Source organism: Saccharothrix sp. DSM 118769 (genome assembly GCF_052936295.1).
Map to the genome: position 1 here is coordinate 4,050,804 of NZ_CP193627.1, position 110,609 is coordinate 4,161,412.

Consider the following 110,609-nt stretch of genomic DNA (forward strand, 5'->3'; position numbering starts at 1 on the left):
GCGGTCGGGGTGGCTGCTGTGCACGCGGCGCAGCGCCCGCCGTTCGGGCACCCAGGCCAGCACGGTGAACAACCGCACGCCCACGCTGTCCCGCACCCTCTCCTCCAGCACGGCCAGGTCGGTCACTTCGCCATCTCCTTCGCGGTCTCGGCGGGGTCGCCCCGCTCGGTCAGGTCCTCCAGGGAGCGCCCGGCCGTGGACAGGCCGAACACCAGCACGCACACCACGCCGACGACGAGCACCGCCGTGGTCATGCCGAACACGCCCGCGAACCCGAGGCTCGCCGCGGTCAGGCCGATGATGGTGGGCGCGAGGATGCTGCCCACCCGGCCGAACGCGCTGGACAGGCCGGTGCCGGTGGCCCTGATCCAGGTCGGGAACACCTCGGGCGTGTAGGAGTAGACGCCCGCGTAGGTGCCGTTGAGGAAGAACGAGAGCACCGCGCCCGCGACCGTGATGGTCAGCGGGGTCCCCATCTGGGACAGCCAGAACGCGCTGATCGCCGAGCCCGTCAGGTAGATCGCGATGGTGTTCTTGCGGTCCAGCCTCTCCGACAGCCAGGCGGCGGAGAAGTAGCCGGGGATCTGCGCCAGGTAGATGATGATCGAGAACTCGAAGCTCTTGGTCACCGTGATGCCCTGCTGGACCAGCAGGGTGGGGATCCAGGAGAAGAAGCCGTAGTACGAGAACGTGATGACGAACCAGACCAGCCAGATCACGGCGGTGCGCCTGGCCATCGCGGGGCTCCACATGAACTTCAGCGCGCGCCCGAACGTGACCTTCGGCGTCCCGGTGACCGGTCGCGCCGTCGTCTCGGGGACGGGCGGCAGCGGCTCGCCGGTGGCCTTCTGGACCCGGCGCTCCAGGTCGACGACGACCCGCTCCGCCTCGGCGTGGCGACCCTGCTGGAGCAGGAACCTCGGCGACTCCGGCAGCGAGCGCCGCCACCACAGCAGCATCACGATCGGCAGCGCGGTGATCAGCTGCGCGATGCGCCAGCCGTCCTCGGAGACCGGCACGACGAACCGGCCGATCAGCGCCGCCATCACGAAGCCGAACGAGAAGAACCCGGCCAGCGCGCCGACGAACCAGCCGCGCCGCTTGGCGGGGACGAACTCGGACAGGAACGGCGCGATGATGGCGCTCTCCGCGCCCGCGCCGGCGCCGGCCAGCACGCGGGCCACCAGGAACGTCTCGTAGTTGGGCGAGAAGGCCGCGACCACCGAGAACACGGCGTAGAAGGCCAGCGCGTACATCATGACCTTCTTGCGGCCGACGCGGTCGCCGAGCAGGCCCGCGACGGCCGCGCCGAACAGGAAGCCGAACGGGGTCGCGGACCCGATGAGGCCGAGCTGGCCGTTGTCCAGGCCCCAGACCTGCTGCGCGCTGGGCAGCAGGAACGCGACGACGGCCGAGTCCATGCCGTCGAAGGTGTAGCCGAGCCCGCCGATCAGCAGGAGGCCGTAGTGCGGACGGCTCAGGGGGAGCCGGTCCAAGCGAGCCAACAAGGTCATGGAGCGCCCTTCGGGGTCGTGACCAGCGGGTGGATGGCAGGCAACGTATAGTGCATATTCAGCGAAGCGCAATAGTCGTTGCATCTTTGACGTGGGGCGACCGCGTACCGTGTCCGCCGTGCGGGGAGGGGCGACATGACGGACCGTGCTGCCGACGGCTTCGAGGACTGGTTGCGGGGGCGCGTGCCCGAGCGCGGTCTCCGGCCCAAGGCCGCCGCGCTGCTGGAGGTGCTGCTCTCGCAGCCCAGGCGCGCGTCGTTCGGGTCGACCGCCGAGCTGGCGCAGCTGGCGGGCGTGAACGTGGCGACGGTGACCCGGACCGCCCAGGCCCTCGGCTTCGCCGGGTGGCCCGCGCTCCAGCAGGAGCTGCGCGCCCGCTACCTGTCGTCGCTGAGCGCGCCGCAGGTGGCCGCCGAGCACCACGGCGTCGGCTCACCCGGCTCGGCGTCGGTGCGCCGCGACCTCGACGGCCTCGCGCTGCTGCACCGGCGGCTCGACGAGGGCGTGGTCGTGACGATCGCGCACGCCGTCGCGGCGGCCCGGCGCACGGTGGTCATCGCGGCGGGCAGCTACGCGGCGGTGGGCACCGCCTTCGCCCACAACGCGCGGCTGGCCGGCTACGACGTGGTGGCGGTGTCCGCGAACGACGCCGACCTGGCCAACGCGGTCGCGTCCACCGGCCCCGACGACGTGCTCGTCGCGATCAGCTTCTGGCGGCTGTACGAGAGCACGGTCCTCGCCGCCAACGAGGCCCGCTCGCGCGGCGCGCGGGTGTTCGCGGTGACCGACGCGGCCAGCCCCGCCCTCGCCGCCGCCGCCGAGGCCATGCTGATGGTCCCGGCCGAGGGCGTCGCGTTCTTCCCCTCCCTCACCGCGGGCATGGCCGTCGCGCAGGCCGTGGTCGCCCAGCTGGCCGCCGTGGACCCGGCGCGCACCGCCGCGTCGATCGAGGCGGCGGAGGCGATGTGGGCCAGGTTCGGCCTCCTGCACCGCCGCCCGAGCCAGGCCACGTAGGCGGCCCCGCTCCGGACGGCCACGCTCCGGACGGGGCCGTCAAGGCCGCACCGGCCGGCCGCTTCGGCAGGACGAGGCGATGTCACATTTTCGCTATCGGCACCTCCCCGTGATGGCGAAAGCTCGGGGTTCTCGCGCTCCTACTGGGGAGGTAGTCCGACCATGACCGTCCTGGCGGTGCCGCCGACACCGATCGCGGCACACCCGATGCTCATCTTCCTGCTCCAGCTGACGGTGCTCCTGGGCGTCGCCTTCGCGCTGGGCAAGCTCGCGTCCCGGTTCAACCTGCCCGCCGTGGTGGGCGAGCTGGCGGCCGGCGTCCTCCTCGGTCCCTCGCTGCTCGCGCACGCGATCCCGCCGCTGTCGAACTGGCTGTTCCCGGCCGACGCCGAGCAGATCCACCTGCTGGACGCGGTCGGGCAGATCGGCGTGCTGATGCTGGTCGGGTTCACCGGCATGCACGTCGACATGGGGTTGGTGCGCCGCAAGGGGCGCACGGCGGCCTGGGTGAGCGCCGGCGGGCTGTTCATCCCGTTGGCGCTGGGCGTGGCGGTGGGCATGGTGCTGCCCGCGTCCCTCCTGGCCGGCGACACCGAGCGGCTGGTGTTCGCGCTGTTCCTGGGCGTGGCGATGTGCGTCAGCGCCATCCCGGTGATCGCCAAGACGCTGCTGGAGATGAAGCTGCTGCACCGCAACATCGGGCAGCTCACGGTCAGCGCCGCCGCGGTGGACGACGTCGTCGGCTGGTCGCTGCTGTCGGTGGTGTCGGCCATGGCCACCGCGGGGATGCGCGCGGGTCACGTCGCGTTGACCATCGGCAGCCTGGCGGCCGTGCTGGTGGTCGCCCTGGTGCTCGGCCGGCCGGTGGTGAAGGTGGGGCTGACCTGGGCGAACAAATCGTCCGACCCGGCGGTCACGGTCGCCGTGGTCGCCCTGCTGTTCTTCGCCTCCGCCGCCGGCACCCACGCCCTGGGCCTGGAGCCGATCCTGGGCACGTTCATCTGCGGCGTGCTGCTCAGCAGTTCCGGGTTGCTGGACCGGCAGAAGATCGCGCCGCTGCGCACGTTCGTGATGGGCGTGCTGGCCCCGATCTTCTTCGCCACCGCCGGGCTGCGGATGGACCTGACGGAGCTGGCCAAGCCCCCGGTGCTGCTGGCCGCCCTGGTGGTGCTGGTCATCGCCGTGCTGGGCAAGTTCGTCGGCGCCTACCTGGGCGCGCGGCTGAGCAAGCTCAGCCACTGGGAGGGGTTGGCGCTCGGCGCCGGGCTGAACGCGCGCGGCGTCATCGAGGTCGTCGTGGCGATGGTGGGCCTGCGCCTGGGGGTGCTGACCACCGCCGGCTACACGATCGTGGTGCTGGTCGCCGTGGTCACCTCGTTGATGGCGCCGCCGATGCTCCGGTACGCGGTGCGCCGGATCGAGGTCACCGAGGAGGAGCGGGTCCGGGAACGGCTGTTCAACGGCGAGAAGGCCGCCAGCTCGTAGCGCTCGGCTCGTGCCGCGCCTGCCGGGGACGAGCCGCCCGGGAGGCGCGGCACCCAGGTGATCCTCCGCGCGGAGGATCACCTGGGTGGGTCTTGCGGAGGACGCGAACGGGTGACGCCACCGCATAGCGTGATCACCGTGTTGACAGTGACAGCGATCAGCCGGAGCTTCGGCGACCACCGCGTGCTCCACGACGTCTCCTTCGACGTCAAGCCCGGCCGGATGACCGGGTTCCTCGGTGCGAACGGCTCCGGCAAGACCACCACCATGCGGATCGTCCTGGGCGTCCTCGGCGCGCACGGCGGTTCGGTGAGCTGGGACGGCCGGCCGCTCACCGCCGCCGACCGGCCCCGGTTCGGCTACATGCCCGAGGAACGCGGCCTGTACCCGAAGATGGCCATCGGCGAGCAGGTCACCTGGCTCGGCCGGCTGCACGGCCTGGACCGCGCGACGGCGCGCGCCAACACCGACCGGCTGCTGGACCGGCTCGGCCTCGCCGACCGGTCGGGCGACCTGCTCGAAGCCCTGTCGCTGGGCAACCAGCAGCGCGTGCAGATCGCCGCCGCCCTCGTGCACGACCCCGAGGTGCTGGTGCTGGACGAGCCGTTCTCCGGCCTGGACCCGCTGGCCGTCGAGGTCGTGCTGGACGTGCTGCGCTCCTACGCGGCGCGCGGCGTGCCCGTGCTGTTCTCCAGCCACCAGCTCGCCCTCGTCGAGCAGCTCTGCGACGACGTCGTGATCATCGCCAAGGGCCGGGTCACCGCGCACGGCACCCGCGACGAGCTGCGCACCCGCTACGGCGCCCGCCGCTTCGAGGTGGTCGTCGACACCGACGCGGGCTGGCTGCGCGACCTCGCCGGCGTCCGCGTCGTCGACCTCGACGGCCCGCGCGCCGTGTTCGAGCTGGACGGCGCGGACGACCAGGAGGTGCTGCGGGCCGCCCTGCGGCGCGGTGCCGTGCGCAGCTTCACCCCGGTCGTCCCCACGCTCGACGAGATCTTCAAGGAGGCGGCGTGAGCATCCCGTTCACCGCGGCGACCCGGCTGGTCGCCGAACGCGAGGTCAAGGTCCTGGTGCGCACCAAGGGCTTCTGGATCGGCTTCGCCGTCGTCGTGCTCGGCCTGTTCGCGTTCACCGTGCTGCCCTCGGTGTTCGACACCCCCACGAAGGTGGCCGCCGTCGGCGGCGACACCGCGAAGGTGCTCACCGCCGCCGGTTTCGAGGTGCGCGAGGCCGCCGACCGGGCCGAGGCCGAGGCGCTGGTGCGCGCCGACGACGTGGAGGCGGCGGTCGTGCCCGACGGCCCGTCCGACGGCGTGCGGGTGGTCGCGCTGACCGAGCCGCCGGACGACGTGCTGACCGCGCTGGTCGCCGCGCCGCCGGTGGACCTGCTGGAACCCGCCGACGTCTCGCCGGACGAGCGCCAACTGGTCATCTTCGTCTTCGCGCTGGTGTTCTTCATGTTCGGCATGGGCGGCGCGTCCATCGCGCAGAGCACGGTGACCGAGAAGCAGACCCGCATCGTCGAGATCCTGGTGTCCACCATCCCGGTGCGCGCCATGCTCGCGGGCAAGATCGTCGGGCACTCGGTGCTGACCATCGCCCAGGTGGTGGTGCTGGCGCTGCTCACGCCCATCGCCCTGCGCCTGGGCGGGTTCGCCGACCTGCTGGCCGTCGTGGCGCCCGCGCTGGGGTGGTTCGTCCCGTTCATGGTGCTCGGGTTCGTGCTGCTGGCCTCGCTGTGGGCCGTGACCGGCTCGCTGGTCAGCCGCCAGGAGGACCTCGGCTCCAGCATGGGCCTGGTCGTGATGCTGGTGATCATGCCCTACTTCGGCGTGATGTTCTTCTCCGGCAACGCGACCGTGCTGGCGGTGCTGTCCTACCTGCCGTTCTCCTCGGCGGTCGCCATGCCGGTGCGGGTGTTCACCGGCTCGGCCGCGCCGTGGGAGGGCCTGCTGTCGCTCGGCGTGCTGGCCGCGTCGGTGGTCGGGGTCGTGCTGCTGGCCGCGCGCCTGTACGAGGGGTCGCTCATGCGGACCGGCGGCAAGGTGTCGCTGGCCAAGGCGTGGGCGCGGGCGGACTGACGCGGGGGAGGAGCGCCCGCGGGACGGCGCGGTGCCGTCCCGCGGGCGTGGTGCGTCGGCGCACGCGTGGTGCGTCAGTACACGAAGCACTCCGCGGCCGAGGTCGCGAAGCCGGCCGCCCGGACGTCCGCCACGGCGGCCGTGCCGGCGAAGCGGCGGTTGACCTCGGCGCGCTCGGCGGCGTTGGGCAGGTCGTTCCGGCACGACACGGGCGCGCTGGAACCGGACATCAGGTCGGCGCACAGGCCGGTCCGCCGGTCCGGCAGGCCCAGGATGTGCCCGATCTCGTGGGTGGAGATGCGGGGCCGGTAGTAGCCCTGCTGGACGGCCTGGCGTCCCATGTAGACGGTGCCGTTGCCGAGCGACGACACGTAGGCGCGGGGCCAGCCGTTGTCCGCCAGGATGCGGATGTTGACCGTCGAGCCGGTCGTCCGCTTGACCAGCCGGACGTTGGTGACGGACGCGTTCCAGTTCGCGGCGGCGGTGTCCCAGTCCGCCGCGAACTCCTGGGCCTGGCTGGTGTCGTAGTACAGGGTGCGGGCCAGGACCTGCACGTCGTCGGCCGCCGGGGCGGCGGAGGCGGGCGCGGCCACCGCGACCAGCGGTGACACCAGACCCAGCACGAGCACTGCGACACGCGCGACCTTGCGCACGAACATGATGGTCTCCTCGGGAGCAGGGGAAGTCGGGGAGCCGGTCGGCAGGGGAGGCTCCCCTGCTGACCAAACAACCAGTCCCCGGTGGTGGCTGAGAAGCCCCCGAAGGTAGGGTCGTGCGCCCTCCGCGCCGGCCGCCGCCGTCCCCCTGCCGCGCGCCGGGCGGCGGCGACCCGTCCGCGCCCGGTCGCGGGGTGATCAGGAAACGGCCTCGACCGCCGCCAGGACCAGTGCCGCCACCTCGTCCGGCCGGGAGAGGGCGATGGCGTGCGAGCCCTCCACCTCGACGGTGGTGGCGCCCAGGCGCTTCGCGGCGGCCCGCTGGGAGTCCGGGTGGATGGCGTGGTCCTCGGTGGCGACCGCGAACCAGGACGGGAGGGTCCTCCAGGCGGGCTCGACGGCCAGCGGCTCGGCCAGGGCGCGGGCGGCGACGGGGCGCTGGCTCGCGGCGGCCGTCGCGGTGACGTCGTCCGGCAGGTCGGCGGCGAACACGCTCGGGAAGGCGTCGCGGCGGATCGTGAACTCGGTGTCGGTGCCCTCGCCGTCGGGGAACTCCTGCGGCACGAGGGACGTGTTCAGCTCGACGGGCGGGAACGCCTCGACCGAGCCCAGGGCGCTCTCGCCGGTGTCCACGCCGAACGACGCGACGTAGACGAGGGCCTTCGCGTTGGGCGCCTCGGCCCCCGCGTGGGTGATGACCGGGCCGCCGTAGGAGTGGCCGACCAGCACCACCGGGCCGTCGACCCGCCCGGCGACCGCCGCCACGTAGTCGCCGTCGTGGGCCAGGCCGCGCAGCGGGTTGCTCACCGCGATGGCGTCCACGCCCCGCGCCCGGAGCCGCTCGATGACCGGGCCCCAGCTGGAGCCGTCCGCGAACGCGCCGTGCACCAGGATCGCGGTGGGGGTCTTGTCGCTCATGGTCTTTTCTCCTCCGGGTGGATCGGGCTGATGTCGTATAAGCTAGTGGCCAAGTAACTCGTGCACAAGTTACTTTTGTAGTGATCACTGGCACACGTGCCACCATGGGTGCCCGGAACGACGGGTGCCCGGAACGACCGAGAGGAGTCCGCCGTGGACGTGCCGCCGCTGGAACGGGGTTCGGCCGTGGACGACCTGCTGTGCTTCGCCCTGTACGCCGCGTCCCGCGCGGTCACCGCCGCCTACCGGCCGCTGTTGCAGGAGCTGGGCCTGACCTACCCCCAGTACCTGGTGATGCTCGCCCTGTGGGACCGCGGCGAGCCGATGCCGGTCAAGGACCTCGGCGACGCGCTGCAACTCGACTACGGCACCCTGACGCCGCTGCTCAAGCGCCTGGAGGCGGCCGGCCTGCTCACCCGCAGGCGCCGGGTCGACGACGAGCGCTCGGTCCTGGTCGGCCTGACCGAGGAGGGCGCGGCGCTGCGCGCCTCGACCGGCCACATCACCGCGTCCATCGGGGAGGCCATGGGCCTGCCGGAGGCGGAGGTGGACCGCTTGCGCGAGTCGCTGCGCCACCTGGCGGCCAACGTCGCCGCGCACAACGCCGGCTGACCGGGTGCGCGCCGGCCCGCCCCCTCGGCGGACCGGCGCGCCCCCGGTCTCTCAGGCGTACTCGTGCAGCGTGCGGGCCACGTCCTCCGGCGACGGCATGGCGGCCACCTCGGCGGCGATCGCGCGCACGGCGTCGCGCACGACCCCGTCCGCCAGCAGCCGCCGCGCCGTCGCGGTGACCGCCTCGGCGGTGACGTCCGCGCCCAGCAACCGCTCGCCCAGCCCGTGCCGGGCCACGACCTCGGCGTTGGCGAACTGGTCGGCGCCCTGCGGCAGGACCAGCTGCGGCACGCCCGCGCCGAACGAGCCCATCGTCGTGCCGCTGCCCCCGTGGTGCACGACGAGGTCGACGTGCGCCAGCAGGTCCGCCTGGGGGACCCACGGCAGCAGCGTGGTGTTGGCCGGCACGTCGCCCAGCGCGGACACCTCGACCGTCGGGCCGGTGGCGACGAGCACGCGCGCGTCGAGCGCGCCCAGGCCCTCGACGGCGGTGCGCAGCACGCCGACGTCGCCGAACGCCGTGCCCAGCGTCAGGTAGACCAGCGGTTCGCGGTGCTCGACGACCCACGCGGGCAGGTCACCGGGGGTGGCGAACGGCACCGGTCGCAGCGCGATCCGGTTCGTCGTGGCCAGGAACGCCGGCTCCTGGAGCGACGGCGGGCAGATGTCGATGTAGGGGTTGCCGAGGGTCATGGCGTGCTCGGCGGTCAGTTCGACACCCAGTTCCGCGGCGAACCCGACCAGGCCGTCCTCCACGCCCCGCACGTCCTGCGGGAGTTCGTCCCACATCCGGCCGAAGCCGTGGCACAGGGCGGGCACGCCCGCGACCCGCGCGGCCAGCCCCGCGCCGGGGTTGCCCAGTTCGTGCACGACCAGGTCCGGGCGCGACCGGTCGACGGCCGCCGCGACGTCGGCGGCGAAGCGGCGCGGCATCACCTGGCCGAACGCCTCGGCGATCAGCTCGGGCTCGATCTCGGTGGCCTTCCCGGGGTCGCGCCCGCCCATCACGCTCGCGAACGCCTCGCCGATCTCCAGGCCGCCGCTGACGTGCCGGAGGCCGCGGGCCTTGAACGTGGTGGCGAACGCGTCGGCGGTGAGGAACGAGACGTCGTGCCCCGCGTCGCGCGCGGCGAGCGCCAGCGGGATCAGGGGGTAGGTGTGGCCGTGGGCGCCGAGGCTGGAGAAGAGGATCTTCATTGCCCCGAGCGTAACCGGATTTTTTCTACGGGGGATGAATTTTGTTCGGTCCTACCCCTTCGGGCACGTGGCGGCGGTCACGTGCCGAGGCCGCCGCGCACGGCCGCGGTCGCCTCGATGCTCGCCGTCAGGAACCGCGCCACGACCTCCTTCTCCCGGTCGTCGAACCCGGCCCACGCGGCGGTGAACGCCTCGTCCAGCGGCACGAAGAACGCGCGCCCCAGCTCCAGCGCCTTGGGGTTCACCCGCAGCTCCACCTTGCGCCGGTCGTGCGGGCTGCGGGTGCGCTCGACGTGCCCCGACGCCTCCAGCCGGTCCAGGACCGACGTGGTCGCCGAGGCGCTCAGGTGCATCGCCTCGGCCAGCTTCCCGGGTGACATCGGCTCGCCGCCCCACCGCGCGTCCATGATCAGCGCGAGCGCGTTGAGGTCCGTGCGGTGCATCTTCTGCCGGTCGCCGAAGAGCTCCGCGAACCGGTCGGTCTCGACCGTGAGCTGCCGGAGCAGCCTGACCAGCGTCGAGTTGTCGACCATCCACCCTCCCCTTAGTATTTCGACGATCGAACTATGCGATCGTCGAACTACATCGTCCCGGAGGTCATTCTGCCGTGAACGCCACCCCGTCACGCGCCCGCTGGTTGCTCCCGGCGCTCGTCGCCGTCGCCTGGCTCGCGCTGGGCGGCGTGTCCGGTCCGTTCGCGGGCAAGCTCAGCGAGGTCGCGACCAACGACAGCACGGCGTTCCTGCCCGCGTCCGCCGAGGCGACCGAGGTGTCCGAACGCGTGAAGGCGTTCGGCGACGCCCGCGGCCTGCCCGCCGTCGTGGTAGCCGAGCGCGCCTCCGGCCTCACCCAGGCCGACCGCGACTACCTCGGCTCGCGGGACTTCCCCGGCGAGGCGTCCCCAGTCATCCCCTCCGAGCGGGACGACCAGGCCGCCCAGGTCGTGGTCGCGGTCGACCCGGAGGACCCGGCCGGGGCGGTCGAGGAGATCCGGGCGCGGCTCACCTCGCCGCCCGACGGGCTGACCGTGCTGGTCGCCGGGCCCGCTGCCCAGGTCGCGGACCTGAAGGAGGCGTTCGGCGGCATCGACGGCCTGCTGCTGCTCGTCGCGGGCGCGGTCGTCGCGGTCATCCTGGTGCTGGTCTACCGGAGCCCGCTGCTGCCGTTCGTCGTGCTGCTGTCCGGGGTGTTCGCGCTGGGCGTCGCGAGCCTCGCGGTGTACCTGCTGGCCGACGGCGGCGTGCTCGACCTCAACGGCCAGAGCCAGGGCATCCTGTTCATCCTCGTGTTCGGCGCGGCCACCGACTACGCGCTGCTGCTCGTGTCCAGGTTCCGCGAGGAGCTGCGCGACACCGAGGACCGCTTCGCCGCCATGCGCGCCGCGTGGCGCGCCACGATCGAGCCCATCGCCGCCTCCGCGGGCACGGTCGTGCTCGGCGTGCTGTGCCTGCTGTTCAGCGACCTCAACTCGAACAAGGGCCTCGGCCCGGTCGCCGCCATCGGCATCGGCGCGGCGTTCCTCGCCTCGGTGACGTTCCTGCCCGCCGCGCTCGTGCTGCTCGGCCGGTCCGCGTTCTGGCCCCTGCGCCCGAAGCTCGGCTCGCCGCACCCCGAGGCGAGCGGGCCGTGGGCGCGGGTGGCCCGGCTGATCTCCGCCCGGCCGCGCGCCACGTGGGTGGTCACCGCGCTGGTGCTGCTGGTCGGCGTCGCGTTCGTGCCGCAGCTCAAGGCGTCCGGCACGGCCCAGTCCGACGTGTTCCTCACCGAGGTGGACTCGGTGGCGGGCCAGGAGGTGCTGTCGCGGCACTTCCCCGGCGGCAGCGGCTCGCCGACCGTCGTGCTCGCCCGCGCCTCGGCCGCCCAGCAGGTCACCGGCGCCGCCTCCGACGTGGACGGCGTGTCCTCGGTGCGGCCCGGCGGCGAGGCCGACGGCCTGGTGCGGCTCGACGTCGTGCTCGACGACGCGGCCGACTCCGAGGCCGCGCTGGCCACCGTGCAGCGGCTGCGGGACGCCGTCCGGGCGGTGCCGGACGCCGACGCGAAGGTCGGCGGCCCGACCGCGACCCAGCTGGACACGCAGCAGACCTCCGAGCGCGACCGGCTGGTCATCATCCCGATCGTGCTCCTGGTGATCTTCCTGGTGCTGGCGCTGCTGCTGCGGTCGCTGCTCGCGCCGCTGCTGCTGATCGCCACCGTCGTGCTGTCGTTCGGCGCGACGATGGGCGTCTCGGCGCTCGTGTTCAACGGGATCTTCGACTTCCCCGGCGCGGACCCCGTGGTGCCGCTGTTCGGGTTCGTGTTCCTGGTGGCGCTGGGGATCGACTACAACATCTTCCTGATGACGCGGGTGCGCGAGGAGGCGGCCTCGATCGGCACGCGGGAGGGCGTGCTGCGCGGCCTCACCATCACCGGCGGCGTGATCACCTCGGCCGGCGTGGTGCTGGCGGCCACGTTCTCCGCGCTGGCCGTGCTGCCCATCCTGTTCCTCGCGCAGATCGCGTTCATCGTGGCGTTCGGCGTGCTGCTGGACACGTTCGTGGTGCGGTCGCTGCTCGTGCCCGCCCTGGGCGTGGACGTCGGCCGCCGCGTCTGGTGGCCGTCGGAGCTGGCGCGCGGGCGGGACTGAGCACCGACCCGGGACCGGGTCTCAGGTCTGGGGCCATATCGAGTAGACGGTGTCGTCCGCGTCCGCGCACACGACCTGCGGCAGCTGCCCCTCGGGGACCTGGTTGCAGGTCAGGCCGGCGACGACGAGCGGGGGCAGGCCGGTCCTCGGTTCGCGGCGCTCGGCGTAGTAGTCGGCCAGGACCGCGCTCGCCTCGTCGCAGCCCAGCCGGCCGGACGGGGTCTCGACCACGACGGCGAGCATGTCCTTGCCCAGCGCCCCGGTGAACCGCTGCTCGCAGTACTGCGCCGGGGCGCCCTCGTCGATCGTCGGGACCGGTCCGGGCGTCGGCTCGGTCGTGGTCCCGGCGGTCTCGGTGGTCCTGGTGGCCCTGGTGGTCGCGGTGACCTCGGTGCCGGTTGTGGTGGTGGTCACGGTCGTGCCACCCGTGCCGGAGCCGCTGACGGTGGTGGAACAGCCCGTGACCAGGGCGAGGAGGACGACGAGCGCGATCTTCACGACCGGGTGGTCGCCGGTGCGGCGTGCGCCGTTACACCGCATGTCACAGTTCGCGAGGGCCGATCGTCCTGCTGTCGGCAAGGTTCCCATGACGCTAGGACGGGCAGATGAGGATCGCGGTTGCGGGCGGCACCGGTGTGGTCGGGCGGAAGGTCGTCGAGGAGGTGGGGCGGGCCGGGCACGAGGCCGTGGTGCTCACCCGTTCCACCGGGGTGGACCTGGCCACCGGCGCGGGCCTGGACGAGGCGCTGGCCGGCTGCGCCGCGGTGATCGACGTGTCCGGCACGGCGGTGTGGACCCGCGAGGAGTCGGAGCGCTTCTTCGGCGACGTGACGACGCACCTGCTCGGCGCGTCGGCCCGCGCCGGGGTCCGGCACCTGGTGGCGCTGTCGATCGTCGGCGCGGACGTCGTCGACGAGGGCTACTACTTCGGCAAGCGGCGCCAGGAGGAGCTGATCGCGGCCGGCCCGGTGCCGTGGACGGTGCTGCGGGCGACCCAGTTCTTCGAGTTCGCCGGGCAGGTGCTGGAGGGCGCGGCCGGGCCCGTGGCGCGGGTGCCGGCGATGCTGTCGCAGCCGGTGTCCACCGCCGAGGTCGCCGCCCGGCTCGTCGAGCTGGCCGAGGGTGCCCCGCAGGGGCTCACCACCCCGATCGCGGGCCCCGAGCGGATCACGGTCGCCGACATGGCGCGCCGGCTGATCGCCGTGCGGGGCGACGACCTGCGCGTCGAGGAGGCCGAGAGCACCACCGGCGCCGCCACCGGCGGTCTCGTGCCGCAGGGCGGGTACCTGAGGGGCGAGCGGACGTTCGGCCAGTACCTGGACTCGGTGCGGTCGTGACGGAGCCCGTCGCGGACCGTGCCGCCGATCGTGTCGCGGACCGTGCCGCGGGTCGGCAGGACGAGCTGGCCGCCGAGTACACCCGCGTGCGGCAGCGGCTCGTCGGCGTCGCGTACTCCCTCGTCGGCACGGTCGCCGAGGCGCAGGACGTGGTGTCGGACTGCTGGTCGCGCCTGGTCGAGGCGGACGCCCGCGAGCCGGTCCGCGACGTGGAGGCGTGGGCGGTGGTGGCCGTGGCGCGGCGCGCGGTGGACGTGCTGCGCTCCGCCCGCGTGCGGCGGGAGGAGTACGTCGGGCCGTGGCTGCCCGAGCCGGTCGTGGACGCCGACCCGGCCGACCGGGTCACGCTCGACGAGAGCGTCAGCTTCGCGCTCATGGTGGTGCTGGAGACCCTCACCCCCGCCGAGCGCACGACGTGGGTGCTGCACGAGGTGTTCGGCCTGCCGTTCCCGGAGGTCGCCGCGGTCGTCGGCCGCACCCCGGCGGCCGTGCGGCAGCTCGCCGTCCGGGCCCGCGCCCACGTGTCCGCCGGCGCGCCGCGCGTCGACGTGGCCACCGCCGAGCACCGCCGGACCACCACGACGTTCCTGCGCGCCGTGGCCGACGGCGACCTGTCCGCGCTGCTGACCGTCCTGGACCCGGACGTGGTGCTGACCAGCGACGGCGGCGGCATCCTCGGCGTGGCCCGCCGGCCGGTCCTCGGCCCGGACCGCGTGGGCCGGTTCCTGCTGGGCGTCCGCCGCAAGATGGTGCCGGGGGAGCGGCTGGTCCCGCTGGTCGTCAACGGCGGTCCGGGGTTCGCGGTGGTGACCGGCGCGGCGGCCCGCTTCGTCTGCGCGGTGACCCTGTCCGGGGGACGCGTGCGGCGGGTGGACATCGTGGTGGCGCCGGACAAGCTGCCGCCGGCGCTGGAGGTCTGAGGCCCGCCGCGCCCGACCGTCCCGCTCAGGCCCTCCACAGCCGGTAGCTGATGACGACCTCGCCGCCGTCGCCCACCGAGTCGACGCGCACGGCGGCGAGGTTGTCCTTGTCCGTCGACACGCACAGCTCGGTGCCCGCGCGGAGGTCCGACAGCCGGACGGTGCCCACCCCGTCGGTCCGCCCGCGGCACACCGGGTAGGAGGCGCCGCCGTCCACGACCGAGAGCCGCGGCGCGTCCTCCGGCGCGTGCACGCCGTAGGTCTCGACGATGAGGTCCGCGACGTCGCCGCACCGGCTCCGGCCCGCCCGGAGGCCCGTCGGCCCCCACCCGGGGCACCCCGTGTCGAGGTCGATCTTGTCCGCGTGGTTGGTCAGCGGGCTCGACGACGGGGTCAGCCGGTAGCCGTCCTTCGTCAGGACCGGGTCGGGCGGGGTCGCGCCGGAAGGGGTCGCGCCGGGTGCCACCGCCGGCGTGGGCCAGAGCCAGGGGGCCGCGACGACCGCGCCGACGCACGCCAGGGCGACGGCCGCGGCGGTGATCGCGCGCCCCGTGCGGCGGAACTTCTCGCGCCACAGCACCCAACCGGCCGCGAAGAGGACCAGGTAGCACGAGACGCGGATGACCGGCGCGCCACCGGTGGAGATCCAGCTGTCCAGCTGCGCGAGGTCGGAGACGAGCGCCACGAGGGAGGTCAGGCCGACGGCGCACACCGCGACGACCGCCGCCCACCCGCGCTTCAGGGCTCCGGGTAAGCCTTCTCGCTCGCCCACCCGCTCACCGCTCCTTGCGCAGGCCGGTCACCAGGAGCGCCCCGCCGCCCACCACGCACAGCAGGCCGATGGCGGTCCACAGCTCCTGGCCCGTCATGAAGCTGCCCTCCAGGTAACCCAACCCCTGTGCGGTCCACACCGCGCCGAGCAGCACCAGCAGGACACCCGCGCCGATCGACAGCTTCTTCATGGCGCGAGGGTAGTCGGGTCCGCGCCGGGGTGGTCGAACACCGGCGTCTCGGCAGGTCACGGACCGGACACCAGATTAAATCAGTTGCTTGACTGATGTCGTTCGTCCGGTTTGACTGGTGCGCCCACGGGGGGTGACGCGGAGGAGGCGCACGTGAGGCGGACCGAGGAGGGCCGGTGGTGACGGACGTCGGCAGGACCCCGCGCGCCGACCAGGTCGGCGCCACCCGGCTCCGGATCCTGACCACGGCGGAGCGGTTGTTCGCAGAGCGCGGGCTGTACGCGGTGTCCAACCGGCAGATCAGCGCCGCGGCGGGGCAGGGCAACAACGCGGCCGTCGGCTACCACTTCGGCACCAAGGCCGACCTCGTGCGGGCCATCGTGCGGCGGCACTCGGCGCGGGTCGACGCGCTGCGCGCCGAGGCGGTGGCGGCCGTCGCCGGGTCGCGCGAGGTGCGCGACTGGGTCGCCTGCCTGGTCCGGCCGCTCGCGGCGCACCTGGCCTCGCTCGGCGGCCCCACCTGGTTCGCGCGGTTCAGCGCGCAGGTCATGACCGACCCCGCGTTCCGGGGGGTGGTGGCGGAGGAGACGATGGCCGAGCCGTCGCTGCTCCAGGTCCTCGACAACCTGCACGCGTGCCTGCCCGACCTGCCCGCCGACGTGCGCGCCGACCGCGCCCACATGGTGCGCCACCTCCTGGTGCACGTCTTCGCCGAGCGGGAGCGCGCCCTCGCCGAGGGCGTCGACACGCCGCGGTCCACGTGGGACGAGGCGGCGACCGGGCTGGTCGACGCCGTCACCGGTCTGTGGACGGCTCCGGCAGGTGGGCGAACTTAAAGCAACTGCTTGACTTAGATTTGGCCTGCCGATTGACTGCCCACCAGATCCCGACTCGACGCCGAGGAGGTCCACGGTGGGCCACGACACCGACGAACAAGCGCTGCGCTACCCCTTCACGGTCCCGGCGGCGCTCGAACCGCCCGCCGAGTGGGCGAGGCTGCGCCGCGAGTGCCCGGTCGCGCGGGTGACCCTGCCGAGCGGCGACGAGGCGACGCTCGTCACCCGCTACGACGACGTCAAGCGGGTGCTGGCCGACTCGCGCTTCACCCGGCCGATGCCCACCAACGAGGGGGCCCGCGTCTCCGAGGACGAGTCCGGCGGCGTGTTCAACAGCGAGATGGCCATCACCATCCCGCAGAGCGGCGAGGCGCACCTGCGCTGGCGGCGCCTGGTCAACCGGTGGTTCACGGTCAAGCGCATGACCGCCCTGCGGCCGGCGATCGAGGCGATGGCGGACCGGCTGGTCGACGAGCTGGTCGAGCAGGGGCGGCCCGCCGACCTCAAGGCGGGGTTCGCCTTCCCGCTGCCGGTGTGGGTCATCTGCACGATGCTCGGCGTCCCCGACTCGGACCGGCGGAAGTTCGCGTACTGGTCGGACACCCTCCTCAGCACGACCCGCTACACGCACGAGGAGATCGGCGCGGCGCAGGCGGAGTTCGTGGCGTACATGGCGGGCCACGTGGCGGCCAAGCGCGCGGAACCGGGCGACGACCTGATCGGCGAGCTGATCACCGGCACCGACGCCGAGGGCGGGACCATGCCCGACGGCGTGCTGATCGCCACCGGCATGGCCCTGCTCGTCGCCGGGCACGAGACCACCGCGAACATGATCGCGAAGATGGTGGCGGTGCTGCTGGCCGACCGGTCGCGCTGGGAGTCGCTGCTGGCCGACCCGTCCCTGGTGCGCCCGGCGGTGGAGGAGGCGCTGCGCACCGACGTCAACGCCGGGTTCGGCATGCTGCGCTACCTCCACGAGGACTTCGAGGTGGCGGACACCGTGCTGCCGGCCGGCACGACCGTGGTGTGCAGCATGGCCGCCGCGAACCGCGACGGCGCCGCGTTCGAGCGGGCCGAGGAGGTCGACCTGACCCGCAGCCCCAACCCGCACCTGTCCTTCGGCGCCGGGCCGCACTCCTGCCTGGGGCAGGCGCTGGCCCGCACCGAGCTCCAGGTCGCGCTCGACGTGCTGCTGCGCCGGCTGCCCACCCTGCGGCTGGCCGGGCCGGCGGACGAGCTGCGGCCCGTGGAAGGGCTGCTCGTCGGCGGCGTCCGGGAGCTGCCCGTCGCCTGGTGAGGGCGGTCCGGGGTGCGGGGTGCCGTGCCCCCGCACCCGAACACCCCGGGGTCAGGGTCGCCGGGGGGTCAGGGTCGCCGGGGGATCAGGGCCGCCACCGCCGCCGCGGTCAGCGCCGCGCCCGCGCCGATCGCCACGACCACCCGGAACCCGGTCGGGGACGGCACCTCGGCCGGTCCGAACGGGACGGTCAGCTCGGACAGCACCACGCCCGCGACGGCGCTGCACACCGACGTGCCGATGGACCGCATGAGCGTGTTGAGGCTGTTGGCGGCGGCGGTCTCGGACACCGGCACGGCGGACATGATCAGCGCGGGCATCGCGCCGTAGGCCAGGCCCACCCCGGCCCCGATCACGCTGGACACGGCCACGAGCTGCCACAGTTCGCTCATCAGCACCAGGTTGGCGGCGTAGCCGAAGGCGACCACCAGGGTGCCCGTGATCAGGGTGGTGCGCGGCCCCTTCGAGCGGGTGATGCGGGCGGAGACCGGCGCCATCGCCATCATCACCAGCCCGGACGGCGCCATGACCAGGCCGACGACGGACAGCGACTGCCCCAGGCCGTGACCGGTGGTGGCCGGGAGCTGGAGCAGCGTGGGCAGCACGAGCGACATGGCGAACATCGAGAAACCGAACACGGCGGAGGCGAGGTTGGTCAGCGCGACCGGCCGGCGCCCGGTGGTGCGCAGGTCCACCAGCGGGTCGCGGGTGCGCAGCTCCCACCGGCCCCACGCGAGCAGCACGACCACCGCCGTCACGACCAGGCCGATGGTCAGGCCGCTGGTCCAGCCCCACACCGAGCCCTTGGACACGGCCAGCAGCAGGCACAGCAGGACGATCGACAGGCCGATCGCGCCGACCACGTCGAAGCGACCGCCGGAGCGGACCGAGGACTCCGGCACCAGCGCCACCACCAGCGTCGCGGCGACCACGCCCAGCCCGGCGGCGACCCAGAACAGCACGTGCCAGTCGGCGTTCTCGGCGAGCAGGGTGGCCAGCGGCAGCCCCAGCGCGCCGCCCACGCCCAGCGACGCGCTCATCAGGGCCGTCGCCGAACCGAGCCGTTCGGCGGGCAGCTCGTCCCGCATGATGCTGATGCCCAGCGGGATCACGCCGGAGGACAGGCCCTGGAGCACCCGGGCCACCACGAGCGGGGCCAGGCTCGTGCTCAGCGCGGCCAGCACCGAGCCCGCCACCAGCAGCCCCAGGCAGACGAGCAGCATCCGGCGCTTGCCGTGCATGTCGCCGAGCCGGCCGGTCGTGGGGGTGGCGACGGCGGCGGCCAGCAGCGTGGCGGTGATCGCCCACGCGGTGTCGGCGGGGGTGGAGCCCAGGTAGTCCGGCAGCCGGGGGACCAGCGGGATGATGACCGTCTGCATCAGCGCCACGGTCACGCCCGAGAAGGCGAGCACGGCGACGACGGTGTTCGGCCTCCGGGTCACGACCGGTGGCGCGCCGGGCGGGTCGACGTCGGCGGTGGGTGGCGTGGACGGCACGGCGGCCTCCGGTCTGTGAGCGGGCTCGGTCCGAACAGGATTAAAGCAGGCGCTTGACTTAGAACGCTCATCGTCAGGTCACGAAGCGGGATCGCCCGATCACGCGCAGGAGCGCCACATCTTTAAGTCAGTCATTTGACTCAAACAGGCCGGCTCCGGTTAGGTGGCCACGAACCGCGACCGAGCGGTCACGCAGGACGCGCAGCAGAGAGGTGCCCATGCCCACGCCACCAACGCCGCCCGCCCGGCCCGACGACCCGCTCCCCGCCGACGCGGGGTTCGCGGCGGACCCCGGGTTCGACATCGAGGCGCTCCGCGCCAAGTACCGGGCCGAGCGCGACCGCCGCGTCCGACCCGACGGCAACGCCCAGTACCGGCGCGTCGAGGGCGAGTTCGGCTACTACGCCGACGACCCGCACGCGGACCCCGACCTCACCCGGGAACCGCTGCACGACCGGGTCGAGGTGCTGCTGGTCGGCGCCGGCTTCGGCGGCCTGCTGACCGGTGCGCGGCTGCGCCAGGCCGGCGTGCGGGACATCCGGGTGATCGACGAGGCCGGCGACTTCGGCGGCACCTGGTACTGGAACCGCTACCCCGGCATCCACTGCGACATCGAGTCGTACGTCTACCTGCCGCTGCTCGAAGAGGTCGGCTACGTCCCGAAGTGGAAGTACGCGCCGGGGGAGGAGATCCGGCGGCACGCCCAGGCCATCGCGCGGCACTTCGACCTCTACCGCGACACCTGCTTCCAGACCAGGGTGACCGACCTGCGCTGGGACGACGACGAGTCCGAGTGGGTCGTGGCCACGGACCGCGGCGACCGGATCAGGGCGCGCTACGTCGTCGTGTCCAGCGGCACGCTCAGCAAGCCCAAGCTCCCCGGCATCCCCGGCGTCGGGACGTTCGCGGGCCACACGTTCCACACCAGCCGCTGGGACTACGACTACACCGGCGGCGACGCCGGCGGCGGGCTGCACAAGCTCGCGGACAAGCGCGTCGCCCTCATCGGCACCGGCGCGACCGCCGTCCAGGTCGTGCCGCACCTGGGCCGCGACGCCGAGCACCTGTACGTCTTCCAGCGCACGCCGTCGTCGGTGGACGTCCGCGGCAACCGCCCCACCGACCCCGAGTGGGCGCGGTCGCTCACGCCCGGCTGGCAGCGCCGCCGCAGGGACAACTTCCTCCACGTCGTCTCGGGGCACCCGGTCGAGGAGGACCTGGTCTCCGACGGCTGGACCGGCAGCGCGCGCCTGCTCCAGAACCTGATCCCGAGCGACGCCTACGCCGACCTCTCGCCCGAGCAGCGCGAGCGCGTCAACGAGATCGTCGACTTCCAGAAGATGAACGAGCTGCGCGCCAGGGTGGACGCGGTCGTCGGGGACCCGGCCGTGGCCGAGCTGCTCAAGCCCTGGTACCGCTACATGTGCAAGCGGCCCACGTTCAGCGACGACTACCTGCAGACGTTCAACCGGCCGAACGTCACGCTGGTCGACACCGCCGACCACGGCGGCGTCGAGCGCGTCACCGAGAAGGCGGTGGTGGTCGGCGGCACCGAGTACGAGGTCGACTGCATCGTCTTCGCCACCGGGTTCGAGGTGGGTGTGTCCGGCGTGCTCTCCGGCCTGCTGCCGGTGCACGGCCGCGGCGGCGTGCCGCTGTTCGGGCACTGGGCGGCGGGCCCGAGGACCCTGCACGGGTTCTACAGCCACAACTTCCCCAACCTCTTCCACCTGGGGCCGCTCCAGAACGCCAGCTCGGTGAACTTCGTGCACGTCCTCGACGAGCAGGCCACGCACGTCGCCGCCGTCGTCGCCGAGGCGCGCGAGCGCGGCGCCCGGTACGTCGAGCCGAGCGCGGAGGCCGAGGACGCCTGGGTGGCGACCATCCGGGAGAAGGCCGCGGACCTGCACAGGTTCCAGGCGGAGTGCACGCCGGGCTACTACAACAACGAGGGGCAGCCGCGGCAGCGCAGCGAGTCCTTCGGCGACGGTCCCGTCGCGTTCCACGAGACGATCCGGCGCTGGCGCGCCGAGGGCGGCATGGACGACGTGCTGGTGGGTGCGGAGTGAGCAGCCGGTTCGGCGACAGCTCCCCGTCGGGCGCGCGCTGGGACGTGCGGCGGCTCACCCGGACCAACCCGCTGTGGGGCTCCAACGGGGTCGCGTTCGGGCCGGACGGGCGGCTGCACGTGGCGCAGTTCCTCGCCGGGCAGATCAGCGCCGTGGACCTCGCCTCGGGCGACGTCGAGGTGGTCGTGCCGGTGGACGGCCCGGTGCAGGCGCCGGACGACCTCGCGTTCGGCGCGGACGGCTCGGTGTACGTCACCGACCTGGTGCCCGGCCGGGTGTGGCGCCGCACGCCCGACGGGGAGTTCGACCTGGTGTCCGACCAGGTCGCCGTGCCCAACGGCATCGCCTGCGTGGGCGACCGGCTGTTCGTCAACGAGATGAAGCCGGGCGGTCGCCTGCTGGAGCTGTTCCCCGGCGGCGGCGACCCGCGCGTGCTCGCGGACGACCTGGCCATGGGCAACGCGATGCAGCTCGGCCCGGACGGCTGCCTCTACTACCCGCACATGCTGACCGGCCGGGTCTACCGGGTGCCGCTGGACGGGGGCGTGCCCGAGCTGGTCGCGGAGGACGTGCACGAGCCGGTCGCGGTGCGCTTCGACCGGGGCGGCGCGCTCGTCGTGCTGTCCCGGGGCGTGGCCGGGTTCGTGACCCGCGTCGACCTGTTCGGCAGCGGCGGGCGGTCGGTCGTGGCCACCGGCGTGGTCGGGCTGGACAACGCCGCGTTCGACGACGAGAACCGCATGTTCGTCTCCAGCTTCGCCAGCGGCGGCATCGCGGAGGTGCACCCCGACGGGCGGACCCGCGAGGTCGTGCCGCAGGGCTTCGACGGGCCGTTCGGCGTGGCCGTCGACCTCGGCGGCACGGTGTACGCGGCCGACCACTACCGGCTGGCCGGCCCGACCGGCGACGGGGGCGTGACCACGCACGAGGTGGTGATCTTCGCCCACGGCGTCGCCGCGCACGCCGGGCTGGTGCACGTCACCTCGCAGTACGGCGACGTGCGCACGCACGACCCGGTCGCGCGGACCACGCGGGTGCGGGCGACCGGGCTGGACCGCCCCACCGGCGTCGCGGTGCGCGCGGACGGCGCGCTCGTCGTCGCCGAGACGGGTGCGGGTCGGGTCGTGGTGGTCGACGGGGACGACGCGGTCACCGTCCTCGCGGACGGGCTCGACCACCCGGTGGGCGTCGCGCTCGACGACGACGGCCGCTGCTACGTCAGCGACGACCGGCTCGGGGCCGTGCTCCGGCTCGACGGCGGGGCGGCGGTGCCGGTCGCGGACGGGCTCGGCGCGCCGCAGGGCCTGGCGGTGCGCGGCGACGAGCTGCTCACCGTGGACACCGCCGGCCGCAGGCTGCTGGCGGTGGGCCTGGGGGGCGGCGACGTGCGGGTCGAGGTGGAGGACCTGGCGGTCGGCCTGCCGCCGGGCGCGACCCGCGTCGACCGCGCGCTGTTCAGCCACGGGATGCCCGGCGTGCCGGACATGTTCGCGGGCGTCGCGGTCGGGCCGGACGGCGCGGTGTACGTCGCGGCGGACGGCGAGGGCAGCGTGCTGCGCCTGTCGCCGAAGGGGTAGGGACCCGGGGGAGCCGTTCGGCCGGGCGGCTCCCCACCGTGCCCGCGGGGCGGCCGTCGTCCTGCCCCGCCGGCCCGGACGAGGTCGGTCGGAGCGCGGCAGGTGGGGTATCGTCGGGTGGCGGGGAACACCTGATGTCGGCACTCGGCCGACGCGGTCCCCGCCGAGTTCCGGCCCCGGTGATCCACCACCGACCGGAGACGGGAGCACCGGCTTGTCGCCGGATCAACCGCTCGTGGGGAACGACCCCGCCCTGCACTTCACGTCGACCGGTGAGCGTCGTCCGCCGGTGAACTTCGCCGAGGTTCGCGCCGCGGCCGACCAGGCGGAGGCGGTCCAGCGGACCCGTGCCGCGCACACGGTCGCGGACAACGCCATCGACGTCGACGACTGCCGCGAGCTGCTGTCCATGCTCGGGCTCCACTCACGGGCCGCCGCCCGGGTGGGTCGCTCGCGCGCGTTGTGACGCCCGGCGACCCGCCGGGTGGTCAGACCCCGCCCGCGTCCGCGAGCGGGAACGTCCGAAGAGGACGGTCGGGCGGCGGCCACGCGCCGCCGCGCCACTCCATGCGCTCGGCCAGGGCCGCGCGGTCCAGCCGGCGCGGCACCGCCGCGGGCGTGTTCGCCCTGCGCGCCGCGGACCCCGCCACCAGGCGGGCGACCGCCTCCGGGTGCGGCACCGGGTCGTCGCCGCCGCGCGCCAGCACGACCGGCGGCTCACCCGGGTCGGTCTCCACCCGCACCGACCAGCCCTGCCGCTCGTCCCAGACGAGCATCAGGTCGTGGTCGGGGTGCTCGGGCACCCGGTGGCCCAGCGCGAGGTACGCGGTGAGCGTGTCGGTGACCTCGAACGTCGTGCCGTCCGCCGGGACGCCGACCGCGGTGGCCACCGCGGTCACGTAGTCCCGCAGGGCGCGGGTCAGCGCGTACGTGTGGTCCGGGTCGGGCTCCGGCGCGTCGGACTCCTGCGCCTCGTCCCCGTGGGTCCCGGCGTCCGGGGTCGACCCGGTGTCCGTGTCCGGCCCGGTCCGCGTCGCCGGTTCGGCCTCGGGGGCGGTGACCGGCGCGTCGGCCTCGTCACGCGGTGCGGGCACCACGCGCAGTCGCCGGACGGGTTCGGTGGGGAGTGGCCGCGTCCTCGTCGGCTGGGTCACGCGCTGTGGCCGGCCCTCGGTGTGCCGTGCGGGGCGTCGTCCGGCTCGCGGAAGAGATCGGTGTACGCGCGCTGCGCGTCGTCGCGGGGCCCGCTGCGGTGCTGGGTCGTGTGCGACTCGGGGTGGCTGAACAGCTCGTTCGCCGCTTCTGCGGTCATGGTTGCCGACTTTCTCCGCGCCGGGCGCGAGCTCCGGGCCGAGCCTGTGCTCGGGGCGTGGAGTGCGGGACGCGACAGGATGTTCGGGTGCGCGAAGGCGCGACCTCGATGTGACCAGTCTACCCCGTCGGGGCCCGGAAGGCGCGGCGACCGTGCCGGAACGCACCGGCGCGTCACGCGCGGTCGGCGAGCACGCGGCGCACGACCCGCCGGTGGTCCTCGCCGGTCTCGTCCCGCTCCAGGGCGCCCACCAGCGAGATCAACGCCTTCCACAGCGCCCAGCCGCGCCCGCGCGCCCACGTGCCCGGGTCCAGGCCGAGCGTGCGGCGGAACGCGTCCCGCGCGTCGCCGGACAGCGTCGTCCAGGCGATCACCACGTCGCAGGCCGGGTCGCCGACACCGGACGTGCCGAAGTCGATGACGGCGGCCAGCGCGCCGTCGCGGACCAGCAGGTTGCCGGGCGCGACATCGCCGTGGAACCAGGTCGGCCGGTCCCGCCAGACCGACGCGACGGCCTCCTCCCAGGTCGCGAGCACCTCGTCGCGGGGCACCTCCGCGCCCAGCGCCTCGACCGCCGCGTCCACCTCGTCCTCGTACACCGCGACCGGGCCGCCCCGGTAGAAGTTGTGCTCGCCCGGGGCGGGGCCGTCGGTCGCGTCGACCCGCCGCAGCGCCGCCAGGAACCGCGCCAGGTCGGTCGCGAACGCCGTCGCGTCGCCGGTGCCGGCCACCGCCGCAGGCCGCCCGTCCAACCACCGGTAGACCGACCACGGGTAGGGGTAGCCGTGCCCCGGCACGCCCTGCGCCACCGGTGTCGGCACGGGCAGCGGGAGGTGCGGCGCGAGCACCGGCAGCCACCGCTGCTCCTTGGCCACCTGGAGGGCGTACCAGTCGCCGCTGGGCAGGCGCACGGTCAGCTCGTCGCCGAGCCGGAACGTGCGGTTGTCCCACCCGTTCAGCTCGACCGGCCGCACCGGCAGGCCGGCCCACGCCGGGAACTGGCCGTCCACCAACCGCCGCGCCAGGTGCTCGTCGACCTCGACCGCACCCGCGTACCCCGCGTACTTCACCCCGTGTGCCCCGATCGCGCGCGTGTCATCGACACAGCATCGACGTGCCGCCGCCGGGGGCGCACCCGATTTTCGCGGGCGCGCCCCCGGCGGCGGTGGTCGTGCCGTCCCCTCACTCGCGGCAGTTCTTGCCCCGGTTCAGGCACCAGACCAGGCGGTTCATGATCCGCTGGCTCATGACGTTCGCGAAGTCGTCGTGGTCGCTGAACGGGTTGTGGGCCTCCTGCGGGAACGAGTCGACCGCGTACTGGCCGTTGACCTGCACGTCCCTCGGGATGTCGTAGGTCAGCGAGATCCGCAGCTGCGGGATCGCCTTGAACCCGCGCGGGCACCTGCCGGTCGCCGGGTCGGCGTAGGCGACGTGGTCGCGGTGGTTGGCGCTGTCCGTGTTCTTGCCGTCCCAGCAGCCGGCGAAGTCGTGCAGGCGCTTGACCTTCGAGCCCTCCGGGCAGACCACGTAGGTCTGGAGCTGCACCTTGTCCTCGAAGCCGGTGCACGTCCACGAGGCGCGGGCGTTCTTCGGGCCGTTGGTCGACACCTTGGCGTCGCCGTAGAGGACGCGGAGGAACTTCGGCATCGCGCGGACCTTGCCGACCGGGCTGCCGCGGAAGGTCAGCTCGACCTTCTCCGGGCGCTGGATCTCGCCCAGGTTGCCGGGCAGCTCGTTGGCGTGGTCGACGTGGGCACCCGCCTGGGCGTCCGCCGGGTCCTCCTTCTCGCTGTTCTCCGAGCCGTCGCCGATGGGGGAGGGCTGGTCCGGCTGCTTGATGGCGCACGGCGCGAGCGCGCCGAAGTCCACCGGCTGCGCGCCGGGTCGGGCGACCGCCTGCGTGAGCTCGTCCAGCGCCTGCTTGCGCTGCTCGGTCAGCGGCCCCAGCACCTCCTGGTCGACGGCGGTCGAGCCGGGCAGCCGCTTCTCGGCCTCCTCGGTGACCTGCTCGACCTCGGCGAGCGCCTCGTCGATCCTGGGCTGCGCCTCCTCGGGCACCTCCTCGTCGATCTTGCTGGCCACGTCGGGGCACTGCACGCGCGGCTCTTCCTTGATCTGCTCGTCCGCGGCCTTCTGCTGCTCCTGCTGGGCCTGGGCCTGCGGGTCGACCGGGTTCTCGACCTCGGCCTCGCCCTTGTCGATGCGGACCACCGGCCAGAAGTACGTGGACTTGTCGCCGTTGCGGCACGTGGTGCCCGCCGCGACCAGGCTCTGGTTGGTCGACTCGGCGTTGGTCGACAGGTTGCCGACGTAGTCGTGCAGGTGCTGCGCGCCGTGCGCGACCCCGGGCTGCGCGATGAAGTTGTCGCTGTTGAAGTGCCCGTTCTCGTTGCGGCCGCAGTTCACCGTGAACGTGCCCCGGGACGCGCCGCGCTGCTTGTTCACCGCCTTCACGTTGGGCTGCACCGTGGTGATGTCGACGAACTTGGACTTGTCCACCGCGTCGGCGGACGCCGCGTCGTCACCACCCGTGGCCGTGATCACGACCACGGCTCCGGCGGAGACCACGAGGGCCGCGCCCAGCGTGGCGATCTTCGTCCTGCGGGAGATGCGGTGTCTCCCACCGGTCATCGTCATGTGATCTCACCTCAGTCGTCCGGCGGTGGGGACGCCATCGGCAGGCCGTCCCACGGTGGCATACGGACAGTGGTGGTGCCGCCGCTCAACCGAGTTCACGTCGTTATGCTTCCGTTATCTTCGCGGCCTGGCGAACGAGATGTCCGCGAGATAGGGGTTGCGAACGGCGTGGGCGTCCCGTACCCGGGCGCACGCCCGCCCGCCGCCGAGCGCTTCCGGGGGCGTTCGAAAAGATGTTGCGACAATGCGGGGCTGAATACCGCAGATATGCGGGCCCGGGGCCGTTCCCGGGTTCTCCGAGTAGCGTTTCCCGGTTCTCCGGGGTGACGCGGTACCCCTTTCCGGATATTTCCCGGGCAACTCCTGTACCCGCTTCCCGGTCGGCGGTATACAGCGGGCATGAACGACCTCGTCCGCTGCCAGGCGGAGCTGCGCGAAGTGCTCGACCGGCTGTCGGTGTGGCTCGCGGACACGGCGTCCCTCGACGACCCCGCCCCCGACCCCGGCGCCGCCGACGACCTCGCGGCCGACGTCGAGCTCGTCGCGACGCTGCGCACCCGCGCCGCGTCCAGCCTGATCAACCTGGCGCTGGTGGGGCACTTCTCGTCGGGCAAGAGCTTCCTGCTCAGCGGGCTCCAGCAGCGGCTGGACTACACGCCGGTCGTCAACGACCTCGGCGACACCGCCGACAAGTACACGGGCCTGCTGCCGTCGGCCTCGGAGCCGACCTCCGCGTGCCCGGCGACGGTCATCCCGGTCGACCGCCCGAGCCTGGCCGAACGGGGCGTCCTGCGCGTCCGGTTCACCGATTCCGACGCGTGGGAGGAGATCGGCAGCGAACCCATCCCCGCCGTCGTCGCGGCGTACTGCACCGAGGACCCGGAACTGATCGTGGAGGGCCGCAAGCGGCAGCACCAGCACCGGACCGTCGCGGAGGTGGAGATCCTGGTGCACGACGTGCCGCTGCCCGCGAAGCTCTACGACCTGCCCGGCGCGTTCTCGCCGAACCCGGTGCACGACGAGATCCTGCGCGCGGCCATCGTGGAGGCCGACTGCTTCCTCTACGTGAGCCAGGCGACCACCACCCTGTCGAACGCCGAGCTCGGTTTGATCAAATCGCTCTACGACCAGCACACCTATTCCGGCAAGAAGGTGATCTGGGTGCTCACCGGTATCGACCGCGCCGGGGACCTCGGCCGCGGCGACCGCCCGAAGTGGGAGCACACCGCGAAGCACGACGACGAATACCTCCGGGAGAACTTCCGGCGCTCGACCGGGGAACCCGACGAGCGGTTCATCGGTCGCGGGTTCATCGGGGTGTCGCCCGCCCTCCAGGCGCGGGGGGAGTGGCAGATCCGCAACGGCGAACACGCCAGGGGGAACCGGCTGATCGCCGCGAGCCGGATGAACGAACTGCGCCGGCTGATCGGCGAGGTGGTCGAGGGCACCACCGGCGCCACGCACCTCGCGCAGGTCGCGGGCGAGGCCCTGGGCGTGGTCGCACCGCACTTCCGCGCGGTGGGCGACCGGCTCCAGACGGCCCGCACGCCCCTGGCGAAGCTCCAGGCGCGCAAGGACGAGCTGGTGCCCCGGCTCCAGGCGCTCGACCTGGCGATCGACTCGATCCGGGAGCAGCTGGGCAAGCAGCTCGCCTCCCGCGCCCGCGCGGTGAAGCCCGCCTTCGCGGGCCTGGCCCCCAGCCTGCACGAGGCGCTGGACCACGTCATCCGCTCGACCGACCTGATGAACACCAAGGAGGCCAACCGGGTCGAGGTGCTCAAGACCCAGGCGATCCAGGACTGGGTCGTGCGCCCCGGCGGACCGGTGGACGCGTGGAACCGCGAGATGTCGGCCTTCATCGACCGGACGCGGCTCGCGGTGAGGACCGGGCTGCGGGACAGCTACGCCTCGGGGCAGTTCGACCTGACCCAGGAGAAGATCGACCTCAACCGCCTCGACATCCCGTCCTCGCCGCGGTACCGGGCCGGCGCCCAGGACGTCGTCGGCAGGGCCGCGGCCGTCGTCGGCACGGTCACGCCGGTCGGCGCGGGCGTGGCGGCGGCCCTCGGCATCGTCACCGGGCCGCTGCTGCTGATCCCCGCCGGGGTCGCGGTCGGCGCCGGCCTGCTGTACGCGGCACTGCGCCACCGCCGCTACCGGTCCAGCTCGATGGACCTGCTGCACAACGAGTGGATCGCCGAGCTGGACGGCTCGGCCACCCGGTACGAGGACTCGTTCCTGGCGGTCGTGGACATCACCGGGACCGCGGTCATCGACCGCGCCGAGGCCATCCTGCGCGAGCGCAGCAACGAGTTGGCGAACGAGATCGTGCGCATCGAGCGGTCCATCGACGACCCGGAGAACCTGCACCGCAAGGACGTGGTCGAGGTCCTCGAACCGCACGTCGCGCGCGGGAGCGCGATCATGACGACGCTGGACCGCCTGAGCGGCCTCGGCAGGTGACCGGGCGGCGGAGCGGCTCCTGCCCGGAGGCCGCTCCGCCGGTCTCGCGCCCCGGTCAGGAGTGGGGGCAGGTGTCGCGGTACTCCTCGATCAGGGTGCTGCGGCCCGGGGCCGGGCACAGGAACTGCTCGTAGCGGGTGTCGTCGTCGACGAACCGCTTGAGCCACGAGACGCTGTACTTCGCCACGGTCGTGTTCGACGACGTCGGGGCCGAGTGGCTCGCGCCGTTCAGCTCCAGGTACGCCTTGTCCGGGGCGCTCGTGAGGCTGGTGTAGAACGGCTCGGAGTGCGACGACACCGGTGCCACGGTGTCGCTCTCCGCGCCGATGACCATGGTCGGCACGCGGACCGCGGACCAGGACTTCGTGCCGTGCCACGGGGCCAGCGGGATCGCCGCCTGCAACGTCGGCCGGGTGCGGCTCGCGGCCAGGGAACCACCGCCGCCCATCGAGTGCCCCATGACCGACAGCCGGGTGGCGTCGACCCTCGTGCGGACCGAGCTGGTCCGGGTCAGGTAGTCCAGCGCCGCCAGCAGCTGGGTGCCGCGGCTGTCCGGCTGGTCGAGCGTGGAGAGGGTGTCGATGGTGATCACCACGAAGCCCTGGGACGCCAGGCGCGGGCCGAGCCACGACACGCTCGACTGGGACGCGGTGAAGCCGGGGGAGATGGCCACCGCGCCGAACGTGCCCTCGGCGGTGCTCGTCGGGTAGTAGATCGTGCCGCCGCCGAACCCGGTCGCGGAGGACCGGGCGACGGTGGTGGTCGCCGTGGCGAACGGGCCCCGTGACGCCTCGATGCTCGCCGTGGTGGGCGCCGGGCCCCGCTCGTAGGGGTTGGCGGCGGCTTGGGCGGGGGCCTGGAGACCGGTCAGCACCAGGGCCATCGCCGGGATCGCGTAGATCACGCTGCGGAGTCGCACTGTGTGGAACACCTCGCTCGTGCAGGGATGCAGGGGGCTTGCGCAGGGGGTCTTGCACAGGGGGGGTCTTGCACGGGTCTTGCGGCGGCGGGGCGGGGCGCTTACGACCCTCGGGCACCCGGGCGGGCGCACGCATCGGCACACCTGCCAGTCCCCGGACCCCGGGACCGCAACACCGGCGTGCCGGCTATCGGTGCATCCACCGCGCGCACACCGTTCGGTCGGCCCCTACCGCCGCCGCGCGGCATCTGGCAGAAAGGGAGGATGCTGCGCGGACGGGACCGGCAGCGCGTCGCCGTGGACGCGGTGCTCGACCACGCCCGGGCGGGCCGCGGCGGCGTGCTCGTGCTGCACGGCGAGGCGGGGTCGGGCCGGACGTCGCTGCTGCGCGCGGCGCGGCGGGCGGCCACCGACTTCACCCCCGACTCGCGGCGCACGCTGCTCTGCGTGGACGACGCGCACCGCCTCGACCTGGGCTGGCTGCTGGAGGTGCTGCCCGAGCTGGAGGACGAGCCGGTCGCGGTGCTCGTCGCCGCCGACCGGCCGCTGCCCGGCCTGCCCGGCGTCGAGGTCGACCCGCTGGACCACGCCACGAGCGTCCGCGTGCTGCGCGACCTGCTGCCCGGCCTGCCCGGCGAGCTGGCCGACGACGTGGCCCGCGCGTCGGGCGGCAACCCGCTGGCGCTGGTCGAGCTGGCCCGGTCGCTGACCAGCGCCCAGCTCGGGGGCGCCGAGCCGCCACCGGACGTGCTGCCGCCGGGCAGCACCTCCCGCGCCCGGCTGCGCGCCCGCCTCGACGCCCTGTCCCCGGACGCGCGGCGCGCGCTGGGCCTGGCGCTGGTCGACGACGAGCTGGACGTGGAGACCCTCGTGCGGCTGCCCGACCTGCCCGTCGCGGCGGTGCAGGAGGCCGCGGGGCTGATGGACCCGCGACCGCTCGTGCGGTCGACGCTGGTCGCCGAACTGCCGCTGGCCGAGCGCTACGCGGCGCACGCGACGCTCGCCGAGTCGCTGCCCGACGGGCCGCGCCGGACGTGGCACCGGGCGGTGCTCGTGCCCGGCCCCCGGGACGAGCAGGCCGACGTGCTGGCCGAGGCCGCGGCGCGGGCGCGCTGCCGGGGCGACTTCGCCGCCGCCGCCCGCGACCACCAGCGCGCCGCCACCCTGACCACCGCGCCGGACGTCCGCGCGCGCCGCCTGCTGTCCGCCGCCGCCGACCACTGGCGGCGCGGCCTGCCGCACCGCTCCCGGGCGATCCTGCGGGAGGCGCTGCCGCTGTCCGACCACGCCGAGCCGCGGGCGCTGGCCGACCTGGTGCGCGGCGGGATCGAGGTCGGCAACGGGCTGCCCGACGTGGCCGCCCGACGGCTGCTGCTCGCCGCCGGGGAGCTCGTCGGCGCGAACCGGGGCCTCGCCGTCACCGCCCTGGGGTTCGCGGGCGAGGCCGCGGCCATCGCGGGCGACCACGCGCTGCACGCCGAGATCGCCGACCTGGCCGCCGCGTGGCGCACCGCCGACGAGCCGGCGGAGTCCAGGCTCACGCTCGACCACCTGGTCGGCACCGCCGCCAGCTACGCCGGGCGGCACGACGAGGCGCTGCCCGCGCTGCGCTCGGTCGTGGAGCTGGCCGAGCGCCTGACCGACGCCAAGTCGAAGATCTGGGGCGGGCACGCGGCCTACGTGCTCGGCGACGCGGCCCGCGCCCACGCCCTCGCCGACCGGGGCGTCACGGCGGCCCGCGAGAGCGGCCTGACGACCCTCGTGCCGTGGGCGCTGACCTACCGCGCGCTGGCCGCGCTCATGGTGGACCAGCACGAGCTGGCGCTGACCGCCGCGTTCGAGGGCGTGCACGCCGCGACCGCCGCCGGGCAGCACAACGCGGTCGCCGACCACCTGATGGTGCTGGCCCTGCTCGCCGCCCTGCGCGGTGACGCCGACACCGCCCTGCACCGCATCGACGCCGCCGCCGACCAGGTCCGGCAGCGCGGCCTCGGCCGGTCCGGCACCGTCGGCGCGTGGGCGTCCACGTGCGTCGACCTGACCCGCGACCGCCCGGCGGACGCGCTGCGCCGGCTGCGGACGGCGTCCGTGCGGGGCGTGCACGCGGGCATCCGCGCCCTGGCCGCGCCGGACATCGTGGAGGCCGCCGTCCGCAGTGGACACCCCGACACGGCCGACCGCGCCCTGCACCGCTACGAGAAGTGGGCCCGCAGCACGGGGACCGCGGCCCGCGTGGCGATGTCCCACCGCTGCCGCGCGCTGATCTCCGACGGCCCCGGCGCCGACGAGCACTTCACCGAGGCCATCCGGCTGCACCAGCTCGGCGGCACCCCGCTGGAGCTGGCCAAGACGGAGCTGTTCTACGCCAACCGCCTGCGCCGCAACCGCAAACCCCGCCAGGCGCGCGAACTGCTGCACGACGCCGTTCAGCACTTCGAGCGCTACGAGGCGGACCACTGGGCCGACCGGGCGCGGGCCGAGCTGCGCGCCACCGGCGAGCCGGCCGACGGGCCCGGCGGCGCGCGGAGCGCCGACCTGACCCCGCAGCAGCGCCAGATAGCGCACCTCGTGGCGGAGGGCGCCACCAACCGCGAGGTCGCCGAACGCCTGTTCCTCAGCAGGCGCACCGTGGAGCACCACCTGCGCAACATCTTCACCCGCCTGGACATCCGGTCGCGGGTGGAGCTGGTCAAGTTCCTCGACTGACGCCGGCCGGGGGCGGCTGAACCGGGGTGGTCGTCGTGGTGGTCCCGGTGCCGGAGGTCCCGCCGGTGGTGGTCCCGCCGGTCGTGGTCCCGCCGGTGGTGGTCCCGCCGGTCGTGGTCCCGCGCGCGGGGGTCGTGGTCGTCGGCTCGGGCAACTGGGTCACGGTGGGCGTGGGCACCGGGTTCGCGGTCGAGGTGACCAGCGGCTGCGGCTCGTCCTGCGCGGTCACCCCGCACCCCGCCAGCACGGCGGCGAGCACCGCGCACAGCGCCACCGGCCTCACCGCTCCGCCTCCGGGATCTCCACCACGAACCGCGCTCCGCCGCCGGGCCGCTCGACCACGTGCACGGTGCCGCCGTGCCGCTGCACGTGCTGCGCCACCAGCGCCAACCCGAGGCCGCTGCCGGTGTCCGCCCCGCGCGACCCCGCCCGCGTGCCCCGGTCGAACCGCTCGAAGATCCGCGTCCGCGCGTCCGGCGCCACGCCCGGCCCCGCGTCGTCCACCTCCAGCACCGCCCGCCCGCCGCGCCGCAGCACGGCCACCCGCACCGCGCCGCCCGCGTGCCGCTCCGCGTTGTCCACCAGGTTGCTCACCACCCGGTCCAGCCGGCGGCGGTCGCCCAGCACGTGCGGCCCGGGCGAGGTCACCTCCAGCGGCACCGGCCCGCCCGGCCGGGCCGCCAGCACGTTCACCACCAGCGTCGCCAGGTCGATCGCCTCCAGCGTCGGGTCGTCCTCCTGGTCGGCCCGCGAGATCTCCAGCAGGTCCACCACCATCCGCGCGAACCGGTCCACCTCGGACGTCAGCAGGTCCACCGCGCGGCCCGCCGTGCCCGGGATCTCCGCGCGCCTGCGGCGCAGCACCTCCGACGCGTTCACCATCGTCGTCAACGGCGAGCGCAGCTCGTGGCTGACGTCGCCCGCGAACCGCGCGTCCCGCAGCACCCGCCGCTCCAGCGCGTCCGCGGTCGAGTTGAACGTCACCGCCAGCGGCATCAGGTCCGGGTCCGCCTGCTCCGGCAGCCGCGCCTTGAGGTCGCCGCCCGCGATCCGCGACGCGGCGTCCGTCAGCTGGGTCAGCGGCCGCAGCGCCCGCCGACCCGCCCACGACCCGAGCCCCACGCCCAGCAGGCCGCTGGCCACCGTCGCCGCCACGAGCACCGCGCTGAGGAAGCGGAACGTGCGGTCGAGCTGCACCATCGGCGCCACCTCCACGTACACGCCCTCCGCGTGCGCGATCGGCAGCGTCACCGCGTACACCGGCATGTCCCCGACGACCAGCCGCTGCCCGGCGGGCACGCCCGCGCGGCCCAGGTCCAGCAGTTCGCGCGGCAGCTCCGCCGGGTCGACCTGCCTGCCACCGGTGAGCACCTGCCCCGGGCGGAACAGCAGGATCGTCGTGTCCGGCCCGGCGGTGAGGCCCTTGAGCAGCTCGTCCAGCCCGGCCGACCCGGCCCGCAGCGACTCGTCGACCAGCCGCACGTCCACCTCGGCCTGCCGCACCGCGCTCTGCTCGCGCTGCCGCAGCATGTACCCCGAGGCCAGGTTCCACACCACCAGCGCCAGCACGCTCGTCATCAGCAGCGACCCGACGCCCAGCACCACCGCGACCCGCCAGCGCAGCGAGAACCGGTGCGCCCGGCTCACGCCTCCACGTCCAAGCGGTACCCCGCCCCGCGCACGGTCACCACCAGCGCCGGTTCGTCGGGGTTGTGCTCGACCTTGCGCCGCAGCCGCCGGACGTGCACGTCGAGCAGCCGCGTGTCGCCGAAGTAGTCGTAGCCCCACACCCGCTGGAGCAGCTGCTCGCGGGTCACGATCCGGCCCGCGGCCGTGGCCAGCTCCACCAGCAGCCGGAACTCGGTGCGCGTCAGGTGCACCTCGACGCCCGCCCGGTGCACCGAGCCCACGTCCGGGCGCACCTCCAGGTCGCCCACCCGCAGCACCTCGTCCTGCCGCCCCGGCCCGCGCCGCCGCAGCAGGGCGCGGATGCGCGCGGCCAGCACGCTCGCCACCAGCGGTTTGGTCACGTAGTCGTCGGCGCCCGCCTCCAGGCCCGCGATCACGTCGGCGGCGTCCGCGCGCGCCGTCACCACGATGATCGGCAGGTCGCCGCGCGCCCGCAGCGTGCGGCACACCTCCAGGCCGTCCACGCCGGGCAGCACCAGGTCGAGCAGCACCACGTCCGGTTCGTCCTCGGCGAGCAGCGCGAGCGCGTCCTCGCCGGACACCGCCTCGCGCACCTCGAAGCCCTCGTCGCCGAGGGCGAGCCCCAGCGCCTGCCTGATGTGCTCGTCGTCCTCGACCAGCAGAACGGAGAAGTCCATGACGCCGCCGATCCTCCACCACCGGACCCCCGCGCGCAGCGATCGCAAGGTGATCGCAAGGTTCCGGGACGCCCTTTTCAGCCGGACCGGGGACGGCCGGCGTCGACAATCGGTGGGCCCCGGGGCCGCACCGGTGCCGCCGACCCGCGCCCGCACCGCCCACCGAGAAAGCCGACCCGACCCGCCGTGACCGCGATCCCCGCCCCGCAGGACCCCCGCGAACTGCTCCTGATCTGCGACGACTGCGGTCGAGCCCACCGCGACGAGGAGCCGGCCACGACCTGGGACGCGCTGTGGGTGCAGGCCCTCCGGGCGGGCTGGCGCGGCCGGGACCGGGCCATCGGGCCGCACCACTGCCGTCACTGCACCGGGTGATCACCGGAACCGCCGGCCACCCCCGCGCCGAACCCGTGGTGCCGGTCCGCCGGACGACGGGAGGTTCGAGGTGAACGGTCGCCCCAGGTGCGGTCGTCGGACGACGACGGGCGCGCCCTGTCAGGCCCTGGTGCGCTACTCCGCGCCGCTGGACGCCCACGCGCCCGCGTGCAAGGCGCACCTGACCGCGCGCGAGCTGGAGGCGCTGACCGCCGAACCGCTGTGGTCGGTGGAGGGGCAGGTGGGGTGGCTGCTGCGCACCGGGACCGCCGAACCGCTCGCCGCCACGGTCATCGCCCGCCGCCTGCGCCTCCAGACGCCACCCGTCGTGGCCGCCCTGCGGCGGCTGCGCGAGTGTGGCGAGGCCCGTGTGCTGCGCCGTGACGACCACGACGCGTGGGCGACGCCGGAGGTGGTGGTTCGGTGCCTCGCCGAGCTGGCCGCCGAGCGGGAGCGGGCCGAGGCCGCGCGCGCCGTGGCGGCCCGCCGCGCCGCCGCCGTCGACCAGGCCGTGGAGCAGCTCGCCCGCCACCTGCGCGAGGTGTGCGCGGGGCGGTCCGTGGACGTGCGGGTCGTGGGGGAGGAGTCCCCGACGCGCTCGCTCGTGCTGTCCGTGGAGGACCCGGCGGCGGCGCGGTGGCTGCTGGCCACCCTGGCGTCGGCAGACGGGGCGGCCCTGCGCCTGCCGTAGCCGGCCGATCGGCTTGCGGTGGGTGGCGCGGGACCGGTAGAGCTGGTGGGTGGTGATCAGGATTCGCGGGTGGGCGCTCCCGCACGGCGAGCACGTGGACCTCTACGCCGACGGCGACCGGTGGACGACCGACCCGGTGCCGGGCGTGGCGCCGGTGGCCGAGGGGTGGCTGGTGCCGGGGCTGGTCGACGCGCACACCCACCCCGGCGCGGAGGCGCCCGGCGAACCGCTCGACGACGACCTGCTGCGCGAGCACCTGCGGCAGCACGTGCGGGCCGGGGTGACGGCGATCCGCTCACCCGGTCTCGCGGGCGAGCCGCCGCCGTGGTTCGGCGTGGACCCGGACGTGCCGCGGGCCTGGCACGCCGGTCCGTGGCTGGTGCAGCACGGGCAGTTCTTCGACGGGTGGGGCCGGCGCGTCGACCACGCGGACCTGCCCGCGGTCGCCGCCGCGCAGGCCGCGCGCACCGGGTGGGCGAAGGTCGTGGCGGACTGGGGCGTCGACGACGACCCGGTGCCCGCCGACGTGATGGCGGCGGTGGTGGCGGCGGTGCACGCGGTGGGCGGGCGGCTCGCCGTGCACACCCAGCACGCGGCGGGCGGTGCGGCGGCGGTGGCCGCGGGCGTGGACTCCGTGGAGCACGGCCTGTGCCTGGACCCCGACCTGCTGCACGACATGGCGGCGCGGGGCACGGCGCTCACCCCGACCCTGTCGGCCTTCAACGACATCCTGACCACCGTCGTCGACAAGCCGGAGGGCCCGCGCAAGCGCTGGTTCGTCGACGGTGCGACCGCGCACGCCCCGCTCGTCGCCGCGGCCGCCGAGGCGGGCGTGCTCGTGCTGGCGGGGACCGACTCGGCGACGCACGGCCGCGTCGCCGACGAGGTGCTGGCCCTGGCCGCCGCGGGCGTGCGCCCCCACGCGGCCCTCGCCGCCGCGTCCTGGTCGGCCCGCGCCTACCTGGGCCTGCCGGGCCTGGAACCGGGCGCGCCCGCCGACGCCGCCGTCTACGCGCAGGACCCGCGCACCGACCTCCGCGCCCTGGCCCACCCCACCGCCGTGGTCCTCCGGGGCCGCCTCGTCCACCCCGGCTTACCTACCCGCGAGTGAAGAACTCAGGGGTCCTGAACGTTGGACTCACCCGTCCTGAGCGTTGGACTCACCGGTCTTGAGCGTTGGACTCGCGGGTCTTGAGCGTTGGACTCTCGGGGCTGGGTGGTGGGCTCAGGGGGCGGGGAGGAGGGTGTTGGGCGGGCGCTCGGCCCAGTCGGGCACCTCGGCCACCAGGTCGTCCGGTGCGGACAGCCGCCACGCCTCGAAGACCAGTTCGGACAGTTCGTCCAGCTCGACGCCGTCCAGGCGCACCACGACCCAGCCGAACCCGCCCGAGGTGAACTGCTCCTCGAACACGTCGGGCCGCTCGGCCACCAGCGCCCGCTGCTCGGACAGCGTCTGCTTGAGACCGACGGTCCGCGTGCGCGGCCAGTAGTAGCCGAACCGCTTGCCGCGCACGGAGAACGACGTGTACTGGTCGCCGACCGACCGCTCCACGTCGACGAGCGCGTCCACGACCTCGAAGAACTCCCCATCACGCACAGACACCGCAGCCCCCGGTCAGTTCCAGGCCCAGGAGTATAGGGCGGTGCACGGCGGGCTAGGTTGATCGCCTCCCACTCGCGGAAGTACCGCCGTTCGGATGTATCCAGAGCACGATCGGCGTATCCGGACAGTCGTGTGAACCGTTCCGGGTCACCGTACGTGTGGGAGGCATACACCGATGAACGTCGCGAAGGGGTCGGCCCGGGCATGAGCAGCGCAGAGCACAACGGTGCGGAGCGGACGAAGCTGATCAGGATGCCTCAGCGCGTCGAACGGCAGCAGGGCCGAACCCCGATCCAGGCCCCGGCGCCGGTCCAGGCCGCGGTCCCGGCCGCGCCGGCCGCCGACTGGGCGACCGGCCTGTTCAAGAAGCTCGACCCGCTGCCCAGCGGGCGCGAGCCGCTCCGGGTGGACGTGGTGGGCGGCGGCCCGGTCGGGCTGTCCTTCGCCTGCACGCTGCGGGCGATGATGGGCGACCAGGTCGTGATCCGCATCCACGACCGGCGGTGGAAGCGCCAGGGCAACAAGGTCGTGTGGCTGGGCCAGGCCGAGGGCAACTTCCGGCGCGAGCAGGTCGTGACGCTCCAGAGCAACGTGTGGTCGACCCTGCCGCACCAGGTGCGGAAGCGCCTGTTCGTGGACGGCCGGTTCGCCGAGATGTGGCCGCTGGGCCCGGACTCGCCGGAGGGCAAGGGCCGGCCGCGCAACATCAAGATCCGCTGGGTCGAGGACGCCCTGCTGGAGATGGCGCAGGACCTGTACGGCATCGAGCTGGTGCCGGGCCGCTACGAGGTGCCCAAGACGTTCGGCGACACGCACATCCTGGTCGTCGCGGACGGCGCGAACTCGCCCACCCGCGCCGCGCTCAAGGACCACTTCGGCACGCCGGACCGCAACTTCTACTCGGTCGACGGCGAGCAGCTGGTGGAGACGGTGCTGGGCATCCGGGTGAAGGGCAACTTCCCCGACGAGCACACCGTGCCGCTGACCGTGGGGCAGAACCGGTACCTGTTCAACTCGCTCGGCGGCGGGTTCATCAACATGCGGCTGACCGCCGAGGAAGCCTCGGAGATCGTCGCGATCGGCGAGAACGCGCCGGTGGACTGCATCCGCACGTACCGCTGCATGATGCTGCCGCGCGGGGACCGGTTCGTGTGCGACCGGCACCGGGCGATCTTCAAGCCCTCGGTGGACCGCCTGTCGTTCCTGTGGCCGCGCATCCTCGACGGCGCGCGCCTGTTCGGGGCCGCGCCGCGCGACATCCTGGGCATCACCATGTTCAACCTGTCCATGACGCAGAACGCCCGCTTCACCGCGCAGCTCGGTCCGGGGACGTTCGGGTTCCTGATCGGCGACGCGGCCAACTCGCTGCACTTCTGGCCCGGTCGCGGCCTGAACACCGGGGTGAAGAGCGCGTTGTCGCTGGCGGGCACGCTGCGTTCGAAATGGCAGGGCCGCCAGTTCCGGTCGTCGGACTTCTCCGCGCACGAGGGCCTGATGCAGCAGCTCCAGTACCGGGAGAAGTCGCGGGCGTGGACCACGATGGTCATGCCCGACGACGACGGGATGCCGAGGCTGATCGAGGACCGGCTGCGCGACGGCCTGGAGGGCCCCTTCGACCGGGCCGCGCTGACCGAGGTGCTGTTCGGGCGCGTCAAGGACATCAAGGCGCGGCTGACCGGCCGGATGGGGTCGATGCCCGCCGACGAGTGGTACCTGGAGCGGATCAACGGCCTGCACGTCAAGACGCTCAAGCAGCTCGTCGAGTCCGGCCCGTGGATCACCCGCGAGATCGGCGGCGACGAGGTGTCGGTCGACGTGGACGTCGACTACGCGGACTCCGACCTGCTGCCGGTCACGCCCGAGCCCGCGCCGGTCCTGGCGCCACCGGTGGTGCTCACCGCGCAGCCGCTGGTCGAGCAGGTCGACCCGGACCTGACGGTGATGAGGTCGATGCGCGACGTGCTGCCGCCGGCCCGCCCGGTCGGACCCACCACCGCGCCCCGCTGACCGCGCTCCGCTGACCGGGCCCCGCCGAACCGGGCCGGTGGGGACGTGCCCGCGTCCCCACCGGTAACGGCGCGGCCCCGTCGGTCGACGTCCCCGGTGAGCGGTCGACTGGGGGAGGCCCGGAGGTGAAAGCGCTTCTGCTGCGGTTCTACCGGTTCACCGGGGTCCGGGGGCTGCTGGTGCTGGGTGCCGGACTGGTGGTGGGCGCCGCGCTCCTGTCGCTCGACGGCTGGGAGGCCGTCGCCCGCAGCGGCGCGGTGCTCGGCATGGCGCTCTCCGGCCTGGTCATGATCGTCGTCGGCGCCACCCGGTACACCCGGTCGTCGGCGACCCCGCGGCACGAGGAGTACCTGCCCGACCTGCTGGGCTCCGGCCGGGACTTCTGCCTCGTGCTGCGGCCCTTCGGGCGGGACGGCCAGGTCGTGCTGCCCAGGGCGATGGGCCGCAAGCAGCGCGTCGGCGGTCAGCCGTTCACCCGCAACGCGACCGTCGAGCAGGTCGTCACCGCCGCCGCCCGGTCCGCGCTCGACCTGCCGACCTGCGGCATCGTCGACCAGCGCACCGCGTTCGCCCCGCCCGGCCCGGTCCTGGTGCGCGTCGGGGACGAGGAGTGGCAGACCGTGGCGCTGCGGCTGATCCGCAACGCCCGCGTCATCGTGCTCGTGCTGCCCCCGGACCGGGACTTCGGCGAGGGCTTCGCCTGGGAGGTGCGCCAGATCGCCCGCCGCCACCTCCAGTCGCGGGTCGTCATCGTCCTGCCGCCGCCCGACCAGGACGAGTACGCCCACCGCGCCGCCCTGGGCCGGGCCGCGGTCCTGCTGGCGGTGCTGGAGGGCACCGGCCTGGAGGAGGACGTCGCGCCCTTCCGCGTCCACGAGCACGAGCTGACCCTCCCGGCCACCACCATCGTGATCCGCTGCCGCGACGACATCGGCGACCACCGGGCGTGGGAGACGGTGGAACCGCCGCCCAGCCGCACCGCGATCGGCACGCGGCGCAGGTCGACGACCACCGACACCACCTACCTCGGCGCGCTGACCGAGGCGTTCCGCGAACTCGACCACGAGCGCTGACGGCCGAACCGGGGGCGCTGACAGCCGCACCACCGCCCCCACCACGACCACCGCGGACTCGTACAGCCCCATCACCTGTCCGCACCAGGCGCTCAGCCCTGACCTCCAGGCGGCGATCCGCGTCCTGGGTCGCCGCGACCCCACCTCGGACAACAGCGTCCGCATCGACCTGCGGCGCACCTGCCTGCGCACGGGTGAGTTCGTCGACGCCCGGCTGGCCAGGGCCACGTTCGAGCGGTCCGACCTGAGTCCCGCCAACTTCTCCGGCGCAGACCTCGCGGCGGCGTACTTCTACGGCGCGAACCTGGCCAATGCCGACCTCAGGCGAGCCGACCTGCGCGGCGCCGACCTCAGCGGGGCGGACCTGAGCGGGGCGGACCTGAGCGGGGCTGATCTCACCGAGGCCCTGCACGATGAGGGCACGAAAGTCGCGGGCACGACCGTCACCCCGGCGACCCACGGCGCATGGTGGTGACCGGGGCGGCACGTCGTTGGAGAAGCACGCCGGCTCCGGTACGGCGGGTGTGGGGGCGGCCCTCGTCGCCGTTCTGCTCGTGACAGGTGTCGGGCACCCCGGTCGTGGAGCACCGGAGCGGGTCGCCTCGATCGCCCGTGGGCGGGGACGGCGGTGGCCCGCGGTCCCGCCGAGGAGATCACCGCGGGAAGTCGCCGACGAACTCGCCGCGCGGACAGCGACCAGGCTGGGTGCCGAGGCGTTCCGGCGCTACTCGGAGAAACCCCGCCTGGAGTTGCGCTGGAGAGCTTCGCCGCCCGTCGGCGAGGAGAAGACCGGATCGGTCGACGATCTGGTCGGTCTGCACACCCGTGCCCCGTTCCGCAGCCTGGTCGTGCTGGGCGGCCCGGTTCCGACAAGACCGCGGTCTCCCACGGTTACGCCTCAGCCGCGGTGACCGGCTCCGCATCCGCGTCACCGAGATCCGCGACGTGCTCATCGGTCCCCTGCACGCCTACCTCGACCCCGAGGTCGAGACGTGCGTCCGACGCCGAGCCGACGAACTCGGCCTGTCCGAGGAGGAGGCACGCGCGACCGCCGAAGCCGCGGCCATCGCGGTTGCGCTCGAAGCCAGGCGGCGGGACCTGCCGCCGATCACCACCGCACCCATCGTCGTCGGAGCGACGGACGACGTCGCCCAGCTCGTCCGAATCGCGGACGCCTTCACCGGCTCGGAAGTCGTGAGCCACGCCGTCAAGGAGTTCCGGGAACAGCATGACCACGTCCGCTGAAGCCACGAGCAAGCCCCTGCGCCGACGCGTCGCGCGGCTCGCCACCGAGGTGCTCGCGCCCTGGGTGTGGGTGCTGGCGCTTCCCCTGCTGATCGCCTGGCACGCGACGGGGGACGTCCCGCGCACCCTGCTGTGGGGGCTCGTCGTCGGGATCACCGGCTCCGTCATCCCGATGGCGATCATCATCCGGGGCGCTCGACGCGGCCGGTGGGAGAGCCACCACGTGACCAACCGCGAGGGGCGGGTCGTCCCGTTCATCGCCTGCACCACGTCGCTCGGCGTCGGGATCGCCGCGCTCCTGCTCGGTGGTGCGCCGAAGGAGATGGTCGCGCTCTCGTTGGCGATGTTCGCCACCCTGGTGGTCAGCATCGCCATCACCTTCGCCCTGCCCGTGCGCGGCGCGCGGGGGTGGAAGATCTCGATGCACGCGGCCGTCGCCGCCGGGGCGGCGGTGATCCTCGCGGTCGCCTACGGGCCGTGGCTCGCCCTCGTCGGCCTCGCCGTGGTGCTGGTCGCGTGGTCCCGGGTCGAGCTGGGCGACCACACGACGCCGCAGGTCACCGCCGGCACCGTCGTCGGCCTGCTCGTGGGTGGCCTGCCGTACTGGTGGCTGGCGACCAGCCTCGTGTAACCGGTCGACACGAAGGCGGGGTGCCCCACCCGGGGCACCCCGCCTCTTCGCCACTTTCCGGTTACGCGCTACTGGGTCTTCAGGCCCTTCAGGAAGGTGGCGAACGCGCCTGGCCGGAACCGCAGTGTCCCGCCCGTGGGCAGCTTGGTGTCCCGGACGCGCGTCTCGTCGGGCGTGATCGCCAGCTCGACGCAGTTGGGGTTGCTGGAGCTGCGGCTCGACTTCCGCCAGCTCAACTGCTCGTCAGGCTGCATACCTGGTGTCCCTCACTTCTTCGATGAGCTTCGCGGACTGCTCGGGGTTGAGCGCGAGCTTCGCCGCGTCGTCCCACGCCGCGGCCAGCCCGTCCACGTCCACATCGTCCACCGGCCTGATGCCCGAGTGCTCCTCGACGTAGGCCGACAGCGGCTCGTCCGGCTCCGGGTAGCTGAGCAGCGTCAGCGCGGCGAAGTGCAGTCCGTAAGCTCTCGCCCCGAACGGGATCACCTGGATCGTGACGTTGTCCTGGGCAGCCACCACGCGCAGGTGGTCGAGCTGCGCCGCCATGAGTTCGCGCCCGCCGACGACCCTGTGGAGAGCGGCCTCGTCGACCAGGGCGTGCAGCCGGAAGTCCGCGCGGTCGAGGAGGGTCTGTCGGTCACGCCGCTCGGCCGCCGCTTGCGCCGTCCAGCCCTCTCCGGCGGTGAGCGCACGCGCACGCTCGCCGAGTGCCTCGGCGTAGCCGCCGAGTTGCAGGAGGCCGGGCACGATCTGCTGGTCGAGCGTCCGCTCGTGGATCGCCTCGCCCTCGTCCATGCGGAATCGCAGGTAGCTCGGCGGCAGAGTCGCAGCGTGCGCGACCACGACGGCGTCCTTGCTCGCGCGTTCCCAGAGCGCCGTGCCCTCGGCGATCTCCGCCTCGGTCGCCTTCATCAAGGTCAACATCGCGACGAGCGTCGGGTAGCGCGGCAGGTTCGCACCGGTCAGCATCCGGTCCACCGTGTCGCGAGACGTCCGGACGAGCTTCGCCAACTCGGCGGGCTTCAGCCCGGCCCGATCCATGATCGGGCGGACGTGCCGTCCGAGTCGTCGCTTCGCCCGCGTGGTCCCTACTGCCATATCTGCACCTTAACCACTCTGCGTAGCGCTTTTTGCATCGACATCACCCGAACGCAGATGCTGATTTGCGGTTCCGCAAATGGTAGCGTCTGCATCTGCGGGTAGGGGCAACCGTAGCGCGTCGAGGTGAAGCACCGACCGGTGTCCCTCGCACCCGGCGCGCTCGTCCCAAGGGCGCCCCTACCCGTCCGCACAAATCGCGAGGTGGGGGCTACCCCGACCCTGGCGGCGGTCCTGCGAAGGCAGTTCGCTGCTGGAGGCCCCCACCTCGCCCCTGCCTCTGGAGGTGAAGGGATGCACCTTCACCTACACCATCGAGAATTACGAGGTCAGAACACCTATGGAAACCCCTGAAGACGAAGTGCAGCAGCCACGGCGGTCGAGCACCGCGTACACCCGGTGGCTCGGTGAAGAGCTTCGCCTCCTGCGCGGCGACCGCAGGTCCTCCGTGGTGGCCGCAGGGCTGGGGTGGAGCCTTGCCAAGCTGTCGAAGTTGGAGACGGGCAACCGCTGCACGTCGGACGCCGAATTGGGCGCGTTGCTGGGTTTCTGCGGAGTAGACGCCGCCACTCGCGAGCAGTTGGTCCAGATGGGCCGCAACCACAGGACGAACGGGTTCGTCTGCGTGCACGCCGGTCGTCCGGCCGACAACCTCCTACCACTGGCCCTGCACGAACGGCTCGCCGTGGAGATCGTGCACTACAACCCGCTCGTCGTCCCCGCCGTCCTCCAGGCGAACGACTACGCGCGGGCGGTCTTGAGCGTTCGCCGACCGGCCGAACGGGACCTCGGCGCCGCGATCCAGGCCCGCATCGACCGCCGCATCCGCGTCGAGGGCAAGGAGGTGGAGTTCTTCGTCAACGAGTCCGCGCTCAAACCCCGCGTCGACAACGCCGAGATCCTGGCGCACCAGTTGGTCTACCTGCGCCTGGTGGTCAACTCAGGCGGCGTGCGCGTGCGCGTGATCCCGGACGAGGTCGCGGCGGCATTGGTGTTGGAGAGCGGCACGTTCTCGGTCCTCACCCTGCCGGGGCACATGAAGCCCCTGGTCTGCGTCGAGATGAACGGGGCGACGGCCTTCCTGGAGGAGGACTCGGTGCTGGAGGCGTACCGGTGGCAGTGCGAAGTCCTCAGGGAGGCGGCGTTGTCGGTGGACGACTCGCGGCGGTTCATCGAGCGGGCGTCCGGGTGGTACGAGAACGGTCACACGGCCGAGTGGCCAAGCACCACTCTGAGCCGCTGACCGGCCGGCCGAGGAGGCACAGGTGGAACCCTCCGTCTACCGCGTCCGGCTTCGGCGCGACGACTTCGGCGAAGCGCGCAAGGCTGCCGGGTTGGCATCCGACTACGCATTGGCCCGGGCGCTGGGCGTGCACCGCTCCACGGTGTGCCGAGTCCTGGCGGGCGACTTGGACCCGGGAGCGGGGTTCATCGCCGGAGCGGTCGCGGTGTTCGCCAGGTTCGACCGCTACTTCGAGGTGACCAGAGGGCCGAACCTGGTGCTGATGCCGGGCGTCGACGCAGGTCGAGCGCTGATCAACGGGCACAAGGAAAGCGCCGCCCGGCAGTGGTGAGTTCGACAGGACCGAAGAGGAAGGTCGGGAAATGACCGACGCAGCGCGAGGCACCGAATCGGCCGCCTACCGGGCGGCCCTGGACTACGCCGCTCTGGGCTGGCCCGTTCTACCGGGAGCGATCTGGCGCGAAGGGCGCTTCGTCGACCCGGTGACCGGCGGGCCGGTCACCAGCCCGTACTTGCGCCCGGTCGCGGAGGCGACCACCGACACCGCGCTCATCCGCGAGTGGTGGTCCGTTCCGGGGCCTGACGCGCCGCTCGTCCTCACCGTCATCGGCGGTGCCGTGGGTGCCGTCTCGGTCTACGAGTCGCTGGTCGAGGCCGTGGTGGAGCACCCGTGGTTCACCGCCAGGCCGACGCCCGTGCTGCTCATCCCTGCCATGCCCTTCGCCTTCTTCCTCGTTCGACCGCCGCTCTCCCAGGTGCCGTTCAGCGATGAAGCGAGGGTGGTCAACGACGGCGTGACGCTTCCGCTGCCGCCGAGCGCCATGAGCGAAACCGCTGTCACCTGGCTCGTCTCCCCCGAAGAGGCGGGCAACGTCCTGCTCCTGGGCGATGAGCTGGGTGACCTCATCCGCACCCTCAAGACGGCTGCATGAGGCCGGACACCGGGGCTTCACCCATGCCGGGTGCGGTCCAACGGGATGTTGTGAGCTTCCTACCTGGCAAAACGGGAGACGGGGCTATAGCCAGTCAAAAGTTTGACATTGGTCCGGTCGTTCTGTGAGTGCTCCGGAACGATGATCGACCGGCTTCGCACCGCTACCGACGACACCAACGCGGTGAGCCACCTCGCCGAAGCCAGGACGCAACTGTCCGTGGACCCCGTGTCCGCGTAGGCGCTCGTCTCGACCTACTACGACGCCCTCCCAGACCTGCGACCTCCCGGCGACGGCATGGCAGGTAGGTGATCGCGCCACGAGTCGGTACCCGTCACGTCGGCCGGGCCGTCGTGGCTGAGCCCTGAGCCGCAGGGTGGTGCGCTGCGGCGTCGGGAAGCCGGTCAGCAGTCGTCGACCCCGCCCGGCGTCGGGAAGAAAGGTGTCAGCGGGACCGGCGGAGGGTCACCGTCGGGGTCAGCAGGTCCAGCACCTCGGCCAGGCGGGGCAGGGCGTCGCGCGGCTCGCGGACCCAGCGGACCGGGCCGTCGGCGGTGACGCTGGGCGGCAGCGGCAGGTACCGGCCGCCGTCGAGCAGCAGCACACCCGCCGGCAGGACGGGGCGGAGGGCGCGGGCCGGGTCGACCAGGAACGCCCACAGGGTGGGCGACAGCGCGAGCACCGGCACGTCGGCGCGCACCGGAGAGGCCAGGCGGACGTCCACCAGCAGGCCCGCCACGCCGTGCCCGGTGGGCAGGTGGACGTTGCCGCCGGACAGCACGAGCGGCCAGCCCCTGCGCAGGGCGAGGCGCTCCACGGTGGCGTGCAGCTGGTTGGCGTAGCGGGTGGCGGTGCAGGCGGCGGTGTCGTCCACGGTTCCCCCGTTCCTCGGACCGAGCGGACCGAGCGGACCGAGCGCGTTCGACGGGTGTTCGTCGTCGGCGGGGCCGGCGGTTCACCCGCCCCGCGGGCACCTGGTCACCGGCACCTGAGCTGCGCCGCGTCCGCCACCACCCTGGACGAGGACGTGCCGCTCGGCCCGGCGCGCAGCACGACCTGGCCCGTCCCGTCGGCGAGGGGCAGGGCGGCGTCGTACTCCACCCACCGCCCCCGGAACAGGCCCTGCCGGAGCTCGAACGACCACGTGCTCGGCCGCGCGCCCCAACTGGCCGTGTACGGGTACAGGTCGTAGCGGACGGTCGACCTCGCGTCGCCCGAGTCGGGGATGTAGATCCGCACCGCGCACAGCGCGGCGGCCCGGACGGTGGGCACCGCGAACGTCCAGTCCGCGCCGGCGCGGGTCCCGCCGCCGGTGTGCACCACGACGGTGTAGAGGCCGTCGCACCCGTTCTGCGCCCAGCCGCCGGACGGCGCCTGCCTCGCCCAGTCCGCCGAGCCGCGCGGCGGTGCGCAGCGGCCGAGGGTGAACGCGCCGCCGTCGCCGGTCGGGCCGTCCCACGGTCGCCACGGCCCGTCCACCGCGAACGGCGGTGCGCCGGGTTCCGCGCCGTGCCCGCCCACCAGGCGCGGCAGCGACACGCCCGCAGCGGCCAGCACGGCGGTGACGCCCACCGCGACCAGGAGCCGGGTGCGGTGGCGTCGCCGGCGGCAGCGGTCGTAGCGCTGCCGGGCCTTCCACAGCAGGCCCGGCGGCGGGGGACCGGACGAGGTGGGGAGCCGTTCGCGCAGGCGGACGGCCACGTCGTCGAGGTCGTCACCGGGCACGGGCACCGTCATCACCCCGCACCGCGTCACCCTGCCGGGCCAGGCGCTCCCGCAGCTTGGTCAGGGCGCGCAGCCGGTTGCGCTGCGCCGTGCCCCGGTGGACGCCCAGCAGTTCCGCCGCCTCGTCGAGGGTGTGGCCGTCGAGGTCGACCAGCACGACCACGGCCGCCTCCTTCGCGGACAGCGAACCCAGCAGCCGGGCCGCGTCGTGCCTGCCCTCCGCGTCGGACATCCCGCCGTCCACGGCGGGCGACCACCCGTCCTCCAGCGGCACCAGCCGCCGCTGCGACCGCCAGTGCGAGCGCGCCAGGTTGATCGCCGCGGTGAGGGCGTAGCCGTACGGGTTGGGGTGCTCCACGAAGCGGCGCTCCCGGCGCTCGGTGGCGCGCAGCCGCACGTAGACCTCCTGCACCAGGTCGTCGGCCAGGACCGCGTTGCCCACCAGCGCGGCGACCCGCGAGTAGAGCCGGGACAGGACCCCGGTGAAGACCGCGTCGAACTCGGCGACGTCGTCCACCCGGCCGACGCTACTGGGCGGGGGCTGCCCGGCCAGCGGCCGAACAGGTGGAAAGAATCTTCCCGGCGCGGTCATACGGGAGCGCCCCCCGAAGCGTGTGAGAAGTGCACCACGCCGGACGGGGGGTGGGCGGATGCCGTGCGGGGGAGCACGGCATCCGCCCCGGTTCGGCGCGCCCGGCGGTTCGGCGGCGCCTCACCCGCGGCCTAGAAAGCCTGGTTCGCGAACCCCTTGCGCGCCGCCGCGGACAGGAAGGTCTGCCACGCCGCGCTGCTGGTGTGCGGGTCGCCCGTCACGCCCAGCCGCGACTTCGCGGTGGCGAACGCGCTCGTCGTCAGCGGACCCCAGATGCCGTCCACCGACAGGCCGGACGACATGAAGTTGTTGCACAGCGCCTGCACGAACTTCGTGTCGCTCTCCGACCCCGTCACGCACCGCACGGGCAGCCCGCCGAAGTCCGAGTGGATGTGGTCCTCGTGCGCCGCGTTGTACCACCCGTCCAGCACGAACCGGAACCGCCGCCGGCACACCGCGTCCACGGCCAGGTACCGGCGCCGCGTCGCGACCGTGCTCGACGCGTGGTGCCGGTCCAGCGGCGAGATCGTCTGCCCGCCGCTCCAGCGCACGTGGTCGAGGTCCATCGCGGTTCCGGTACCGTGCTCGCCCGGCTTGTTCACGTAGAACCCCGCCGACACCAGGTAGGTGATGCTCCCGTAGGCCGACGACAGCGACCGCAGGTCCCTGATCCACAGCACCAGGCTGTCGTAGAACCCCTGGGTCACCTGCCAGTTGCGCGCGGTGGTGTTGCCGCGGCTGGACCGCCAGTAGTAGACCGGCGTGCCGTCGATGTTCTGGAACGTGATCATCGGGCCGCCTCCGCGGTGATCAGGCGGCCACCGGCCAGCCAGCCGGTGCGGGCGCCGACGACGCCCAGGGCCTTCGCGTCGGCGGGCACGTCCGGTCGCCGCCGACCGGCGTCCAGGGTCCCCGCGAGCGGCGTCGCGTCCACCACGTCGTTGCCGACCCAGTGGCCTTCGGGGGTGAGGCCGCGCACCGCGACCTCGTCCAGGCCGGACCGGGCGCTCCAGGTGACCCCGTCGCGCGAGGTGTGCAGCACGGTCCCGGCGGTGCCGACCGCCGCCGCGACCCAGCCGGCGGAGGTCCGCGCGACCGCGGTGGCCTTGATCCCGTCCGTCCACTCCAGGCCGCGGACGGGCACGGTCGACCAGCCGCCGGCGGTGCGGCGGGCCGCGATGCGCACCAGCGACGCGCGCTCCTGCTTCACCACGGACCCCAGCGCCAGCCCGCCGCCGACGGCGGTGAACTCGGAGCGCACGCCGTGCAGCCGGCGCGCCTCGCGCCAGGTCGTGCCGTCGGTGGACTCCCAGATCGCCGCGGTCGGGTCGCCGCTGAGCGCGCCCACCGCCACGACCCGGTCGCCGTCGGTGGCGACGTCCACGAGGTCCGCGCCGGCGAGCCCGGTGGTGATCCGCACCGACCCGTCGACGTCGACCAGCACCCAGGCGCCGTCGAGGTGGACCAGGGCGAACGCGGTGCCGGCGGGGTCCGTGAAGACCCCGGCCGACCTGGTGGGGGAGCCGGCGCCGACGGCCGGGACGGCGGGTGCCGGAGCAGCCGCCGCCCGGCCCGCGAGTGTTGTCGTGACCGTGGTGCCGAGCGTCGCCGTGACGGCGGCGCCCAGCACGAACTTTCGCCGATCGAGCACGTCAGTCCTTTCGGGGCAGGGGGAAACGCTGACGTGGCGCTAAGCCGGTTGGAAGATTTCCAACCCGAGTATTGATCCACCGGGGCAGTCGGGCAATGGACCGTTCCGCCCAAACGCGCCACCCCGCGGGACGATCCCCGCCGGGCCGCGCCGGCCGCGGCGACCGTGCTCCCCGACCGTGTTCACCGACCGTGTTCCCCGATCGCGCCCCCGGCCGTGCCTCCCTGACTGCGCCTCCCGATCGTGCCCCCGACCGGTCCCGGGGCGGACGCGCTGCCCGTACCCTGAGCCGGTGCACGACCTCCTGCGGTCCCTGTGGGACGAGCCGCGCCCGCCGCACCCGCCGTCGCCGACCCGGTGGGACCGGGCCCTGATCGCCGTGCTCGTCGCGGCCGTCGTCCTGGAGAGCGCGCTGCGGACGGACCTGGCGTCGCCCGTCTTCTCCGCGGTGATCACCGCCGGGCTGCTGCCCACGCTCCTCTGGCGGCGGACCAGGCCGTTGCACGCGGTCGTGGTCGCCTTCGGCGTCTGCGCGGTCGTCCCGCCGGTGACCGACCTCCAACCCGAGCTGAACAGCATGGCCTACCTGCTCCTCCTGCCGTTCGCGCTGTACCGCTGGGGATCGGGCCGGGAGGCCGCGCTCGGGTCGCTGGTCCTGCTGGCCAACCTCGGGTCCTCGTGGGCGTTCGGCGCCGTCGGCCTCGGCGACTCGCTCGGCGGCGCGGTCGTCCTGTGCACCGCCTGCGCCTTCGGCGCGGCGCTGCGGTACCGGGTCAGGGCGCGCACGCGCGAGCTGGAGCAGGTCGCGCTGCTGGAACGGGAGCGGCTCGCCCGCGACCTGCACGACACCGTCGCCCACCACGTCTCGGCGATGGCCATCCGCGCCCAGGCCGGGCTCGCCACCGCCGCCGCGCACCCGGACGCCGCGGTCGACGCGCTCCGCGTGATCGAGTCCGAGGCGTCCCGGGCGCTCGCCGAGATGCGCGCCATGGTCCGCGTGCTGCGGGCGGACGAGCCGGTCGACCTCGCCCCGACCCCGCACGTCGCCGACCTCCGGCGGCTCGCCGCGCGCCCGCACCCCGGCCCGGAGGTCGACGTGCAGGTCGTGGGCGACGTGGAGGACCTGCCGCCGTCGGTCGGCACCGCGGTCTACCGGCTCGCCCAGGAGTCCGTCACCAACGCCCTGCGGCACGCCCGGCACGCCACCCGGATCGCGGTCCGCGTGGTCGCCGACGACCGCTCGGTGCACCTGCGGGTCAGCGACGACGGCGAGAGCCCCGCCCGCCCGGCCACCGTGCGCGGGCACGGGCTGATCGGCATGGCCGAGCGCGCCGGCCTGCTCGGCGGCACCTGCGAGGCGGGCCCGGACCCGGACCGCGGCTGGACGGTCACCGCCGTGCTGCCGCGCACCGGGGTGCCCGCGTGAGCGTCCGCGTCGTCGTCGCCGACGACCAGGAGATCGTCCGCACCGGCCTCACGATGATCCTCGACGCCCAACCGGGCATCGAGGTGGTGGGCCAGGCGGCGGACGGCCGGCACGCGGTCGAGCTGGCCCGCCGGCTGCGCCCCGACGTGTGCCTGTTCGACATCAGGATGCCGCTGCTCGACGGGATCGAGGCCACCCGCGCGCTCGCCGGGCCGGACGTGGCCGACCCGCTCGCCGTCGTCGTGATCACCACCTTCGACCTCGACGAGTACGTCTACGCGGCGCTGCACGCCGGCGCGCGCGGCTTCCTGCTCAAGGACGCCGGGCCCGTGCTGCTCGCCCAGGCCGTGCACGCCGCCGCGAGCGGCGACGCGCTGATCGCCCCGAGCGTCACCGCCCGGCTGCTCGCGGCGTTCGCGGGCGCCGGACCGGCGGCGACCCCGGTGCAGCCCGTCGAGGCGCTCACCGAACGGGAGGAGCAGGTCCTCGCCGCCGTGGCCGCCGGGTGCACGAACGGCGAGGTGGCCCAGCAGCTCCACATCACGCTGAGCACGGTCAAGACCCACGTCACGAGCCTGATGAACAAGCTCGGCGCGCGCAACCGCGTCGAGATCGCCATCTGGGCCCACGAGACCGACCGCGTCCGGCGCGGCGCCCGCCGCTGAGGGACGCCCCTCAGCCGGAAGTACTACCCGGGACCGGCCTTTGGTCCGGCCGAACGGCGGCCTGATTGCCGATGGGCCGGACCCGTCCCGGCGGCCACGATCTGCGGCATGACGACAACAGCGACCCGGCGCGCGCCCCGGCGCGCGACCCGGCCCGGGCGGGAGTCGCTGGTGCCGGCCGGGCTGCTCGCGCTCAGCGCGATCCCGGTGCTCGGCGGCGCCTTCCGCCTGGGCGATCCCGGTGGCGGCGGCACGCCCCTGGTGGTGCACATCATCGGGGCCAGTGGCTACGCCGTCCTGGGCGCCTTCCAGTTCGCGCCCCGGTTCCGCGCCCGGCGGCGGCGGTGGCACCGCGTGGCCGGGCGGCTGGTGGTCCTCTGCGGTCTCGCCGCGGCGCTGTCGGGGCTGTGGCTGACCCTGTTCCACCTCGGGCCGGACGACGGGGGCGTGCTCCTCACCGGCGTCCGGGTCGTGTTCGGCGCGCTCTGGGCGGTGTTCCTGGTCCTCGGCGTCACCGCGGCCCGGCGCCGCGACCTCACCCGGCACCGCGCCTGGATGGTCCGCGCGTACGCGGTCGGCCTGGCCGCCGGCACCCAGGCGTTCACCCTCGGGCTCGGGGCGGCGGTCCTCGGCGACCTCGACCGGACGTCCGAGGCCCTGCTGATGCTCGCCGGCTGGCTGATCAACGCGGCCGTGGCCGAACGGGCCGTGCACCGCTCCCGCACCACCCCGAAACAGGCGGAGGAACGATGAAGGCCATCACCCAGGACCGGTACGGCGCGCCCGACGTGCTGCGGCTCGACGAGGTCGACCGGCCGGCGCCCGCGGCCGGGGAGGTGCTCGTCCGGGTGCGCGCGGCGGCGGTGAACGCCCGCGACTGGCACGTCATGCGCGGCGACCCGTACCTGGCGCGCCTCATGCCCGGCCCGATGGGGCTCACCCGGCCGAAGGTGGCGATCAGGGGCACCGACTTCGCGGGCGAGGTGGCGGCGGTGGGCGCCGGGGTGACCCGGTTCCGGCCGGGCGACGAGGTGTACGGCGAGGTCGACGGTGCGTTCGCCGAGTACGTGTGCGCGCCCGACGACGTGGTGGACGCCAAGCCCGCCGGCCTGACCTTCGAGCAGGCCGCCGCGCTGCCCCTGGCCGCCAACACCGCGCTCGTCGGCCTGCGCGACCTCGGCCGGGTGCGGCCGGGGCAGCGGGTCCTGGTCAACGGCGCGTCCGGCGGCGTCGGCACGTTCGCCGTGCAGCTCGGCAGGCACCTCGGCGCCGAGGTGACCGCCGTGTGCAGCGCCCGGAACGCGGAGCTGGTCGCCTCGCTCGGCGCGAACCACGTCATCGACTACGCCCAGGACGACTTCACCCGCGACGAGGGGCGCCACGACGTCGTGCTCGACCTGGTGGGCAACCGCCCGTTGACCGCCCTCCGGCGCGCGCTCAAGCCCGGCGGGACGCTCCTGCTCTCCGGCGGAGGGGTGTCCACCGGGGGCAGGCCCCTCGGGCCCATGGGGCTCGTCCTGCGGGCGGCGCTGGTGGCTCCGCTCGTCCGCCGGCACCGGGTGCTCGTCCTGGAGGCGCGACCGAGCCGGGCGAACCTGGCGGCGCTGCGGGAGCTCGCCGAGTCCGGGGCGCTCGTGCCGGTCGTCGACCGGACCTACGGGCTCGACCGGGTGCCCGACGCGATCCGGTACGTCGAGGACGAGCACGCCCGCGCCAAGGTCGTCATCACCGTGTGACGCGGTCGGGGGCCCGGCGTCGGGGTGGCGGGGTAGGCTCGGCGGTGTTCGCGACTGGCGTGCCGAGGGTGGGACGGACCACCGGGGAGCGTTGAGCCGACGGGCACCGCGCGCCTGGGTGCTCCGGCAGCGCTCACGCGCGCGTGGAGGCCGTCGTGCACGAACCCGCCATCCCGTCGTTGACCGGGGCCGACCCCGAGGTCGCCCGCCTGGTGCAGGCCGAGGCCCGGCGCCAGTTCGAGAAGGTCCGCCTGATCGCCTCGGAGAACTACGTCTCCACCGCGGTCCTGGAGGCGACCGGCTCGGTCCTCACCAACAAGTACTCCGAGGGCTACGCCGGCCGCCGCTACTACGAGGGCCAGCAGGTCGTCGACCCCGTCGAGCAACTGGCCGTGAGCCGGGCCAAGGCGCTGTTCGGCGCGGACCACGCCAACGTGCAGCCCTACTCCGGCTCGCCCGCCAACCTGGCCGTCTACCTGGCGTTCCTCGACCCCGGCGACGCGGTCATGGGCATGGCCCTGCCCGCCGGCGGCCACCTCACCCACGGGTGGGGCGTCTCGGCCACCGGCAAGTGGTTCCGCGGCGTCCAGTACGGCGTCCGCAAGGAGACCGGCACGGTCGACCTGGACGACGTCCGCGACCTGGCCCTCGCCGAACGCCCGAAGGTCATCTTCTGCGGCGGCACGGCGATCCCGCGCACCATCGACTTCGCCGGGTTCGCCGAGATCGCCCGCGAGGTCGGCGCGGTCCTGGTGGCCGACATCGCGCACATCGCGGGCCTGGTCGCGGGCGGCGCGCACCCGTCGCCGGTCGGGCACGCCCAGGTGATCACCACGACCACCCACAAGACCCTGCGCGGCCCGCGCGGCGCGATGATCCTCACCGACGCCGAGCACGCCAAGCCGGTCGACAAGGCCGTCTTCCCGGGCCTCCAGGGCGGCCCGCACAACCACACCACGGCCGCCATCGCGGTCGCGCTCGGCGAGGCCCTCGACCCGTCGTTCGGCCTCTACGCCCACGCCGTCGTGCAGAACGCCCGCGCGCTGGCCGCCGCCCTGCTCGACCGCGGCTTCGACCTGGTCTCCGGCGGCACGGACAACCACCTCGTGCTGCTCGACCTGACCAACCGGGCCGTGGGTGGCAAGCCCGCCGCCAAGGCGCTCGACCGGGCGGGCATCGAGGCGAACTACAACACCGTCCCGTTCGACCCGCGCAAGCCGTTCGACCCGTCCGGCGTGCGCCTCGGCACGGCCGCCGTCACCACTCGCGGCCTGACCGCCGACCACATGCCGCAGGTCGCGGAGTGGATCGACCGCGCGATCAGGGCGACCGACGAGCACGAGCTGGACCGGATCGCCGCCGAGGTCGCAGACCTGATGACCGGCTACCCGATGCCCGGCTGGGCGTAGCGGACGGCCTCGGCCAGCCGGGCCACGTCGGCCCGGAAGGTCTCGTGCCGCACCGCGACGCACCCCGTCCCCGGCAGCTGGTCGGCGGGCAGCTCCACCCCGTCGACCAGCACCGCGACCACCGGCACCGACCGCGTGAGCGCCGTCTCCACCTCGCCGCGCATCGACTCGTCCGGCGCGGTCCACCCCGGCCCGACGACGGCCAGCAGCACGTCGCACGACGCCACGTCCGGCACGACGGCGCGCCCCAGGTCGTCGAGCCGGTCCGCGATCCGCCCCGCCAGGTGCAGGTCGTGCCGCCGGTGGCTCAGGTACAGCCGGGCGGCGCGCGGCGGCGCTGGCGGGAGCGGGACGCCCGCCAGCGCCGCGAACGCGCGGTCCCGCACGTCGTCCGGTTCCGCGCCGCACCGGACCAGCACGTCCGCCGCCACCCCGTCGCCCTCGGTCAGCACGCCCAGCAGCAGGTGCCCGGTGCCGACGTGCCGGTGCCCCAGGGCCATCGCCTCCCGCACGGCCGAGGCCAGCGCCCGCTTCGCGCCCGGCGTGAACGGCAGGTGCCCCGAGAACGGGACGCCGCCGCGCCCGACCTCCCGCACGTGCGACCGGCAGTCCCCGGGCGTCACCCCGGACGACACGAGCACGGCCGCCGCCGCCCCGCCCTCGCCGAGCAGCCCCAGCAGCAGGTGCCCGGTGCCGACGCAGGCGTGCCCGAGCCCGTGCGCCTCGTCCAGCGCCAGCGCGGACACCCGCCGCGCCTCCTCGGTGTACCAGCCCATCAGCCCACCGCCACCGCGTCGAGCAGCCGTGCCACGTCCTGCCGGAAGCTCTCGTGCCGCACCCGCAGCCCGTGCCGGGACGCCACCGCGCGCAGGCCGTCGGGCAGCTCGTCGGCGGCGGGCACCTCCGCGCCGTCCACCAGCACCGGGATCACCGGCACGTCCCGCCGCAGCGCGGCCTCGACCTCCACCCGCACCAGGTCGTCCGCCAGCTCCAACCGCCGCCTGCCGCGCGCGTCGGTGACCGCCGCCCAGTCCGGCCCGATGATCGCCAGCAGCACCGTGCACGAGGCCACGGCGTCGGTGATGACCCGGGTGAAGTCGGTGCCGAGGCCGATCGAGTCGACGTCCATGAACACGCCCTGCTCGCCGAACCGGTCCACCAGCCGGTCCGCGATCCGCCCGGCGACGTGCGAGGTGCCCTGCCGCCGGTAGCTGACGAACACCTTCGTCGACCGCCGCGGCGACGCGGGCGGGAGGTTCATCGCGGCGAGCAGCCGGTCGCGCACCAGGGGCACGGACGCGCCGCCGGCGCTCAGGACGTACCGCACGCGCGGGTCGTCCTGGTCCAGCAGCGCCAGCAGCAGGTGCCCGTCGTCGACCTCGTCCACCCCGGAGCCCGTCGCCCGGCCGGGCGCGTCGGCCAGCACCGCGCGCACCTCGTCCGACAGGAGGACCTCGCCGGACGACCCCGACCCCAGCTTCTTGATCCCCAGGTACCGCCGCACGCCGGCCGACGTGACCCCGAGGCCGTCCAGCACCCGCCCGGCCGGGCCCTTGGCCTCGACCAGACCCAGCAGGAGGTCCTCCGGCCTGACCACGGACGCGCCGCGCCGTCTCACGGCGTGCCGAGCGACGACCACGGCCTCTTGGGCGCGCGAGGTGAACACCTTCCCCAACCCGGCCTCCGGAGCACTCGCGCTACTGGTCGCGTTCACACCATCGCACGCGGTGCCCGGGCGTTACCGGAACCGGTCGGTCGCCGCGACCCTCGCCGCCGTCATGGCGTCGTTGCCGCTGTGGTCGGCGTGGGGGATCATGATCAGCTCGGCGTCCGGCCAGGCGTGCGCCAGCCGCCACGGGGTGCCGATGAGGTTGCCCAGGTCGAGCACCCCTTGAACGATCACGCCCGGGATGCCCGCGAGCTTCCCCGCCTCCTCGATGACGACGCCCTCGCGCAGCCACGAGCCGTGCGCCCAGTAGTGGGTGACGAGGCGCGCGAAGGCCAGCCGGTACTCCGGGGGGTCGAAGCGGTCGCCCTGCGAGGCGAGGGTGTCCTCCCAGCGGCACCACTCCTCGGCCGCCCGGTGGTGCACGGCCGGGTCCGGGTCGAGCAGCTTGGCCAGGTAGGCCGACGGCAGGTCGTCGCCGTCCGGGGCGAACGCGCGGAACCGCGCCCACGCCTCGGGGAACATCGGCGCGAGGCCCTTGGTCAGCAGGTCCGTCTCCTCCCGCATCCCGGTGGCGATGCCCGCCTGCACCAGCTCGGTCACCCGGTGCGGGTGGCGCTCGGCGTACACCAGGCTGAGCACCGACCCCCAGGACGCGCCGAACAGCTGCCACCGCTCGATGCCCAGGTGCTCGCGCAGCAGTTCGAGGTCGGCGACCAGGTGGTCGGTGGTGTTGGTCGACAGGTCCACCTCGGGCTGCCCGGCGTGCGGGGTGCTGCGCCCGCAGCCGCGCTGGTCGAGCAGCACGATCCGGTAGGCGTCCGGGTCGAAGTAGCGGCGGGCGCGGGGCCAGGAGCCCGACCCCGGCCCGCCGTGCAGGCAGACCACCGGTTTGCCCTCCGGGTTGCCGGACACCTCCCAGTAGACGTGGTGCCCGTCGCCGACGTCGAGCATGCCGTGGTCGTGCGGTTCGATCTCCGGGTACAGCACCGGAACCCTCCCGAGGCGGTGTGACAGCGGTGATACAACAGTGCTGTTACATTAGCCCGGAAGCGTCCGGGAGCGGAGGGAATATCGCCCGCACGTCCACGCCGCCGCCCACCCACAGGCCGATCGAGAACGCCGTCACCGCCTCCAGCAGCGCCGTCCGTTCCAGTGGCCCGGCGTCCACCGGTTCGCACCCGATCGACCGCGCCGGCTCCGCCACCAGCTCCTTCGCCCCGGCCGGGTCGCCGCACAGCGGCACGCCCAGGGGGCGCCCCTCGAAGGTGAGCGACGGCAGCCGCCACACGTCCACGTGGCACAGGTTGAACGCCTTCACCACGTGCGCCCCGGTCGCCGCCGCCAACCGCACCGCCCCGTCGTCGCCGGGCGTGAACCGGCCGGGCACGAGCGAGTTCGTGCAGTCGACGACGACCTTCCCGGCCACCGGGCCGAGCGCCTCGACCGCCGCCGCGGCCGGCACCGCCGCTGGCACGACGTCGCCGAACGCGACCGCCTCGGCGGCCGTCCCGGCCGTCCCGCCGATCTCCTCGGCCGCCCGCCCCGCCCGCTCGGCCGACCGCGCGCCGACCACCACCTCGTGCCCGCCGGCGGCCCACCGCCCGCCCAGCGCCCGCGCCATGCCGCCCGACCCCACCACGCCGATCCGCACCGGAACCTCCCGAGACCCGTCTGGTGCGGACGACGCCAGGCAACCGGGCAGGCACCGGACGGTGCCCGCGGTGACGCCTACTGTCGGTATCGACCCGTCCCGACCCGTCCCGACCCGCGGAGGACAGCGGTGGACCTACTGGCCGACTGCCGGGCCCGTCAGGCGTTCGACCTGCTGGGCAACACCTGGAACCCGGTGCTGCTGCTCGCCCTGCGCCACGGCCCCCGCCGCCCGGCGGACCTGCGCCGCGCCATCGGCGGCATCCGCCCCAAGGTGCTGACCGAGACGCTGCGCCGCCTGGAGGGCGCGGGCCTGGTCGTCAGGACCCCCGTGCCCGGCCGGGTCGAGTACGACCTCGCCGGGCTGGGGCGCAGCCTGCTGGGGCCGATCGACGCCCTGGGCCGCCGGGTCCACGAGCGCGGCGACGAGATCCTCCTGCCCGACCCCGGCTGACCCGGGCCTCAGCCGAGGACGTCGATCCGGATCACGCCGCCGTCGTGGTCGACCTGGTGCGCGTCGGTGTCGTCGAACCAGTGGCCGTCGGTGCCCAGGTAGCGGAACCGGTGCGTGCCCGGTGGCAGGATGACGCTCACCGTGCGTGTCCCGTCGCGGCGCGGCCGGAGCTCGTGCACGCCCGGTGTCCAATCGTTGAACGATCCCACCACGCTGACCGGGCCGTCGGGCTGGTCGAGCGGCAGCGAGAAGGTCACGCGGCGCTTCAAGCCAAAGAGGCGCGCGTTGCGGAGCATGGGTCTCCCTCGGGTACCACGGGACGATCCTGGACGGCCCGACCCTATGCCCGGACGGCCGCTGGATGTCCGAAGTGGACTGTCGCGCGTACGGGTGACGCGCGGCGGCGCGGGAGAGCCGCGTCACAAAGGTGCAGTCGCTGCAAAGTTGCAGTCAGTGCATCTTTTTCTCTAGCCTGTTCGAGTGACCGTCCACGCCGAAGGGCTCCGCGACCGCAAGAAGCGGCAGACCCGGGACGCGCTCAGCCGCGCCGCCGTCGACCTCGTCGCGCGGCACGGCCTCGACCACGTCACGGTCGAGGACGTCAGCGCCGCCGCGGACGTGTCGCCGCGCACCTTCTTCAACTACTTCGCCACCAAGGAAGAAGCCGTCCTCGGCCCCGACCCGGAGGCGGGATCGCGCATCCGGGCGCGGGTGCTCGCCCAGCCGGCGGAGCTGTCCGCCGCCGGGGCGGTGCGCGAGGCGCTGCTCGCCGAGATCGCCGCCGAACTGGCCGTCGACCGCGAGTTCTGGCTGCGGAGGATGCGCGTCGTGCAGCAGCACCCCGTGCTGCTGGCCAAGGTGCTCGCCGGCGGGGAGGCGGTCGAGCGCGAGGTCGTCGAGGCCGTCGCCGAACGCGTCGGCCTGCCCGCGAACGACACCTACCCGCTGCTGCTCGGCGCGGCGACCGGCGCCGCGTTCCGGGTGGCCGTCGCCCGCTGGTCGTGCCTCGACGAGCCGACGCCGCTGCACGAGGTGTTCACCGAGGCGATGGACCTGCTCGCCGCGGGCCTGGCGAACCCGCCGCGGGGCTGACCCGAAGACCTGACCGAAGAACCCGGGGGGATCATGTCCACCGAAACCGACGCCGGCCACGCGGCCGGCACCGACAGCGGGGGGACCGGCGCGCACTCGCGCCGGGACGTCCTGCAAGCCATGTCCGGCCTGATGCTCGGCATGTTCGTGTCGATCCTGGCCTCCACCGTCGTGTCGAACGCCCTGCCGCGCATCATCGCCGACCTGCACGGCTCGCAGTCCGTCTACACGTGGGTCGTCACCACCGAGCTGCTCGCCATGACGGCCACCGTGCCGCTGTGGGGCAAGCTCGCCGACCTCTACAGCCGCAAGCTGCTCATCCAGCTCTCGCTCGGCCTGTTCGTCGTCGGCTCCCTGATCGCCGGGTTCTCCCCGAACGTCGAGGTGCTGATCGCGAGCCGCGTCGTGCAGGGCCTCGGCGCGGGCGGCATGACCGCGCTGGCCACCATCGTGATGGCCGCGATGATCCCGCCGCGCGAGATGGGCCGCTACGCGGGCATCTTCGGCGCCGTGTTCGGCGTCGGCACCGTCGCCGGCCCGCTCATCGGCGGCGTGCTGGTCGACACCTCGTGGCTGGGCTGGCGCTGGTGCTTCTTCATCGGCGTGCCGTTCACCCTGGCCTCGATCATCCTGCTCCAGCGCACCCTGCGCCTGCCGGTGGTCCGCAAGGAGGTCAAGGTCGACTACCTCGGCGCGGCGCTGATCGTGGGCGGCGTGTCCACCCTGCTGGTGTGGTCCACGCTGGCCGGCCACCAGTTCGAGTGGGCCTCCGGCTGGACCGCCCTGCTCGTCGCGGTCGGCGTGGGGCTGCTGGTCCTCGCGGTGTGGGTGGAGTCGCGGGTGCCCGACCCGATCGTGCCGCTGACGATCTTCACCAACCGCACGGTCGCGCTCACCACGCTCGCCAGCGCCCTGGTCGGCGTGGCGATGTTCGGCGGCACTGTGTTCCTGTCGCAGTACTTCCAGATCGGCATGGGCAAGACGCCGACGCAGGCGGGCCTGATGAGCCTGCCGATGATCTTCGGCCTGCTGGTGTCCTCCACCGTCGCGGGCAACCTGATCACCAAGTGGGGCAGGTGGAAGGTCTTCCTGGTCGCCGGCGGCGCGATCATGGTGGCGGGGATGCTGCTGCTGGCCACCATCGACGCGAACACGACCGTGTTCACGGTCAGCGTGCACATGGCCGTGCTCGGCGTCGGCGTCGGCCTGCTGATGCAGAACCTGGTGCTGGCGGCGCAGAACGACGTGCCCGCCAAGGACCTGGGCGCGACGACGTCGACCCTGACGTTCTTCCGCTCGCTGGGCGGCTCGATCGGCGTGAGCGCGCTCGGCGCGGTCCTCGCCACCCGGGTGGAGACGCTGAGCACGGAGAAGCTCGGCCCGGTGGCCGGCGGTTCGGGCGGCTCCGAGGTGCCCGACCTGACCCTGCTGCCCGAGCCGGTGCGCGCGATCGTGCGCGACATCTACGCGACCGCGACCGCCGAGCTGTTCCTGATCGGCGCCCCGATCGCCCTGCTCGCCCTGGTGGCGGTGCTGTTCGTGAAGGAGAAGCCGCTCAAGACCATGAGCGGCGACGAGCGCCTGGCCGCCGAGATGGCGGGCGGCGGGCACTGAGCGCGCGGTCCGGGCCGCGCCGCCGCGGTGGCGCGGCCCGGACCAGTGCGAGACTTCCCGCGTGACCGGGCTGAGGGAACGCAAGAAGCAGGCCACCCGCACCGCGCTGGCCGACGCCGCGCTGCGGTTGTGCGTGGCGCACGGGCTGGACGCGGTGACCGTCGAGCGGGTCGCGCACGAGGCGGGCGTGTCGCTGCGCACGTTCTTCAACTACTTCTCGTCCAAGGAAGAGGCCGTGGTCGCCGGTGACGTGGCGACCGCCGCCGCGTTCGTCCGGGCCTTCGCCGACCGCCCGGCGGACGAGGACGTGCTGGTGGCGCTGCGCGCCGCGCTGGTCGACGTCGTGCCGGAGCGCATCGACCCCGACCGCGTCGCCCAGCTGCGGGTGCTGCGCCGCACGCCCGCGCTGCTCCCGCACCAGATCGCGGCGTTCGCGGCCGAGGAGCGGGAGCTCGCGGCCGTCGTCGCGGCGCGGGTCGGCGTCGACCCCGAGACCGACCTCTACCCGGTGATGTTCGCGGCGGCCGTGATGGCGACCCTGCGGGTGACCGTCGGCTGGTGGCTCGACGCCGCCGACCGGCCCGAGCTGGCCGACCTGATCGGGATCATGATCGACCGGCTCGCCGCCGGGTTCGCGCGGGTCTAACCCCAGGTCACGGGCAACGAGTGCACGCCGTAGACGAGCATGTCGCCGCGCAGCGGCACCTCGTCGGGCGGCACGGCCAGCCGCAGGTCGGGCAGGGCGCGGAGCAGCTCGGTGAACCCGACGGTCATCTCGACCCGGGCCAGCTGCTGGCCCAGGCACTGGTGCACGCCGTGCCCGAACGCCAGGTGCGGGCCGCGCGGCCGGGTCACGTCCAGCGACGCGGGGGAGGGGTAGACCGCCGGGTCGCGGTTGCCCGCCACCACCGACAGCACCACGGTCGCGTCGGCCGGGATCACCTCGCCGGCGACCTCGACGTCCTCCACCGCGGTGCGGGTGATGCCGAGGTGCACGATCGACAGGTAGCGCAGCAGCTCCTCCACCGCGCCCGGCACGAGTGACGGGTCGGCGCGCAGCGCGGCGAGCTGGTCGGGGTGCTCCAGCAGCGCGAACGTGCCGAGCGCCAGCATGTTCGCGGTCGTCTCGTGGCCCGCGACGAGCAGCAGGTTCGCGATGTTGGCCAGCTCGTCGTCGGTGAGCGTCGGGTCGGCCCCGATCAGCCCGGACAGCAGGTCGTCGGTCGGCTCCGCCCGCTTGGCCCGGATCAACCCGTGCATGAACGCCCGCAGCGCCTCGGCGGCGCGCACGACGTCGTCCACCGCCGCGTCGAGCCGCAGCAGGGTCGCGCTGCGTTCCTGGAACTCGGCGCGGTCGGCGTACTCGACGCCCAGCAGCTCGCAGATCACCAGCGACGGCACGGGCAGCGCGAACGCGCCCACCAGGTCGGCGACCGGCCCGGCGGCGCGCATCGCGTCGAGGTGGTCGGTGACGATCCGCTCGACGCGCGGGGTGAGCTGCCGCATCCGCCGCACGGTGAACTGGCCGGTCAGCAGCCTGCGGTAGCGGGTGTGCTCGGGTGGGTCCGCGGTGATGAAGTTGCCCGCGCGCAGGCGCGGGTCGGTCATCCGGGCGCGCAGCGCCGGGGGCAGCTTGGCCAGCATCCGCTCGCTGCGGAACCGGTCGGAGCTCAGCCGCGGGTCGGCGAGCAGCGCGCGGGACTCCTCGTGGCCGGTCACCAGCCACGCCGGGTCGCCGTCGAGCATCGTGACCCGGTGCACCGGGCCCTCGCCGCTCAGCCGGACGAGGGCGTCCGGCGGGTCGAACGGCCCGCTCACGCGGTCGGTCAGCTCGCGCGGCAGGCGCAGGGCCGTGCGGGGGTTGCTCGGGCGTCGGTCCTGGGAAGCGGTGGTCATCGCCTGGTCCGTCCCCGGCCCGGCACGCGGCCGGGTCGTCGTTCGGCGTCGTCGTTCGGCGTCGTGGTCACCCACCGTACCAAGACGTGCACGACGTGCAATATTTTTGCCACGCGCCCGCGCGGTCAGGCGAGCGCTTCGGCCACCACGTCGGCCGGCGGCCGGTCCGGGTGCTCCAGCCAGTGCTGCGTGGCGGCGCGCAGGGCGGCCAGGAACGTCGCGGCGAGCACGCGGGCGCGCAGCACGTCGTCGTCGCCGGACCGGCGGAGCAGTTCCGCGACGAGGTCGCGCTCGACCACGGCGTAGGTCGCGACCTGGTGCGCGACCAGGCTCGGGTGCCCGCCCAGCTCGCGCCGCCTGGTCAGCCAGACCGGGTCGAAGCCCTCGCCGACGAGGTCCGCCGCCGCCCTGGCCAGGACCGCGCGCGGCGGGGCGGGCGCCTGGGCCCGGACCAGGTCCACCAGGTGGCGCAGACGGAGCAGGTCGCCGTAGAAGATCGCCTCCTCCTTGCCGGCGAAGTAGTTGGAGAACGTGCGCCGGGACACCGAGGCGGCGTCCGCGATCGCCTCGACCGTCACCCGGTCGGGGCCGTGCTCCAGCGCCAGCCGCAGCGCCGCCTCGTGCAGGGCCAGGCGCGTGGCCGACTTCTTGCGCTCCCGCAGACCGTCCATCACGACCGAGCCTACCGAAAGTGCCCACTGGGCAAACTTGCACAACGCGCAAGTTTGGTGAATACTTGTATGTGGCAAGCAATGCGGAGGGAGGCCGACGTGGACGTCGTCGTGCAGGAGCTGGAGGCCCGGCTGCGCGACCTGATGAAGGTCGTGCGCCTGGTCAAGCAGCTCGGCTCCGAGCGCCACCGGTCGGTCCCCAGCGGGCTGCTCGGCACCCTGACGCTCATCGCCCGGGCCGGTGGCCAGGGCGAGCCCACCGGGTGCCACGCGAAGGAGCTGGCGATCCGGGCGGGCCTCGACCCGTCCACGGTCAGCCGGGCGGTCGCCGCCCTCGTGGCCCACGGCCTGGTCGAGCGCAGGGCCGACCCCGCCGACGGCCGCGCCAGCATCCTCGTCGTCACCGACCGCGGCCGGGCCGCGCTCGACGAGGCCCGGAGCTGGTACGACGAGCTGTTCGGCCGCGCGCTTGCCGACTGGACCCCCGAAGAGGTCGAGGCGCTGACGTCCGCGCTCGGGCGCCTGACCACCAACGTCGAAGGAGCCTTGAGCTCCACCTGGGAGGCCGCGCGATGAGCGCACCCGCCACCACGAGCACCGGTACCGGTGCGATGAGCCACCGGCAGGTGATGGAAGCCCTCAGCGGCCTCCTGCTGGTGCTGTTCGTCGCGATGCTCAGCGGCACCGTCGTCTCGACGGCGCTGCCGCAGATCATCGGCGCGCTCGAAGGCTCGCAGACCCAGTACACCTGGGTCGTCACCGCGACGCTGCTCACCGCGACCGCCACCACCCCGATCTGGGGCAAGCTCGCTGACCTGTTCAACAAGAAGTCACTCGTGCAGGCCGCCATCGTCCTGTTCATCCTGGGCTCGATCGTGTCCGGCTTCGCGCAGAGCGCCGGCCAGCTCATCGCCGCCCGCGCGTTCCAGGGCATCGGCGTCGGCGGCCTCCAGGCCCTCGTGCAGGTCGTGATCGCGGCGATGATCCCGCCGCGCGAGCGTGGCCGGTACAACGGCTACCTCGGCGGCGTCATGGCGCTGGCCACCGTCGGCGGCCCGCTGCTGGGCGGCCTCATCGTGGACACGTCGTGGCTCGGCTGGCGCTGGTGCTTCTTCATCGGCGTGCCCGTCGCGGTGATCGCCCTGTTCGTGCTCCAGGCCACCCTGAAGGTGCAGACGGCCCGGCGCGAGAACGTGAAGATCGACTACCTGGGCGCGGCCCTGATCGCGGCCGGCGTGAGCGTGCTGCTCGTCTGGATCTCGTTCGTCGACTCCTCGTTCGCCTGGCTGTCGTGGGAGACCTTCGCCATGGTCGGCGGGTCGGTCGTGCTGCTGGGCGCGGCCGTGGCCGTCGAGGCGCGGGCCGCGGAGCCGGTCGTGCCGCTCGGGATCGTCAAGCAGCGCACCACGGCGCTGGCCATCCTGGGCAGCCTCGCGGTCGGCATGGCGATGTTCGGCGGCGCGGTGTTCCTCGGCCAGTACTTCCAGATCGGCCGCGGCTACACGCCCACCGAGGCGGGCCTGCTGACCATCCCGATGATGGCGGGCGTGCTCGGCTCCTCGATCATCGCCGGCCGGCTCATCACCAAGACCGGCAACGTCAAGCCCTACATCGTGACGGGCGCGGTCGCGCTGGTCCTCGGGTTCCTGGCGCTCGGCCAGATCGACCACGAGACCTCGCTGGTGCTGGTGGGCGGCGCGATGCTGCTGGTCGGCATCGGGGTCGGCATGACCATGCAGAACCTCGTGCTCGCGGTGCAGAACACCGTGCCGCTCAAGGACATCGGCGCGGCCAGCTCGACCGTCGCGTTCTTCCGCTCGCTCGGCGGCACGATCGGCGTGTCCGTCCTGGGCGCCGTGCTGGCGCGCCGGGTCGAGGAGGCCATCACCCGCGACCTGACCGCGGCGGGCATCCCGGCCGCCGGTGGTGGCGGCGGCAGCCTCAACATCGCCGCCCTGCCGGACGCCGTGCAGCACATCGTGCGCGCCGCCTACGGCGACGCCACCGGGCACATCTTCCTCATCTCGGCGGCCATCGGCGTCGTGGGCGTCGTCGCGGCCCTGCTGCTCAAGCCCGTGAAGCTGCGCAGCAGCCTCGACATCGCCGAGGTGAAGCAGGAGGCCGCGCCCGTCGCGTGACCCCGCCCTACCCGGCTCCACGGCACCGCCTCGCCGGACCGCGCCGCGCCGCACCGCACCGCGCCCGACCGTTCCGCACGGTCGGGCGCGGTGCCGCGTCGGGGGCCGGTCAGAAGCCCATCCGGCAGCCGGACAGGACGATCTCCTGGCCCAGCAGCGTGACCACCCGCACGGCGTACCGCGCGAGCTGCCCGTTCGGCCCGACGACCTCCTGGTTCAGGTGCACGGTCGCCACGCCCGGGATGCCCACGGTGGCCGGACCGGTGCCGATCGGTCGGCCGTTGAGCGAGCCCACGCGCGACCCGGTGCTCAGGCCCTCCTCGGTGGCGAGGCAGCTCACCTCCAGGTCGGACACGGTGACCGCGCCGCCCAGCAGGCTCGCCGAGGAGATCTCCGCACCCGCGTCGGTGCGCCCGGTGGTCGGGTCGGGGGAGCAGTCGGCGTGCAGCGCCTGCACCGACGCCAGGCCGGGCACGGTCACCGTCGCGGTCGTCCGGTCCGACGACGGCGGGCACGTGGCGTGCGGCGTCTTCGCCACCGCGACCAAGCCGGAGGCGCTGATGCCCCACGCCTCGGCGCGGACGTGCGACACGAGCCGGACCGTCGCGGTCGCCCGGCCACCGTCGTCGTCGGTCACCGTGACCAGCACGGTGTGCGCGCCGACGCCGGTGTAGGCGTGGGTCGCGGTGCACGTGCCCGACCCGGCGCCCTGCGCGACCGTGCCCACCGCCGGCGCGGCGCCGTCGGCGAAGTCCACGGTGCAGGTGTGCGTGTCGTGCATCGCGATGTCGGTGAACGGCGCGGTCACGGTGATCGGCGCGCCGCGCAGCACGAGCGTGCCGTCGGCCGGGGAGCTGATCGACACCTGCGGCGCGACATTGGTCAGGGTCAGCGTGGTCGTCGCCACGACGGGCGCGTTGAGGCCGTCGGACGCGGTGAGGGTGAGCGTCCACACGCCGTCGTCGTCGCAGGTGATCGTGGTGGTCGGGTTCGACGGCGCGGCGAAGGCGCACGTCGCCCCGGGGTCCACGCCGGACAGCGGGGTCGCGGTCCACGACGTCGTCAGCGACGGGCCGTCGGGGTCGGTGGCGGTGCCGGCGACGCCGACAGGCGTGCCCTCCTGCCCGGCGTACGGCCCGCCCGGCAGCACGGTCGGCGGGTCGTTGACGATCACGTCCGTGCAGTCGGTGACGGTGCCCGGCCCACCGCCGTCGGTGCCGCGCGCGGTCACGCACAGCTGGTACGTGCCGGAGGTGAGGACACCGGTGGTGGCGCTGTAGGACACCTGCGCGGGACCGGTCTGCGGCAGGGCGGGGGAGACGTTCGTGACGGCCGTGGGCGAGCCGCCGTTCACGGTGAGCGTGAGGTCGGTCAGCCGGGAGGCGATGACGCCCGGCACGACGCCCGGCAGGTTCGCCGGGTCGGGCACCGCGGTGCACGTGCCGCCGGTGAGGTCGGCGATGGCCTGGAGGCTCGCGTTGTAGTCACCGCCGTTGCACGCGGAGCCGGGGCCGACGGCGAAGGTGAAGTAGTCGACGTTCGCGGGCACCGCGCCCGCCACGCCGGTGACGTCGCCGGAGGCGAAGCCGTCGGACAGGAACAGCACGACCTTGCGGTTCTGCGACTGGGCGTCGGTGACGGTCGTCGCCGACTGCACGGCGGGCACGAAGCTCGTGCCGCTGGGGAAGCTCTTGGCGGTGAACTGGGCGACGCCGCCGGCGAACGCCGAGCTCACCGCCTCCTGGACGTCGCGGGTGCCGTTGCCGTTCTCGTCGGCGGCGGGGGTGGTCAGCAGCTGGTCGCCGGCGGCGGGCCGGACGTCCACGGTCGCCGCGCTCGAGCCGAACACGACCGCGCCGACGTCGCCGACCACGCTGTCGGGTGCCGCGGCGATCGCGTTGAGGTTGGCCACGGCGGTCTTCTCGCAGTCCAGGATCGTTGCCCCCCCGCACTGCGCGGCCGTGCTGCCGGACACGTCCACCACGTAGGTCAGCGCGGTGTCCTTCACCGGGACGCCCGTGCCCACCGCCGCCGTGCCGGTCACCGTGACGGGCCCCTGAGGCACGACCGTGCCGGGCGCGGGGCTCGCGACGTCCACCGAGATGCTCGTGCCGCCGGGCAGGTTGCCGTCCACGGCCAGGGCCTGCGCACCGCTCGCGACCACCGCCACGACGGCGACCAGCGATACCGCTGCCGTCTGTCTCTTCCTCAACGTCCTCACGCCCTTCCTCAGGGTGGCACGCCGTCGTGCCCCTAGGGGAATGTCGAAAGGCGTGTGCGCTGAGTTACTGCTCCGTCCTAGTGAGTGACAACCTGTCGGGCGACCTCGCCCGGTCGGCCGTCACACTGTGCTCTATCCGGTGGGTGACATCCCTGCGGAGAGCCCACCGCGGGTGGACCGCAGCCCCAGCCCGTTCACGACCGCCTCGCCCGGGGGCCGAGGCGGGTGTCCGGGAACGACCCGTCGCCGAACAGGAGGCGGGCCGCCACCGTCCGCCCGAGCGGCGTGCGCAGCACCGTGAACGCGGACTCGGCCACGGCCGGTTCGCGCAGCCGGGACAGCAGCCCGCGCAGCAGGAGCCGGGTGCGGAACCGGGCGCGCAGCGCCGCGCCGGCGTAGTGGCGCAGCACCGAGGCGTCGCCGGTGCGCAGGTGGTCGCCGGTGACGGCGGCGGCCGGCCCGGCCATGCGCAGGCACGGGTCCAGGCCGCCGGCGGTCAGCGGGGACACCGCGCCGGCCGCGTCGCCGACGAGCAGGCCCCCGGGGCAGGCGATCCGGCGCAGCACGCCGCCGACCGGGATCGGCCCGCCCCGGCGGCGCACCGGCCCGGCGGGCGCGGGCACGCCGGGGAACCGGTCGCGGAACGCGCGCAGCAGCCCGGGGAGCGGCGCGACGAGCCGGTCGGGCAGCCCGGCCAGGCCGACGTGCGCCTGCTCGCCGTCGTCGACGACCCACGCGAGGTAACCCGGCGCGAGCCGCGGGTCGAACACGCAGTGGAACGTCGACGGGGACGTGCTACCGGCGACCGGGGACACCTCCTCGACGCCGATGGTCATCCACCGGTTGGTGTCGAGCCCCAGCCGGCGCGCCACCGTCGAGCGCGCCCCGTCGGCCCCGACGGTGAAGCGCGCCCTGACCTCGTTCACCGGGTACGGCACGCCCAGGCTCACCCGCGCGCCGGCCTCGACCGCGCGGGTGAGCGCCTGCGCGCAGACCCCGGCCATGTCGGCGACGCGGAACTCGTCGCGCGCTGACCGGCTCGACCGGCGCGCGCAGCGACGGCGGGTGCAGCAGCACGCGCCGCACCGCCGGTCCGAGGTGGTCCTCCGGCAGGGCGAAGTCCTCCAGCGCCCGCCGCACGAAGATGCCCGTGGTCCGGATACCGGTGTCGAGCCGCCCGCGGCGTTCGCACACCAGCACGTCGACCCCCTGGAGCGCGAGCAGCCGCGCGGTCTCCAGGCCCGCGACCCCGGCGCCGACGACGAGGACGTCCACGTCTTCCACGCCGCCCGACGCCAGCCCCGCCGCCCTGGTCGGGCCGCCGGCCGCACGACACCTCCACCGGACCTCCACGACCCCCTCACCCGACCGGGCCCGGAGGTCAGTGCGCGCCGCCGCAGCACTCGTGCGGGTTCTCCGACTCCGCTGGCCGCAGCACCCCGCCCACCGCCGGTTCCACGAGCAGCACCAGTTCGCCGTCCCGGCACACCGGGCGCAGGAAACCCAGCGTCTCCACCGGGTCGGCCGGTCCCACCGGCACGCCGATGCCCACGACCCGGTCGATCGCCGAACGGGCCACGACCTCGGCCGCCGGGTGCGTGCCGATCAGCACCTCCTGGCCCGGGAAGCGGATGCAGCGACCGTCGGTGCGGTCACGCGCACCGACGGCCGCGCGTGCGCCGGGTGAGTCGGGGGAGTCCGGTGTGGACACCGGCGCGCCCAGCAGCTCCGCCACCGGGTCACCGGTGACGTGCGCCGAGACCGCGGTGACCGCGACCGGTCCTCGGTGGTCGACGTGGGTGAACACGAGGTCCGCGCCCGGGATCGCGGCGAGGACCAGCGCGTCCAGGTGGGCCGCGCCGTGCCCGTCGGGGAGCACGGGCACGGCGCCGACCCAGCCGCGCGCGGGCCGGCCGGTCATCAGATGACGTCGACGAAGACCGGGTTCGCGTAGAACCACAGGTCCGACCACGGGTCGGCGTCGCCGATCACATCCATGACGGGGTTGCCGTCGGGGGTCAGCCGGTTGCCGTCCGACCCGCGCAGCCGCAGGTAGAACGCGCCGTCGACCTTGCGGAACACGTGCGTGAACTTCACCGTGCCGCGTGCCGTCCGGGCCACCTCGAAGGTCTTCACGACCTTCGTCAGCGGCGCGCTGAACGCGTCGCGGTCGGCCGCCGGGCCGGTGACCGGACCCGCGACCAGGTCGACCTTCGCCAGCCGCGGCACCACGCCGCCGAAGTTCGCGCCCCGCGCCAGGTCCACCTCGACGACGACCTCGACGTCGTCACCGCGCCGCACGAACGTGCGACCGCCGATCGTGACGCCCCGGTTGTCGCCCTCGCCGAGCGAGCGGACCCGCACGTTGAGGCCGTCGATGATCCGGCCGTGCACGGCGACGACCTTGCCGCCCTGCATGCCCCGCATGACGTCCACGTAGGACTTGGAGTTCGCGCCGACCAGCGTGGAGCTGTAGAAACCGGGGAAGTAGTCGCCGTTGACCTGCTCGACGCCGGTGTCGACAGGGGCGCCCTTGCTGCCGGTGGTGTTGTGGTCGCCGGGACCCGGCTTGAACGTGTCCTGGTGCACCTGGTGGGCGTCGGAAGTCGCGGTGACCCACCACGGCCGGCCCTCGGCGAGCAGCGAGTCCCACAGCCCGCCGACCTTCGCGGTCATCCAGTCGAAGCCGCCGTACGTGCGGTACGGGTTCTCGGTCGCCGTGGGGGCGAAGCCGGGGAAGCTGTCCTGGTTCGGCGAGCCGTCGTAGTAGCCCCGGGCACCGCCGCGCCCGCCGTTCGCCGTGCCGATGCCCGCCGCCTGGTGGCCGGGCGCGCCCTCCATGCCGACCGCCACGTCCGGCGCCGCGTCCCGCCAGCCGCGGATCTCGTGCGGGCTGTCCACGCCGCGCCGCGCCGGGTGGTTGGCGAACATCAGCGCGATTTCCGTGCGGCCGGACAGCACCTGCGCCTCCAGGTACCGCAGCGCCGCCAGCGCGTACGGCTCGCCGTCCGCGCTCGTCGAGCGGGCGATCAGCCCTCTGCCGCCCTGCGCCGCCGGGGTGGACAGCACGCCACCGTCGTAGGCGGCCTCGAAGGCGCGCAGGATGTCCACCGTCGAGCGGCCCGGCGGCAGGAACACGGTGGCGTGCTCCGCGCCCGGGATGTTCCACTCCAGGCCCTGGTACACCAGGACGTCCCGGTGCGAGCGGCGCGCCCTCTCGATGTCCGGCGTCACCTGGTCGATCGAGAACTTCTCGTGCGCCACCCCGCCGTGGTCGGTGATGACGACCCAGTCCAGCCCGTGCTGCCGGGCCTTCGCGACCTGCTGCGCCACCTCGTACTGCCCGTCGGACGAGTACTTGGTGTGGATGTGGTGGTCGCCCGCGTACCAGCGGTCCCGCCCGCCCCACGGGTTGACCGGGCGTGCCGGGCGGTCGTCGTGCGCGTGCGCGGGCGTCGCGCCGACCGCGGTCGCGATCCCGGCCGCACCGAGCCCGGCCAGGAACCCGCGCCGCGCCACGGAGAGGGGACGGTCGTCGCGGTCGTCGCGCCAGCTCCCGTCGGCCTCCTCGTGGTGGTGCTCGTGGTCGTGGCCGTGGTGGTGGTGCGACATGGGGCGGTGCTCCGATCTGACCCGGACATGCGGCGGCGCAGCGAAGTATCGTGAGTCGGCCACGTGTTCCGGTGGTGCGCACCGTCGAACTCCGGGTGAACACTTCCGCCGTCCCGGCTCAGGAGCACACGGGTTCCTCGTCCGGGGCGGGGTTCTCCACGGCGCCGCAGTAGCTGTGGGTACGGGTGGGGCTCATCGTCCACGTGGCGGTCGCCGGCCAGTAGCCCATCCCGCCGCCGTCCTCGGTGGCGAACAACGGGCCGCCTCCGTTCACCGGCACCTCGCGGAACTCGTTCCCCTCCGTGATGCCCACCTCGACGCGGTAGGCGTATGGCCCCGATGTGCCGGTGAGGTCCACGGCTACGCCCAGCTCAGCCGGGGACCGGGGCGTCACCTCGTGCGGTCCGGACAGTACCGTCGACCGTTGGCCCGACCGCTCGTCGTGGACACTGAGCCGCATCGAGTCGTGATCGGGAAACGGCAGTTGTGCGCCGGGGCGGGGCAGGCAGGCCAATCGGACCTTGGGGGGCCCACCCCCGGCTTCCCGGTACGGCGCGGGATCGGGCGACACGCGTACGTGCACGCTCTCGACGGTTGTGCTGTAGTTCGCCGACAACGTGATGGTGTGCTCCGCGACGCCGGCGGGCAGCGCGCCCTCCCGCAGCGCCCACGCCTGGAGGCCGGGGCAGTCCACCACGTCGTCGGGCGGCGTCGACCTGGCGAGCGCCTCCGGCGCCAGCAGCACCCACCCTTCGTCGACACCGCGCCCGCCGACCACGACGGCCACCTCGATCTCCGGCTCCTGGGCGGGTACCGGGCTCCACCCGGTGGAGGGCTCCGGCGTTGGCACCGCCGACCGCGTCTCCCACAGCACCGCGAGCCCCACGAGGAGCCCCACGACGAACCCGGTGGCCAGCACGACCGTTCCGCGCGTGCGCCTTTTCAACGGAACATCCCGCCCTCGCCGCGCTCGACCCAGGTGCCGCCGTTGACCTGGTACCCGAAGCGCTGCCGGTAGTGGTCCGCGAAAGCCGTCGTGGCGAACGGCGCGCCCTCGTCCTTCACCTCGAAGGTCTGCTTCTGCCCGTCGATCTCGGCGTGGATTTCCGGGTACCACTCGCAGTACGACTTCGTGACGCGCCCGACGACGTTGAACGGTTGGGTCTGACCGGGTTCCAGTTGCACGTTCTCGCCGTACGTCCACGGGTCGCCGAGGGTGCCATCGTCGTTGGTGACCCGCGCCTGGGGGTCGTCCTCCTCCAGGTCGAAGGCGAGGTCGATCACTTCGACACCGCCTTGCGCGCCGGCCCACGCCAGTGCCCCCGACAGCGGGGCCGACCGCTTCACCTTGGCCCTGATGTCGGTGATCAGCACCGGCTTCGGCCAGTGGTTGACGACCGTCATCCTCAGCCTGGTGAAGTTGTACGACTCGCCCCAGTAGTGGTGCGCGATGTAGACGGGGTGTGCGGTCGCGGTGAGCGGGCCCAGGGCGGGTTCGCCGGACACCGCCAGCATGTCCCGCACCTGGACGTCCGACAGGGGATCGGCGAACGCCCACCCGAACGCGTCGTCCGCGCGGACCTGAGGCACGGCCTTCACGCCGAGGACGCCCTTGGCGCGCGCCTTGGCCTGCTCCGCCCGGGTGACCTCGTCCTGCGCGACCGGCTCGATCGACGGGTTGACCAGCCGGCTGACGACCCCCGCCGCCAGGCCGCCCCCGACCACGCCCGCGATGGCGAGCACCACGTCGCGCCGCGGCACCAGCCGCTTGCGCCACGCAGCGCGGTTCGCCAGCTCCCCGACCTTCGCCGCGAAGCGCTCATCGTCCCGCAGCGCGACCGCGAGAACGGCGAGGAGTTCAGGCGACACCCGGCCGTCGCGCGCGAATTCGGCCCACGGCGCGGCGGCGTCCGGGGAATTCGCGAGTCTCAGTTCCACGACGTCGTGCAGGTGCACCCGGGCCGATCTGAGCGTTCCCCGCGAGTTGAGCACTTCGAACGCGAAAGCGGCTAACGCGCTTGGCTCCACGGAATCCCCCAGGGGTGTCGAACCGGAGAAATGGACGACAGCGAACAGCCGACCACCGCACACCGGAATCCGAATGATCCTCGGACGGGTCGCGGTGTCGTCGCCGCCGAACGCATTCCGCCATCATGCCGGAATGCGCCACCTCTCCGCGCACCACTGGTGGGCCCGGCTGCATTCGGGCCGGCTCGTCGAGGTGGCGTTCGGGACCGGGAGCAGACTGGGGGCGTGGACAGCAAGCGCAAGCGCGGTGAGCTGCGGATCTACCTCGGGGCCGCGCCCGGTGTCGGCAAGACGTTCGCGATGCTCGGGGAGGCGCACCGGCGCGCCGAGCGGGGCACCGACGTGGTCGTCGGGCTGGTCGAGACCCACGGCCGGGAGAAGACCGCGGCCCTGCTCGACGGGCTGGAGCGGCTGCCGCTGCGGGTGGTCGCGCACCGGGGGGTCGAGCTGGCCGAGCTGGACGTGGACGGGGTGCTGGCCCGCGCGCCCGAGGTGGCGGTGGTGGACGAGCTGGCGCACACCAACGCGCCCGGCTCGCGCAACGCCAAGCGGTGGCAGGACGTGGAGGAGCTGCTCGACGCGGGCGTCGACGTGCTGTCCACGGTCAACGTGCAGCACCTGGAGTCGCTCAACGACGTGGTCGCGCGCATCACCGGTGTCGAGCAGCGCGAGACCGTGCCCGACGAGGTCGTGCGCCGCGCCGAGCAGGTCGAGCTGGTCGACCTGACCCCGGAGGCGCTGCGCCGCCGGCTGGCGCACGGCAACGTCTACGCCGCGCACAAGATCGACGCCGCGCTCGGCAACTACTTCCGGGTCGGCAACCTCACCGCGCTGCGCGAGCTGGCGCTGCTGTGGGTCGCGGACCAGGTCGACGTGGCGCTGCAGCGCTACCGCAGCGAGCAGCGCATCACCGATACCTGGGAGGCCCGCGAACGCGTCGTCGTGGCGATCAGCGGCGGACCGGAGAGCGAGACCCTCATCCGGCGCGCCCGCCGCATCGCGCTGCGCGCCGGGGCCGACCTGCTGGTCGTGCACGTCCTGCGCGGCGACGGGCTGGCCGGCGCGTCACCCCGCTCGGTGGGCGGGGCCCGGCGCACCGCCGAGGACCTCGGGGCGACGTTCCACACCGTGGTGGGCGACGACGTGCCGACCGCGCTGCTGGAGTTCGCCCGCGGCGTCAACGCCACCCAGCTGGTGCTGGGCACCTCGCGCCGCTCGCGGCTGGCCCGCGTGGTCGACGAGGGCATCGGCTCGGCCGTCGTGCAGGCGTCCGGGCCCATCGACGTGCACATGGTCACGCACGACGAGGCGCGCCGCGGACGCCGGCGCCGGGCGGCGGGCACCGCGCTGAGCCGGTCCCGCACGCTGCTGGGGTGGGTGCTCGCGCTCCTCCTGCCGGCCGCGATGACCGGCCTGGACCTGCTGTGGGGCGACGGGCTGACGGTGTCCACCGACGTCGTCGGCTACTTCCTCGCCACCGTCGTGGTCGCGCTGGTGGGCGGCGTCGGGCCGGCGGTCGGCGCGGCGCTGCTCGGGGCCGGGCTGCTCAACTTCTTCTTCACCGCGCCCCGCTACAGCCTCGCCGTGGCCACCCCGGAGAACCTGGTCACGCTCGTCGCGATGCTGCTGGTGGGCGTACTGGTCGCGCTGGTCGTGGACCGGGCGGCGCGGTTGGGCGAGCAGGGCGCGCGGGCCCGCACCGAGGCCGCGCTGCTCGCCTCCTACGCCCGCACCGTGCTGACCAGCCCGTACCCGCTGGCGCGGCTGCTGGAGAAGGTGCGCGAGAACTTCGGGCTGGAGTCCGTGGCGCTGCTGGAGCGCCGCGACGGCGGGTGGGAGCGCGTGGCGTGCGTCGGGCCCGAGCCGTGCGACGAACCCGACGAGGCGGACGTGGACGTGCCGGTCACCGCCGACGTGCACCTGGCCCTGCGCGGGCGCACCCTGCCCGCCGGCGACCAGCGCGCCCTGGAGGCCGCCGCCGGGCAGGCGCTGATGGCGCTGCGGCAGCAGCGGATGGCCGCCGAGACCGCCGAGGCCCAGCGGCGGGCCGAGACCACCGAGCTGCGCACCGCCCTGCTGTCGGCCGTCGGGCACGACCTGCGCACACCGCTGACCTCGATCAAGGCCGCCGTCGGCAGCCTGCGCGACGCCGAGCTGAGGCTGTCCGCGCAGGACACCGCCGAGCTGCTGGAGACCGTCGAGGTGTCCGCCGACCGGCTCACCGGGCTGATCGACAACCTGCTCGACTCGTCCCGCCTGGCCACCGGCGCGGTCGTGCCGCAGCTGCGCGCCGTCACGTTCGACGAGGTCGTGGCGCGCGCCCTGGCGGGCATCGACGAGCGCCGGACCGTGTCGGTCGACGTGGGGGAGGAGCTGCCCGCCGTGCGCGCCGACCTCGGCCTGCTGGAGCGCGTCGTGGCCAACGTCGTGGACAACGCCCTGCGGCACGGCAGGCTCACCCCGCGCCGGGCGGTCGACGTGGACGGCGACGGCACGATCGCGCTCGACGAACCCGAGGTCGCCGTGCGCGCCAGCGCCCACCACGACCGGGTGGAGCTGCGCGTCGTCGACCACGGCCAAGGGCTGCCGAAGAACACGGCGGACGCGGTGTTCGCGCCGTTCCAGCGGCTCGGCGACCGCGACGCCACCCCCGGCGTCGGGCTGGGGCTGAGCGTCGCCAAGGGCTTCACCGAGGCCATGGGCGGCACCATCACCGCCGAGGACACCCCCGGTGGCGGGCTGACCATCGTCGTCTCGCTGCCCACCGCGTCGTGACCACCGTCCTCGTCGTCGACGACGACGCGCAGCTCCTGCGGGCGCTGCGGATCACCCTGGGCGCGCACGGCTACGACGTGCGGACCGCCGCCGACGGGGCGGGCGCGCTGCGGGAGTGCGCGCTGCGGCCCGACCTCGTCGTCCTGGACCTGGGCTTACCCGACGCGGACGGCGTCGACGTGATCGCCGAGGTGCGCCGCACCAGCACCGTGCCGATCGTCGTGCTGTCCGCCCGGCTCGACTCCGCGGCCAAGGTGCGCGCCCTCGACGCGGGTGCCGACGACTACGTCACCAAGCCGTTCGGGACGGAGGAGTTCCTGGCCCGGGTGCGCGCCGCCGTCCGGCGCTCGGCCCGGCGCCCGTCCGGCGAACCGCCCGTGCTGACCGCGTCGTTCACCGTCGACCTGGCCGCGAAGAAGATCCACCGCGACGGCGGCGAGGTGCACCTGACACCCACCGAGTGGGGCCTGCTGGAGGTCCTGGTGCGCGCCGCCGGCGAGCCGGTCAGCGCCCACGACCTGCTGGCGCGCGTGTGGGGCCCGAACCACACCGACGCGACGCACTACCTGCGCGTGTACCTGGCCCAACTGCGCCGCAAGCTGGAACCGGACCCCGCCCACCCCCGCCACCTCCTCACCGCCCCGGGCCACGGCTACCGCTTCCGACCGTGAGGCGCGCCGCTGGCCGGCCCGGTGGCCTACGGTCCCGGGGTGACGTCGTCGCGCAGGATCAGGATCTTCGTCTCCTCGCCGGGGGACGTGCAGGACGAACGCGAGCAGTGCGGCCGGGTGGTAGAGGAGTTGAACGCCGTCCTGGGCCTCCTGGTGGTCGACCGGGAGATCCGGTTGGAACTGATCCGCTGGGAGACCCACACCCACCCCGACCTGGCGGGCCACCCGCAAGGCGTGGTGGACGAGCAGCTCGGTACCGAGTTCGACCTTTTCATCGGCATGATGTGGAGTCGGTTCGGCACGCCGACCTGGAGCGCCGGATCGGGCACGGAGCACGAGTTTCGGGCCGCCCACACGGGGTGGCGGGCCCGTCGCCGACCCGCGCACATCCTGTTCTACTTCTGCGAGGCGCCGGTCGACGGCCCCGACGAGGCGCAGTGGGCCGCCGTCCGCGCGTTCAGGCGTGAACTGGAGCAGCTCGGCCTGGTCGGCGTCTACGACGACCGCGCCCGGTTCGCGGACAAGCTGCGCCTCGACTTGGTCCACGTGCTCGGCAGGATGCTGCGCGGCACGTCCGCGCCCGCCGCAGTCGTGTTGCCCGCGAACCTCGCCGTCGCCCGTGAGCTGGTGGCCTCGGTGGCGGCGGAGTACGACCGGGTGCGCGCGACCATGCCCGGTGGTTCGGCGCGCACCGTGCGCATGGAGGTGATCGCCTCCACCCTGCGGACGATGGCGCGATCGACGTTCCCGCTGCTCGCCGAGCTGACGACGGCCAGTGACTCGGGCGGCAGGAGGTTGGCCGCCGCCTGTGCGCTCCAGGTGGTGCCCGACGTTCGGCACGTGGCGTGGCTGGCCCGGCGCTTCGGCGGTGACCAGCCGTTCATCGCCTACCACGCCGGTATCGCGCTCGCGACCGCGGCGCGGGAGCTGCCGGCGGCCGACCTCGACGCCGTGTCGGCGGCCCTGACCGAGGTGGAGGACCTGGTCTCGGGGTTGCGGCCCGGTACCGACCGGGCCGCGGTGGCCGCCGTCGCCCGTCAGGAGCTCGACCTCCGGCGGTCGTTCGGGGAGCGGGGTTGATCAGGCGGCCCGGTGGTGGCTGACCGGCCTCAGGCGCGGGTGGTGCGGTGGGTCCGGGTCGGCGCGCGGGGTGGCGGGGGCGGCCCCGTCGGTCGGAGTCGCGGTCGGGAGCGGGGTCGTGCTGTCGGTGCCGTCCGGGCGGCGGTGGGTGCGGTGGACCAGCAGGAGCAGGGCGAGGCCCAGGACGAGGATGGCGTGCGACGTCACGCGGGTCGCGGTGGCCTGGCCGGTGATCAGGTCGCGGGTGGAGAAGGCGGCCAGGACGGCGACGAACGCGGCCACCACGGGGAGCAGGCCGATGGCCGCGCGGGGGCGCAGGGCCGCCCACAGCAGGCCCAGGCCCAGCGCCAGGTTCCACGCGGTGCTCTCGTTGAACAGGTGGACGCCCGTCGAGTCGTGGATGCCGTGGCCCGCCGCCCGGGCCGCCGCGGTGCTCGTGCCCAGCACCTGCGCCAGGCCCAGGGTCAGCTGCGCGACCGCGACGCCGGCCAGGGCGGCGCGCGGGTACCAGCCCCTCGTGCGCACGACCGGGGGCGCGGCGGCCACGACGGCGTCCACGAGGTCGGGCGTGGCCGTCGCCGGGCGCAGGCGCAGCGACCTGGTCAGGGCCGCGGCGCGGTCCTGCCACGCCCGGCACGCCGCGCAGCCCGCCAGGTGCGCGTCGGTCTCGGCGGCGGGCGCCGGCTCCGCCTCCCCGTCCAGGCGGGCGGACAGGGCTTCGCGGCAGGTGTCGCAGTCCACGACGACATTGTCGGCTACCCGGCGTCGGAAGTTCCCGACGTCGCCGCGGACCGCGGGTCGTGCAGGTCCGGCGCGCCGGACGGCAGCGTCCACCGGACCGGCTTGGCCCCGCCGCCCGCCGTGGTGCTCTCGCCCACCACGACGCCCCGGTCGTTGAGCGCGATCGGGAAGGCGGCCGTGCCGCCCAGCGGCGCCAACCAGGTCACCCGCCCCGCCCGCCAGTGGAACGCCCTGGTCGACGAGCCGTCCGCCGCCGACGTCCAGCCGACGACGTCGCCGCGCTCGTTGACCGCCACCGCCTCGGACGGGCCGGGCACGCCCAGGTCCACCGGCTTGCCCCCGGCGGGCCACAGCACGGCGCGCCGCACGCCGTCCACCACCGACCAGCCCACCGCGTCGCCGCGCTCGTTCAACGCCTGCTCACCGTGCGCCACCCGGCCGTCGGCGGACAGCACGGTCACCGCGTCGCCCTCCCAGCGCAGCGCCACCGTGCCCCGGCTGCCGACGATCGCGCCCGCCTCGTTCACCGCCTCCACCGAGTACGCGCCGTAGCCCTCGGCGTCGGCCAGGCGCGTGCACGTCGTGCCGACGCAGCGGAACGCGGAGAAGTCGGCGCCGGACGGCAGGGTGCGCGACCCGGCGACCACGCCGGCGTCGTTGATCGCGCTCAGCGACAGGTGCGGCCCGGACATCGGCAGCACCACGTGCACGCCGCCGCGCCACACCGCCGCCCGCTCCTGGTGGTACCCGTACGGGGAGGTCGAGTACGTCATCGGCACGTCGCCGTGCGCGTTGATCGCGGAGGTGATCACCCACCCGGAGCCGGGCGGCGTGATGTCGGTGCCGCCGCCCGCGAACCAGATCCGCGGGTGCTGCGCGTACGGCCCGAGGTCCCGCCTGGCCCGCATGCCGACGACCTGGCCGCGCTGGTTCACCCCGGTGGGCAGGCCCGGCCCCAGGTCGGTGATCGCGCCGCCCGGCGACCACTGCACGGCGCGCACCGGGCCGTCGCCCTCGGCCTGGCCGACGACCTGGCCCAGGTCGTTGACGGCGGTGGCGCGGTGCGAGGGCTGACCGGGCAGGCCGGGCAGTTCGACGGCGGCGACGGTGGTGGGTGCGGCGGGTGCGGGGGCCGCGGCGGTGATCAGGGGGAGGGCGGTCACCAGGGCCAGGACGGTGGCGGACGCGCGTGACGGGGGCATGGTCGCTCCAGTGCGGAAAGCCGGGTGCGGGAGGGGGGTGCGGGAGGCGGGTGCGGGAAGGCCGAGCGGAGGAGAGGAGGGCGGAAGCGGGAGAAGGGGGTCAGCGGATCGGCGCGGTCGCGACCGGGGTCCAGCGCACCGCCTTGAGCGTTCCGTCCGCCGCGGTGCTCTCGCCGACCACGACGCCCCGCTCGTTGATCGCCACCGGCAGGCTGTGCGCGCCGCCGAGCGACCCCAGGTAGGTGACCCGCCCGTCTCGCCACAGGAACGCCCGGGGCGCGTCCGGGTCGTCGGCCGACGTCCAGCCGACGACGTCGCCGCGCTCGTTGACCGCGACCGCCTCCGCCGGGCCGGGCACCCCGAGCACGACCGGCTTGCCGTCGCCGGGCCACAGCACGGCGCGGCTGACGCCGTCCACGACCGACCAGCCCACCGCGTCGCCGCGCTCGTTGAGCGCCTGCGGACCGGCGGCCACGCCGCCCTCCTCGGCCAGCACGGTCACCGCGTCGCCCGCCCAGCGCAGGGCGCGCGGGTAGCGGTTGCCGACGACCACGCCGGCCTCGTTGACCGACTCCACCGAGTACGAGCCGGTGCCGGGCGCGGCGGCCAGCGGCGCGCACGAGGAGGTCGTCGCGCAGCGGAACGCGTACGGCTCCCCGGCCACCGGTGTCCTGGTCCCGACGACGACGCCCGCGTCGTTCACCGCGTCCAGCGACAGGTGGGCGCCGGGCAGCGGCAGCGGCACGTGCTGCCCGTTCCGCCACACCGCCGCCCGCTCCTGGTGGTGGCTCGCCGGCGAGGGGGAGTACGTCATCGGCACCGCGCCGTGGTTGTTGATCGACTGCGCGACCACCCAGCCCGCGCCCGGCGGCGTCAGGTCGGTCTCCCGGCCGCCGGACCAGGTCTTCGCCTTCTGCACGTACGGCCCAGCGCCGTTGACGGGCACCGCGCCGAGCACCTGGCCGCGCCGGTTGATCGCGGCGGGCAGGCCCGTGCCGAGGTCGGTGGCCGCGCCGCCCGGCGACCACAGCACGGCGTGCGGCACGCCGTTGCCGTAGGCGGTGCCGACGACCTGGCCGAGGTCGTTGAGGCCGGTCACGCGGTGCGTCGACCAGCCGGGCAGGCCGGGCAGTTCGGCGACCACGACGGAGAGCGGGGCGGGCGCGGCGGCCGGGGCGGCACCGGCCGCCGGCGCGACGACCGGTGACAGCGCGGTCGCCAGCGCGAGCACCGTCGCGGGCACGCGTAACTCGGGCATGGTCGCTCCGTTGCGAGGATGTCCTGGGGTGGCGCTGGATCGATTCGACCGTAGTCCCGGCCCGACCGAGACGGGGTGCGCCGGACAGCGCAAGGCGCTGGGGGAACCGGTGGGGCGCTCGCCCGTCCGGCGGCGGGCGCACCGCCAAGAGCGCTCGATCGTGTCATTGCCGCCCCCACCGGCCACTGCCGATCATGGAAGCCGTGAAGAGCCGGGAGATCCGGATCGCGCTCCCGCCCGGCCTGCCGCACGAGCGCTGCGCCGGGGTCGAGCACGCGGTCACGAGCCTGATGAGCCTGTGGGACATCGACGACGACCGGGTGAGCGTGGTCGACGTCGACGTCGAGGACGGGCCGCCGGCACCGGCACCGGAACCCCGGTGACCTGACCCGCCGCGCGGTTGGGCCGAGCGGGTAGCGCTTTCCCGGTAATGCCAGTACCGGGGCAACGCGGCGTCCCCCTGTGGTGTCTTACTCACCGAGGGCAGTGGCGGTCGGTGAGGTACCGCCACGGTGACGGGGGAGTTCACATGTCCCGCAGGACGAGGGCACCACTGGCGCTCGGGCTGGTCGCGGCGGTCGCGATGACGGCCGCGACCGGCCCGACCGCGTCGGGAGAGCCGCCGGAGCGGACCGGGGAACGATCGACAGGCGCGCGCTTATCGGGGGTGGAGGGCACGGTCACGCTGCTGACCGGCGACGTCGTCGCGGTCCGCGCCGGCCGCGCCGAGGTGCGGCCGGGCAGGGGGCGCGCCGACGTGGCGTTCACCCAGCGCCGCGACGAGCACGGCCACCTGCACGTGCTGCCGACCGACGTGCTGGGCGAGGTGCGGTCCGGTCGCCTGGACGGGCGGCTGTTCGACGTCACCGGCCTGCTCCGGGCCGGCTACGACGATCGCTCGACCGGCGTCACGCCGCTGATCGTGACGTCGAACGGCCCGGCGGTCGCCGGGCAGCCGCTGCCGAGCGTCGGCGGGTACGCGGTGGAGGCGCCGAAGGACGGCGCGTTCTGGGCGGGCGCGCGGGCGGCCGGCATCGCGCGGGTGTGGCTGGACGGGCCGGTCCGGGCCACGCTCGACCGCAGCGTCCCGCAGGTCGGCGCGCCGCGCGCCTGGGAGGCCGGGCACACCGGCCTGGGCGCGCGGGTCGCGGTGCTGGACACCGGCGTCGACCCGACGCACCCCGACCTCGCGGGCGCCGTCGTGGAGTCGCGCAACTTCAGCGACAGCCCCGACACCGACGACCGCGTCGGCCACGGCACGCACGTCGCCGCCACCATCACCGGCGCCGGGACCTACCGGGGCGTGGCACCGGACAGCGCGGTGCTCAACGGCAAGGTGCTCGGCGACCACGGCGGCGGCCGCGAGTCCGACGTCATCGCGGGCATGGAGTGGGCCGCGGCGGCGGGCGCCGACGTGGTCAACATGAGCCTCGGCAGCTCGATGCCGACCGACGGCACGGACCCGATGTCGCAGGCCCTCGACCGGCTCACCTCGACCACCGGGGCGCTGTTCGTGGTCGCGGCGGGCAACAGCGGGCCGTCCGAGCAGACGATCGGCAGCCCGGCGGCGGCGGAGCTGGCGCTCACCGTGGGCGCGGTGGACCGGGAGGACCGGCTCGCCGCGTTCTCCTCGCGCGGACCGCGCTGGTACGACGACGCGATCAAGCCGGACATCACCGCGCCGGGCGTGGACATCGTCGCGGCGAAGGCGGCGAACGGCGACATCGGCACCCCGGTCGGCGACGCGCACGTCGCGCTGTCCGGCACGTCGATGGCGACGCCGCACGTGGCCGGCGCGGCGGCGATCCTCGCCGTCCGGCACCCCGACTGGGGCCCGGCGGAGCTGAAGGCCGTGCTCATGGCGAGCGCCAGGGCCCACCCCGACCTGACCGTCCACGAGCAGGGCGCGGGCCGGGTCGACGTGGCCGCGGCCGTCGAGCAGACCGTGGTGCCGCTGTCCGGGTCGCTGAGCCTGGGCACGACGCGGTGGCCGCACGGCGACGACGCGCCGATCGAGGCGCGGATCGCCTACCGCAACACCGGGACCGCCCCGGTGACCCTGGACGTGACCGCCGACCTGCGCGACCCGGGCGGCAACCCGGCGCCCGCGGGCATGGTCGAGCTGTCGCCGTCGGAGGTCACCGTGCCGGCCGGCGGCGAGGCCCTGGTCCTCGTCAGCGTCCGGACGTCGGTCGAGGGGCCGGACGGGCGCTACGGCGGTGCCGTCGTGGCCACCGGCGCGCCCGCGCCGCTGCGCACACCCGTCGGCGTGACCAAGGAGGTCGAGAGCTACGACGTCGACCTGGTGTTCTTCGACCACACCGGCGCGCCCACCCCCGAGTACTCCTACCGGTTCGTCGACGTGGACCACCGCAGGGCGTACCGCGGCCACGACCCGTCCGGCCGGGTCACCACCCGCCTGCCCAAGGGCACGTTCTTCGCCGACGCGACGATCTACGACCCGGCGACCCGGAACCTGACCCAGTTCAGCGAGCCCGCGTTCATCGTGTCCGGGCCCGGCGAGGTCGTGTTCGACGCGCGCGCCGGCAAGCCCCTCGGGTTGGGCGTGGACGAGCCCGGCGCCGAGACCGGCCGGCAGACCGAGGTGTTCTTCGACCTCACGACCGCCTGGGGCGAGACGGGCACCGGGTACATCGGGTTCCTGCTCGACAACCTGAGGTTCGTGCCGTCCAGGACCTCCGCCCCCGGCGCGGCGAGCTTCAGCGTGAAGGGACTGCTCGCCCGGCCCGACGGCAAGGGCGCGTTCGTCGGCAGCCCGTACCAGTACCACGTGGGGTGGCGGCACGACGGCGGCGTGCCCGACCTGCTCGACCGGGCGTTCCAGCGGCGGGACCTGGTGGAGGTCAGGAGGTCGGCCGCGGCCTCCGCGCCCGGTACGACCGGGTTCTTCGAGCAGATGGCGGGCGGTCCGCTGCCGCTGGCCGTCACCGCGTACTACTCGCCGGGCGTCGACTGGCACGGCGACTTCCTCCAGATGCCCGCCCCGGACGCGTTCCCGCCGCAGAACTACCAGGCGACCGTGCGACCGCGGCGCTTCGCCGCGGGCCGGCCGGCCACCGACAAGTGGAACACCGCCGTGTTCGGGCCGGCGTTCCCGATGAGGTCCCGGTCGTACGAGTGGGCGGGCAGGCTCGGCGACGAGGTCTCGGTCTCGGTGCCGATGTTCACCGACCAGGACCCGAACCACTTCGGGTTCTCGCAGGTCACGACGGGCAGGACGACGCTGCACCGGGACGGCGTGCTGATCGGCGAGACGCCCTACGACGGGTCGGTCTACGGTGCCGTGCCCGCCGGGCGGGGAGTTTTCGCGCTGCGCACCGAGGCCGAGCGGTCCGCCGTGGCCGAGCTGTCCACGCGCGTGACCGCCGACTGGTCGTTCACCTCCGACACCGCGGCGGGGGAGGAGCCGGAGCCGCTGCCGCTGCTGGCCGTGCGGTTCGCGCCCGCGCTCGACCAGCGGAACCGGGCGGCGGCCGGGCGGCCGTTCACGTTCCCGGTGTACGTGCAGCGCAACGGCGCCACCGGGTCCGCCGGGGTGCGCACCGCCGTGCAGGTGTCCTACGACGACGGTGCCACGTGGAAGCCGGTGCCGCTGGTCAAGCTGGGTGAGCGGTGGATCGCCGCGGTCAGGCACCCGGTCGGGGCGGGGTTCGTCTCGCTCAAGGCGCAGGCCCGCGACGACCGGGGCAACTCGGTCGACCAGACGATCATCCGGGCCTACGGCCTGCGGTGACCGTGCCGCCGGACCTGCCCCGACCGCGAGGTCAGGGCAGGTCCAGCGGGTTGCCGGCGACGCGGTCGGCCCAGCCGGTCGCCACCAGTTCCGCCGCCGCGCACCCCGGTTTCCGCTCGGCCTGGTCGTGCACCCGCTTCAGGAACGCCTCCGCGAACCCCAGTCGCGGGTAGCGGTCCAGCACCTCGGCCCGGAACCCCGGCGCGAACCGGTCCAGGCCGCGCCCCGACACGTCGGCGCTCACCGCGACCTGGAGCAGGTGGGCCTCCGGGTCGTCCTCGGCGGGCACGTCGTCGCGCATGTGCAGCACGATCACCTCGGCCAGCCGGTCCCGCCGGACCCGACCCCACCCCGCGCCGGCGGCGAAGACGCGGGCCACCCGCGCGCCCGCCTCCTCGAACGGCAGGGTGTGGCTGTCGAACGGCGCGGCCAGGCCCAGGTCGTGCAGCAGCGCCGCCACGTACAGCAGCTCACCGTCGTGCGCGACGTCCTCCCGGGCGGCGTGCGCGGTGGCCCACGAGTAGGCGCGCAACGAGTGGTTCAGCAGCCAGGGCTCACCGTGCTCCTGGACGACCTCCAGCGCCGCGGCGGCGGCCCGGGAGTCGGGCGGGGTGAAGAAGTCCACCCGGCGCAGCCTAGGGCGTGCCGGCGCGCGGTCGCACCGGGTCGGCCCTCGCGGTCGCAGCGGGTCGGCCCTCGCGGCGACCACCCGGGTCGACCGCGCCACGGGGGCGAACCGCTCAGGGGCTCGCGCAGGCCAGGGACGGCGTCGACGCGGTGCCGCGGCCGAGGAGGCCGAACGTCGCCGAGGCGCGGGCCGTCAGGGAACCGTTCCACGGTGCGTTGCGCACCGCCGCCGCCGAACCGCTGGTGGTCGACACCCCGCCCCACACCTGGTCGATCCCCTGACCGGGGGCCAGCGCCCAGCTCACCGTCCAGCCGGTGATCGGCGACGCGCCCGCGGTCACCGCGACCTCGGCCTGGAAGCCGCCCTGCCAGGTGCCGACGGTGCGGTACGAGGCCGTGCACGCACCCGACGGGGGAGCCGTGGTGGTGGTCGTGGTGGTCGTCGTCGTGGGCGGGGAGCCGCCGTCGTCGATGCTGCCCGGGATCGAGCGCAGGGCGTCGTACCAGGCCGTGGCCATCTTGCTGTAGCCGCCCGCGTTGGGGTGCACGCCGTCGGCCAGGTCGGCGGTGGTCAGCGCGCGGTACATGTCGACCAGGTGCACCTTGCGGCCCGCGTCGGCCTTGGCGCGCACGATGCCGGGTACGGCGGCGTTGAACGTGCGCACCCGGTCGTCGTAGGAGGACAGCGGCGTGATCGTGGCGACGAGCAGCACCGCGTCCGGCGACTGGGTGGTGATCTTGTCGATCAACGCCGACAGTCGGTTCGGCGCGCCGGCCGGGTCGCTCCCGTAGATGTCGTTGGTGCCGATGTGCAGCAGGACCGTGCGCGGGGTGTGGGTGCGCAGCCAGGCGACGACGTTGGCGTCGACCTGCGCGATGGTCCAGCCGGAGTGCCCCTCGTGGTCGCGGTCGCCGAGGTTGCCCGGACCGTTGGAGGACGAGCCGACGAAGTCGATCGAGTAGCCGCCGGCGACGAACTTCTGCCACAGGTCGACGCGGTACCCGCCGGGCACGTTGAAGCCGTCCGTGATCGAGTCGCCGAGCGGCATCACGCGCACCGCCGCCGCGGCGGCGACGCCGGACCCGGCCCGCGGCGCGGTCGTGGGCGCGGCGCAGGCGGACGCCGTGACGAGGGCCGCGACGGCCGCGAGCGCGGCGGCGGCGGAGGGGAACCGGGGTGTTCCGGCCATGGGCCTTCCTTCCAGTCGTGGGCTACCGCCCGTCCCCCGACGCTACGGAAAACGCCGCCGGGATCAACGGCTGTTGCGGTGGTGGTCCAGTCGAGACGTCCCGTCAGGGGCGAACGGACGCCACCACGCCCACCGCGGGGAGCAGTCCGGCGGCGATGCCGCGCTCCTCGGCCACCCGGAGCGCCCCCAGGACGGCGGGGGTGCGGTCGGACCCGGTCCAGGTGCCGCCGCGCCCGTTGACCAGGCGCCACAGGACGGGCGTGCCGGCGGTGACCGGTTCGGGCCCCACGCGGCCCAGCGCGTCCAGCACGGCCGAGCCCCGGTGCAGGGAGTCGTGGTCGGCGACCCAGGCGTCGAGCAGGTCGCCGGTGGGCGTCGGGGCGTCCAGGAGCCCGGCGGAGACCAGCACCGCGCGGTGGTCGTGCAGGAAGTGGGCGGCGGCCCGGTCCACCCGCTCCCAGGCGAACTCCTCGACGACGAGGTGCCCGCCGGGGGCGAGCAGGGCGGCGGCGTGGCCCAGCACCTCGTCCAGGTCGTCGGCGTGGTGCAGGGACCGGGTGAACAGCACGACGTCGTACTCGCCGGAGACCTCGCGGACGTCGGCGTGGACGACGCGCACCCCGCGTTCCCGGGCGGCGTGGACCGCCTCGGCGTCGCGGTCCACGCCGGTGACGTCGTGGCCCAGCCCGGCCAGGGCGGCGGCGAGCGCGCCGCGACCGCAACCGGCTTCGAGGACGCGGGCGGGGGACGACGGCAGCAGCGGCGCGAGGTGGGCCAGGGTGTGCGGGACGGCGAGGTCGGTCGGGTCCATCCGGCCGACGGTAAAGCGTGCGCGCCGTGCGGGCGAAGGGTTATCGGGCGCACCGGCTCACCCGGAGTACCGGGGCGCGGGGTCGATGCGGTGCCGCGCCAGCGCGTCGTGCAGTTCGCCGCGCTCGTGCGCGGACACCAGCTCGGCGGCCACGTCGCGCAGCTTGCGGTTGGCGTGCTGGGACGCCCGGCGCAGCAGCGCGAAGCTCGTGGCGGTGTCGTGGGAGAAGTGGTGCATCAGCAGGCCCTGGGCCAGGCCGATGGTGTGCCGGGTGCCCAGCGCGGTGGTCAGGTGCCCGATCATCTGCTTGCTGTGGTGCAGGACCTGGATGTTGTCGAGCACGATCCCGGTGTGGAGGGTGACCAGCAGGACGAGGTCGTAGGCGTGGTCGTCGAACCGGTGCGGCGCGCGGGACAGCAGGGCGACGGCCGCGGCGGGGGAGCGCTCGGTGGGCACGGGCAGCACCAGGCAGCTGCGGAAGCCGTTGAGCGCGAGCCGGGAGGCGAACAGCGGCCAGCGCCGGTCCTCCCGGGTGTCCTCCAGGCGGCGCGGTTCCCCGTACCGCAGCACCTCGGCGACCGGGCCGTGGTGCTCGGCGTCGTCGCGGTCGGCCGCGTCGAGCGGACGGCCGGTCGACGTGACGAGTTCCACCCCGTCCTCGCGGCTGACCGCGATGAACGCGAGGTCGCACCCCGGGACGGCGTGGACCAGGTGCTGGACGAACCGGTGCGCGGTCGCCTCGTAGTCCTCCTCGTCCAGCAGGCGGGACATCTCGGCAAGACCCGAGGCGAGTCGGAGGAAAGCGCTCTGGTCGCCCGTCATCGGTGCACCCCCTCGCGAACGGGGCCCCCGCGGGACCGGCGCGGCGGGAGCCGGTTGCCGCTCGGGATGCTGCGCTGCTGAACACCCGCCGACGCTGCACGATAGCGCACGGGACGCGGTCAGCGCGGGTCCGGGTCCTGCGCGCCCGTCCCCCCGTCGACCTCCTCCCGCGGCACCACGCCGTCGGCCACGAGGCCCGCCAGGATCGCCCGGCCCACGGCGGTCAGGGCGGACTGCGGCCGGATCATCACGGTGATCGCGCCGATCCGGCCCGCGTCGTCGAGTTCGAGCAGGTCGATCCCCTCGACCTGCTTGCCCTCCACGAGGGTGCGGAAGTGCAGGACGTGGCCGGTCGGCCCGTCGTACTGCCCGACATAGCGGAAGTCCACGAAGGTGCGCTGGAGCACGCGGAACAGCGCGCGCACCGCGTCGATCCCCTCGAACGGCCGGAACTTCACCGGGCTGTGCAGCACGACGTCGTCGGCGAACAGCTCGGTGGCGCCGACGACGTCGCCCGACTCGACGCGCGCCTTGAACTCCAGTGCGGCGTTCACGGTTTCCCTCTCCGCGTTCACGGTTCTCCTCATCAGACGGTGGCCGCGAGACGCGTGCCCTGGTCGATGGCGCGCTTCGCGTCCAGTTCCGCGGCGACGTCCGCGCCGCCGATGACGTGCGTGACGACCCCGCGCGCGGCGAGGTCGTCGACCAGGTCGCGCACCGGCTCCTGGCCCGCGCACAGCACGACGGTGTCCACCGCCAGCACGCGCGGGTCGCGCCGGTCCGGCCCGAACGTGATGTGCAGGCCCTCGTCGTCGATGCGCTCGTAGTTGACGCCGGTCAGCTCCTCCACGCCCTTGGCCCTCAGCGCCGCGCGGTGCACCCAGCCCGTCGTCCGGCCCAGGCCCTTGCCGATGCGGGAGGTCTTGCGCTGCAACAGGTGCACCTGCCGCGCGGGCGGCGCGGGCACGGGCGCGGTGACCCCGCCCCGGTGCTCGGCCGGGTCGGCGACGCCCCACTCGGCGCGCCACCCGTCCAGGTCCACCGGGGTGTGGGTGAGGAACTCGCTCACGTCGACGCCGATGCCGCCCGCGCCGATCACCGCGACCCGGGGGCCGACCTCGGCGCCGTGCCGCACGACGTCCACGTAGGACAGCGCCCGCTCGACGCCGGGGATCGCCGGCACGCGCGGCGCGACGCCGGTGGCGAGCACGACCTCGTCGAAGCCGGTCAGGTCGTCGGCGGTGGCGCGCCGGCCCAGGTGCAGCTTCACCCCGGTCAGCTCGACGCGCCGCCGGTAGTAGCGGATCGTCTCGGCGAACTCCTCCTTGCCGGGGATGCGCCGGGCGATGGCGAACTGGCCGCCGATGTCGTCCTCGGCCTCGAACAGCTCCACCGCGTGCCCGCGCTCGGCCAGCGACGTGGCCGCGGCCAGGCCCGCCGGACCCGCGCCCACCACCGCGACCCGCTTCACCCGCCGCGCCGGGGACAGCACGAGCGTGGTCTCGTTGCCCGCGCGCGGGTTGACCAGGCAGGTGGCCTTCTTCAGCGAGAAGGTGTGGTCCAGGCACGCCTGGTTGCACGCGATGCAGGTGTTGATCTCGTCCGCGCGCCCCTCGGCGGCCTTGCGCACCCAGTCCGGGTCGGCCAGGAACGGTCGCGCCATCGACACCAGGTCGGCGTCGCCGCGCGCCAGGACCTCCTCGGCGACCTGCGGCATGTTGATCCGGTTGGACGTGACGACGGGGACGCCGACGTGCGGCCTGAGCCGCGCGGTGACGCCAGCGAACGCGGCGCGCGGCACGGACGTGACGATGGTCGGCACGCGGGCCTCGTGCCAGCCGATGCCGGTGTTGATGATCGTCGCGCCCGCCGCCTCGACCTCCTGCCCGAGCGCGACCACCTCGTCCCAGGTCTGCCCGTCCTCGACGAGGTCGAGCAGGGACAGCCGGTAGACGATGACGAAATCGGGCCCGGCGGCCTCGCGGCAGCGGCGCACGACCTCCACGGCGACGCGGCGGCGGTTCTCCGGCGTGCCGCCCCACCGGTCGGTGCGCTTGTTGGTGCGGGGCGCGAGGAACTGGTTGATGAAGTAGCCCTCGGAGCCCATGACCTCGATGCCGTCGTACCCGGCCTCGCGCGCCAGGGCGGTGGCGCGGGCGAACGCGTCGACCTGGCGCCGCACGCCCCGGTCGCCCAGCGCGCGGGGCCGGAACTTCGAGATCGGCGCCTTGACCGCGGACGCGGACACGCTGAACGGGTGGTAGGCGTAGCGGCCCGCGTGCAGCAGCTGGAGGGCGATCTTCCCGCCGTTCTCGTGCACGGCCTGCGTGATCGCGCGGTGGTTCCGGGCCTCGCCGCGCGTGGTGAGCTTGGAGGCGAACGGGTAGAGCGAGCCCACCCGGTTCGGCGCGAAGCCGCCGGTCACCATCAGCCCGACGCCGCCGCGCGCCCGTTCGGCGAAGTAGGCGGCGAGCGCGTCGAAGTCCTTGGCGCGGTCCTCGTTGCCGGTGTGCATCGAACCCATGATCACCCGGTTGGGCAGCGTCGTGAAGCCCAGGTCCAGTGGCGACAGCAGGGTCGGGTACTCGGTCATCGCCGGTCGTCCTCTCGCGGTTCGTCGGCGCGGGTCCGGTCGGCGTGCAGCGCGGTGAGCACCTCGTCGCACCACTCGACCAGCCCCTGCTCGGCCCGCACGCCGCCGCGCAGGACCAGGTACTGGTGCAGCCGCCGCCCGGACAGGGCGGCCGGGTCGGGGAAGTCCTTCTTCTCGATGGCGCGGTAGGCGTCGAGCCGTTCCGCGTGCAGGTGGCGGTGCCGCGCCACCTCGTCGGCGAGCGCGGCCACGTCACCCAGCGACGCGCCGCGCACCTTGACCGACAGGTCGTGCCGGAACGTCGCGGGCTCGCCCGGCTCCGCCACCCACCGCCGCAGCTCGCCGTGGCCCGCGTCGGTGATGTCGTAGACCTTCTTGTCCGGGCGGCCGTCCTGGGCGACCTCGTCCACCGCCACCCAGCCGAGGTCCACCATCCGCTTGAGCGTGCGGTAGATCTGCTGGTGGGTGGCGGCCCAGAAGTAGCCGATGGACCGGTCGAAGCGGCGGGCCAGCTCGTAGCCCGAGCCGGAGCGCTCGTCGAGCGAGACCAGGATCGCGTGCTCCAACGCCATGTACCGGACGGTAACCCTGCAACGGGGTGCAGTGCAACCAGTTGCATAAGGAGTAGCGTGGCCGGTCATGGGCACGCACCCGTTCCACCAGGTCGACGTCTTCGGCTCCGCCGCGTACGCGGGCAACCCGCTCGCGGTCGTGCACGGGGCGGACGACCTCACCGACGAGGCCATGCGCCGCTTCGCGGCGTGGACGAACCTGTCCGAGACGACGTTCCTGCTCGCGCCGACCGCGCCCGGCGCGGACTACCGCGTGCGGATCTTCACCACGAGCGGCGAGCTGCCGTTCGCCGGGCACCCCACCCTCGGCTCCGCGTACGCGTGGCTGGCCGCCGGCGGCAACTCGGCCACCCCCGGCGTGGTCGTCCAGGAGTGCGCGGCCGGTCTCGTGCCGGTCCGCGTCGACGGCGACCGGCTGGCGTTCGCCGCGCCACCCCTGACCCGCTACGAACCGGTGGGGGAACCGCTGGTCGCCCGGGTCGCCGCCGGGCTCGGCCTGGACCGCGCCGAGGTCCTGGGCTGCTCCTGGCTCGTCAACGGCCCGCAGTGGATCGGCGTCCGGCTCGCCGACGCGGCCCGCGTCCTCTCCCTCCGCGTCGACCCGACGGACCTGGCCGGCCTCGACATCGGCGTCGTCGGCCCCCACCCGGCCGGCGCGGACGCCGATTTCGAGGTCCGCGCCTTCCTGCCCGGTGACGGCGCCGTGCCCGAGGACCCGGCCACCGGCAGCCTCAACGCGGGCCTCGCGCGCTGGCTCCTCGACGAGGGGGTGGCCCCGCCGTCCTACGTGGCCGCCCAGGGCACGGCCGTCGGCCGCGCGGCGCGCGTCCACGTCGCGCAGGACGGCGACACGCTGTGGGTCGGTGGCGCGGTGCGGCGGGCGATCACCGGGACCGTCGAGGTCTAGCCCGCCGGACTGGTCCCCGGGCCGGTGGCCCGGGAGTCGATCAGGACCGCCAGCCCGTCGAGGATGCGGTCCAGGCCGAACCGCCAGCCGTTGTCGTGCGCCGAACCGCCGCTCGACCGGGCCGCCTCGTGCAGCGCGGGGAAGCGGTCGCCGTGCTCGCGCAGGACCGCGCGCAGGTGCCGGTCGCTCGTCCACGGCTGGGTGCCGGCGGTCGCCGAGGACTGCGTGTTGCGGATGTGGCCGCTGAGCAGGAAGACCGCGTCCATGCGCTCGCCGCCGGACAGGCCGGTGCCCTCCAGCGCGGCCACCGCCGACTCGGTCCAGCCGACCTCGCGCGGGCCGCTGCGGCGGTCTCCCGCCGTGACGGCGGGCAGCCACGGGTGCCGCCGCCACGCCTCCCGCATCAGGTCGGCCCAGCGCACCAGGCGCGCGCGCCAGCCGCCGGGCACGCCGCTCAGGTCGGGCGGTTCGCCCACGGCGGACTCGACCATCACCGCCACCAGCTCGGCCTTGTTCGCCACGTGCCGGTAGAGCGCCATCTTCGTGACGTCCAGCCGTGCGGCCACCTGCTGCATGGACACCGCGCCCATGCCCTCGGCGTCGGCCAGCCCGATGGCCGCGGCGGCGATCCGGTCGACCGTCAGCGCGGGCCTGGTCGGGCGTGCGGGTTTGTCGCGCGTGCCCCACAGCAGGTCCGCGCCCAGGTCGTCGTCGGTCATCGCCCACCGCTCCAGGATCGGGGGTTGCACCCCTCGTCGGACTGTGTCTACCGTACACGCGGTGTCTGGCGGATACACAAGTGTCCCGAAGACACACAAGTGTCCGTCCGCAGTCACGTGGGGGAGTCATGTCCGTCAAGATCTTCGTCAACCTGCCGGTGAGCGACCTGGAGAAGTCGATCGGGTTCTTCGCCGCCCTCGGGTTCGCGCACAACCCGCAGTTCACCAACGAGAACGCCACCTGCGTCGTGTTCGGCGACAGCGTCTACGCGATGCTGCTCACCGAGGGGTACTTCACGACGTTCACCCACAAGCGGATCGCGGACAGCGCCACGACCACCGAGGCGATCCTGACCCTGGGCGTGGAGAGCCGCGAACGGGTCGACGAGATCGCCGACAAGGCGCTGGCCGCCGGTGGCGCGCAGGTCAAGGACCCGCAGGACCACGGCTTCATGTACGGCCGCAGCTTCTTCGACCTCGACGGCCACCACTGGGAGGTCATGTGGATGGACGAGGCCGCCACCCAGGGGTGACCGGACCCTGACCGCGCCCCGACCGCGAACGGGGCACCGGGCCGTGAGGTCCGGTGCCCCGTCCGCCGGGGAGCGGGTGGGTCAGAACTGGAGCGACCAGCCGTTGACGCGCCCGACGTCCGCCGACGCCGCGTCCCGCACGCGGAGCTTCCACGTGCCGTTCGCGACCTCGGCGGAGGCGTCGACGGTGTAGGTGGTGACCAGGTCGTCCCCGCTGTCGCCGCTGGAGCCCTTCACCCGGAACGCCGTGCCGTCCGGCGCGACCAGGTCGATCACCAGGTCACCCCGGTAGGTGTGGGTGATGTCCACGCCCACCGCCAGCGCGGCCGGCGCGTTGCCCGCCACCCCGGACACCGTGATCGGGCTCTCCACCGTGCCCAGGTCCGGGATCGCGAAGTCCGTCGCGTTCTCGAACCGCGGCCCCGGCGGGTTGCCGCCGCCCGTGCCGGCCAGCGTCCACAGCGCGTACGCGATGGCGTCGCTGTTGCGGTCCAGCGCGGTGGCGTCGATGTTGGTCAGCGTGTCGCACGACCGGTGGTAGCAGCGGTCGAACGCGACGCCCGACGAACCGCCCCACTTCTGCGCCTGCGCCGCCGTCTTGGTCACCTCGGCCCCGGTGAACAGGCCGCCGATCGGGATGCCCGCCCGCGCGAACGCCGCGTGGTCGGACCGCCCGCCGACCGAGGTCAGCTCGGTCGGCACGGTGAACGCCGCCTGGAGCGTCTGCTGGAGCGCCAGCGACCCGGTCGGCTGGCCGGAGGCGCTGTAGACGAAGTAACCGGGGTTCGGGGACCCGATCATGTCGAAGTTCAGGTACGCCTTGATCCTCGACCGCTCGGCGGTCGGCAGGTTGTTGACGTAGTGGGTGGAGCCGACCAGGCCCAGCTCCTCCGCGCCCCACCAGCCGAACCGGACGTGCTTCCGCGGCGCGAACGCCTGCCGCGACACGGTCAGCGCGACCTCCAGCAGGCCGGCCGAGCCGGAGCCGTTGTCGTTGATGCCCGGACCGGCGCTGACGCTGTCCAGGTGGCCGCCGAGCATCAGCACGTCGTCCGGGTCGCCGCCCGGCCAGTCGGCGATCAGGTTGTACCCGGTCGCACCGCTGCTGGTGAACTGCTGGACGGACGTGGTGTAGCCGGCCGCGTCGAGCTTGGCCTTGAGGTGGTTGACCGACGCCAGGTACCCGGGCCGGCCGTGCGCCCGGTTGCCGCCGTTGTTCGTGGCGATGGTCTGCAGGTCGTTGAGGTGCGCCTGCACGTTGGCCAACGGGATGTCCGGCGCCGCCAGGGCAGGTGCCTGCGCCGTCGCCGAGGGTGGGCTCAGCAGGGTCGCGGCGAGCAGTAACGCACCCGCCAACGGGGTCGTCCGCTTCAGGGACATGGCTTCCTCCGCAGGGTGTAGGGATGGCCACGGAGAAGCGTGGGGGCCGGCGGGTCGCGGCGGTAGCGACTTTCGTCGTGGCGCGTTCGGCCGCACCCGCCGGCTACCGGCCGCACCCGGCTACCGGCCGCACCCGGCTACCGGCCGCCCTCCGCGCGGGCGCGGGCCGCGCGGCGCTTGCCCTCGTGCATGGCCTGCACCCGGGCCACCGGGATGGTGTGCCCCTCGGCCACGAGGTCGTCGGGCAGCCGCTGCGGCGCGGGCATCCGGTCGTGCCACGGGTCGCCGTCGCCCAGCAGGGCCGCGGCCGTCCGCACGGTGAAGTCGGCGGGGGAGACCGAGGCCAGGTCGTCCCACGCGACCGGGAACGACACGGTCGCGCCGGGCCGCACGCGCGGGCTGTAGGCGGCGGCCACGGTGGCGCCGTGGGCGCGGGTCGAGTCGAGGAACACCTTGCCGTGTCGGTCCTCCTTGATGAACGCCGTCGTGGCGACGCCGGGGTCGAGGCGCTCGGCGCGCACGGCCAGGGCGCGGGTCGCGGCGGCCGCGTCGTCGTCCGTGCCGTCGACCGGCACGAAGACGTGCACCCCCTTGGAGCCGCTGGTCTTCACCACGCCGGTGAGCCCTGCGTCGGCCAGCGCGCGGCGCACCAGGTCGGCGGCGGCGACCACGGCGCCGAAGCCCTCGCCCTCGGGCGGGTCGAGGTCGAGCACGAGGTGCGTGGGCCGGTCGAACGCGCCCGCCGGCCCCAGGGTGACGTGGTACTCGACGGCGCGCTGGTTGGCGAACCACAGGAGGGTGCGGCGGTCGTCGCACACCGCGTACCGGACCTCCCGCCGGGACGTCTCCGCCCACAGCGTCGTGGTGCGCACCCAGTCCGGCGTGTACTTGGGCAGGTTCTTCTGCGTGAACGGCTCCTGCCCGGGGCGCACCCGCACGACGGTCAGCGGTCGCCCGGCGAGCACCGGGACGATGCGGTCGCGCACGGCGTCCAGGTAGTCGACGAGGTCGCCCTTGGTCGCGTCGGCGCCGTCGAACAACGGCTGGTCGAGGTTGGTCAGCGCCACGCCGTCGCGTTCGTCCTTCATGGGACAACCCTTCCGGGTCCGGCGCGCGCCGGCAACCGGGCGCGGCCCGCGCCCCTCGGGGACGCGGGCCGCGGTGGTGGCGCGGGTCAGGCGGGGAGGCGCCAGACCTGGTTGGTGCCGGCGAAGCAGTCCCAGAGCTGGAGGCGCGTGCCGTCCGCCGAGCTGGGGCCGGTGGCGTCCAGGCAGCGCCCGGACGCCGGGTTGCGCAGGGTGCCGTTGGACTGGGCCTGCCAGACCTGCGCGCCGCTGCCGTTGCAGTCCCACAGCTGCACGGGGGTGCCGTTGGCGGTGCCGGCGCTGGTGACGTCCATGCACTTGCCGAGGGCGCGCAGGGTGCTGTCGGTGCCGACGGTCCACGTCTGCGCGGCGGTGCCGTTGCACGTCCACAGCTGCACGGCGGTGCCGTTCGCGCTGTTCGCGCTCGCGACGTCGACGCACTTGCCGTCGATGCCGGTGACGGCGCCGGTGCGGCCGACCGGCGGGTTGGGGTTCGTGCCGCCCGCGGCCTCGAAGATGGCGTTGAGCAGGGACGTGCTGCCGGTGGTGTCCTGCGACAGCTCCCAGTTCATGATGCCGCCCGCGTTGGCGACCGCCCACTGGGTCTTGCGGCGGATGGTCGGCAGGCCGTTGTAGCACTGCTGCACGCCGCCGACGGTGACGCAGTCGCGGTTGGCGTTGGCCGGGTCCATCGCCACGAGCTGGGCGTAGGTGTAGTAGTTGGGGCGGCTGTAGAACGGCACGCCCAGCACGGTCTTGGCGGCGGGCAGGCCGCGGCCCTTCCAGTAGTTCGCGCTGGCGATGGACCAGTCGTAGTTGGCGTGCGGGGTGCCGCCGTCGTAGGCCATGATGTTGAGCCAGTCGACGTGGTTGAACACGGCGGTCTGCACGCCCTCGGCGGTGCCGCCGCCGGAGACGACCGCGGCGGTGAGGAGCTTGCCGCGGCTGCGCATGGCGGTGCTGAGCTGGCCCATCAGGGCGGTGAAGTTGGTGGCCGAGGTGCCCGGGTCCGGGTACTCCCAGTCGATGTCGACGCCGTCCAGGCCGTACTGGTTGACGACGTTGACGACGCTGTTGACGAACGTCGTGCGGCTGGTGGCGTTGCCGGCCAGGGCCTCGAACGCCGAGTCGTCGCCGTCGTTCCAGCCGCCGATGGCCAGGGAGACCTTGACGCCGTTGGCGTGGGCCCGGGTCACCAGCGCGGAGAGCTTGCCGGTGTCCGGGATGGCCTGGAGCGTGCCGTTGCCGTTGGGGAGGGCGAACGAGTAGTTGACGTGGGTGAGCTTGCCGTACTGGACGGCGTTGACGTCGCCCGCCCAGGACGGCAGGTAGCCGACGCTCTTGAAGCCGGCGGGCAGCGCCGCCTGGGCGGTGGGCGCGGTGGCGACGGCGACGGTCAGGCTCGTCGCCGCGGCGGCCAGGACGAGGCCCGCGGCGCCCCACCTGGAGGTGCGCCGGGGTGTTGCCGATGACTGCATGGACGTTCCCTTCGGAGGACTCGTGCCCATGGCGTCGCTCGTCCGCCGTCGTCCGCGCGGACGGGGTCGCGCGGGGGCGGTCGAGCACGCGGGGGTGCAGGGTCGCGAGGTGCAGGGTGCAGGGTGCAGGGGCGCGGGGTCGCGTCCTGCCGTGCGGAGGCGGCGATCCGCGCGGGGGGCGGACGCGGTGCGGGGGCCGGTGCTACGGCCGGGTCGTGCTCGCGTGGCGGGGTGACGTGACGCCGTGGACGGCGTTCATCGTCGTGCGTGTGTCTTCATCGACACGTCCCTTCACTACGGGCGGCAGCCGAGCCAGACCTTACTGGAGGGCTTGATTCAAGTCACGATAAAAGTGCTCCGGAGTGGTTCGGACCCTTCGCGGTCGTTGACCGGGTCGTCGGGCGGCGGCTATGAAGAGCACGTCCACGGGGGGTGGGCCGCGACGCCCCCGACCACGGTCCCGGAAGGTCCACCCGGCATGAGAAGACGTCTCGCGGCCCTCGGCGTCGCCGTGTCCTGCGCCGCCGCCCTCGCCGCAGCACCGGCCGCCGCAGCACCGGCCGCCGCAGCACCGGCCTCCGCAGCGGCGGCCGCCACAGCACCGGCCGCCACAGCACCGGCCGCCACAGCACCGGCCGCCACAGCACCGGCCGCCACAGCACCGGCCGCCACAGCACCGGCCTCCGCAGCGGCGGCGGCGTTCACGGCGGAGTTCGGCCAGGAGTCCACGTGGAGCACCGGCTACGGCGGCCGGTTCACGCTCACCAACACCGGTGACGCGGAGAGCACCGGCTGGGTCGTCGAGTTCGACCTCCCGGCCGGCTCGACCGTGGGCAACTCCTGGAACGCCGTGCTCACCCGCGACGGGCGGCGCCACCGGTTCGCCAACGCCGCGTTCAACGGCCGCGTCGCACCCGGCGGCACGGTGGGCTTCGGGTTCACCGTCACCGGCCTGGGCACGCCCGTCGCCTGCGCGGTGAACGGCGTGCCGTGCGGCGGCGTGCCGCGGCCCGACACGTCCCCGCCGACCCCGCCGACCGGCCTGCGCGTCACGGCGGTGACCGCCGGCTCCACGTCGCTGGCCTGGACCGCGTCGACCGACGACGTCGGCGTCACCGGCTACGAGGTGCTCTCCGGCGGCGCGCTGGTCGCCACGGTCACCACCCCGTCGGCGACCGTGGGCGGCCTGCTGCCGGGCACGGCCCACACCTTCACCGCGCGGGCGCGGGACGCGGCGGGCAACACCTCCCCGGCGAGCGCCGCCGTCACCGCGACCACCGCCCCCGCCGGCGCGGTCGTGGACGTCGCGACCGCGGCGCAGTTGCGGGAGGCGCTGGCGGCGGCCTCGCCGGGCCAGACCATCCGGATGGCGCCGGGCACCTACCGCGGCTCGTTCACCGCCACCCGGCCCGGCACCGCCGCCGCGCCCATCACGCTGACCGGCGCGGGCGCCGTGCTGGTCAACGACGGCCCGTCCGGCAGCGGCCCGAGCTGCCCCGCGCCCACCCCGGGCTGGGACCCCGGCTACGGCCTGTGGCTGCACGGCGCGCCGCACTGGAACCTCGTCGGGTTCACCGTGCGGGAGTCCAAGAAGGGCATCGTCGTCGACGACTCCCACCACGCCGTGCTCGACGGCGTGACGGTGACCCGGGTGGACGAGGAGGGCGTGCACTTCCGGCGCTCGTCCGCCGACGGCGTGCTGCGCGGGTCCACGATCACCGACACCGGCCTGGTGCAGCCCGGGTACGGGGAGGGCGTCTACATCGGGTCGGCGGGTTCCAACTGGGATTGCCACGGGAACACCGGCGGCGTCGACCGCAGCGACCGCGTGCAGGTGGTGGGCAACCGCATCGGCCCCGGCGTCGCCGCCGAGCCCGTCGACGTGAAGGAGGGCACGTTCGACGGCGTGGTCCGGGGCAACGCGTTCGACGGGACCGGCGTCTCCGGCCAGAATTCCGCCGACTCGTGGATCGACGTCAAGGGCGTCGGCTACCTCATCGAGGACAACACCGGCACCTTCGGCGGACCCGGCCCGTTCGCCAACGGCTACGAGACGCACAACCCCGTCACCACGCCGTCGTTCCCGAACGGGTGCGGCAACACGTGGCGCGGCAACCGCTCCGACCTGGGCGGGGTGGGGCAGTACGCGATCCGGGTCACGTCGACCTCGAAGTGCGCCGGGCGGCTGAACGTCGTGCACGCGTCGAACACCGTGACGGGGGCGGTGGTCGGCCTGACGAACATCGCCGTCACCCCCTGACGGCCTGCCCGGCCGCTGCGCCGACCGTGTCGACGGCGTGGTTCCGGCGCTTCGGGGAACACGGGCGGATACCGTTGTCCCGATGTTGCCTGATGCCCTGGAGCGCGCATGGGACTTCGGCGGGGTGCGCTGGTCGCGGTCGAGGTGGTGCTCGTATTCCTGGCGGGTCTGGCGATCAACGCGGCGAGTGACCAGCTGCCCGGCTGGATGGGTGAACCGCGGGTGGTTTGGCCTGTCCTCCTGCTCGTGCTCTGCCTCACGCTCACCACGACCTTGCGGGGGCGGCCGGCGGAGCCGGGACTGCCGCAGGTTTGGAGCGTCCCCGCGCGCAACCCGAACTTCACCGGACGGGCCGCCGAACAGCGGTGGGTGTTCCACCGGCTGAAGCGGCACCGGAAGGTCGCCGTGTACGCGATGCGCGGAATGGGCGGCGTCGGCAAGACCCAAGTGGCGATCGAGTATTGCCACCGGTGGGCCAACCGGTACAGGGCCGTGTGGTGGATCGAGGCCGAGGACTCGACTCTCGTCCCCGGTCAGGTGGTACTCCTCGGGAACGCGATGGGGATGGTGTTGCCCAGCAGCACCGAAGAAGCCGTCGGTACCGTGCTGTCGGAGCTGAGGCGCCGCCGTGACTGGTTGCTGGTCTTCGACAACGCCGAGACCGTCGCCGCGGTCCGCCCGTACCTGCCCTCGGGGCGAGGACACGTGCTGGTGACGACCCGCCGCGCGGGGTTCGAGGCAATCGCCTCGGTACTCGACCTGGACACCTTTGAACGCGAGGATTCCACGGCCCTCCTCCGGGGGCGATTACCCGAGATCTCCCCGGAACGAGCCGATGAGTTGGCCGCCCTGCTGGAGGACCTGCCACTGGCCCTGGAACAGGCAGCCGCGTACCTCCGGCAGACCGCCGTCCCCTTGCCGGAGTACCTGAGCTGGTTGCGCGCCAGCCTCGATGTCGTCGCCACCCGTGGTCGGGACGTGCACCGCGGTCCGGAGCACGACAAGCTCGCCACCCTGTGGGAACCCCCGTTGCGGCGCATCGCGGAGGAGCACCTCGCGGCCGCGCAGCTCCTGGAGATCTGCGCCTACCTCGGCTCCGACGCGATCCCGCTCGACCTGTTCACCGGGAACGCGGTGTCCGGGAACGCCGTGTCGTTGCCATCCCCGTTGGACGTGGCGGTGAAGGACCCGCACGGCGGCTTCGCGGACGCGGTCGGCGTTCTCGTGGACTACTCACTGCTGAGGCGTGTGAACGGCGACCTCCTGATCCACCGCATGGTACGTCTGGCTGTGCGCGTGCGGACAGCGACCGCTCTGAGCCCTTCAGGCGCGTTGCGCCCCTTGGACAGCGCCGGGAACCTCCTCGTAGCGGACCTGCGCACCAGACCGCCCCGGTTGGCAGGGGCGTGGCCAAGGTGGCGGCAGTTGCTCTCCCACGTCCTGGTCTACGGTGAATTCGACGCTGATCCGACCACGCGCGGCTGGTTGCTCCGCAGGGCCGGTGCCTACCTGCTCGAAACCGGGCAGCTGAACGACGCCCGGCTGATCCTCGAACGCGCGCTCCGGATCAGTGAGGCCGCCTACGGGCCCCGCGGACCGGAAGTGGCCGTGCACCTCAGTGACCTGGCGGTCGTGCTGACCGAGTCGGGACGACCGGGAGAAGCTCGACAGCTGCTCCAGCGAGCCTTGACGATCACCGAGAACGCCTGCGGACCCCATCATCCGGCCGTGGCTGTCCGGATGAACAACCTCGGCATCGCCCTGCACGAGTCAGGTCTCACCGCTGAGGCGTTTCCCCTGATCCAGCGCGCTCTTGCCATCACCGAGGCCGAGTACGGACCGGAACACCCGGTTGTCGCGCTCCGCCTGAACAACCTCGGAGTCGTCATCCGCGGTCTTTTCCCGAACCGGACGGACGAGGCCGTGACCCTGCACCGGCGTGCCCTGGGGATCGTCGAGGCCGTTCGACCACCGGGTCACCCCGATGTCGCATCGGCGATGAACCACCTCGGTGCGGCCCTGCTCGACCTGGGACGTCCGCTCGAGGCCCGTGGCCTGTTGGGGAAGGCGCTCGAGATCGCCGAGGCGGTGCACGGTCGGGACCACCCGGAGGTCGCGACCGTGCAGACGAGCCTGGCGATGGCCTTGCGCATGCTGCACAGCCCCGCCGACAACAGGTTGCTGCTCGAAGCGCGGGAGTTGCTGGAGCGTGCGCTCGCGAGCAGTGGGTCGGTCTACGGCGGTGACCATCCCGTTATCGCAACGCGGTTGGACAACCTGGGGCTCGTGCTGCGCGAACTGGGGCAGTTCGACCGTGTCCAGGCCCTTTTTCGGGGGAGGAGGCACGGGCGAGCCCTGTACGAGCAGGCAAGGTCCCTCCACGAACGAGCACTGGTGATCACCGAAGCTGCTTGTGGCCCCGGCCACCCGGACGTGGCCAAGCGCCTGAACAGTCTGGCTGGTGCGTGGCGCGACCTCGGTCGGCTGGACAGGGCGATCCCGCTGCTGGAACGCGCCCTGGCGATCACCGTCGGTGTGTTCGGTCCTGATCACCGCGATGCGGCGGCGAGGTTGACCGAACTCGGTCGCGCGTTGAGCGATGTCGGGCGGCAGGACGAGGGGAAGCGGTTGATCACCCACGCCTGGGCGGTGCGGGAGCGCCTCGCTCGTGAGGCCCTTGAGCCGCTCGACGGCGGTTCGTGATGAGGTGTGGTGCCAGGGGCGGGGGGAAGTGTCCCCCCGCCCGGCGGGGCGGCTACCCGAAGGTGACGACCAGGCGGCCGTCCGAGGCGTAGGACCAGTTCAGCGCGCCGGCGTAGGAGGCGCACCGGGAGCCGTTCGCGCCGGCCCAGAACTGGTTGGTGGCGTCGACGTTCCCGATCGTCCGGTCGTTCGCGCCGCTGCCGCTGCGGCACGACGTGTTGCCGCGGAACACCGAGCTGCCACCGTCGAAGGTGAAGTTGCGCTCGGCGTTGTCGATGCTCACGTTGTCCGAGATCGTCATGGCGCCGAGGTTGCGGTTGTAGGTGAAGCCGTGCTTGCCGTTGTCGTAGGCGATGTTGCGGCGGATGACGTGGTTCACGCCGATGTCCTCGCCGCCGAGCTTGTAGCCGTTGCGGTCGCCGTTGCCCGCCTGGCCGCCGTTGCTCAGCGTGCCGTTGCCGTACGCCAGCGAGTCCTCGATGGTCACCACGCCGATCGGGCCCGTGTCGGTCTTCGTGAACAGGTCCCAGCCGTCGTCGATGTTGTTGTGCGCCACGGCGTAGCGGAAGACGTTGCCGGGGCCGGAGGTCAGCTTCGCGGCGAAGCCGTCGGCGTCCTCGCCGTCCGAGTCGGCGTTGTCGTGCGACTCGGCGCTGAGGATCAGGTTGTTGGCCGGCCACTGGTCCTTCGGCGTGGTGGAGAGCATCCGCGAGAGCTGGAGGCCGGTGTCGCGGTTGAAGCGCGTGATCGTGCGCTCGAAGACGTTGTTGCTGCCGCCCACGAAGATGCCGTTGTCGCCGGCGCGCTCGACCACGATGCCGCGCACGTGCCAGTAGTTGCCGTTCACGGCCAGGCCCCGGTTGGCCGGGTCCTCGGCCTGCGCCGAGAAGTTCAGCACCGGCGTCTCGCCCGGGTAGGCGAACAGGTCCGTGCGGTCGCTCGCGGTGCCGTTGTTGCCCTGCGGGATGGTCACCGTCTGCGCGAAGCGGTAGGTGCCGCCGCGCAGGTAGATGGTCTGGCCGGGGGTGACGCGGGCGATCGCGGAGGTGAGCGTCGTCGGGGCCGCCTCGGTCCCCGCGGCGCTGTCGGTGCCGTTCGGCGCGGCGTACAGCGCGGAGCCCGGCGGCAGGGTCGTGGTCGTGGTCGTCGTCGTGGTGGTCGACGTGGTCGTGCTCGTGGTGGTGCTCGTCGTCGTGGTGGTGGTCTGACCGCCGTCGGTCGGGGTGAGCGTCCACTGCTTGGTGGCCGCGCCGTCGCACGAGTTGGTCTGCACCGGGGCCCCGGCGGCGCCGGAGTTGTCCTTGACGTTCGCGCACTTGCCGCCGTTGGTGTCGACCACCCGGTAGTTGGCGCCGCTCGCGGTCACCGCCCAGGTCTGGCCGGCCGCACCCGTGCACGCCTGCTGCTGGATCGCCTTGCCCGCGCTGGTCGACCCGCCCTGCACGCCGACGCACAGGCCGCTGGCGACGGAGGTGATCCGGAACCCGCCGGCGACCGCCGTCAACGTCCACTTCTGGCCGGCCGTGCCGCCGCACGCCGCCTGCTGGAGCTGCACGCCCGCCGCCGAGGACGCGCCGGGCACGTCGAGGCAGTGCCCGCTGCCCGCGTTCTTCACCACGTACGTCCCCGCGCCGACCGCGGCGGAGGCAGGGGTGACGACCGGCCACGCCACGAGCGTGGCCGCCAGCGCGGCGGCGGAGGCGACGGCGAGCACCGCGGCGCGGCGACCGCCTGGTCGTGTCGCCCAGGTGACTGCGGGCTGCTCGGGCGTTGTCATGGGAACTCCACTTCCGAATGATTCCGGTGAGGCGTGCCGAACCGGTCCCGAGGGCGCGCGGAAGAAAGCGGCGGACTCGGGAATGCGCTACCGGCGTGAACGGGGAACTCGTTTCCCGTCGGATGCTAGGAGGTCGCCGACACCCGGTCAACGAGTCGTCCCGGCGAGGTGCGCCGGTATTGGTAGTCGAATCCCGTCGAACGACGAGGTCATCGCCCCCGGGGCTGTGGCCTGCGGCTTCGGTCGGGAATTCGGCCTGGTCACGCTTGTGAACGAATTGCCCGCTCGTCGGTCACATTCGTGAACAGGAAGGCGGTGTCGAGGGGTGTCGAAGCGTTTTTCCCGCCGCACTACCGGCCGGTAACCGAGCTGCGGGTGCGGCGGTGGACCGGACGCGGGGCGGGATGCCGATGTGGCCGCCGCGCGGTTGTGGCGGGCTGTCCGGCGACCGCCCGCCGGCAAGGGAGTGGAAGCGTTCCCGGAGGGCCGGTGAACCGCCGGTGATCCGTTCGGCGATGCCCCGGCGGTTCCTCGGGTGATCGCCGAACGGTGGTCCCGCCGGTGTCCGCACCCGATGGCCGTGGCCGGTGGTCGTGGTCGGTGGTCGCATCGCCCGCGAACCGGCGGCCGGTGTTGCCGGGGAAGGGGTGCGATCATCTCGCGCAAAGCGCGAACCGTTTTCACCCGATGGCTTGATCTTGACCATCACGCCCATTTCACACCACCCCTGACCTGCGGTTCCGCTTTTAGGTTAGGCTCTCCTAAATGTTTTCGTGTTGCGAGGCCGGGTAACCGGTGGCAACGTTCGCAAGGCCGAGAACTGTTGTCTGGAGGAAGCGGACATGACCACCACAGAAATGCCCGCCGTCAGCGAGTGCACCGTCACCGGCTGTTCGTACAACCACGACGGCTGTCACGCTTTCGCGATCACCGTCAGCGGTGAGAACGGGGCGGCCGACTGCGGCACCTTCATCCCGCTGGCGCGCAAGGGCGGACTGCCCAAGGTCGTCGCGCAGGTCGGCGCCTGCTCGCGGGTCGACTGCTCGTTCAACGCCAACATGGAGTGCACCGCGCCGGGCGGCGTGCGGGTCGGGCCCGGTGAGGGCGACCACGCCGCGAACTGCCTCACCTACACGCGAGGCTGACCCGCCGCGGCGTCGGGCCGCGACCGAGGGGCGCCGCACCGGTACGGGTGCGGCGCCCTCGTCGTGCGCGGTGCGACCAGGGGGACGCCGGAACCAATGCGGGCGAGTGCGGGAGGTGCCGTCCGCCCGGCCGGACGGCGGGTCGTCGCGGCGGCGGTGGCGCTCCAGGACCGGGCGGACGCGGTGATCCTCGGCTGCGCGCGGCCCGGCGAGACCTCGTGCGAGGTGGCCCGGCACGGCCGGGTGGTCGCGGGGCACTACAGCCGGCTCTCCGGCTGGGCCGCCGACCTGGCGGGGACCGGCCTCGGCCCACCCGCCCGCGAGCTGCGCGAACTGGAGGCGCGGCTGCGGGCGCGGGTGGGCCGCTCGACCGGTCAGGCCGGGGGTTCGGGGCGCTGAGCGCCGCTCAGGCCCAGTTCCTCGGCCTCCTCCGCGTCGGGCATCTCGGGGTCGCGCCACTCCTCGGCCCTGGTCGGGGTGCCCGAGCGGAGTTCGCCCTCCATCTCGTGCTTGAGCTGCTCGTCGACCTTCGGGCCGTGCTGGGTGCTTCCGCGCTCCACGGGTCCACCTCCGGTGTTCGTGCCGTCGAACGCGTGGTGTACCCGGCAGCGGGCGGGCCATGCCCCCGCCACCCCTTCCGGGTGGTCGCGCGCGGTCCCCGCGGCAGTGGGTGCCGCGGGGACCGCGCGACCGTCACCAGCCGGTCAGGCCGGCGCCGAACGGGTAGAGCGGGTTGCCGTAGGTGGTGGGCACGGGCTGTCCCGCGTCGATCCGGGCGCGGATCTCGGCCCGCTGGGCCGCGGTCGCGCCCAGGTCGTAGGGCACGTCCCACTGCTCCACCGCGTCGGCCGGGGTGTCGGTCCCGCCCGGCCGCAGGACGTCGGACAGGGCGCGGGGCAGCTGCCACGGCAGCCTGCCGCGCGGCGCGTAGTCGCCGAACAGCAGCGACGCCAGGGCCGGACCCATCTCCTCGCCGCCGCGGTAGGTGACGACCAGGGCGTCCGCCAGGTCGTGCCACTCGGTGATCACGTACGGCCTGGGCAGGACCAGGGCGACCACGACCGGGATGCCGCGCCGCTTGAAGTCCTGGATCAGGGCCAGCTGGTCCGGCGGCAGGTACGGCTGCTCCTTCACCCAGCTCGTGGCGTGCGTGTAGGACGGTTCGCCGACGGCCACGATCGCGAGCTTCGGCGACGGGTGGGTGTCCTTGTGGACGTTCACGCCCGCCTGCGCGGCTCTCGTCCGGATCGCCTCCAGCATGGTCTGCGACCCGTACTCCGCGTGGAAGAAGCTCGTCCAGATGCAGCACGCGGCCGGGTCGTCGGCCCGCGCACCCGCGACGACGACGTTGTCGCCCGCGTTGAGCCGCAGCGGCAGCACGCCGTTGTTCTTCAGCAGCGTCATCGACTCCCGCGACGCCTGGTTCGCCAGGGCCGCGTACTCGGGCTTGTGGAACCGGTACGGGCCGTTCACCGGGTCGCCGTACGGGTTCTCGAAGACGCCGAGCTTGAACTTCAGCCGCAGCACGCGGCGCACCGCGTCGTCGATGCGCGCCACCGGCACGCCCGCGGTGAACTGCGCGATCGAGTAGCCGGGCGCGCCCGGGTCCGCGCCGCCCATCACGTCCGACCCGGCGTTGGCCGCGCCGACCCAGTTGCCCGAGGGCAGCCAGTCGGTCGTGATCAGGCCCGTGTAGCCCAGGTTCTGCCGCAGGTAGGCGAGGATCTTGGCGCTGTCGCCCGCGCCGGGGCCGCCCGGGTCGAGCAGCGAGCTGCCCGCGTAGCCGGGCATGATGTTGACCGCGCCCGCCTCCATCGCCGCCCGGAACGGCGCGGTGTGGTACTTGATCGTCACGTTGTCGAACACGATCAGCGCCTCACCGCCCGCGCCCTCGCCCGGCCAGTGCTTGACGGTCGCCAGCACGGACGCCGGGTTCAGCTCCGGCCCGCCCTGCAAGCCCGCCACCAGCGCCCGGACCTGCGCGGAGGCGACCTCGGCGCTCTCGCCGTTGCCCTCCTGGATGCGCGGGTAGAGCACCTTCGTGCCCACCTCGGCCAGCGGCCCGAGGACGCCGCGCGTGCCGACCTCCAGCTGCTCGCGGCGCTGCATGTCGCCCAGCCTGTAGTCCAGCGGGTAGTTGCGGGCCGCGGCCAGGGCGCTCTGCAACGGGTACGTCGTCTTGTACCCGGCGATCGTGTCGCCCGCCGACACCGCCGGGATGCCCAGCCGCGTGCCGGACGAGCCGAGCAGGACGTTGTGCAGGTCCTGCGCCTCGGCGGGGCCGAAGTGCCAGCCCGAGCGCGGGAACACCTGGGCGTTGTAGAACATCTGGTACGCCTTCTCCTCGGTCGTCATGCGACCGAGGAGGTCGTTCACCCGCGTCTCCACGGGCTGCCGCCAGTCCTCGTACGGCTCGACCGCCCCGTTCCGGTTGAGGTCGCGGCTGCCGTTCACGGTGCGCACGCCGTCGTCGACGGTGGTCAGCGTCGGCAGGTACAGGCTGAACGTGCGGATGGCCGACGCGCTCGTCGCGCCCGAGCCGTCCACCGCCACGACGAACCACTTGTACGTCCAGCGGTCGGCGATGTCCCACGTCGGCGCGTAGCTCGTCCCGGTGGGTTCGGCGACCTTGGTGTAGAGGTCGATCAGGTTGCCGGAGGCGCTGAAGTCGTAGTCGGTGCGGCTGAGGTTGAGCCACACCTGGTAGCGGACCGCGCCGGGCACGGCCGCCCAGGAGAACGAGGGGCGGCGGGTGGTGGTGACCATCGCGTTGTCGGCCGGCGCGTTGAGCGCGAACCGGCCCGTGTTGGCCGGTGCGCGGGTGGGCGGCGACAGCAGCGGCGGGGTGCTCGCCGAGACGTCGACCGTGCCGAACACCTGGAACTCCCACAGCGACACGCCGTACCCGGTGGCCCGGGTGGTGGCGAACAGGCGCAGGTAGCGGCCCGTGCCGGACACGGCGAGCTGCTCGACGCCGCCCGCGCCCGTCGTGGTGGCGTGGACCTGAGTCCACGTCGTCGCGTCGTTCGAGGTCTCCAGGCGGTAGCCGCGCGCGTAGGCGCCCTCCCAGTTCAGCACGACCCGGTTGATCGTCGCGACGCCGCCGAAGTCGACGCGCAGCCACTGGTTGTCGGCGAACTGGCTGGACCAGCGGGTGTTCGTGCGGCCGTCCAGGGCCGCGGCGGGCGCGTTGCCGCCCTCCCAGGTGGAGGCGGTGACCTGCTTGTACTGCGAGATCGGCGTCCCGGTGGGCGGCGGGCCGCCCGTGGTGCCGTACACCTGGAACTCCCACAGCGAGTAGCCGTAGCCGGTGGCGCGGGCCGTGCCGAGCACCCGCACGTACCGGCCGCTGCCGCCGACCGCGAGGTCCTGCGTGCCGCCGGTGCCGTTCGTCGTGGTGTGCACGGTGGTCCACGCGGTGCCGTCGGCGGAGGTCTGCACCTGGAACGCGGTCGCGTGGGCGGACTCCCAGGACAGGACGACGCGGTCGAGCACTGCGGTCGCGCCGAGGTCCACCCGGAGCCACTGGGGGTCGCTGAACGCGCTGGACCAGCGGGTGTTCGCGTCGCCGTCGGTGGCGGCCGACGCGGGGGTGCCCGCGCCCTCGCTGGAGGAGGCGGTGGTGGGTCTGCCCTGGGACAGCAGGACGCCCGCCAGGGCGTCGGCCCTCGGGACGGCGAGCTGGCCGACGACCAGGGCGAGCAGGACGGCGAGCAGGGGCACGGCCCGGCGACGGTGCCGGGCGGGCGCAACGGACATGGCGACTCCAGCAGGGGGAGTGGGCGGGAGAGTCGGGAGAGCGCTCTCCCGAAGAAGTGGACTGCACCCGCCGCCGCGTCGTCAAGGGCGTCGCGGACCGGTTCTCCGGACGGGCGCGGCCCGTTCCGGCCGGTGCCGGTGCCGGCGCCTGTCCCGGACCGGTCGCGGGTCGCCGGCCATGGGTCGCCGGTCGCCGGTCGCGGGTCGTGGTCCGGCGGGGTTCCCCCCGGCGCGGCGACCGCGGGAAGGGCTGTGCGCCGGCCCTAGGATCGGGGTCCATGACGATCACCATCCCGGGTGTCGGCGACCTGCCACCGGTCGTCGACCACGTCCCCGCCGGGCTGTCCTGCTGGAGCACGGTCGACGCCGACACCCCGATCAGCGTCATCGTCGAGGAGCCGGCCACGGTGGAGGACCTGGACCTGCCGTTCATCGGGGGCGTGCTGGCCGACCGCGCCCGCTTCGAGGCGCTCGCCCACGCCGCCGTGGACGACGCCCTCCGCGACCGCCCCGGCTTCTCCGCGGACGCGGTCGCCGAGCCCGAGTTCACCTTCCACCCCGGCCGCGACTGGCTGATCCGCTTCACCCACGTCGCCGTGCGGGGCCTCGACGAACTGGGCGTCATGGTCCTGTTCCGGGGCGAGGAGGTGGTGGAG

General features: G+C 73.9%; 105 protein-coding genes, 1 pseudogene and 1 riboswitch (2 of these 107 cut by a window edge). Of the genes and pseudogenes, 49 read left to right on the forward strand and 57 right to left on the reverse strand.

What is annotated here, in order from left to right; translation table 11 throughout:
• Positions 1 to 126, reverse strand: the 5' portion of a protein-coding gene (locus ACRAKJ_RS17640) for a GAF domain-containing protein (protein ID WP_438919750.1). The gene continues 318 nt to the left of window position 1, outside the view; the window shows 126 of its 444 coding nt (coding positions 1-126); its start codon is at positions 124 to 126; its stop codon lies off the left edge, out of view.
• Positions 123 to 1,514 carry an MFS transporter gene (locus tag ACRAKJ_RS17645; RefSeq protein ID WP_438919751.1) on the reverse strand — a complete coding sequence of 464 codons (1,392 nt, stop codon included), beginning with the start codon at positions 1,512 to 1,514 and terminating at the stop codon, positions 123 to 125. The genes ACRAKJ_RS17640 and ACRAKJ_RS17645 overlap by 4 nt, the downstream gene beginning before the upstream one ends.
• Before the next feature lie 135 nt (positions 1,515 to 1,649).
• Here ACRAKJ_RS17645 and ACRAKJ_RS17650 point away from each other — a divergent pair, with 135 nt between their 5' ends.
• The 4 genes from ACRAKJ_RS17650 to ACRAKJ_RS17665 all read left to right on the forward strand — a co-directional run bounded on the left by ACRAKJ_RS17650 (position 1,650) and on the right by ACRAKJ_RS17665 (position 6,097).
• On the forward strand, positions 1,650 to 2,528 hold the full coding sequence (locus ACRAKJ_RS17650) for an SIS domain-containing protein (protein ID WP_438919752.1): 879 nt from the start codon (positions 1,650 to 1,652) through the stop codon (positions 2,526 to 2,528).
• Positions 2,529 to 2,690: 162 nt separating this feature from the next.
• Positions 2,691 to 4,013, forward strand: a complete 1,323-nt coding sequence (locus ACRAKJ_RS17655; protein ID WP_438919753.1) for a cation:proton antiporter domain-containing protein — start codon at positions 2,691 to 2,693, stop codon at positions 4,011 to 4,013.
• A 138-nt stretch (positions 4,014 to 4,151) separates the two neighbouring features.
• Entirely contained in the window at positions 4,152 to 5,030 is an 879-nt protein-coding gene (locus ACRAKJ_RS17660) for an ABC transporter ATP-binding protein (RefSeq protein ID WP_447009036.1), read from the forward strand.
• On the forward strand, positions 5,027 to 6,097 hold the full coding sequence (locus ACRAKJ_RS17665) for an ABC transporter permease (RefSeq protein ID WP_447009037.1): 1,071 nt from the start codon (positions 5,027 to 5,029) through the stop codon (positions 6,095 to 6,097). Before ACRAKJ_RS17660 ends, ACRAKJ_RS17665 begins: the two co-directional genes overlap by 4 nt.
• A gap of 74 nt (positions 6,098 to 6,171) precedes the next feature.
• Here ACRAKJ_RS17665 and ACRAKJ_RS17670 read toward each other — a convergent pair whose 3' ends face one another.
• Both ACRAKJ_RS17670 and ACRAKJ_RS17675 read right to left on the reverse strand, forming a co-directional pair.
• Positions 6,172 to 6,756: a snapalysin family zinc-dependent metalloprotease gene (locus ACRAKJ_RS17670; RefSeq protein WP_447009038.1), complete on the reverse strand. Its 585-nt coding sequence runs from the start codon at positions 6,754 to 6,756 to the stop codon at positions 6,172 to 6,174.
• A gap of 195 nt (positions 6,757 to 6,951) precedes the next feature.
• Complete coding sequence (locus ACRAKJ_RS17675; protein ID WP_438924353.1) at positions 6,952 to 7,671, reverse strand: alpha/beta fold hydrolase; 720 nt, start codon at positions 7,669 to 7,671, stop codon at positions 6,952 to 6,954.
• A 159-nt stretch (positions 7,672 to 7,830) separates the two neighbouring features.
• On the opposite strand from ACRAKJ_RS17675, the gene ACRAKJ_RS17680 reads away from it, so the two are divergent.
• The gene (locus ACRAKJ_RS17680; RefSeq protein WP_438924357.1) at positions 7,831 to 8,283 is read left to right on the forward strand and encodes a transcriptional regulator, SarA/Rot family; all 453 of its coding nucleotides are present in this window, start codon (positions 7,831 to 7,833) and stop codon (positions 8,281 to 8,283) included.
• 51 nt (positions 8,284 to 8,334) lie between these two features.
• On the opposite strand, the gene ACRAKJ_RS17685 is transcribed toward ACRAKJ_RS17680, so the two are convergent.
• Positions 8,335 to 9,480 carry a nucleotide disphospho-sugar-binding domain-containing protein gene (locus tag ACRAKJ_RS17685; protein WP_438924352.1) on the reverse strand — a complete coding sequence of 382 codons (1,146 nt, stop codon included), beginning with the start codon at positions 9,478 to 9,480 and terminating at the stop codon, positions 8,335 to 8,337.
• A 77-nt stretch (positions 9,481 to 9,557) separates the two neighbouring features.
• A complete protein-coding gene (locus ACRAKJ_RS17690; protein ID WP_438924351.1) occupies positions 9,558 to 10,013 on the reverse strand; it encodes a MarR family transcriptional regulator in 456 nt (151 codons plus the stop codon).
• A gap of 74 nt (positions 10,014 to 10,087) precedes the next feature.
• On the opposite strand from ACRAKJ_RS17690, the gene ACRAKJ_RS17695 reads away from it, so the two are divergent.
• Positions 10,088 to 12,106, forward strand: a complete 2,019-nt coding sequence (locus ACRAKJ_RS17695; RefSeq protein ID WP_438924350.1) for an efflux RND transporter permease subunit — start codon at positions 10,088 to 10,090, stop codon at positions 12,104 to 12,106.
• Positions 12,107 to 12,127: 21 nt separating this feature from the next.
• Here the strand turns inward: ACRAKJ_RS17695 and ACRAKJ_RS17700 are convergent, their stop codons facing one another.
• The gene (locus ACRAKJ_RS17700; protein ID WP_438924349.1) at positions 12,128 to 12,604 is read right to left on the reverse strand and encodes a hypothetical protein; all 477 of its coding nucleotides are present in this window, start codon (positions 12,602 to 12,604) and stop codon (positions 12,128 to 12,130) included.
• Positions 12,605 to 12,711: 107 nt separating this feature from the next.
• Here ACRAKJ_RS17700 and ACRAKJ_RS17705 point away from each other — a divergent pair, with 107 nt between their 5' ends.
• Both ACRAKJ_RS17705 and sigJ read left to right on the forward strand, forming a co-directional pair.
• Positions 12,712 to 13,443, forward strand: coding sequence for an NAD(P)H-binding protein (locus ACRAKJ_RS17705; protein ID WP_438924348.1), 732 nt, complete (start codon positions 12,712 to 12,714; stop codon positions 13,441 to 13,443).
• Entirely contained in the window at positions 13,440 to 14,363 is a 924-nt protein-coding gene (gene sigJ / locus ACRAKJ_RS17710; RefSeq protein ID WP_438924347.1) for an RNA polymerase sigma factor SigJ, read from the forward strand. The genes ACRAKJ_RS17705 and sigJ overlap by 4 nt, the downstream gene beginning before the upstream one ends.
• 25 nt (positions 14,364 to 14,388) lie before the next feature.
• Here sigJ and ACRAKJ_RS17715 read toward each other — a convergent pair whose 3' ends face one another.
• Both ACRAKJ_RS17715 and ACRAKJ_RS17720 read right to left on the reverse strand, forming a co-directional pair.
• The gene (locus tag ACRAKJ_RS17715) at positions 14,389 to 15,135 is read right to left on the reverse strand and encodes a hypothetical protein (protein WP_438924346.1); all 747 of its coding nucleotides are present in this window, start codon (positions 15,133 to 15,135) and stop codon (positions 14,389 to 14,391) included.
• Between the two features lie 4 nt (positions 15,136 to 15,139).
• On the reverse strand, positions 15,140 to 15,325 hold the full coding sequence (locus ACRAKJ_RS17720; RefSeq protein WP_438924345.1) for a hypothetical protein: 186 nt from the start codon (positions 15,323 to 15,325) through the stop codon (positions 15,140 to 15,142).
• 176 nt (positions 15,326 to 15,501) lie between these two features.
• Between ACRAKJ_RS17720 and ACRAKJ_RS17725 the strand changes: the two genes are divergently transcribed.
• Both ACRAKJ_RS17725 and ACRAKJ_RS17730 read left to right on the forward strand, forming a co-directional pair.
• Positions 15,502 to 16,161, forward strand: a complete 660-nt coding sequence (locus tag ACRAKJ_RS17725) for a TetR family transcriptional regulator (protein ID WP_438924344.1) — start codon at positions 15,502 to 15,504, stop codon at positions 16,159 to 16,161.
• Positions 16,162 to 16,237: 76 nt separating this feature from the next.
• Entirely contained in the window at positions 16,238 to 17,458 is a 1,221-nt protein-coding gene (locus ACRAKJ_RS17730; RefSeq protein WP_438924343.1) for a cytochrome P450, read from the forward strand.
• Positions 17,459 to 17,526: 68 nt separating this feature from the next.
• On the opposite strand, the gene ACRAKJ_RS17735 is transcribed toward ACRAKJ_RS17730, so the two are convergent.
• Positions 17,527 to 18,837, reverse strand: coding sequence for an MFS transporter (locus tag ACRAKJ_RS17735; protein WP_438924356.1), 1,311 nt, complete (start codon positions 18,835 to 18,837; stop codon positions 17,527 to 17,529).
• A gap of 335 nt (positions 18,838 to 19,172) precedes the next feature.
• Here ACRAKJ_RS17735 and ACRAKJ_RS17740 point away from each other — a divergent pair, with 335 nt between their 5' ends.
• The 3 genes from ACRAKJ_RS17740 (at position 19,173) to ACRAKJ_RS17750 (ending at position 23,066) form a co-directional block, all read left to right on the forward strand.
• Positions 19,173 to 21,023, forward strand: coding sequence for an FAD-dependent oxidoreductase (locus tag ACRAKJ_RS17740; RefSeq protein ID WP_438924342.1), 1,851 nt, complete (start codon positions 19,173 to 19,175; stop codon positions 21,021 to 21,023).
• Positions 21,020 to 22,600, forward strand: a complete 1,581-nt coding sequence (locus ACRAKJ_RS17745; protein WP_438924341.1) for a hypothetical protein — start codon at positions 21,020 to 21,022, stop codon at positions 22,598 to 22,600. The genes ACRAKJ_RS17740 and ACRAKJ_RS17745 overlap by 4 nt, the downstream gene beginning before the upstream one ends.
• A 235-nt stretch (positions 22,601 to 22,835) precedes the next feature.
• Positions 22,836 to 23,066 (forward strand): hypothetical protein, encoded by a 231-nt coding sequence (locus ACRAKJ_RS17750; RefSeq protein ID WP_438924340.1) that lies wholly within the window; start codon positions 22,836 to 22,838, stop codon positions 23,064 to 23,066.
• A 22-nt stretch (positions 23,067 to 23,088) separates the two neighbouring features.
• On the opposite strand, the gene ACRAKJ_RS17755 is transcribed toward ACRAKJ_RS17750, so the two are convergent.
• From ACRAKJ_RS17755 to ACRAKJ_RS17770, 4 genes are all read right to left on the reverse strand, one after another.
• Positions 23,089 to 23,694 carry a DUF6292 family protein gene (locus tag ACRAKJ_RS17755; protein ID WP_438924339.1) on the reverse strand — a complete coding sequence of 202 codons (606 nt, stop codon included), beginning with the start codon at positions 23,692 to 23,694 and terminating at the stop codon, positions 23,089 to 23,091.
• Positions 23,695 to 23,750: 56 nt separating this feature from the next.
• Positions 23,751 to 23,912, reverse strand: a complete 162-nt coding sequence (locus tag ACRAKJ_RS17760) for a hypothetical protein (RefSeq protein WP_438924338.1) — start codon at positions 23,910 to 23,912, stop codon at positions 23,751 to 23,753.
• 173 nt (positions 23,913 to 24,085) lie between these two features.
• Positions 24,086 to 24,982 carry a phosphotransferase gene (locus tag ACRAKJ_RS17765; RefSeq protein WP_438924337.1) on the reverse strand — a complete coding sequence of 299 codons (897 nt, stop codon included), beginning with the start codon at positions 24,980 to 24,982 and terminating at the stop codon, positions 24,086 to 24,088.
• A 112-nt stretch (positions 24,983 to 25,094) separates the two neighbouring features.
• On the reverse strand, positions 25,095 to 26,549 hold the full coding sequence (locus ACRAKJ_RS17770) for a DUF1996 domain-containing protein (protein ID WP_438924336.1): 1,455 nt from the start codon (positions 26,547 to 26,549) through the stop codon (positions 25,095 to 25,097).
• A gap of 399 nt (positions 26,550 to 26,948) precedes the next feature.
• Here ACRAKJ_RS17770 and ACRAKJ_RS17775 point away from each other — a divergent pair, with 399 nt between their 5' ends.
• Complete coding sequence (locus tag ACRAKJ_RS17775; RefSeq protein WP_438924335.1) at positions 26,949 to 29,012, forward strand: dynamin family protein; 2,064 nt, start codon at positions 26,949 to 26,951, stop codon at positions 29,010 to 29,012.
• A gap of 55 nt (positions 29,013 to 29,067) precedes the next feature.
• Here ACRAKJ_RS17775 and ACRAKJ_RS17780 read toward each other — a convergent pair whose 3' ends face one another.
• Entirely contained in the window at positions 29,068 to 29,895 is an 828-nt protein-coding gene (locus tag ACRAKJ_RS17780; RefSeq protein WP_438924355.1) for a poly(ethylene terephthalate) hydrolase family protein, read from the reverse strand.
• Positions 29,896 to 30,195: 300 nt separating this feature from the next.
• On the opposite strand from ACRAKJ_RS17780, the gene ACRAKJ_RS17785 reads away from it, so the two are divergent.
• Positions 30,196 to 32,637: a LuxR C-terminal-related transcriptional regulator gene (locus tag ACRAKJ_RS17785; protein ID WP_438924334.1), complete on the forward strand. Its 2,442-nt coding sequence runs from the start codon at positions 30,196 to 30,198 to the stop codon at positions 32,635 to 32,637.
• Here ACRAKJ_RS17785 and ACRAKJ_RS17790 read toward each other — a convergent pair.
• The 3 genes from ACRAKJ_RS17790 to ACRAKJ_RS17800 are packed head-to-tail and all read right to left on the reverse strand — an operon-like array spanning position 32,621 to position 34,964.
• On the reverse strand, positions 32,621 to 32,920 hold the full coding sequence (locus ACRAKJ_RS17790) for a hypothetical protein (protein WP_438924333.1): 300 nt from the start codon (positions 32,918 to 32,920) through the stop codon (positions 32,621 to 32,623). The two genes, ACRAKJ_RS17785 and ACRAKJ_RS17790, sit on opposite strands and share 17 nt — an antisense overlap.
• Positions 32,917 to 34,284 carry an ATP-binding protein gene (locus ACRAKJ_RS17795; RefSeq protein WP_438924332.1) on the reverse strand — a complete coding sequence of 456 codons (1,368 nt, stop codon included), beginning with the start codon at positions 34,282 to 34,284 and terminating at the stop codon, positions 32,917 to 32,919. Before ACRAKJ_RS17795 ends, ACRAKJ_RS17790 begins: the two co-directional genes overlap by 4 nt.
• Positions 34,281 to 34,964 (reverse strand): response regulator, encoded by a 684-nt coding sequence (locus tag ACRAKJ_RS17800; protein ID WP_438924331.1) that lies wholly within the window; start codon positions 34,962 to 34,964, stop codon positions 34,281 to 34,283. The genes ACRAKJ_RS17795 and ACRAKJ_RS17800 overlap by 4 nt, the downstream gene beginning before the upstream one ends.
• A gap of 186 nt (positions 34,965 to 35,150) precedes the next feature.
• Between ACRAKJ_RS17800 and ACRAKJ_RS17805 the strand changes: the two genes are divergently transcribed.
• The 3 genes from ACRAKJ_RS17805 to ACRAKJ_RS17815 all read left to right on the forward strand — a co-directional run bounded on the left by ACRAKJ_RS17805 (position 35,151) and on the right by ACRAKJ_RS17815 (position 37,141).
• Entirely contained in the window at positions 35,151 to 35,339 is a 189-nt protein-coding gene (locus tag ACRAKJ_RS17805; RefSeq protein WP_438924330.1) for a hypothetical protein, read from the forward strand.
• Positions 35,340 to 35,409: 70 nt separating this feature from the next.
• Positions 35,410 to 36,030 (forward strand): hypothetical protein, encoded by a 621-nt coding sequence (locus ACRAKJ_RS17810; RefSeq protein WP_438924329.1) that lies wholly within the window; start codon positions 35,410 to 35,412, stop codon positions 36,028 to 36,030.
• 49 nt (positions 36,031 to 36,079) lie between these two features.
• Positions 36,080 to 37,141, forward strand: a complete 1,062-nt coding sequence (locus ACRAKJ_RS17815) for an amidohydrolase family protein (RefSeq protein ID WP_447009039.1) — start codon at positions 36,080 to 36,082, stop codon at positions 37,139 to 37,141.
• Positions 37,142 to 37,255: 114 nt separating this feature from the next.
• On the opposite strand, the gene ACRAKJ_RS17820 is transcribed toward ACRAKJ_RS17815, so the two are convergent.
• A complete protein-coding gene (locus ACRAKJ_RS17820; RefSeq protein ID WP_438924327.1) occupies positions 37,256 to 37,633 on the reverse strand; it encodes an MmcQ/YjbR family DNA-binding protein in 378 nt (125 codons plus the stop codon).
• 204 nt (positions 37,634 to 37,837) lie between these two features.
• Between ACRAKJ_RS17820 and ACRAKJ_RS17825 the strand changes: the two genes are divergently transcribed.
• The 5 genes from ACRAKJ_RS17825 (at position 37,838) to ACRAKJ_RS17845 (ending at position 42,589) form a co-directional block, all read left to right on the forward strand.
• Positions 37,838 to 39,640, forward strand: a complete 1,803-nt coding sequence (locus tag ACRAKJ_RS17825; protein WP_447009040.1) for a hypothetical protein — start codon at positions 37,838 to 37,840, stop codon at positions 39,638 to 39,640.
• A gap of 125 nt (positions 39,641 to 39,765) precedes the next feature.
• Positions 39,766 to 40,713, forward strand: coding sequence for a hypothetical protein (locus ACRAKJ_RS17830; protein WP_438927041.1), 948 nt, complete (start codon positions 39,766 to 39,768; stop codon positions 40,711 to 40,713).
• Between the two features lie 214 nt (positions 40,714 to 40,927).
• Positions 40,928 to 41,188 (forward strand): pentapeptide repeat-containing protein, encoded by a 261-nt coding sequence (locus ACRAKJ_RS17835; protein WP_438927044.1) that lies wholly within the window; start codon positions 40,928 to 40,930, stop codon positions 41,186 to 41,188.
• A gap of 350 nt (positions 41,189 to 41,538) precedes the next feature.
• The gene (locus ACRAKJ_RS17840; RefSeq protein WP_438927042.1) at positions 41,539 to 41,958 is read left to right on the forward strand and encodes a DUF6545 domain-containing protein; all 420 of its coding nucleotides are present in this window, start codon (positions 41,539 to 41,541) and stop codon (positions 41,956 to 41,958) included.
• Positions 41,942 to 42,589: a hypothetical protein gene (locus ACRAKJ_RS17845; protein ID WP_438927043.1), complete on the forward strand. Its 648-nt coding sequence runs from the start codon at positions 41,942 to 41,944 to the stop codon at positions 42,587 to 42,589. Before ACRAKJ_RS17840 ends, ACRAKJ_RS17845 begins: the two co-directional genes overlap by 17 nt.
• Before the next feature lie 68 nt (positions 42,590 to 42,657).
• On the opposite strand, the gene ACRAKJ_RS17850 is transcribed toward ACRAKJ_RS17845, so the two are convergent.
• Both ACRAKJ_RS17850 and ACRAKJ_RS17855 read right to left on the reverse strand, forming a co-directional pair.
• Complete coding sequence (locus ACRAKJ_RS17850) at positions 42,658 to 42,843, reverse strand: DUF397 domain-containing protein (protein ID WP_447009041.1); 186 nt, start codon at positions 42,841 to 42,843, stop codon at positions 42,658 to 42,660.
• Positions 42,833 to 43,687: a Scr1 family TA system antitoxin-like transcriptional regulator gene (locus ACRAKJ_RS17855; RefSeq protein ID WP_438925772.1), complete on the reverse strand. Its 855-nt coding sequence runs from the start codon at positions 43,685 to 43,687 to the stop codon at positions 42,833 to 42,835. The genes ACRAKJ_RS17850 and ACRAKJ_RS17855 overlap by 11 nt, the downstream gene beginning before the upstream one ends.
• 340 nt (positions 43,688 to 44,027) lie before the next feature.
• Here ACRAKJ_RS17855 and ACRAKJ_RS17860 point away from each other — a divergent pair, with 340 nt between their 5' ends.
• The 3 genes from ACRAKJ_RS17860 to ACRAKJ_RS17870 are packed head-to-tail and all read left to right on the forward strand — an operon-like array spanning position 44,028 to position 45,862.
• The gene (locus tag ACRAKJ_RS17860) at positions 44,028 to 44,930 is read left to right on the forward strand and encodes a Scr1 family TA system antitoxin-like transcriptional regulator (RefSeq protein ID WP_438925771.1); all 903 of its coding nucleotides are present in this window, start codon (positions 44,028 to 44,030) and stop codon (positions 44,928 to 44,930) included.
• 22 nt (positions 44,931 to 44,952) lie between these two features.
• A complete protein-coding gene (locus ACRAKJ_RS17865) occupies positions 44,953 to 45,261 on the forward strand; it encodes a transcriptional regulator (protein WP_438925770.1) in 309 nt (102 codons plus the stop codon).
• Between the two features lie 31 nt (positions 45,262 to 45,292).
• A complete protein-coding gene (locus tag ACRAKJ_RS17870; protein WP_438925769.1) occupies positions 45,293 to 45,862 on the forward strand; it encodes a bifunctional DNA primase/polymerase in 570 nt (189 codons plus the stop codon).
• Between the two features lie 445 nt (positions 45,863 to 46,307).
• On the opposite strand, the gene ACRAKJ_RS17875 is transcribed toward ACRAKJ_RS17870, so the two are convergent.
• From ACRAKJ_RS17875 to ACRAKJ_RS17895, 5 genes are all read right to left on the reverse strand, one after another.
• Complete coding sequence (locus tag ACRAKJ_RS17875) at positions 46,308 to 46,736, reverse strand: hypothetical protein (RefSeq protein WP_438925768.1); 429 nt, start codon at positions 46,734 to 46,736, stop codon at positions 46,308 to 46,310.
• A gap of 104 nt (positions 46,737 to 46,840) precedes the next feature.
• Entirely contained in the window at positions 46,841 to 47,599 is a 759-nt protein-coding gene (locus ACRAKJ_RS17880) for a hypothetical protein (RefSeq protein WP_438925767.1), read from the reverse strand.
• Positions 47,577 to 48,104, reverse strand: coding sequence for a sigma-70 family RNA polymerase sigma factor (locus tag ACRAKJ_RS17885; protein ID WP_438925766.1), 528 nt, complete (start codon positions 48,102 to 48,104; stop codon positions 47,577 to 47,579). Before ACRAKJ_RS17885 ends, ACRAKJ_RS17880 begins: the two co-directional genes overlap by 23 nt.
• A 206-nt stretch (positions 48,105 to 48,310) precedes the next feature.
• Positions 48,311 to 48,970, reverse strand: a complete 660-nt coding sequence (locus ACRAKJ_RS17890; protein WP_438925765.1) for an extensin family protein — start codon at positions 48,968 to 48,970, stop codon at positions 48,311 to 48,313.
• Positions 48,967 to 49,830, reverse strand: coding sequence for a hypothetical protein (locus ACRAKJ_RS17895; protein ID WP_438925764.1), 864 nt, complete (start codon positions 49,828 to 49,830; stop codon positions 48,967 to 48,969). The genes ACRAKJ_RS17890 and ACRAKJ_RS17895 overlap by 4 nt, the downstream gene beginning before the upstream one ends.
• A 292-nt stretch (positions 49,831 to 50,122) precedes the next feature.
• Between ACRAKJ_RS17895 and ACRAKJ_RS17900 the strand changes: the two genes are divergently transcribed.
• From ACRAKJ_RS17900 to ACRAKJ_RS17920, 5 genes are all read left to right on the forward strand, one after another.
• Entirely contained in the window at positions 50,123 to 51,256 is a 1,134-nt protein-coding gene (locus tag ACRAKJ_RS17900) for a histidine kinase (protein ID WP_438925763.1), read from the forward strand.
• On the forward strand, positions 51,253 to 51,921 hold the full coding sequence (locus ACRAKJ_RS17905; protein ID WP_438925762.1) for a response regulator: 669 nt from the start codon (positions 51,253 to 51,255) through the stop codon (positions 51,919 to 51,921). Before ACRAKJ_RS17900 ends, ACRAKJ_RS17905 begins: the two co-directional genes overlap by 4 nt.
• A 108-nt stretch (positions 51,922 to 52,029) precedes the next feature.
• Entirely contained in the window at positions 52,030 to 52,674 is a 645-nt protein-coding gene (locus tag ACRAKJ_RS17910) for a DUF2306 domain-containing protein (protein ID WP_438925761.1), read from the forward strand.
• Positions 52,671 to 53,657 carry a zinc-binding dehydrogenase gene (locus ACRAKJ_RS17915; protein ID WP_438925760.1) on the forward strand — a complete coding sequence of 329 codons (987 nt, stop codon included), beginning with the start codon at positions 52,671 to 52,673 and terminating at the stop codon, positions 53,655 to 53,657. Before ACRAKJ_RS17910 ends, ACRAKJ_RS17915 begins: the two co-directional genes overlap by 4 nt.
• Before the next feature lie 40 nt (positions 53,658 to 53,697).
• Positions 53,698 to 53,784, forward strand: a riboswitch (ZMP/ZTP riboswitch).
• A gap of 28 nt (positions 53,785 to 53,812) precedes the next feature.
• Complete coding sequence (locus tag ACRAKJ_RS17920; RefSeq protein ID WP_438925759.1) at positions 53,813 to 55,066, forward strand: serine hydroxymethyltransferase; 1,254 nt, start codon at positions 53,813 to 53,815, stop codon at positions 55,064 to 55,066.
• Here the strand turns inward: ACRAKJ_RS17920 and ACRAKJ_RS17925 are convergent.
• The 4 genes from ACRAKJ_RS17925 to ACRAKJ_RS17940 form a co-directional block, all read right to left on the reverse strand.
• Positions 55,042 to 55,842: a Clp protease N-terminal domain-containing protein gene (locus ACRAKJ_RS17925; RefSeq protein ID WP_438925758.1), complete on the reverse strand. Its 801-nt coding sequence runs from the start codon at positions 55,840 to 55,842 to the stop codon at positions 55,042 to 55,044. The genes ACRAKJ_RS17920 and ACRAKJ_RS17925 overlap by 25 nt on opposite strands.
• Positions 55,842 to 56,732, reverse strand: a complete 891-nt coding sequence (locus ACRAKJ_RS17930) for a TIR domain-containing protein (protein ID WP_438925774.1) — start codon at positions 56,730 to 56,732, stop codon at positions 55,842 to 55,844. Before ACRAKJ_RS17930 ends, ACRAKJ_RS17925 begins: the two co-directional genes overlap by 1 nt.
• A 72-nt stretch (positions 56,733 to 56,804) precedes the next feature.
• Positions 56,805 to 57,722, reverse strand: coding sequence for a prolyl aminopeptidase (pip, locus tag ACRAKJ_RS17935; protein ID WP_438925757.1), 918 nt, complete (start codon positions 57,720 to 57,722; stop codon positions 56,805 to 56,807).
• Between the two features lie 46 nt (positions 57,723 to 57,768).
• Positions 57,769 to 58,386 carry an NAD(P)-binding domain-containing protein gene (locus ACRAKJ_RS17940; protein WP_438925756.1) on the reverse strand — a complete coding sequence of 206 codons (618 nt, stop codon included), beginning with the start codon at positions 58,384 to 58,386 and terminating at the stop codon, positions 57,769 to 57,771.
• 129 nt (positions 58,387 to 58,515) lie between these two features.
• On the opposite strand from ACRAKJ_RS17940, the gene ACRAKJ_RS17945 reads away from it, so the two are divergent.
• The gene (locus tag ACRAKJ_RS17945; protein WP_438925755.1) at positions 58,516 to 58,839 is read left to right on the forward strand and encodes a winged helix-turn-helix transcriptional regulator; all 324 of its coding nucleotides are present in this window, start codon (positions 58,516 to 58,518) and stop codon (positions 58,837 to 58,839) included.
• 8 nt (positions 58,840 to 58,847) lie between these two features.
• On the opposite strand, the gene ACRAKJ_RS17950 is transcribed toward ACRAKJ_RS17945, so the two are convergent.
• Positions 58,848 to 59,135 (reverse strand): isoamylase early set domain-containing protein, encoded by a 288-nt coding sequence (locus tag ACRAKJ_RS17950; protein WP_438925754.1) that lies wholly within the window; start codon positions 59,133 to 59,135, stop codon positions 58,848 to 58,850.
• A gap of 184 nt (positions 59,136 to 59,319) precedes the next feature.
• On the opposite strand from ACRAKJ_RS17950, the gene ACRAKJ_RS17955 reads away from it, so the two are divergent.
• The 3 genes from ACRAKJ_RS17955 (at position 59,320) to ACRAKJ_RS17965 (ending at position 62,191) form a co-directional block, all read left to right on the forward strand.
• Entirely contained in the window at positions 59,320 to 59,931 is a 612-nt protein-coding gene (locus tag ACRAKJ_RS17955) for an acyl-CoA-like ligand-binding transcription factor (RefSeq protein WP_438925753.1), read from the forward strand.
• A 120-nt stretch (positions 59,932 to 60,051) separates the two neighbouring features.
• Positions 60,052 to 61,545: an MFS transporter gene (locus tag ACRAKJ_RS17960; protein ID WP_438925773.1), complete on the forward strand. Its 1,494-nt coding sequence runs from the start codon at positions 60,052 to 60,054 to the stop codon at positions 61,543 to 61,545.
• 61 nt (positions 61,546 to 61,606) lie between these two features.
• Positions 61,607 to 62,191, forward strand: coding sequence for a TetR/AcrR family transcriptional regulator (locus ACRAKJ_RS17965; protein ID WP_447009042.1), 585 nt, complete (start codon positions 61,607 to 61,609; stop codon positions 62,189 to 62,191).
• Here ACRAKJ_RS17965 and ACRAKJ_RS17970 read toward each other — a convergent pair.
• Together ACRAKJ_RS17970 and ACRAKJ_RS17975 are read right to left on the reverse strand one after the other, a co-directional pair.
• Positions 62,188 to 63,441: a cytochrome P450 gene (locus ACRAKJ_RS17970; RefSeq protein WP_447009043.1), complete on the reverse strand. Its 1,254-nt coding sequence runs from the start codon at positions 63,439 to 63,441 to the stop codon at positions 62,188 to 62,190. The two genes, ACRAKJ_RS17965 and ACRAKJ_RS17970, sit on opposite strands and share 4 nt — an antisense overlap.
• A gap of 125 nt (positions 63,442 to 63,566) precedes the next feature.
• The gene (locus tag ACRAKJ_RS17975) at positions 63,567 to 64,112 is read right to left on the reverse strand and encodes a TetR family transcriptional regulator (protein ID WP_438927038.1); all 546 of its coding nucleotides are present in this window, start codon (positions 64,110 to 64,112) and stop codon (positions 63,567 to 63,569) included.
• Positions 64,113 to 64,211: 99 nt separating this feature from the next.
• Here ACRAKJ_RS17975 and ACRAKJ_RS17980 point away from each other — a divergent pair, with 99 nt between their 5' ends.
• Complete coding sequence (locus ACRAKJ_RS17980) at positions 64,212 to 64,688, forward strand: MarR family transcriptional regulator (RefSeq protein ID WP_438927039.1); 477 nt, start codon at positions 64,212 to 64,214, stop codon at positions 64,686 to 64,688.
• Positions 64,685 to 66,250: an MFS transporter gene (locus ACRAKJ_RS17985; RefSeq protein ID WP_438927040.1), complete on the forward strand. Its 1,566-nt coding sequence runs from the start codon at positions 64,685 to 64,687 to the stop codon at positions 66,248 to 66,250. Before ACRAKJ_RS17980 ends, ACRAKJ_RS17985 begins: the two co-directional genes overlap by 4 nt.
• Before the next feature lie 109 nt (positions 66,251 to 66,359).
• Here ACRAKJ_RS17985 and ACRAKJ_RS17990 read toward each other — a convergent pair whose 3' ends face one another.
• From ACRAKJ_RS17990 to ACRAKJ_RS18020, 7 genes and pseudogenes are all read right to left on the reverse strand, one after another.
• The gene (locus ACRAKJ_RS17990) at positions 66,360 to 68,462 is read right to left on the reverse strand and encodes a choice-of-anchor P family protein (protein ID WP_447009044.1); all 2,103 of its coding nucleotides are present in this window, start codon (positions 68,460 to 68,462) and stop codon (positions 66,360 to 66,362) included.
• 203 nt (positions 68,463 to 68,665) lie between these two features.
• The gene (locus ACRAKJ_RS17995; RefSeq protein ID WP_438924553.1) at positions 68,666 to 69,475 is read right to left on the reverse strand and encodes an FAD-dependent monooxygenase; all 810 of its coding nucleotides are present in this window, start codon (positions 69,473 to 69,475) and stop codon (positions 68,666 to 68,668) included.
• 196 nt (positions 69,476 to 69,671) lie between these two features.
• Positions 69,672 to 69,824, reverse strand: a pseudogene (locus ACRAKJ_RS18000) (FAD-dependent monooxygenase); the annotation flags it as partial.
• A 28-nt stretch (positions 69,825 to 69,852) separates the two neighbouring features.
• The gene (locus ACRAKJ_RS18005) at positions 69,853 to 70,392 is read right to left on the reverse strand and encodes a hypothetical protein (protein WP_438924552.1); all 540 of its coding nucleotides are present in this window, start codon (positions 70,390 to 70,392) and stop codon (positions 69,853 to 69,855) included.
• Positions 70,392 to 72,083 carry a PHP domain-containing protein gene (locus ACRAKJ_RS18010; protein WP_438924551.1) on the reverse strand — a complete coding sequence of 564 codons (1,692 nt, stop codon included), beginning with the start codon at positions 72,081 to 72,083 and terminating at the stop codon, positions 70,392 to 70,394. Before ACRAKJ_RS18010 ends, ACRAKJ_RS18005 begins: the two co-directional genes overlap by 1 nt.
• Positions 72,084 to 72,201: 118 nt before the next feature.
• Complete coding sequence (locus ACRAKJ_RS18015) at positions 72,202 to 73,029, reverse strand: hypothetical protein (RefSeq protein ID WP_438924550.1); 828 nt, start codon at positions 73,027 to 73,029, stop codon at positions 72,202 to 72,204.
• The gene (locus tag ACRAKJ_RS18020) at positions 73,026 to 74,021 is read right to left on the reverse strand and encodes a hypothetical protein (protein ID WP_438924549.1); all 996 of its coding nucleotides are present in this window, start codon (positions 74,019 to 74,021) and stop codon (positions 73,026 to 73,028) included. The genes ACRAKJ_RS18015 and ACRAKJ_RS18020 overlap by 4 nt, the downstream gene beginning before the upstream one ends.
• 315 nt (positions 74,022 to 74,336) lie before the next feature.
• Between ACRAKJ_RS18020 and ACRAKJ_RS18025 the strand changes: the two genes are divergently transcribed.
• Genes ACRAKJ_RS18025 through ACRAKJ_RS18035 form a run of 3 tightly spaced genes read left to right on the forward strand, consistent with a single transcriptional unit; the run spans position 74,337 to position 78,637 of the window.
• On the forward strand, positions 74,337 to 76,886 hold the full coding sequence (locus tag ACRAKJ_RS18025; protein ID WP_438924548.1) for a DUF4118 domain-containing protein: 2,550 nt from the start codon (positions 74,337 to 74,339) through the stop codon (positions 76,884 to 76,886).
• Positions 76,883 to 77,557: a response regulator gene (locus tag ACRAKJ_RS18030; RefSeq protein ID WP_438924547.1), complete on the forward strand. Its 675-nt coding sequence runs from the start codon at positions 76,883 to 76,885 to the stop codon at positions 77,555 to 77,557. Before ACRAKJ_RS18025 ends, ACRAKJ_RS18030 begins: the two co-directional genes overlap by 4 nt.
• 39 nt (positions 77,558 to 77,596) lie before the next feature.
• Positions 77,597 to 78,637 carry a hypothetical protein gene (locus ACRAKJ_RS18035; RefSeq protein WP_438924546.1) on the forward strand — a complete coding sequence of 347 codons (1,041 nt, stop codon included), beginning with the start codon at positions 77,597 to 77,599 and terminating at the stop codon, positions 78,635 to 78,637.
• Here ACRAKJ_RS18035 and ACRAKJ_RS18040 read toward each other — a convergent pair whose 3' ends face one another.
• From ACRAKJ_RS18040 to ACRAKJ_RS18050, 3 genes are all read right to left on the reverse strand, one after another.
• A complete protein-coding gene (locus tag ACRAKJ_RS18040; protein ID WP_438924545.1) occupies positions 78,638 to 79,378 on the reverse strand; it encodes a zf-HC2 domain-containing protein in 741 nt (246 codons plus the stop codon).
• A gap of 14 nt (positions 79,379 to 79,392) precedes the next feature.
• A complete protein-coding gene (locus tag ACRAKJ_RS18045) occupies positions 79,393 to 80,580 on the reverse strand; it encodes a hypothetical protein (protein WP_438924544.1) in 1,188 nt (395 codons plus the stop codon).
• Positions 80,581 to 80,680: 100 nt separating this feature from the next.
• Positions 80,681 to 81,838 carry a hypothetical protein gene (locus tag ACRAKJ_RS18050; RefSeq protein ID WP_438924543.1) on the reverse strand — a complete coding sequence of 386 codons (1,158 nt, stop codon included), beginning with the start codon at positions 81,836 to 81,838 and terminating at the stop codon, positions 80,681 to 80,683.
• Between the two features lie 194 nt (positions 81,839 to 82,032).
• On the opposite strand from ACRAKJ_RS18050, the gene ACRAKJ_RS18055 reads away from it, so the two are divergent.
• Entirely contained in the window at positions 82,033 to 82,221 is a 189-nt protein-coding gene (locus ACRAKJ_RS18055; RefSeq protein WP_438924542.1) for a hypothetical protein, read from the forward strand.
• Positions 82,222 to 82,367: 146 nt separating this feature from the next.
• The gene (locus ACRAKJ_RS18060; protein WP_438924541.1) at positions 82,368 to 85,592 is read left to right on the forward strand and encodes a S8 family serine peptidase; all 3,225 of its coding nucleotides are present in this window, start codon (positions 82,368 to 82,370) and stop codon (positions 85,590 to 85,592) included.
• 31 nt (positions 85,593 to 85,623) lie between these two features.
• Here ACRAKJ_RS18060 and ACRAKJ_RS18065 read toward each other — a convergent pair whose 3' ends face one another.
• The 7 genes from ACRAKJ_RS18065 to ACRAKJ_RS18095 form a co-directional block, all read right to left on the reverse strand.
• Positions 85,624 to 86,217, reverse strand: coding sequence for an HD domain-containing protein (locus ACRAKJ_RS18065; RefSeq protein ID WP_438924540.1), 594 nt, complete (start codon positions 86,215 to 86,217; stop codon positions 85,624 to 85,626).
• 115 nt (positions 86,218 to 86,332) lie between these two features.
• Positions 86,333 to 87,409: a GDSL-type esterase/lipase family protein gene (locus ACRAKJ_RS18070; protein WP_447009045.1), complete on the reverse strand. Its 1,077-nt coding sequence runs from the start codon at positions 87,407 to 87,409 to the stop codon at positions 86,333 to 86,335.
• Positions 87,410 to 87,512: 103 nt separating this feature from the next.
• On the reverse strand, positions 87,513 to 88,220 hold the full coding sequence (locus ACRAKJ_RS18075) for a methyltransferase domain-containing protein (protein WP_438924538.1): 708 nt from the start codon (positions 88,218 to 88,220) through the stop codon (positions 87,513 to 87,515).
• Between the two features lie 57 nt (positions 88,221 to 88,277).
• Complete coding sequence (locus tag ACRAKJ_RS18080; RefSeq protein WP_438924537.1) at positions 88,278 to 89,042, reverse strand: ANTAR domain-containing protein; 765 nt, start codon at positions 89,040 to 89,042, stop codon at positions 88,278 to 88,280.
• A 119-nt stretch (positions 89,043 to 89,161) separates the two neighbouring features.
• On the reverse strand, positions 89,162 to 89,617 hold the full coding sequence (locus ACRAKJ_RS18085) for a nuclear transport factor 2 family protein (protein WP_438924536.1): 456 nt from the start codon (positions 89,615 to 89,617) through the stop codon (positions 89,162 to 89,164).
• Positions 89,618 to 89,628: 11 nt separating this feature from the next.
• A complete protein-coding gene (locus ACRAKJ_RS18090; protein ID WP_438924535.1) occupies positions 89,629 to 91,635 on the reverse strand; it encodes an oxidoreductase in 2,007 nt (668 codons plus the stop codon).
• Complete coding sequence (locus ACRAKJ_RS18095) at positions 91,632 to 92,207, reverse strand: helix-turn-helix transcriptional regulator (protein WP_438924534.1); 576 nt, start codon at positions 92,205 to 92,207, stop codon at positions 91,632 to 91,634. The genes ACRAKJ_RS18090 and ACRAKJ_RS18095 overlap by 4 nt, the downstream gene beginning before the upstream one ends.
• A 67-nt stretch (positions 92,208 to 92,274) precedes the next feature.
• Between ACRAKJ_RS18095 and ACRAKJ_RS18100 the strand changes: the two genes are divergently transcribed.
• Positions 92,275 to 93,114 (forward strand): PhzF family phenazine biosynthesis isomerase, encoded by an 840-nt coding sequence (locus ACRAKJ_RS18100; protein WP_438924533.1) that lies wholly within the window; start codon positions 92,275 to 92,277, stop codon positions 93,112 to 93,114.
• Here the strand turns inward: ACRAKJ_RS18100 and ACRAKJ_RS18105 are convergent.
• Positions 93,111 to 93,863 (reverse strand): TetR/AcrR family transcriptional regulator C-terminal domain-containing protein, encoded by a 753-nt coding sequence (locus tag ACRAKJ_RS18105; RefSeq protein ID WP_438924532.1) that lies wholly within the window; start codon positions 93,861 to 93,863, stop codon positions 93,111 to 93,113. The genes ACRAKJ_RS18100 and ACRAKJ_RS18105 overlap by 4 nt on opposite strands.
• 98 nt (positions 93,864 to 93,961) lie before the next feature.
• Here ACRAKJ_RS18105 and ACRAKJ_RS18110 point away from each other — a divergent pair, with 98 nt between their 5' ends.
• Complete coding sequence (locus ACRAKJ_RS18110; protein ID WP_438924531.1) at positions 93,962 to 94,366, forward strand: VOC family protein; 405 nt, start codon at positions 93,962 to 93,964, stop codon at positions 94,364 to 94,366.
• 81 nt (positions 94,367 to 94,447) lie between these two features.
• Here the strand turns inward: ACRAKJ_RS18110 and ACRAKJ_RS18115 are convergent, their stop codons facing one another.
• The 3 genes from ACRAKJ_RS18115 to ACRAKJ_RS18125 form a co-directional block, all read right to left on the reverse strand.
• A complete protein-coding gene (locus tag ACRAKJ_RS18115; RefSeq protein WP_438924530.1) occupies positions 94,448 to 95,746 on the reverse strand; it encodes a M28 family peptidase in 1,299 nt (432 codons plus the stop codon).
• Positions 95,747 to 95,883: 137 nt separating this feature from the next.
• Positions 95,884 to 96,834 (reverse strand): DNA polymerase domain-containing protein, encoded by a 951-nt coding sequence (locus ACRAKJ_RS18120; RefSeq protein WP_447009046.1) that lies wholly within the window; start codon positions 96,832 to 96,834, stop codon positions 95,884 to 95,886.
• A gap of 86 nt (positions 96,835 to 96,920) precedes the next feature.
• Complete coding sequence (locus ACRAKJ_RS18125) at positions 96,921 to 98,309, reverse strand: glycosyl hydrolase family 18 protein (protein WP_438926595.1); 1,389 nt, start codon at positions 98,307 to 98,309, stop codon at positions 96,921 to 96,923.
• Positions 98,310 to 98,787: 478 nt separating this feature from the next.
• Between ACRAKJ_RS18125 and ACRAKJ_RS18130 the strand changes: the two genes are divergently transcribed.
• On the forward strand, positions 98,788 to 100,569 hold the full coding sequence (locus tag ACRAKJ_RS18130; RefSeq protein WP_438926594.1) for a cellulose binding domain-containing protein: 1,782 nt from the start codon (positions 98,788 to 98,790) through the stop codon (positions 100,567 to 100,569).
• Positions 100,570 to 100,677: 108 nt separating this feature from the next.
• Positions 100,678 to 103,272, forward strand: coding sequence for an FxSxx-COOH system tetratricopeptide repeat protein (gene fxsT, locus ACRAKJ_RS18135; protein ID WP_438926593.1), 2,595 nt, complete (start codon positions 100,678 to 100,680; stop codon positions 103,270 to 103,272).
• 52 nt (positions 103,273 to 103,324) lie between these two features.
• Here fxsT and ACRAKJ_RS18140 read toward each other — a convergent pair whose 3' ends face one another.
• Entirely contained in the window at positions 103,325 to 105,049 is a 1,725-nt protein-coding gene (locus tag ACRAKJ_RS18140; RefSeq protein ID WP_438926592.1) for an RICIN domain-containing protein, read from the reverse strand.
• A gap of 842 nt (positions 105,050 to 105,891) precedes the next feature.
• On the opposite strand from ACRAKJ_RS18140, the gene ACRAKJ_RS18145 reads away from it, so the two are divergent.
• Both ACRAKJ_RS18145 and ACRAKJ_RS18150 read left to right on the forward strand, forming a co-directional pair.
• Positions 105,892 to 106,194 carry a DUF1540 domain-containing protein gene (locus ACRAKJ_RS18145; protein ID WP_438926591.1) on the forward strand — a complete coding sequence of 101 codons (303 nt, stop codon included), beginning with the start codon at positions 105,892 to 105,894 and terminating at the stop codon, positions 106,192 to 106,194.
• 96 nt (positions 106,195 to 106,290) lie between these two features.
• Positions 106,291 to 106,593 carry a hypothetical protein gene (locus ACRAKJ_RS18150; RefSeq protein WP_438926590.1) on the forward strand — a complete coding sequence of 101 codons (303 nt, stop codon included), beginning with the start codon at positions 106,291 to 106,293 and terminating at the stop codon, positions 106,591 to 106,593.
• On the opposite strand, the gene ACRAKJ_RS18155 is transcribed toward ACRAKJ_RS18150, so the two are convergent.
• Positions 106,569 to 106,754, reverse strand: a complete 186-nt coding sequence (locus tag ACRAKJ_RS18155) for a hypothetical protein (protein WP_438926589.1) — start codon at positions 106,752 to 106,754, stop codon at positions 106,569 to 106,571. The two genes, ACRAKJ_RS18150 and ACRAKJ_RS18155, sit on opposite strands and share 25 nt — an antisense overlap.
• Before the next feature lie 133 nt (positions 106,755 to 106,887).
• Complete coding sequence (locus tag ACRAKJ_RS18160; RefSeq protein ID WP_447009047.1) at positions 106,888 to 109,953, reverse strand: discoidin domain-containing protein; 3,066 nt, start codon at positions 109,951 to 109,953, stop codon at positions 106,888 to 106,890.
• A 278-nt stretch (positions 109,954 to 110,231) separates the two neighbouring features.
• Between ACRAKJ_RS18160 and ACRAKJ_RS18165 the strand changes: the two genes are divergently transcribed.
• Positions 110,232 to 110,609, forward strand: partial view of a hypothetical protein gene (locus ACRAKJ_RS18165; RefSeq protein ID WP_438926719.1) — the 5' portion only. Its footprint extends 51 nt past the window's final position; 378 of the gene's 429 nt are visible here — the first part of the coding sequence; the start codon lies at positions 110,232 to 110,234; the stop codon falls past the right edge of the window.

What these genes read in the sequence shown, in the direction of transcription:
- ACRAKJ_RS17645 (WP_438919751.1), bottom strand. Translation starts at nt 1,514, where the DNA reads ATGACCTTGTTGGCTCGCTTGGACCGGCTCCCCCTGAGCCGTCCGCAC.
- ACRAKJ_RS17650 (WP_438919752.1), top strand. Translation starts at nt 1,650, where the DNA reads ATGACGGACCGTGCTGCCGACGGCTTCGAGGACTGGTTGCGGGGGCGC.
- ACRAKJ_RS17655 (WP_438919753.1), top strand. Translation starts at nt 2,691, where the DNA reads ATGACCGTCCTGGCGGTGCCGCCGACACCGATCGCGGCACACCCGATG.
- ACRAKJ_RS17670 (WP_447009038.1), bottom strand. Translation starts at nt 6,756, where the DNA reads ATGTTCGTGCGCAAGGTCGCGCGTGTCGCAGTGCTCGTGCTGGGTCTG.
- ACRAKJ_RS17675 (WP_438924353.1), bottom strand. Translation starts at nt 7,671, where the DNA reads ATGAGCGACAAGACCCCCACCGCGATCCTGGTGCACGGCGCGTTCGCG.
- ACRAKJ_RS17685 (WP_438924352.1), bottom strand. Translation starts at nt 9,480, where the DNA reads ATGAAGATCCTCTTCTCCAGCCTCGGCGCCCACGGCCACACCTACCCC.
- ACRAKJ_RS17690 (WP_438924351.1), bottom strand. Translation starts at nt 10,013, where the DNA reads ATGGTCGACAACTCGACGCTGGTCAGGCTGCTCCGGCAGCTCACGGTC.
- ACRAKJ_RS17705 (WP_438924348.1), top strand. Translation starts at nt 12,712, where the DNA reads ATGAGGATCGCGGTTGCGGGCGGCACCGGTGTGGTCGGGCGGAAGGTC.
- ACRAKJ_RS17720 (WP_438924345.1), bottom strand. Translation starts at nt 15,325, where the DNA reads ATGAAGAAGCTGTCGATCGGCGCGGGTGTCCTGCTGGTGCTGCTCGGC.
- ACRAKJ_RS17735 (WP_438924356.1), bottom strand. Translation starts at nt 18,837, where the DNA reads ATGCAGACGGTCATCATCCCGCTGGTCCCCCGGCTGCCGGACTACCTG.
- ACRAKJ_RS17740 (WP_438924342.1), top strand. Translation starts at nt 19,173, where the DNA reads ATGCCCACGCCACCAACGCCGCCCGCCCGGCCCGACGACCCGCTCCCC.
- ACRAKJ_RS17760 (WP_438924338.1), bottom strand. Translation starts at nt 23,912, where the DNA reads ATGACCGCAGAAGCGGCGAACGAGCTGTTCAGCCACCCCGAGTCGCAC.
- ACRAKJ_RS17770 (WP_438924336.1), bottom strand. Translation starts at nt 26,549, where the DNA reads ATGACGATGACCGGTGGGAGACACCGCATCTCCCGCAGGACGAAGATC.
- ACRAKJ_RS17775 (WP_438924335.1), top strand. Translation starts at nt 26,949, where the DNA reads ATGAACGACCTCGTCCGCTGCCAGGCGGAGCTGCGCGAAGTGCTCGAC.
- ACRAKJ_RS17780 (WP_438924355.1), bottom strand. Translation starts at nt 29,895, where the DNA reads ATGGCCCTGGTGCTGACCGGTCTCCAGGCCCCCGCCCAAGCCGCCGCC.
- ACRAKJ_RS17785 (WP_438924334.1), top strand. Translation starts at nt 30,196, where the DNA reads ATGCTGCGCGGACGGGACCGGCAGCGCGTCGCCGTGGACGCGGTGCTC.
- ACRAKJ_RS17800 (WP_438924331.1), bottom strand. Translation starts at nt 34,964, where the DNA reads ATGGACTTCTCCGTTCTGCTGGTCGAGGACGACGAGCACATCAGGCAG.
- ACRAKJ_RS17825 (WP_447009040.1), top strand. Translation starts at nt 37,838, where the DNA reads ATGAGCAGCGCAGAGCACAACGGTGCGGAGCGGACGAAGCTGATCAGG.
- ACRAKJ_RS17845 (WP_438927043.1), top strand. Translation starts at nt 41,942, where the DNA reads ATGACCACGTCCGCTGAAGCCACGAGCAAGCCCCTGCGCCGACGCGTC.
- ACRAKJ_RS17850 (WP_447009041.1), bottom strand. Translation starts at nt 42,843, where the DNA reads ATGCAGCCTGACGAGCAGTTGAGCTGGCGGAAGTCGAGCCGCAGCTCC.
- ACRAKJ_RS17855 (WP_438925772.1), bottom strand. Translation starts at nt 43,687, where the DNA reads ATGGCAGTAGGGACCACGCGGGCGAAGCGACGACTCGGACGGCACGTC.
- ACRAKJ_RS17860 (WP_438925771.1), top strand. Translation starts at nt 44,028, where the DNA reads ATGGAAACCCCTGAAGACGAAGTGCAGCAGCCACGGCGGTCGAGCACC.
- ACRAKJ_RS17870 (WP_438925769.1), top strand. Translation starts at nt 45,293, where the DNA reads ATGACCGACGCAGCGCGAGGCACCGAATCGGCCGCCTACCGGGCGGCC.
- ACRAKJ_RS17880 (WP_438925767.1), bottom strand. Translation starts at nt 47,599, where the DNA reads ATGACGGTGCCCGTGCCCGGTGACGACCTCGACGACGTGGCCGTCCGC.
- ACRAKJ_RS17890 (WP_438925765.1), bottom strand. Translation starts at nt 48,970, where the DNA reads ATGATCACGTTCCAGAACATCGACGGCACGCCGGTCTACTACTGGCGG.
- ACRAKJ_RS17910 (WP_438925761.1), top strand. Translation starts at nt 52,030, where the DNA reads ATGACGACAACAGCGACCCGGCGCGCGCCCCGGCGCGCGACCCGGCCC.
- ACRAKJ_RS17915 (WP_438925760.1), top strand. Translation starts at nt 52,671, where the DNA reads ATGAAGGCCATCACCCAGGACCGGTACGGCGCGCCCGACGTGCTGCGG.
- ACRAKJ_RS17925 (WP_438925758.1), bottom strand. Translation starts at nt 55,842, where the DNA reads ATGGGCTGGTACACCGAGGAGGCGCGGCGGGTGTCCGCGCTGGCGCTG.
- ACRAKJ_RS17950 (WP_438925754.1), bottom strand. Translation starts at nt 59,135, where the DNA reads ATGCTCCGCAACGCGCGCCTCTTTGGCTTGAAGCGCCGCGTGACCTTC.
- ACRAKJ_RS17960 (WP_438925773.1), top strand. Translation starts at nt 60,052, where the DNA reads ATGTCCGGCCTGATGCTCGGCATGTTCGTGTCGATCCTGGCCTCCACC.
- ACRAKJ_RS17970 (WP_447009043.1), bottom strand. Translation starts at nt 63,441, where the DNA reads ATGACCACCGCTTCCCAGGACCGACGCCCGAGCAACCCCCGCACGGCC.
- ACRAKJ_RS17975 (WP_438927038.1), bottom strand. Translation starts at nt 64,112, where the DNA reads ATGGACGGTCTGCGGGAGCGCAAGAAGTCGGCCACGCGCCTGGCCCTG.
- ACRAKJ_RS17985 (WP_438927040.1), top strand. Translation starts at nt 64,685, where the DNA reads ATGAGCGCACCCGCCACCACGAGCACCGGTACCGGTGCGATGAGCCAC.
- ACRAKJ_RS17995 (WP_438924553.1), bottom strand. Translation starts at nt 69,475, where the DNA reads ATGGCCGGGGTCTGCGCGCAGGCGCTCACCCGCGCGGTCGAGGCCGGC.
- ACRAKJ_RS18005 (WP_438924552.1), bottom strand. Translation starts at nt 70,392, where the DNA reads ATGACCGGCCGGCCCGCGCGCGGCTGGGTCGGCGCCGTGCCCGTGCTC.
- ACRAKJ_RS18010 (WP_438924551.1), bottom strand. Translation starts at nt 72,083, where the DNA reads ATGTCGCACCACCACCACGGCCACGACCACGAGCACCACCACGAGGAG.
- ACRAKJ_RS18045 (WP_438924544.1), bottom strand. Translation starts at nt 80,580, where the DNA reads ATGCCCCCGTCACGCGCGTCCGCCACCGTCCTGGCCCTGGTGACCGCC.
- ACRAKJ_RS18050 (WP_438924543.1), bottom strand. Translation starts at nt 81,838, where the DNA reads ATGCCCGAGTTACGCGTGCCCGCGACGGTGCTCGCGCTGGCGACCGCG.
- ACRAKJ_RS18055 (WP_438924542.1), top strand. Translation starts at nt 82,033, where the DNA reads ATGGAAGCCGTGAAGAGCCGGGAGATCCGGATCGCGCTCCCGCCCGGC.
- ACRAKJ_RS18060 (WP_438924541.1), top strand. Translation starts at nt 82,368, where the DNA reads ATGTCCCGCAGGACGAGGGCACCACTGGCGCTCGGGCTGGTCGCGGCG.
- ACRAKJ_RS18070 (WP_447009045.1), bottom strand. Translation starts at nt 87,409, where the DNA reads ATGGCCGGAACACCCCGGTTCCCCTCCGCCGCCGCCGCGCTCGCGGCC.
- ACRAKJ_RS18075 (WP_438924538.1), bottom strand. Translation starts at nt 88,220, where the DNA reads ATGGACCCGACCGACCTCGCCGTCCCGCACACCCTGGCCCACCTCGCG.
- ACRAKJ_RS18080 (WP_438924537.1), bottom strand. Translation starts at nt 89,042, where the DNA reads ATGACGGGCGACCAGAGCGCTTTCCTCCGACTCGCCTCGGGTCTTGCC.
- ACRAKJ_RS18090 (WP_438924535.1), bottom strand. Translation starts at nt 91,635, where the DNA reads ATGACCGAGTACCCGACCCTGCTGTCGCCACTGGACCTGGGCTTCACG.
- ACRAKJ_RS18095 (WP_438924534.1), bottom strand. Translation starts at nt 92,207, where the DNA reads ATGGCGTTGGAGCACGCGATCCTGGTCTCGCTCGACGAGCGCTCCGGC.
- ACRAKJ_RS18100 (WP_438924533.1), top strand. Translation starts at nt 92,275, where the DNA reads ATGGGCACGCACCCGTTCCACCAGGTCGACGTCTTCGGCTCCGCCGCG.
- ACRAKJ_RS18110 (WP_438924531.1), top strand. Translation starts at nt 93,962, where the DNA reads ATGTCCGTCAAGATCTTCGTCAACCTGCCGGTGAGCGACCTGGAGAAG.
- ACRAKJ_RS18115 (WP_438924530.1), bottom strand. Translation starts at nt 95,746, where the DNA reads ATGTCCCTGAAGCGGACGACCCCGTTGGCGGGTGCGTTACTGCTCGCC.
- ACRAKJ_RS18120 (WP_447009046.1), bottom strand. Translation starts at nt 96,834, where the DNA reads ATGAAGGACGAACGCGACGGCGTGGCGCTGACCAACCTCGACCAGCCG.
- ACRAKJ_RS18125 (WP_438926595.1), bottom strand. Translation starts at nt 98,309, where the DNA reads ATGCAGTCATCGGCAACACCCCGGCGCACCTCCAGGTGGGGCGCCGCG.
- ACRAKJ_RS18130 (WP_438926594.1), top strand. Translation starts at nt 98,788, where the DNA reads ATGAGAAGACGTCTCGCGGCCCTCGGCGTCGCCGTGTCCTGCGCCGCC.
- fxsT (WP_438926593.1), top strand. Translation starts at nt 100,678, where the DNA reads ATGGGACTTCGGCGGGGTGCGCTGGTCGCGGTCGAGGTGGTGCTCGTA.
- ACRAKJ_RS18140 (WP_438926592.1), bottom strand. Translation starts at nt 105,049, where the DNA reads ATGACAACGCCCGAGCAGCCCGCAGTCACCTGGGCGACACGACCAGGC.
- ACRAKJ_RS18145 (WP_438926591.1), top strand. Translation starts at nt 105,892, where the DNA reads ATGACCACCACAGAAATGCCCGCCGTCAGCGAGTGCACCGTCACCGGC.
- ACRAKJ_RS18150 (WP_438926590.1), top strand. Translation starts at nt 106,291, where the DNA reads ATGCGGGCGAGTGCGGGAGGTGCCGTCCGCCCGGCCGGACGGCGGGTC.
- ACRAKJ_RS18160 (WP_447009047.1), bottom strand. Translation starts at nt 109,953, where the DNA reads ATGTCCGTTGCGCCCGCCCGGCACCGTCGCCGGGCCGTGCCCCTGCTC.